General features: G+C 66.0%; 105 protein-coding genes, 2 tRNA genes and 1 rRNA gene (2 of these 108 running past the window's edge). 52 read left to right on the forward strand and 56 right to left on the reverse strand.

Translation table 11 applies throughout. From position 1 onward, the window contains the following. Nucleotides 1-673: the 5' portion of a cation:proton antiporter gene (locus BMY29_RS06275; protein WP_049992310.1), read on the reverse strand. It extends 602 nt beyond the left edge of the window; only the first 673 of its 1,275 coding nucleotides appear in the window; it begins with the start codon at nucleotides 671-673; its stop codon lies beyond the left edge, outside the window. 94 nt (nucleotides 674-767) lie between these two features. Between BMY29_RS06275 and BMY29_RS06280 the strand changes: the two genes are divergently transcribed. Next, nucleotides 768-1,403, forward strand: coding sequence for a DUF8159 domain-containing protein (locus BMY29_RS06280; RefSeq protein ID WP_049992311.1), 636 nt, complete (start codon nucleotides 768-770; stop codon nucleotides 1,401-1,403). 84 nt (nucleotides 1,404-1,487) lie between these two features. Next, nucleotides 1,488-1,619, forward strand: coding sequence for a DUF7577 domain-containing protein (locus BMY29_RS21780; RefSeq protein ID WP_449289541.1), 132 nt, complete (start codon nucleotides 1,488-1,490; stop codon nucleotides 1,617-1,619). Between the two features lie 137 nt (nucleotides 1,620-1,756). Here BMY29_RS21780 and BMY29_RS06285 read toward each other — a convergent pair whose 3' ends face one another. After that, nucleotides 1,757-3,589 carry an acetyl-CoA carboxylase biotin carboxylase subunit gene (locus tag BMY29_RS06285; RefSeq protein WP_049992312.1) on the reverse strand — a complete coding sequence of 611 codons (1,833 nt, stop codon included), beginning with the start codon at nucleotides 3,587-3,589 and terminating at the stop codon, nucleotides 1,757-1,759. 395 nt (nucleotides 3,590-3,984) lie between these two features. Here BMY29_RS06285 and rrf point away from each other — a divergent pair. Further along, nucleotides 3,985-4,106: ribosomal RNA gene (rrf, locus tag BMY29_RS06290) — 5S ribosomal RNA — on the forward strand. Nucleotides 4,107-4,362: 256 nt separating this feature from the next. On the opposite strand, the gene BMY29_RS06295 is transcribed toward rrf, so the two are convergent. Both BMY29_RS06295 and BMY29_RS06300 read right to left on the reverse strand, forming a co-directional pair. Then, nucleotides 4,363-4,716 carry a DUF8022 family protein gene (locus tag BMY29_RS06295; RefSeq protein ID WP_074854658.1) on the reverse strand — a complete coding sequence of 118 codons (354 nt, stop codon included), beginning with the start codon at nucleotides 4,714-4,716 and terminating at the stop codon, nucleotides 4,363-4,365. An 8-nt stretch (nucleotides 4,717-4,724) separates the two neighbouring features. Continuing rightward, complete coding sequence (locus BMY29_RS06300) at nucleotides 4,725-6,269, reverse strand: acyl-CoA carboxylase subunit beta (protein ID WP_049991621.1); 1,545 nt, start codon at nucleotides 6,267-6,269, stop codon at nucleotides 4,725-4,727. 225 nt (nucleotides 6,270-6,494) lie between these two features. Between BMY29_RS06300 and BMY29_RS06305 the strand changes: the two genes are divergently transcribed. Continuing rightward, nucleotides 6,495-7,772, forward strand: coding sequence for an ABC transporter substrate-binding protein (locus BMY29_RS06305; protein ID WP_049991618.1), 1,278 nt, complete (start codon nucleotides 6,495-6,497; stop codon nucleotides 7,770-7,772). A 103-nt stretch (nucleotides 7,773-7,875) separates the two neighbouring features. Here the strand turns inward: BMY29_RS06305 and BMY29_RS06310 are convergent, their stop codons facing one another. Genes BMY29_RS06310 through BMY29_RS06325 form a run of 4 tightly spaced genes read right to left on the reverse strand, consistent with a single transcriptional unit; the run spans nucleotide 7,876 to nucleotide 11,859 of the window. Further along, nucleotides 7,876-8,580 (reverse strand): ABC transporter ATP-binding protein, encoded by a 705-nt coding sequence (locus tag BMY29_RS06310; RefSeq protein WP_049991617.1) that lies wholly within the window; start codon nucleotides 8,578-8,580, stop codon nucleotides 7,876-7,878. After that, nucleotides 8,580-9,353, reverse strand: a complete 774-nt coding sequence (locus BMY29_RS06315; protein ID WP_241471317.1) for an ABC transporter ATP-binding protein — start codon at nucleotides 9,351-9,353, stop codon at nucleotides 8,580-8,582. Before BMY29_RS06315 ends, BMY29_RS06310 begins: the two co-directional genes overlap by 1 nt. A gap of 56 nt (nucleotides 9,354-9,409) precedes the next feature. Then, nucleotides 9,410-10,750 (reverse strand): branched-chain amino acid ABC transporter permease, encoded by a 1,341-nt coding sequence (locus tag BMY29_RS06320; RefSeq protein ID WP_049991615.1) that lies wholly within the window; start codon nucleotides 10,748-10,750, stop codon nucleotides 9,410-9,412. Continuing rightward, nucleotides 10,747-11,859, reverse strand: a complete 1,113-nt coding sequence (locus BMY29_RS06325; RefSeq protein WP_049991614.1) for a branched-chain amino acid ABC transporter permease — start codon at nucleotides 11,857-11,859, stop codon at nucleotides 10,747-10,749. The genes BMY29_RS06320 and BMY29_RS06325 overlap by 4 nt, the downstream gene beginning before the upstream one ends. A 297-nt stretch (nucleotides 11,860-12,156) precedes the next feature. On the opposite strand from BMY29_RS06325, the gene BMY29_RS06330 reads away from it, so the two are divergent. Continuing rightward, entirely contained in the window at nucleotides 12,157-13,554 is a 1,398-nt protein-coding gene (locus tag BMY29_RS06330) for a sodium-dependent transporter (protein WP_049991613.1), read from the forward strand. Between the two features lie 93 nt (nucleotides 13,555-13,647). Here BMY29_RS06330 and BMY29_RS06335 read toward each other — a convergent pair whose 3' ends face one another. From BMY29_RS06335 to BMY29_RS06370, 8 genes are all read right to left on the reverse strand, one after another. Further along, entirely contained in the window at nucleotides 13,648-14,382 is a 735-nt protein-coding gene (locus BMY29_RS06335; protein WP_049991612.1) for an SDR family oxidoreductase, read from the reverse strand. Nucleotides 14,383-14,479: 97 nt separating this feature from the next. Further along, nucleotides 14,480-14,923 (reverse strand): response regulator, encoded by a 444-nt coding sequence (locus BMY29_RS06340; RefSeq protein ID WP_049991611.1) that lies wholly within the window; start codon nucleotides 14,921-14,923, stop codon nucleotides 14,480-14,482. Nucleotides 14,924-15,118: 195 nt separating this feature from the next. Next, nucleotides 15,119-15,508: a secondary thiamine-phosphate synthase enzyme YjbQ gene (locus BMY29_RS06345; protein WP_049991610.1), complete on the reverse strand. Its 390-nt coding sequence runs from the start codon at nucleotides 15,506-15,508 to the stop codon at nucleotides 15,119-15,121. 22 nt (nucleotides 15,509-15,530) lie between these two features. Beyond that, nucleotides 15,531-16,595: a HEAT repeat domain-containing protein gene (locus tag BMY29_RS06350; protein ID WP_049991609.1), complete on the reverse strand. Its 1,065-nt coding sequence runs from the start codon at nucleotides 16,593-16,595 to the stop codon at nucleotides 15,531-15,533. 121 nt (nucleotides 16,596-16,716) lie between these two features. Beyond that, on the reverse strand, nucleotides 16,717-18,747 hold the full coding sequence (locus tag BMY29_RS06355) for a SpoVR family protein (RefSeq protein WP_049991608.1): 2,031 nt from the start codon (nucleotides 18,745-18,747) through the stop codon (nucleotides 16,717-16,719). 17 nt (nucleotides 18,748-18,764) lie between these two features. Further along, a complete protein-coding gene (locus tag BMY29_RS06360) occupies nucleotides 18,765-20,090 on the reverse strand; it encodes a YeaH/YhbH family protein (protein WP_049991607.1) in 1,326 nt (441 codons plus the stop codon). Beyond that, entirely contained in the window at nucleotides 20,081-22,369 is a 2,289-nt protein-coding gene (locus BMY29_RS06365; RefSeq protein ID WP_049991606.1) for a PrkA family serine protein kinase, read from the reverse strand. Before BMY29_RS06365 ends, BMY29_RS06360 begins: the two co-directional genes overlap by 10 nt. 1 nt (nucleotide 22,370) lies before the next feature. Beyond that, nucleotides 22,371-24,443, reverse strand: a complete 2,073-nt coding sequence (locus BMY29_RS06370) for a PrkA family serine protein kinase (protein ID WP_049991620.1) — start codon at nucleotides 24,441-24,443, stop codon at nucleotides 22,371-22,373. A gap of 658 nt (nucleotides 24,444-25,101) precedes the next feature. On the opposite strand from BMY29_RS06370, the gene BMY29_RS06380 reads away from it, so the two are divergent. Further along, nucleotides 25,102-25,590: a DUF5820 family protein gene (locus BMY29_RS06380; RefSeq protein ID WP_049991619.1), complete on the forward strand. Its 489-nt coding sequence runs from the start codon at nucleotides 25,102-25,104 to the stop codon at nucleotides 25,588-25,590. Nucleotides 25,591-25,703: 113 nt separating this feature from the next. Next, the gene (locus tag BMY29_RS06385) at nucleotides 25,704-26,150 is read left to right on the forward strand and encodes a UPF0179 family protein (RefSeq protein ID WP_049991605.1); all 447 of its coding nucleotides are present in this window, start codon (nucleotides 25,704-25,706) and stop codon (nucleotides 26,148-26,150) included. 57 nt (nucleotides 26,151-26,207) lie between these two features. Here the strand turns inward: BMY29_RS06385 and BMY29_RS06390 are convergent, their stop codons facing one another. Further along, nucleotides 26,208-27,494, reverse strand: a complete 1,287-nt coding sequence (locus BMY29_RS06390) for an MFS transporter (RefSeq protein ID WP_081985504.1) — start codon at nucleotides 27,492-27,494, stop codon at nucleotides 26,208-26,210. 62 nt (nucleotides 27,495-27,556) lie between these two features. Between BMY29_RS06390 and BMY29_RS06395 the strand changes: the two genes are divergently transcribed. Further along, nucleotides 27,557-29,005 (forward strand): short-chain fatty acid transporter, encoded by a 1,449-nt coding sequence (locus BMY29_RS06395; RefSeq protein WP_049991603.1) that lies wholly within the window; start codon nucleotides 27,557-27,559, stop codon nucleotides 29,003-29,005. 131 nt (nucleotides 29,006-29,136) lie between these two features. Here BMY29_RS06395 and BMY29_RS06400 read toward each other — a convergent pair whose 3' ends face one another. Next, entirely contained in the window at nucleotides 29,137-29,514 is a 378-nt protein-coding gene (locus tag BMY29_RS06400) for a winged helix-turn-helix transcriptional regulator (RefSeq protein WP_049991602.1), read from the reverse strand. Nucleotides 29,515-29,712: 198 nt separating this feature from the next. Beyond that, nucleotides 29,713-30,147, reverse strand: coding sequence for an SRPBCC family protein (locus BMY29_RS06405; RefSeq protein ID WP_049991601.1), 435 nt, complete (start codon nucleotides 30,145-30,147; stop codon nucleotides 29,713-29,715). 368 nt (nucleotides 30,148-30,515) lie between these two features. On the opposite strand from BMY29_RS06405, the gene BMY29_RS06410 reads away from it, so the two are divergent. Together BMY29_RS06410 and BMY29_RS06415 are read left to right on the forward strand one after the other, a co-directional pair. Beyond that, complete coding sequence (locus BMY29_RS06410; protein ID WP_049991600.1) at nucleotides 30,516-32,390, forward strand: formate/nitrite transporter family protein; 1,875 nt, start codon at nucleotides 30,516-30,518, stop codon at nucleotides 32,388-32,390. A gap of 262 nt (nucleotides 32,391-32,652) precedes the next feature. Next, complete coding sequence (locus BMY29_RS06415) at nucleotides 32,653-34,080, forward strand: sodium-dependent transporter (RefSeq protein WP_049991599.1); 1,428 nt, start codon at nucleotides 32,653-32,655, stop codon at nucleotides 34,078-34,080. Nucleotides 34,081-34,371: 291 nt separating this feature from the next. Here BMY29_RS06415 and BMY29_RS06420 read toward each other — a convergent pair whose 3' ends face one another. Further along, nucleotides 34,372-34,866 carry a hypothetical protein gene (locus tag BMY29_RS06420; protein WP_049991598.1) on the reverse strand — a complete coding sequence of 165 codons (495 nt, stop codon included), beginning with the start codon at nucleotides 34,864-34,866 and terminating at the stop codon, nucleotides 34,372-34,374. A gap of 429 nt (nucleotides 34,867-35,295) precedes the next feature. On the opposite strand from BMY29_RS06420, the gene BMY29_RS06425 reads away from it, so the two are divergent. Further along, nucleotides 35,296-36,270 (forward strand): aldo/keto reductase, encoded by a 975-nt coding sequence (locus BMY29_RS06425; protein WP_049991597.1) that lies wholly within the window; start codon nucleotides 35,296-35,298, stop codon nucleotides 36,268-36,270. A gap of 66 nt (nucleotides 36,271-36,336) precedes the next feature. Here BMY29_RS06425 and BMY29_RS06430 read toward each other — a convergent pair whose 3' ends face one another. Continuing rightward, complete coding sequence (locus BMY29_RS06430) at nucleotides 36,337-36,939, reverse strand: DUF8170 family protein (protein WP_049991596.1); 603 nt, start codon at nucleotides 36,937-36,939, stop codon at nucleotides 36,337-36,339. A 137-nt stretch (nucleotides 36,940-37,076) separates the two neighbouring features. Here BMY29_RS06430 and BMY29_RS06435 point away from each other — a divergent pair, with 137 nt between their 5' ends. Next, nucleotides 37,077-37,490, forward strand: a complete 414-nt coding sequence (locus BMY29_RS06435; protein ID WP_049991595.1) for a helix-turn-helix domain-containing protein — start codon at nucleotides 37,077-37,079, stop codon at nucleotides 37,488-37,490. A 42-nt stretch (nucleotides 37,491-37,532) separates the two neighbouring features. On the opposite strand, the gene tenA is transcribed toward BMY29_RS06435, so the two are convergent. The 3 genes from tenA to BMY29_RS06450 form a co-directional block, all read right to left on the reverse strand. After that, nucleotides 37,533-38,216, reverse strand: a complete 684-nt coding sequence (tenA, locus tag BMY29_RS06440; RefSeq protein ID WP_049991594.1) for a thiaminase II — start codon at nucleotides 38,214-38,216, stop codon at nucleotides 37,533-37,535. A 176-nt stretch (nucleotides 38,217-38,392) separates the two neighbouring features. Continuing rightward, nucleotides 38,393-38,932 (reverse strand): CBS domain-containing protein, encoded by a 540-nt coding sequence (locus tag BMY29_RS06445; RefSeq protein WP_049991593.1) that lies wholly within the window; start codon nucleotides 38,930-38,932, stop codon nucleotides 38,393-38,395. 83 nt (nucleotides 38,933-39,015) lie between these two features. Beyond that, nucleotides 39,016-39,369: a DUF555 domain-containing protein gene (locus BMY29_RS06450; protein ID WP_049991592.1), complete on the reverse strand. Its 354-nt coding sequence runs from the start codon at nucleotides 39,367-39,369 to the stop codon at nucleotides 39,016-39,018. Nucleotides 39,370-39,676: 307 nt separating this feature from the next. Between BMY29_RS06450 and BMY29_RS20970 the strand changes: the two genes are divergently transcribed. The 3 genes from BMY29_RS20970 to BMY29_RS06460 all read left to right on the forward strand — a co-directional run bounded on the left by BMY29_RS20970 (nucleotide 39,677) and on the right by BMY29_RS06460 (nucleotide 41,650). Continuing rightward, a complete protein-coding gene (locus BMY29_RS20970) occupies nucleotides 39,677-39,847 on the forward strand; it encodes a hypothetical protein (RefSeq protein WP_173424942.1) in 171 nt (56 codons plus the stop codon). Nucleotides 39,848-40,023: 176 nt separating this feature from the next. Then, entirely contained in the window at nucleotides 40,024-40,755 is a 732-nt protein-coding gene (gene psmB, locus BMY29_RS06455) for an archaeal proteasome endopeptidase complex subunit beta (RefSeq protein ID WP_049991591.1), read from the forward strand. A gap of 160 nt (nucleotides 40,756-40,915) precedes the next feature. Beyond that, nucleotides 40,916-41,650: a DUF4013 domain-containing protein gene (locus tag BMY29_RS06460; RefSeq protein ID WP_049991590.1), complete on the forward strand. Its 735-nt coding sequence runs from the start codon at nucleotides 40,916-40,918 to the stop codon at nucleotides 41,648-41,650. 27 nt (nucleotides 41,651-41,677) lie between these two features. Here the strand turns inward: BMY29_RS06460 and BMY29_RS06465 are convergent, their stop codons facing one another. The 5 genes from BMY29_RS06465 to BMY29_RS06485 all read right to left on the reverse strand — a co-directional run bounded on the left by BMY29_RS06465 (nucleotide 41,678) and on the right by BMY29_RS06485 (nucleotide 47,359). Then, nucleotides 41,678-42,817 (reverse strand): ABC transporter ATP-binding protein, encoded by a 1,140-nt coding sequence (locus BMY29_RS06465; protein WP_049991589.1) that lies wholly within the window; start codon nucleotides 42,815-42,817, stop codon nucleotides 41,678-41,680. Between the two features lie 11 nt (nucleotides 42,818-42,828). Beyond that, entirely contained in the window at nucleotides 42,829-43,698 is an 870-nt protein-coding gene (locus BMY29_RS06470) for a carbohydrate ABC transporter permease (protein WP_049991588.1), read from the reverse strand. Further along, nucleotides 43,698-44,657 (reverse strand): carbohydrate ABC transporter permease, encoded by a 960-nt coding sequence (locus tag BMY29_RS06475; protein ID WP_049991587.1) that lies wholly within the window; start codon nucleotides 44,655-44,657, stop codon nucleotides 43,698-43,700. Before BMY29_RS06475 ends, BMY29_RS06470 begins: the two co-directional genes overlap by 1 nt. Before the next feature lie 16 nt (nucleotides 44,658-44,673). Beyond that, complete coding sequence (locus BMY29_RS06480) at nucleotides 44,674-46,002, reverse strand: ABC transporter substrate-binding protein (protein ID WP_049991586.1); 1,329 nt, start codon at nucleotides 46,000-46,002, stop codon at nucleotides 44,674-44,676. A 241-nt stretch (nucleotides 46,003-46,243) separates the two neighbouring features. After that, entirely contained in the window at nucleotides 46,244-47,359 is a 1,116-nt protein-coding gene (locus tag BMY29_RS06485; protein ID WP_049991585.1) for a Gfo/Idh/MocA family protein, read from the reverse strand. Nucleotides 47,360-47,637: 278 nt separating this feature from the next. On the opposite strand from BMY29_RS06485, the gene BMY29_RS06490 reads away from it, so the two are divergent. Further along, nucleotides 47,638-48,333 carry a ThuA domain-containing protein gene (locus BMY29_RS06490; RefSeq protein WP_049991584.1) on the forward strand — a complete coding sequence of 232 codons (696 nt, stop codon included), beginning with the start codon at nucleotides 47,638-47,640 and terminating at the stop codon, nucleotides 48,331-48,333. Between the two features lie 31 nt (nucleotides 48,334-48,364). On the opposite strand, the gene BMY29_RS06495 is transcribed toward BMY29_RS06490, so the two are convergent. Together BMY29_RS06495 and BMY29_RS06500 are read right to left on the reverse strand one after the other, a co-directional pair. Further along, complete coding sequence (locus BMY29_RS06495) at nucleotides 48,365-49,216, reverse strand: eIF2B alpha/beta/delta subunit family protein (protein ID WP_049991583.1); 852 nt, start codon at nucleotides 49,214-49,216, stop codon at nucleotides 48,365-48,367. 57 nt (nucleotides 49,217-49,273) lie between these two features. Continuing rightward, the gene (locus tag BMY29_RS06500; RefSeq protein ID WP_049991582.1) at nucleotides 49,274-49,651 is read right to left on the reverse strand and encodes a DUF5783 family protein; all 378 of its coding nucleotides are present in this window, start codon (nucleotides 49,649-49,651) and stop codon (nucleotides 49,274-49,276) included. A 118-nt stretch (nucleotides 49,652-49,769) separates the two neighbouring features. Between BMY29_RS06500 and BMY29_RS06505 the strand changes: the two genes are divergently transcribed. The 5 genes from BMY29_RS06505 (at nucleotide 49,770) to BMY29_RS06525 (ending at nucleotide 53,743) form a co-directional block, all read left to right on the forward strand. Further along, nucleotides 49,770-50,090 (forward strand): DUF7969 family protein, encoded by a 321-nt coding sequence (locus BMY29_RS06505; protein WP_074854660.1) that lies wholly within the window; start codon nucleotides 49,770-49,772, stop codon nucleotides 50,088-50,090. A 56-nt stretch (nucleotides 50,091-50,146) separates the two neighbouring features. Beyond that, complete coding sequence (locus BMY29_RS06510) at nucleotides 50,147-51,223, forward strand: Mrp/NBP35 family ATP-binding protein (RefSeq protein ID WP_049992297.1); 1,077 nt, start codon at nucleotides 50,147-50,149, stop codon at nucleotides 51,221-51,223. Beyond that, entirely contained in the window at nucleotides 51,220-51,477 is a 258-nt protein-coding gene (locus BMY29_RS06515) for a DUF7976 family protein (protein ID WP_049992298.1), read from the forward strand. Before BMY29_RS06510 ends, BMY29_RS06515 begins: the two co-directional genes overlap by 4 nt. Before the next feature lie 487 nt (nucleotides 51,478-51,964). Then, nucleotides 51,965-52,972 carry a helix-hairpin-helix domain-containing protein gene (locus BMY29_RS06520; protein ID WP_049992299.1) on the forward strand — a complete coding sequence of 336 codons (1,008 nt, stop codon included), beginning with the start codon at nucleotides 51,965-51,967 and terminating at the stop codon, nucleotides 52,970-52,972. Between the two features lie 168 nt (nucleotides 52,973-53,140). Further along, complete coding sequence (locus BMY29_RS06525) at nucleotides 53,141-53,743, forward strand: uracil-DNA glycosylase (protein ID WP_049992304.1); 603 nt, start codon at nucleotides 53,141-53,143, stop codon at nucleotides 53,741-53,743. 52 nt (nucleotides 53,744-53,795) lie between these two features. Here the strand turns inward: BMY29_RS06525 and BMY29_RS06530 are convergent, their stop codons facing one another. After that, nucleotides 53,796-54,014 (reverse strand): hypothetical protein, encoded by a 219-nt coding sequence (locus BMY29_RS06530; protein WP_049992300.1) that lies wholly within the window; start codon nucleotides 54,012-54,014, stop codon nucleotides 53,796-53,798. 121 nt (nucleotides 54,015-54,135) lie between these two features. Between BMY29_RS06530 and BMY29_RS06535 the strand changes: the two genes are divergently transcribed. The 3 genes from BMY29_RS06535 to BMY29_RS06545 all read left to right on the forward strand — a co-directional run bounded on the left by BMY29_RS06535 (nucleotide 54,136) and on the right by BMY29_RS06545 (nucleotide 56,944). Then, the gene (locus BMY29_RS06535) at nucleotides 54,136-54,882 is read left to right on the forward strand and encodes a hypothetical protein (protein ID WP_049992301.1); all 747 of its coding nucleotides are present in this window, start codon (nucleotides 54,136-54,138) and stop codon (nucleotides 54,880-54,882) included. A gap of 41 nt (nucleotides 54,883-54,923) precedes the next feature. Further along, nucleotides 54,924-55,007, forward strand: a tRNA-Ser gene (locus BMY29_RS06540). Between the two features lie 542 nt (nucleotides 55,008-55,549). Then, on the forward strand, nucleotides 55,550-56,944 hold the full coding sequence (locus BMY29_RS06545; protein ID WP_049992302.1) for a GntP family permease: 1,395 nt from the start codon (nucleotides 55,550-55,552) through the stop codon (nucleotides 56,942-56,944). A 182-nt stretch (nucleotides 56,945-57,126) separates the two neighbouring features. Here the strand turns inward: BMY29_RS06545 and BMY29_RS06550 are convergent, their stop codons facing one another. The 6 genes from BMY29_RS06550 to glmS form a co-directional block, all read right to left on the reverse strand. Further along, nucleotides 57,127-57,489 (reverse strand): nuclear transport factor 2 family protein, encoded by a 363-nt coding sequence (locus BMY29_RS06550; RefSeq protein WP_049992303.1) that lies wholly within the window; start codon nucleotides 57,487-57,489, stop codon nucleotides 57,127-57,129. A 133-nt stretch (nucleotides 57,490-57,622) separates the two neighbouring features. Beyond that, entirely contained in the window at nucleotides 57,623-58,666 is a 1,044-nt protein-coding gene (gene citE, locus BMY29_RS06555; protein ID WP_074854661.1) for an L-malyl-CoA/beta-methylmalyl-CoA lyase, read from the reverse strand. A gap of 65 nt (nucleotides 58,667-58,731) precedes the next feature. Beyond that, entirely contained in the window at nucleotides 58,732-59,847 is a 1,116-nt protein-coding gene (gene mch, locus BMY29_RS06560; RefSeq protein WP_049992041.1) for a 2-methylfumaryl-CoA hydratase, read from the reverse strand. Continuing rightward, nucleotides 59,840-61,123 carry a methylaspartate ammonia-lyase gene (locus BMY29_RS06565; RefSeq protein WP_049992040.1) on the reverse strand — a complete coding sequence of 428 codons (1,284 nt, stop codon included), beginning with the start codon at nucleotides 61,121-61,123 and terminating at the stop codon, nucleotides 59,840-59,842. The genes mch and BMY29_RS06565 overlap by 8 nt, the downstream gene beginning before the upstream one ends. Before the next feature lie 7 nt (nucleotides 61,124-61,130). Next, nucleotides 61,131-62,570 carry a methylaspartate mutase subunit E gene (locus BMY29_RS06570; RefSeq protein WP_049992042.1) on the reverse strand — a complete coding sequence of 480 codons (1,440 nt, stop codon included), beginning with the start codon at nucleotides 62,568-62,570 and terminating at the stop codon, nucleotides 61,131-61,133. A gap of 9 nt (nucleotides 62,571-62,579) precedes the next feature. Continuing rightward, a complete protein-coding gene (gene glmS / locus BMY29_RS06575) occupies nucleotides 62,580-63,035 on the reverse strand; it encodes a methylaspartate mutase subunit S (RefSeq protein ID WP_049992039.1) in 456 nt (151 codons plus the stop codon). Between the two features lie 159 nt (nucleotides 63,036-63,194). Here glmS and mct point away from each other — a divergent pair, with 159 nt between their 5' ends. Next, on the forward strand, nucleotides 63,195-64,415 hold the full coding sequence (gene mct / locus BMY29_RS06580; protein WP_049992038.1) for a succinyl-CoA:mesaconate CoA-transferase: 1,221 nt from the start codon (nucleotides 63,195-63,197) through the stop codon (nucleotides 64,413-64,415). 9 nt (nucleotides 64,416-64,424) lie between these two features. On the opposite strand, the gene BMY29_RS06585 is transcribed toward mct, so the two are convergent. Then, on the reverse strand, nucleotides 64,425-64,718 hold the full coding sequence (locus BMY29_RS06585) for a hypothetical protein (RefSeq protein WP_049992037.1): 294 nt from the start codon (nucleotides 64,716-64,718) through the stop codon (nucleotides 64,425-64,427). A 59-nt stretch (nucleotides 64,719-64,777) separates the two neighbouring features. Between BMY29_RS06585 and BMY29_RS06590 the strand changes: the two genes are divergently transcribed. The 7 genes from BMY29_RS06590 (at nucleotide 64,778) to BMY29_RS06620 (ending at nucleotide 70,119) form a co-directional block, all read left to right on the forward strand. After that, nucleotides 64,778-65,104, forward strand: a complete 327-nt coding sequence (locus tag BMY29_RS06590; protein WP_049992036.1) for a DUF5785 family protein — start codon at nucleotides 64,778-64,780, stop codon at nucleotides 65,102-65,104. Nucleotides 65,105-65,200: 96 nt separating this feature from the next. Then, nucleotides 65,201-65,965: a GTP cyclohydrolase III gene (locus BMY29_RS06595; RefSeq protein WP_049992035.1), complete on the forward strand. Its 765-nt coding sequence runs from the start codon at nucleotides 65,201-65,203 to the stop codon at nucleotides 65,963-65,965. A 95-nt stretch (nucleotides 65,966-66,060) separates the two neighbouring features. After that, complete coding sequence (locus BMY29_RS06600) at nucleotides 66,061-66,672, forward strand: CBS domain-containing protein (protein ID WP_049992034.1); 612 nt, start codon at nucleotides 66,061-66,063, stop codon at nucleotides 66,670-66,672. 111 nt (nucleotides 66,673-66,783) lie between these two features. Continuing rightward, complete coding sequence (locus tag BMY29_RS06605; protein ID WP_049992033.1) at nucleotides 66,784-68,007, forward strand: phosphoglycerate kinase; 1,224 nt, start codon at nucleotides 66,784-66,786, stop codon at nucleotides 68,005-68,007. After that, nucleotides 67,976-68,569: a GNAT family N-acetyltransferase gene (locus BMY29_RS06610; RefSeq protein ID WP_049992032.1), complete on the forward strand. Its 594-nt coding sequence runs from the start codon at nucleotides 67,976-67,978 to the stop codon at nucleotides 68,567-68,569. Before BMY29_RS06605 ends, BMY29_RS06610 begins: the two co-directional genes overlap by 32 nt. Before the next feature lie 12 nt (nucleotides 68,570-68,581). Continuing rightward, nucleotides 68,582-68,655, forward strand: a tRNA-Thr gene (locus BMY29_RS06615). 294 nt (nucleotides 68,656-68,949) lie between these two features. Next, a complete protein-coding gene (locus tag BMY29_RS06620; RefSeq protein ID WP_049992031.1) occupies nucleotides 68,950-70,119 on the forward strand; it encodes an ATP-binding protein in 1,170 nt (389 codons plus the stop codon). A gap of 520 nt (nucleotides 70,120-70,639) precedes the next feature. Here the strand turns inward: BMY29_RS06620 and BMY29_RS20975 are convergent. Beyond that, a complete protein-coding gene (locus BMY29_RS20975; RefSeq protein ID WP_160290128.1) occupies nucleotides 70,640-70,810 on the reverse strand; it encodes a hypothetical protein in 171 nt (56 codons plus the stop codon). Nucleotides 70,811-71,104: 294 nt separating this feature from the next. Here BMY29_RS20975 and BMY29_RS06625 point away from each other — a divergent pair, with 294 nt between their 5' ends. Further along, on the forward strand, nucleotides 71,105-71,683 hold the full coding sequence (locus BMY29_RS06625) for a hypothetical protein (protein WP_049992030.1): 579 nt from the start codon (nucleotides 71,105-71,107) through the stop codon (nucleotides 71,681-71,683). A gap of 130 nt (nucleotides 71,684-71,813) precedes the next feature. Here the strand turns inward: BMY29_RS06625 and BMY29_RS06630 are convergent, their stop codons facing one another. Continuing rightward, nucleotides 71,814-72,236 carry a thiol-disulfide oxidoreductase DCC family protein gene (locus BMY29_RS06630; protein ID WP_049992029.1) on the reverse strand — a complete coding sequence of 141 codons (423 nt, stop codon included), beginning with the start codon at nucleotides 72,234-72,236 and terminating at the stop codon, nucleotides 71,814-71,816. A 219-nt stretch (nucleotides 72,237-72,455) separates the two neighbouring features. Here BMY29_RS06630 and BMY29_RS06635 point away from each other — a divergent pair, with 219 nt between their 5' ends. After that, complete coding sequence (locus tag BMY29_RS06635) at nucleotides 72,456-74,045, forward strand: HTTM domain-containing protein (RefSeq protein ID WP_049992028.1); 1,590 nt, start codon at nucleotides 72,456-72,458, stop codon at nucleotides 74,043-74,045. A gap of 164 nt (nucleotides 74,046-74,209) precedes the next feature. Here BMY29_RS06635 and BMY29_RS06640 read toward each other — a convergent pair whose 3' ends face one another. After that, nucleotides 74,210-74,830 carry a universal stress protein gene (locus tag BMY29_RS06640; protein WP_049992027.1) on the reverse strand — a complete coding sequence of 207 codons (621 nt, stop codon included), beginning with the start codon at nucleotides 74,828-74,830 and terminating at the stop codon, nucleotides 74,210-74,212. Between the two features lie 191 nt (nucleotides 74,831-75,021). Here BMY29_RS06640 and BMY29_RS06645 point away from each other — a divergent pair, with 191 nt between their 5' ends. The 3 genes from BMY29_RS06645 (at nucleotide 75,022) to BMY29_RS06655 (ending at nucleotide 77,801) form a co-directional block, all read left to right on the forward strand. Then, nucleotides 75,022-76,617, forward strand: a complete 1,596-nt coding sequence (locus BMY29_RS06645; protein WP_049992026.1) for a long-chain-fatty-acid--CoA ligase — start codon at nucleotides 75,022-75,024, stop codon at nucleotides 76,615-76,617. Further along, entirely contained in the window at nucleotides 76,617-77,417 is an 801-nt protein-coding gene (locus BMY29_RS06650; protein WP_049992025.1) for an enoyl-CoA hydratase/isomerase family protein, read from the forward strand. Before BMY29_RS06645 ends, BMY29_RS06650 begins: the two co-directional genes overlap by 1 nt. Nucleotides 77,418-77,594: 177 nt before the next feature. Beyond that, complete coding sequence (locus tag BMY29_RS06655; RefSeq protein WP_049992024.1) at nucleotides 77,595-77,801, forward strand: hypothetical protein; 207 nt, start codon at nucleotides 77,595-77,597, stop codon at nucleotides 77,799-77,801. A 112-nt stretch (nucleotides 77,802-77,913) separates the two neighbouring features. Here BMY29_RS06655 and BMY29_RS06660 read toward each other — a convergent pair whose 3' ends face one another. Further along, complete coding sequence (locus tag BMY29_RS06660; RefSeq protein WP_049992023.1) at nucleotides 77,914-78,354, reverse strand: dCTP deaminase/dUTPase family protein; 441 nt, start codon at nucleotides 78,352-78,354, stop codon at nucleotides 77,914-77,916. Between the two features lie 172 nt (nucleotides 78,355-78,526). On the opposite strand from BMY29_RS06660, the gene BMY29_RS06665 reads away from it, so the two are divergent. Beyond that, nucleotides 78,527-79,195 carry an O-methyltransferase gene (locus tag BMY29_RS06665; protein ID WP_049992022.1) on the forward strand — a complete coding sequence of 223 codons (669 nt, stop codon included), beginning with the start codon at nucleotides 78,527-78,529 and terminating at the stop codon, nucleotides 79,193-79,195. Here the strand turns inward: BMY29_RS06665 and BMY29_RS06670 are convergent. The 3 genes from BMY29_RS06670 to BMY29_RS06680 all read right to left on the reverse strand — a co-directional run bounded on the left by BMY29_RS06670 (nucleotide 79,180) and on the right by BMY29_RS06680 (nucleotide 83,829). Then, entirely contained in the window at nucleotides 79,180-79,635 is a 456-nt protein-coding gene (locus BMY29_RS06670; RefSeq protein ID WP_049992021.1) for a hypothetical protein, read from the reverse strand. The two genes, BMY29_RS06665 and BMY29_RS06670, sit on opposite strands and share 16 nt — an antisense overlap. Nucleotides 79,636-79,713: 78 nt before the next feature. Further along, nucleotides 79,714-83,256, reverse strand: a complete 3,543-nt coding sequence (locus BMY29_RS06675; protein ID WP_049992020.1) for a PAS domain S-box protein — start codon at nucleotides 83,254-83,256, stop codon at nucleotides 79,714-79,716. Nucleotides 83,257-83,376: 120 nt separating this feature from the next. Beyond that, nucleotides 83,377-83,829: a hypothetical protein gene (locus BMY29_RS06680; protein ID WP_049992019.1), complete on the reverse strand. Its 453-nt coding sequence runs from the start codon at nucleotides 83,827-83,829 to the stop codon at nucleotides 83,377-83,379. Between the two features lie 138 nt (nucleotides 83,830-83,967). Between BMY29_RS06680 and BMY29_RS06685 the strand changes: the two genes are divergently transcribed. Further along, nucleotides 83,968-84,522 (forward strand): hypothetical protein, encoded by a 555-nt coding sequence (locus BMY29_RS06685; protein WP_074854662.1) that lies wholly within the window; start codon nucleotides 83,968-83,970, stop codon nucleotides 84,520-84,522. A gap of 54 nt (nucleotides 84,523-84,576) precedes the next feature. Here BMY29_RS06685 and BMY29_RS06690 read toward each other — a convergent pair whose 3' ends face one another. Next, entirely contained in the window at nucleotides 84,577-85,401 is an 825-nt protein-coding gene (locus BMY29_RS06690; RefSeq protein WP_049988425.1) for a mechanosensitive ion channel family protein, read from the reverse strand. A 764-nt stretch (nucleotides 85,402-86,165) separates the two neighbouring features. On the opposite strand from BMY29_RS06690, the gene BMY29_RS06700 reads away from it, so the two are divergent. The 3 genes from BMY29_RS06700 to BMY29_RS06710 all read left to right on the forward strand — a co-directional run bounded on the left by BMY29_RS06700 (nucleotide 86,166) and on the right by BMY29_RS06710 (nucleotide 87,933). Next, nucleotides 86,166-86,936 (forward strand): creatininase family protein, encoded by a 771-nt coding sequence (locus tag BMY29_RS06700; protein ID WP_049988427.1) that lies wholly within the window; start codon nucleotides 86,166-86,168, stop codon nucleotides 86,934-86,936. A 110-nt stretch (nucleotides 86,937-87,046) separates the two neighbouring features. Continuing rightward, nucleotides 87,047-87,472, forward strand: a complete 426-nt coding sequence (gene nikR, locus BMY29_RS06705) for a nickel-responsive transcriptional regulator NikR (protein ID WP_049988428.1) — start codon at nucleotides 87,047-87,049, stop codon at nucleotides 87,470-87,472. A gap of 83 nt (nucleotides 87,473-87,555) precedes the next feature. Next, entirely contained in the window at nucleotides 87,556-87,933 is a 378-nt protein-coding gene (locus tag BMY29_RS06710; protein ID WP_049988429.1) for a cupin domain-containing protein, read from the forward strand. Nucleotides 87,934-88,042: 109 nt separating this feature from the next. Here the strand turns inward: BMY29_RS06710 and BMY29_RS20980 are convergent, their stop codons facing one another. After that, nucleotides 88,043-88,180 carry a hypothetical protein gene (locus BMY29_RS20980; protein WP_173424855.1) on the reverse strand — a complete coding sequence of 46 codons (138 nt, stop codon included), beginning with the start codon at nucleotides 88,178-88,180 and terminating at the stop codon, nucleotides 88,043-88,045. On the opposite strand from BMY29_RS20980, the gene BMY29_RS06715 reads away from it, so the two are divergent. Continuing rightward, complete coding sequence (locus BMY29_RS06715) at nucleotides 88,131-88,511, forward strand: hypothetical protein (protein WP_173424860.1); 381 nt, start codon at nucleotides 88,131-88,133, stop codon at nucleotides 88,509-88,511. The two genes, BMY29_RS20980 and BMY29_RS06715, sit on opposite strands and share 50 nt — an antisense overlap. A 78-nt stretch (nucleotides 88,512-88,589) precedes the next feature. Next, complete coding sequence (locus BMY29_RS06720; protein WP_049988431.1) at nucleotides 88,590-89,798, forward strand: acyl-CoA dehydrogenase family protein; 1,209 nt, start codon at nucleotides 88,590-88,592, stop codon at nucleotides 89,796-89,798. A 283-nt stretch (nucleotides 89,799-90,081) separates the two neighbouring features. Here BMY29_RS06720 and BMY29_RS06725 read toward each other — a convergent pair whose 3' ends face one another. Together BMY29_RS06725 and BMY29_RS06730 are read right to left on the reverse strand one after the other, a co-directional pair. Beyond that, on the reverse strand, nucleotides 90,082-90,663 hold the full coding sequence (locus BMY29_RS06725) for a HalX domain-containing protein (protein WP_049988432.1): 582 nt from the start codon (nucleotides 90,661-90,663) through the stop codon (nucleotides 90,082-90,084). A 286-nt stretch (nucleotides 90,664-90,949) separates the two neighbouring features. Continuing rightward, nucleotides 90,950-92,923: a 3-hydroxyacyl-CoA dehydrogenase/enoyl-CoA hydratase family protein gene (locus tag BMY29_RS06730; RefSeq protein WP_049988433.1), complete on the reverse strand. Its 1,974-nt coding sequence runs from the start codon at nucleotides 92,921-92,923 to the stop codon at nucleotides 90,950-90,952. Nucleotides 92,924-93,038: 115 nt separating this feature from the next. Between BMY29_RS06730 and BMY29_RS06735 the strand changes: the two genes are divergently transcribed. Continuing rightward, nucleotides 93,039-94,181, forward strand: coding sequence for an acyl-CoA dehydrogenase family protein (locus tag BMY29_RS06735; protein ID WP_049988434.1), 1,143 nt, complete (start codon nucleotides 93,039-93,041; stop codon nucleotides 94,179-94,181). A 54-nt stretch (nucleotides 94,182-94,235) separates the two neighbouring features. Here BMY29_RS06735 and BMY29_RS06740 read toward each other — a convergent pair whose 3' ends face one another. After that, entirely contained in the window at nucleotides 94,236-94,784 is a 549-nt protein-coding gene (locus BMY29_RS06740; RefSeq protein ID WP_049988435.1) for a hypothetical protein, read from the reverse strand. Nucleotides 94,785-94,843: 59 nt separating this feature from the next. On the opposite strand from BMY29_RS06740, the gene BMY29_RS06745 reads away from it, so the two are divergent. After that, nucleotides 94,844-95,587 (forward strand): helix-turn-helix domain-containing protein, encoded by a 744-nt coding sequence (locus tag BMY29_RS06745; RefSeq protein WP_049988436.1) that lies wholly within the window; start codon nucleotides 94,844-94,846, stop codon nucleotides 95,585-95,587. A gap of 123 nt (nucleotides 95,588-95,710) precedes the next feature. Beyond that, a complete protein-coding gene (locus BMY29_RS06750; protein WP_049988437.1) occupies nucleotides 95,711-98,290 on the forward strand; it encodes a heavy metal translocating P-type ATPase in 2,580 nt (859 codons plus the stop codon). Between the two features lie 33 nt (nucleotides 98,291-98,323). Here BMY29_RS06750 and BMY29_RS06755 read toward each other — a convergent pair whose 3' ends face one another. Continuing rightward, the gene (locus BMY29_RS06755; RefSeq protein ID WP_049988438.1) at nucleotides 98,324-98,833 is read right to left on the reverse strand and encodes a metal-dependent hydrolase; all 510 of its coding nucleotides are present in this window, start codon (nucleotides 98,831-98,833) and stop codon (nucleotides 98,324-98,326) included. A 223-nt stretch (nucleotides 98,834-99,056) separates the two neighbouring features. On the opposite strand from BMY29_RS06755, the gene BMY29_RS06760 reads away from it, so the two are divergent. Together BMY29_RS06760 and BMY29_RS06765 are read left to right on the forward strand one after the other, a co-directional pair. After that, nucleotides 99,057-99,647 carry a DNA-3-methyladenine glycosylase family protein gene (locus BMY29_RS06760; protein WP_049988439.1) on the forward strand — a complete coding sequence of 197 codons (591 nt, stop codon included), beginning with the start codon at nucleotides 99,057-99,059 and terminating at the stop codon, nucleotides 99,645-99,647. A gap of 357 nt (nucleotides 99,648-100,004) precedes the next feature. Beyond that, nucleotides 100,005-101,330: a hypothetical protein gene (locus BMY29_RS06765; RefSeq protein ID WP_049988440.1), complete on the forward strand. Its 1,326-nt coding sequence runs from the start codon at nucleotides 100,005-100,007 to the stop codon at nucleotides 101,328-101,330. Between the two features lie 182 nt (nucleotides 101,331-101,512). On the opposite strand, the gene katG is transcribed toward BMY29_RS06765, so the two are convergent. From katG to BMY29_RS06790, 4 genes are all read right to left on the reverse strand, one after another. Beyond that, on the reverse strand, nucleotides 101,513-103,690 hold the full coding sequence (katG, locus tag BMY29_RS06770; protein ID WP_049988441.1) for a catalase/peroxidase HPI: 2,178 nt from the start codon (nucleotides 103,688-103,690) through the stop codon (nucleotides 101,513-101,515). 289 nt (nucleotides 103,691-103,979) lie between these two features. Further along, the gene (locus BMY29_RS06775; protein ID WP_049988442.1) at nucleotides 103,980-105,344 is read right to left on the reverse strand and encodes a RimK family alpha-L-glutamate ligase; all 1,365 of its coding nucleotides are present in this window, start codon (nucleotides 105,342-105,344) and stop codon (nucleotides 103,980-103,982) included. Between the two features lie 123 nt (nucleotides 105,345-105,467). Continuing rightward, nucleotides 105,468-106,934, reverse strand: a complete 1,467-nt coding sequence (locus BMY29_RS06780) for a flippase (RefSeq protein WP_049988443.1) — start codon at nucleotides 106,932-106,934, stop codon at nucleotides 105,468-105,470. Between the two features lie 320 nt (nucleotides 106,935-107,254). After that, nucleotides 107,255-108,007 carry a GNAT family N-acetyltransferase gene (locus BMY29_RS06790; protein ID WP_049988445.1) on the reverse strand — a complete coding sequence of 251 codons (753 nt, stop codon included), beginning with the start codon at nucleotides 108,005-108,007 and terminating at the stop codon, nucleotides 107,255-107,257. Nucleotides 108,008-108,183: 176 nt separating this feature from the next. Here BMY29_RS06790 and BMY29_RS06795 point away from each other — a divergent pair, with 176 nt between their 5' ends. The 3 genes from BMY29_RS06795 to BMY29_RS06805 all read left to right on the forward strand — a co-directional run. Further along, the gene (locus tag BMY29_RS06795) at nucleotides 108,184-109,281 is read left to right on the forward strand and encodes a succinylglutamate desuccinylase/aspartoacylase family protein (protein WP_049988446.1); all 1,098 of its coding nucleotides are present in this window, start codon (nucleotides 108,184-108,186) and stop codon (nucleotides 109,279-109,281) included. A gap of 172 nt (nucleotides 109,282-109,453) precedes the next feature. After that, nucleotides 109,454-109,882, forward strand: coding sequence for a succinate dehydrogenase, cytochrome b556 subunit (gene sdhC / locus BMY29_RS06800; protein WP_049988447.1), 429 nt, complete (start codon nucleotides 109,454-109,456; stop codon nucleotides 109,880-109,882). After that, nucleotides 109,882-109,995 carry the 5' portion of a succinate dehydrogenase hydrophobic membrane anchor subunit gene (locus BMY29_RS06805; RefSeq protein WP_049988448.1) on the forward strand. Its footprint extends 252 nt past the window's final position, so 114 of the gene's 366 nt are visible here — the first part of the coding sequence; it begins with the start codon at nucleotides 109,882-109,884; the stop codon falls past the right edge of the window. Before sdhC ends, BMY29_RS06805 begins: the two co-directional genes overlap by 1 nt.

The following is a 109,995-nucleotide window of genomic DNA, read 5'->3' on the forward strand; positions in this document are numbered from 1 at the left end:
CGAGGACGAGGCCGACGGTCACGCCGACGACGATCCGGTAGCCGACGTCGACGATGAGCCACTCGCCGGCCCAGTTGGCGGGCGCGAGCCCGACGAGGGCGAGCGCGATCGCCAGGTTCGTAAACGGAAAGGCGAGCCCGTCGTTTAACCCCGCCTCGGAGGTGAGCGCGAACCGGACTTCGTCCTGCTGTCCGGCTGCCTCCTCTAAGGACTCCGCTTCGCTTCCCATCCCCGGGCCGCCGACCTGGACCTCCGACGCCAGCACCGGGTCAGTCGGCGCGATACACGCGCCCAGCAAGACCGCCGTCGGAACGACTAGGCCGGTCCACCAGCCCAGCAGCGCCGCTCCGGCGATCGAGAGCGGCATCGTGATCACCAGCAGTCGCCAGGTCGACGCCCAGGCGCGCAGTCCCGGCGGGCGATCGATCTTCAGTCCGACGCCCATTAGGGCGATGATGACGCCCAGTTCAGCGAGGTGCTCGGTCGTCGTCCCCTGTTCGAGCGGGTCGGGCGCGGGGAGACCGATCGGCAGCCCGAACAGCAGCATGCCGAGCGCGACGAAGAAGACGGGCATCGAAATCGCCCGGTCTGAGACGAACCGGGGGAGCACGGCGACGCCGAACAGCGCGACGCCGATCACGATCAGGCCGACGTTGTACAGCTCGAGGGCCATTGGGGCGATGACACCTATGCGAAATCGGTCCTTTATCTCGGTGCCGGCGTTTGCAGAACGAATGCCTTTGACTCGGGACGGTGCGACAACGCGTATGGACCGCCGGGTGTCGGGCACCGACGAGCGGAGCGCCAGCGGTAGCGATAGCGATAGCGGCCGCGGATCGACGCGGCGACGATTCCTGCAGGCGGGCGCGGTCGCCGCGCTCGCCGCGTCCGCCGGCTGCATCGAGGAGATGGGAACAGAGTTTCCGAAGAACGAGAAGTGGCCGATCTCGGAGCGGGTGCCGGACCTCCCCGTCGAGGAGCGGGCGGACGTTCTCGAGGACCGGATCACCGAACTCGCGAGCGCCGAGATCGACGATCCGGAGGGGCTCGCGTCGACGCTCGGCGAGTACGACGTGACCGTCGAGTCGGTCGAGCGCGAGCGGGACGTGCTGACGCTCGAGTACGTCAACACGGACCGCGACGACGAGGGCAACGTCCACGACGTCGCCCTGCTTGCGGGCGGGTACGCGGCGCTGATCGAGTCCGGATACGACGCCGCCGCGCTGGGGGCGACGATCCTCGACGACGCGCCGGCCTCCTACGGCTCCGCGACGGTCGAGACCCCCTGGGCCGAGGAGTACAACGCGGGCGCGCTGACGGCCGCCGAGTACGGCGAACTGGTCGTGACGACGATCGAATCCCAGCGCTACGAACCCGACGTCACCGTCTCGCCCGAGGAGTGACGGTGCCCCGTCGCGAGTGACGCTTCGAGCCTCCTTGCTATCGTCTGTTCAAAGGCTATTCGTCCCGGTGGTCTACGACCGACGATGACTCCCCGTTCTCGCTCGTCGGACGAACCGGTCACGTGCCGGGTGTGTGGCACGAAAAACAAGCATCTCTACACCTACTGCCGGAACTGTCTCGGCCAGCTTCCCGCGCGACCCGATTCCAGACGGTAGCCGACACCGCCGCTCGCTCGCGGAGTTTCGATCACGGATCGTCTCGCGTGGACCCGCTGAGTCGGGCGGACGCCGCCGTCGGCATTCGGGCCGGAGACGTTCGTCGCTCCTGCGGGCCGTGAGCCTCCCCTGGCGCGCTACTCGAGGACGACCAGCGTGTCGCCCATGTCGACGCTCTCGCCCTCCGCGACAGCGATCTGCGTGACGGTCCCGCCGTGGGAGGCGACGATGTCGTTCTCCATCTTCATCGCTTCGAGGACGACCAGCACGTCGCCCGCGGCGACCTCGTCGCCCTCCTCGACCTCGACGCCGAGGATCGTCCCCTGCATCTCCGCGTCGACGGTCTCGCCCTCGCCCTGCAGGTCGGCGCCGCCGTCGCTGGAGCCGCCGGCGGGCTGGGGCGGACTGGCCTGGCCGCCGCCAGCCTCGACGTCGCCGGTCGGAATCGCGGGCGCACCGTGTTCCTCGAGTTCGACCTCGAAGCGCTTGCCGTTGACCTCGACGGTGAACTCGCGCTCGACCGACTCCTCGTCCTCGCCGGCGCCGTTGCCGGTGTCGCCGCCCCACTGCTCTTGGGCCTCCTCGATGCGGGTCTCGTCGAGTTCCTCGTCGAGGTACTTCGTGGTGTGAGTGCTCCGGACGAACTCCTCGTCGGTGAGCATCAGCCGGTGGAACGGGATGATCGTCGGGATGCCCTCGATCTGGTACTCCCGCAGGGCCCGCAGGGAGCGCTCGATGCACTCGTCGCGGTCCTCGCCCCAGACGACCAGCTTGGCGATCATCGAGTCATAGTCGGTGACGAGCTCGTCGCCCTGTCGGAGCGCGTCGTCCAGCCGGACGCCGATCCCGCCTGGCGGGTCGTAGGTTTCGAGCCGGCCGCCGGTCGCGGGCGCGAAGTCCTCGGCGGCGTTCTCGGCGTTGATGCGGAACTCTATCGCGTGGCCGTCGATTTCGACGTCGTCCTGATCGAAGTCGATCTCCTCGCCGGCGGCGACCCGGATCTGGCGCTTGACGATGTCGTAGCCGGTGATCTCCTCTGTAACCGTGTGCTCGACCTGGATGCGCGTGTTGACCTCGAGGAAGTAGAAATTCGCGTCCGGACCGAGCGGGCCGTCGCGGCCGGGCTCTTCCTCGACGAGGAACTCGACGGTGCCGGCGTTGGTGTAGTCGGCGGCCGCGACCCCGCGGCGGGCGGCCTCGCCGATCTTCTCGCGGAGTTCGTCGGTCAGCGCAGCCGACGGCCCTTCCTCGATGACCTTCTGGTGGCGGCGCTGGAGCGAGCAGTCGCGCTCGCCGAGGTGGCGGACGTTGCCGTGCTCGTCGGCGAGGATCTGGACCTCGATGTGACGTGGCTGTTCGAGGTAGCGCTCGAGGTAGACCGAGTCGTTGTCGAAGTAGGCCTCGCCCTCGCGCTTGGCGCTCTCGAGTTGGTCTTCGACTTCGCTCTCGTCCCAGACGACCTTCATCCCGCGGCCGCCGCCGCCGCCCTCGGCTTTGATGGCGATCGGGTAGCCGTGTTCCTCGCCGAAGGCCTTGACCTCCTCGGGCTCGGTGACTGGATCGGTCGTTCCGGGGACGATCGGCACGTCGGCCTCGCTCATGATCGTGCGGGCCTTGGTCTTCTCGCCCAGCGACTCCATCGCGTCGCTGGACGGGCCGATCCAGGTGATTCCCTCGGCCTCCTCGACCTTACCCGCGAACTCGGCGTTCTCCGCGAGGAAGCCGTAGCCGGGGTGGATGGCGTCGGCGTCGGCCTTGCGCGCGGCCTCGATGACGGCCTCGTGATCGAGATACGAGTCGGCCGCGCGGGCAGGTCCCACGTTGTACGCCTCGTCGGCGTAACGCACGTGCCCCGAATCCGTGTCGGCCTCGGAGTAGATGGCGACGGTTCCGATGTTCAACTCCTCGCACGCCCGCATGACTCGGACGGCGATCTCCCCTCGGTTCGCGACGAGAACCTTCCTGAACATTCCTGTGGCAACAGTCAACAGGTGCCTACCTTACTTTTTCGCAACCGGTCGGAGAAGCGGCCCCGGGTTGCAGTCGCGGTCGCCGCGTCGACCGCAGTATCTAGTTCGCTATCGGAAGTACCGTTTTAAGTACCTGTCGGAGCGGTGGCGGGCGGTCGGGCGTCGCGACCGTCGCACATCGGCCTCGAAACTCGCTGCTTCGATATCGTTCCTTCCGTTCCGGCCGGTGCAGCGGCCCAGTTACCCCGTTCGATCGTATCAGGCGCCGGGGTTCAGCGGATCGGGTCGTGCGCTAGCGAGGTTACGGATCGAAAGTCATAAAGTAGTGGACTTCTCATATCGAGACAGACTCACCGACGTTGGCTGTACCGCGGTTCGATTCCGCGGGTCGGCATTGAGGCGGCCACAGCGGCGGGGAACCACCCGTACCCATCCCGAACACGGAAGTTAAGCCCGCCTACGTATCGGCCAGTACTGGAGTGCGCGAGCCTCTGGGAACCCCGATTCGCCGCCTCCCCATTCATTCCGTTTTATCACGCACCCAATAGTCGAATCGCCTTCCTCCTCGCCGAGGACGGGCTCGACCGGCGGACACTCGTCGAGCCGGTGCGTTCGGTCGGAACACGAGGACTGTTCCGTATACCTGCTATAGTATTTCCGAGAATACGGCTTCCCGCGATGGGTTCCGAACGTCCCGCCGAACTCTGCCTCACGAATTACGGGCGATCGATCCGTCCGGATCGGACCGAACCGAAAAGCGAGTCCGGGTCCCGTCAGAACCGCTCGGTCCGCCCCGCGGCGGTCCACGGATCCGTCGGCGCCTGGCGGGGCACTCGAACGGTCCGGTGTTGCTGTGCGCGAACGCGGCCGCCGAAGGCCCAACGCCTGTCGTCCCACGTCTCCTCGCCGTCGGCCGCGGCGGCGGCCGCGAGCGTCAGGTCGTGAAGGTGGGCCCCGATGGCGGCGGCGATCGCCGCCGCCTCCTCGTCGTCCGCGTCGTCGGGGATGTCGATCTCGACGTCGGCGGGCAGCGTCGCCTCGATCGCGGACGGGTCGGCGTCATCCGGGGCCGGTTCGTCCGTCGGCGCCGCGGCGGTGTCGGTCTCAGACTGGTGCTGTGAGGTCATACTGTGGACTACAGCGGGATGTTGCCGTGTTTCTTGTCCGGGTTCGACTCGCGCTTGGTCTGGAGCATCTCCAGGTCGTCGATCAGCCGCGGCCGGGTCTCCGTCGGCAGGATGACGTCGTCGAGGAAGCCCTTGTCCGTCGCGGTGTAGGGGTTGGCGAACTCTTCGCGGTACTCCTCGATGAGTTCGTCCCGGAGTTCGTCGGGATTGTCGGCTTCCTCGAGTTCGTTGCGGTAGAGGATGTTGACCGCACCCTGCGGGCCCATGACGGCGATCTCGGCGGTCGGCCAGGCGTAGTTGACGTCGGCGCCGAGGTTCTTCGAGGCCATGACGCAGTAGGCGCCGCCGTAGGCCTTCCGGGTGATGACGGTCAGCAGCGGGACGGTCGCCTCGGCGTAGGCGTAGAGCAGTTTCGCACCGTGGCGGATGATCCCGCGGTGCTCCTGGTCGGTCCCGGGCATGTAGCCGGGGACGTCGACGAAGGTGACGATCGGGATGTTAAAGGAGTCACAGAAGCGGACGAACCGCGAGCCCTTCATCGAGGAGTCGACGGTCAGCGTGCCGGCGTTGACGCGGGGCTGGTTGGCGACGATGCCGACCGAGCGGCCGTCGAGGCGACCGAAGCCGACGACGAGTTCCTTGGCGAAGTTCTCCGCGACCTCGAAGAACGAGCCCTGGTCGACGACGCTGTCGACGACGTCGACCATGTCGTAGGGCTTCTGCGGGCTCGGCGGAACGATGGTCTCGAGTTCCTCGTCGCGGCGGTCGGGATCGTCCCACGGTTCGACGCGTGGCGGATCCTCGACGTTGTTCTGCGGGAGATAAGAGAGCAGCCGTTTGATGTCGTCTAGGGCCTGTTCCTCGCTCTCGCAGGCGAACTGGGCGACGCCGGTCTTGTTCGCGTGGGTCACCGCGCCGCCGAGTTCCTCGTGGGTGACCTCTTCACCGGTGACCGTCTTGGTGACGCCCGGTCCGGTGATGTACATGTGACTCGTGTCCTTCACCATGAAGATGAAGTCGGTGATCGACGGCGAGTAAACCGCACCCCCGGCGCAGGGCCCCATGATCCCCGAAATCTGGGGGACGACGCCGCTGGCCTCCTGATTCCGACGGAAGATCTCGGTGAAGCCGGCCAGGCTCTTGACGCCCTCCTGGATGCGCGCGCCGGCGGAGTCGTTGAGCCCGACGATGGGAGCGCCCACCTCCATCGCCATGTCCATCACCTTGCAGATCTTCTCGGCGAACACTTCGCCGAGCGAGCCGCCGAAGACGGTGAAATCGTGGGCGAAGACGAAGACGGTTCGGCCGTTGACCTCGCCGTAGCCCGTGACGACGCCGTCGCCGGGAATCTTTCGCTCTTCCATCCCGAACTGGCTCGTCTGGTGGGTCCGGAGCTGGTCGAACTCCGTGAAGGTGCCATCGTCGAGGAAGTAGTCGATCCGCTCGCGAGCGGTCATCTTCCCCTTGTCGTGTTGCTTCTCGATGCGCTCTTCGCCGCCGCCCTTGCGGGCTTCCTCGCGGAACTCCTCGAGTTCGTCGATGCGGTCTTCCATCGTCATTGTTGATGAACCCTCCCGCTCATTGCCCGAGGAAACGGCCACGTCCCCCAAAAACGTTCGGTAAATCGGAGTGGTATCCTACCGACGGTGTGCGAAATTATGCCACATTGGTTCGGTTTCGCTCACAGTCAGTTTCGGTGAGACGTGAGCAGCCATAATTCGTCTCTGGGACGCGTTGTGGCACAAACAGCTATATAGGATACCTTGTCATTGTTACCCATGGTACGGCAAGTCAGTCGACGGGGGGTGCTCAGTGGAATCGGTGGTGCGGGTGCGATCGGTCTCGCCGGATGCATCGGCGACGAAGGGGCGGTCGAAGGGGGCGGTCCGGACGTCCTAAACGTTATCGGCTACCCGGAGAGCGGCATTCAGATCTTCCGGGACTTCTACGCCGACTTCGACACCGGGACGGAAATCATCGTTCCCGACGGACTGCAGGACGGCGATCTCCCCGGCGAAGTCGGGAACGATATGGCGAACGTCACCGGCACCGCGCCGGCGTCCCAAGGCCCGCACGAGGAGGCCTTCGCGGAGCTCTACGAGGACGAGTACGGCGAATCACCCGGGGTGTTCACCTCGCACACGTTCGACGCCGTTGCGATGTGTACCCTCGCGAACGTCGCGGCCGGTAACAACGACGGCCAGGCGGTCCGAGATCAGATGCGCCGGGTCGCGAACCCTGGCGGCGACGAGTACGGGCCCGGCGAACTTCAGGCGGCCGCTGAAGCCGTCGCGGCCGGCGACGAGATCACCTATCAGGGCGCTTCAAGCGCGGTCAACTTCGACGACGTCGGCGACCCCGCAGAGGCCGCCTACGACGTTTGGGAGTTCAGCGACGATGACATCGAAACGGTCGATACGATCACCTTCGAAGGGAACGATCCCGGTGGCGAGATGGCCAACGAATCACCCGGCGGAACCGGCCGCGACGTGATGGTCGCGATGTTGCTCCCCGAAACGGGGGACCTCGGCGAACTCGGCACCCCGATGATCGACGCCGGTCGCCTGGCCATTCAACGGATGGAGGGGGTCGACCTCACGTTCGATCTGCAGGTCGAGGACACGGAGACCGACGAGGACACGACCCTCAGCAACGGCGGTGCGCTCATCGACGCGGGGTATCCCGCGATCGTCGGCGCCGCGTCGTCCGGCAACTCCGTCCCGCTGGTCGGCGAGACCAGCAGCGCGAGCGTCGTCCAGTGTTCGCCGGCCAGTACGGCACTGTCCCTGTCGAACGTCGAGGACGACGGCTACTTCTTCCGGACCGCGCCGAGCGACCTGCTGCAAGGGCAGGTGATGGCGGAGGTCTCCGCGAATCGCCTCGACGCGGACCAGGTGGCCACGCTGTACGTCAACAACGACTACGGGCAGCAGCTCTCGGAGCAGTACGTCGAGTCCGTCGAGGACGATCAGGGCGGCGAGGCGCTCAGTGAGGTCTCGTTCGAGCCTGAACAGGGCTCGTACACCGGCGAACTCGAGTCCGCGCTGGCCGAGTAGTAACGCGGCACCGCGGTGACCGATCGCGGCCGGACTCCTCTTTCGCCGCCCGCCGATACGCGTCGATAGCTGCCGACCGCCGCTGAGTCGCGCGGACTGCGAGCTACCCGCCGAGGAACTGCTGGCGGACCTCGTCGTCGTTCAGCAGGGCCTCGCCGGCGTCCTCGTATCGGTTCGAGCCCTGAACGAGGACGTAGCCCCGGTCGCAGCGGCGCAAGGCCTCCTTCGCGTTTTGTTCGACGACCAGGACGGCGGTACCGTTGGCGTTGATCGCGTCGACGTGGTCGAACATCTCGTCGACGAGGTCGGGGGCCAAACCCGCGCTGGGTTCGTCGAGCAACAACAGGTCGGGATCGAGCATCAGCGCGCGCCCCATCGCGACCATCTGCTGTTGGCCGCCGCTCATCGAGCCCGCCTTCTGATCCTGTCGCTCGCGTAGCACGGGGAACTGATCGAACACGCTCTCGAGCGCCGCCTCCGGCACCTCGTCGAGGATGTACGCGCCCATCTCGAGGTTCTCGCGGACCGTCAGCGACGGGAAGACGTTGTCGTTCTGGGGAACGTAGCCGATTCCCTCGTGGATGATCTCGTCGGGCGAGCGGCCGGTGATGTCCGCCCGCTTGAACTCGACCGTGCCCCCCATGTACGTCGTCAGTCCGAAGACGGATTTCATGGCCGTCGACTTCCCGGCGCCGTTGGGGCCGACGATGACCACGTACTCGTCTTCGGCCACCTCGAGATCGATACCGTGCAGGATCTGCAGGTCTCCGTAGCCGGCGTCGAGGTCCCTGACGTCGAGCATCGCCATCAGACCTCACCTCCGAGATAGGCTTCGATGACCCGCTCGTTCGAGGTGATCGCGCCGGGCGTCCCCTCGGCCAGGACCGACCCCTGGTGCATGACGATGACCCGCTCGCAGTTCTCCATGATGAGATCCATGTCGTGTTCGACGATCAGAAACGTGTACCCCTCCTCGCGGAGGTCGTGGACGTGTTCGAGCAGCTTCTTCTCGAGCGTGGGGTTGACACCCGCGAACGGCTCGTCGAGCAGGAGCATCTCCGGATCGGTCATCAACGCGCGCGCCAACTCGAGTAGTTTTCGCTGGCCGCCCGAGAGTGTCCCCGCTTTCTCCTCCGCGAGGTGCTGAATCTCGAAAAATTCGAGGGTACCCCACACGCGTTCCAGGAGCTCGCGCTCCTCCCGGACGACGTCCCGGCGGGCGACCGGCAGCACCGATCGCCAGAGCGCTTCGCCCCGCTGGCGTTTCGCCGGCAGCATCAGATTCTCGAGGACTGTCATGTTCGCCATCTCCCGAGCGATCTGGAACGTCCGAACGAGACCGTACTCGGCACAGTAGTAGGGCCTGATGCCGGTGATGTCCTCTCCCTGGAACGTCACCGTCCCGGCGTCTGGTTCGTGGATCCCCGTGATGCAGTTGAACGTCGTCGACTTCCCGGCGCCGTTGGGACCGATCAGTCCGGTCATCGACCCCGACTCGACCGCGAACGTCGCGCCGTCGACGGCCGTGATCCCGCCGAAGCGCTTGACCAGGCCGTCGACGGCCAGTTCGACGTCGTCCATCGATCGATCGGGGCGCTCGCTCGTCAGGGAGTCGGTGGATTCGGCGGTCGTATCGCTCACTGGGTATCACCTCCGCGATCGGAATCGGTTCCAGGTCCGGCTGGGGTCTCGCCTCCGGCCTCGGCGACGGGTCGATCCGTCAGGGGGATCGCTGCCGCCGCCTCCTCCCGATGGCCGAGCAGCCCGTCGGACCGCCGATGCATGAGGAGGACGAGCGCGACGCCCATCAGCACGAACTGCAGCGTCAGGAACTCGTCGAAGGTGTACCGCAGGAGCGGCGCCGGGTTCGCCGAGAGCAGCGGCGCCACGGCGCCGGCGAACGTGTTCGGCGCGTCGCCGACCGTGATGACCTCCTCGATCAGACGGCGCACGTAGCGTGGCCCCTCGAACAGCACCGCGACGAAGAGCCCAGAGCCGAGGACGCTGCCGGTGTTCGAACCGGCGCCACCGATTATCAGTGCGATCCAGATGTAGAACGTGACGTGCGGTCGGAACGCCGTCGGCGTCACGCCGGTGCGGCGGAACCGCCAGAGGATGCCGGCCAGGCCCATCAGAGCACAGCCGAGCACGAACACCTTGATCTTGAATCGATTCGTGTTCTTCCCGAGCGATTGGGCGGCCTCCTCGTCCTCGCGGATCGCTTTGAGGACGCGTCCGAACGGCGATCGACTGGTCCGCTGGATGAGCCAATAGAACCCGATCAGGACGAGTACGAGCACGATCGAATAGGCCAGCGACCGCGCCTGCGTCGGCCCGAAGCCGAACAGGTCGTTCGTGAGGTCGACGAACGAGGAGAACACCTCGAGCTCGAAGATGACGTTCATCGGATCGCCGTAGTTTCGAGTGAGACCGCGACCGCCGCCGGTCCCCAGTTCGGCCCCGAGGACGGAGAACCGCTGGGCCGCGCCCGAGGTGAGCCCCAACCGGACGATCTCCGCGAACGCGATCGTCGTGATCGCGAAGTAGTCGGCCCGAAGGCGCAACGCGGGGATCGCGACGACCAGGCCCGCCAGGCCGGCGGCGGCGACGCCCCCGGCGATCGCGATCGGCATCGGGAGCCCGAGCCCCGGGTACTGCGCGGCGCCGGTCGGATCGACCGGTTTCGCCAGCATCATCGTCACGTACAGGCCGATCGCCATGAACCCCGCGACGCCGATGTTGAACAGACCGGTGTACCCCCAGTGGAGGTTCAGCGCCAGCGTGACCATGCCGTAGACGGCGATCAGGTAGGTCATCCGCCGCAAGGTGTTGACGATCCCGTCGAGGGAGTAGCCGAGCGCGAGTCCGATCGCCGCGTAGACGAGATAGATCGCCGCGAAGGCTACGAGGATCTTCACGGCGTCCCGTTCCCAGAGCGCTTCCAGTCGAGCCCGTGTGTCCGTCGCGTTCACGCTCATGCCGTCGTCTTCCCTCCGAAGAGTCCAGACGGTCTGATTAGCAGGACGAGGATCATCAGCAGGAACGCGGTGATCGTCGTGAAGTCACCGCCGGGGAGCCAGATCATCGACATGTGCATGCCGACGCCGATGACCAGGCCGCCGAAGATGGCCCCGTAGATCGAGCCGATCCCGCCGAGGATCACCGCCGCGAAGATCAGCAACAGCAGCAACCACCCGAACTGCCAGTCGATCGTGCCCGTCCACAGCACCATGAGATAGCCCGCGGTACCGGCGAGGCCGCCGCCGATCAGCCAGGTCCACCGGATCACCCGTTCGGTCGGGATGCCGGTGACGAGGGCCAGGTCTCGGTTGTCCGACATCGCTCGCATCGCTTTCCCGAGTTTCGTCCGCTGGAGCAAGAAGTGAACGCCGAGCATCAGTGCAACCGCGGCGACGATCAACGTCGCGTCGTGGGCGCCGATCGACACGTAGCCGTCGACCAGCAGGAAATCGACGGATGGTACGCTCGCGGTCGTGCCGCGCGTGCTGCTCGAGTAGACGAACACGAGGACGTAGCGAAGTGCGAACGCCACGCCGATGCTCGTGATCAGCAGCGGAATACCGCCCGATCCTCGGACCGGTTTGAAAGCGAAGCGGTCGATCAGCAACACGAAAAGCGCCGTCGCGACGCCGGCCACGAGCAGGCCGGCGAGGACGGCGATCGGCGTCGCGGTGATCGCGATGTCGAGTTGTGCTCCGGAAACCTCGCGCTGAGGCGCGACGAGGACGAGCGGACCGACGCTCGCGACACCCCAGCCAGCGACGAGGTACGTGACTCCCCACCCGAAAAACGCACCCGTCGTCACGTAGTCTCCGTGAGCGAAGTTCGCGAAGTTGAGGATGCTGTAGGTCATCGAGAGCCCGATCCCAGCGAGCCCGATGATCAGCCCGTAGAGGATTCCTTCCGTCACGTATCGAGCGACACGTGAGAGACTGTACGTTCCGTTTGCGAGACCGAGAATCAGGTCCCCCAGCAACGCCACAGCACCGATCCCCACGACCAGTAACAGGAGCTGCTCGGACGAGAGACTTCGACCCCGATTGACCGCCTCATCTACTGTAGACATGCACAGACCTCCGTACGGGTCGATACTTTCAGCGTACCGTGTTATATGTTATGGTGGGCCTTGACAATATATGCCAATCTAATGGCGAATGATTCAATTTCCTTATATGGGTGAACGTGAGAAAACGTTCGAGAAGGACTGCGGTCGATGTTTTCCGTTACTACCTGGGTGCGAGACTGTCGAAGTGTTCACCGACCACCCCACGATTTATCATAATATAGTTATTCGTTATCAGCGATGATAAATGCGGGCTGCGAATGTAAGGCTTTAGGACCCCGGGGGGCAGTCGCATAACGTATGGCACAACGTGAGACGTGGGCAACGAGAACAGGGTTCATCCTCGCTGCGGTCGGGAGCGCAGTGGGGCTCGGAAACATCTGGCGGTTCCCGTTCGTCGCGGGCGAAGGCGGGGGCGCGGCGTTCCTCGTCATGTACCTGCTGTTCGTCGGGCTCATCGGGTTCCCGGCGATTCTCGTCGAGTTCGTCGTCGGCCGCCGGACGGAGCGCAATCCGGTCGGCGCGCTGATGCAACTGGGCGGCAACACCTGGAAGTACATCGGCGGGGTGTTCATCGTCACCGGCTTCGTGATCCTGTCGTACTACAGCGTGGTCGCCGGCTGGTTCATTCGCTACTTCCTGGAAGGCCTCCGCAGCAGCTACGCGAGCCAGCTCGCGGGCTTCGAGAGCGCCGCCGCCGAGGCCGGCGCCCCGGTCGCGGCCGTCATGTTCGGTGAGCTGTCGACCGGCATCGACGCGTTCGTCTTCCACACACTGTTCATGGCGGTGACGATCGGCGTCGTCGCGCTCGGTATCCGTCGCGGCATCGAGCTCGCGACGAAGCTGATGGTGCCGGCGATCGTCCTTCTGCTCGTCGGAATGGCCGTCTGGGCGTTCACCCTTTCCGGGTCGAGCGCAGGCTACGAGTACTACCTGTCGCCGGAGTTCGGCGTCATCCTCGACAACTGGACGAGCCTGCTCCCGGCCGCGGCCGGCCAGGCGTTCTTCACGCTCTCGCTCGGGATGGGCGTGATGATCACCTACGCGTCCTACCTCGGCGAGGACCGGAACCTGACCAAGGACGCGCTCACGATCATCGGGTTCGACACCGGCATTGCGTTCCTGACCGGCCTGGTCGTGTTCCCGATCTTCTTCGCGGCGGGGATCACTGAGCCCGGCGAGGGCGGTCCCGGTGCGATCTTCGTGTCGATGACCGAGGCGTTCGCGACCCTCTCCGGCGGTCGCATCCTCGGGATCCTGTTCTTCGGCACCGTCGCGATCGCGGCGCTGTCGAGCGCGATCTCGCTGCTCGAAGTCGTAACGGCGTATCTGATCGACGAGAAGGGCGTCGAGCGGTGGAAGGCGTCTCTGGGGATGGGTGGCGTCATCTACCTGCTCGGCGTGCCCGTCACGTTCGACCTGATCTTCCTCGACCTGCTCGACCTGTTCGCGGACGGTATCCTGCTCGTGTTCGGCGCGCTCGTGTTGATGATCCTGGTCGGCTGGATCGCACCGCAGTTCGCCGTCGAGGAGCTCTCGAAGGGGATCGGGGACCTCGGTTCGCTCGGCCAGGCGTGGATCTGGGCGGTCCGCGTCCCGATCATCATCGTGCTGCTCGTCTCCCTGTCGCTGGGCGTCATGGACTACGTCGAGTTCCTCACCACGGACTTCTCGGGCTGGTTAACCGAGAACCTGTAATCCGTACGCGTAACGACTGCTGACCGACGATCCGTCGGCGATTCGGATTCAGACTCAGACCGGTCTCCGGTTCCGGAGTCCTTTTTCGTTCTTTCAGGCCTCGCCGTACACCGGCACGGCGGCGCCGCTGGTCACCGCCGCGCCGTCGCTACAGAGGAAGGCCATCACGTCCGCGATCTCGCTCGGATCGACCCACGAGTCGTGGTCCGCGTCGGGCATCATCTCTCGATTCATCGGCGTGTCGATCACGCTGGGCATGACGCAGTTGGCTCGGACGGTCCCGCGGTTCTCCTCCGCGAGCGTCTCAGTGAGGATTCGGATGCCGGCCTTGGTGATCCGATAGGGACCGTCGCCCTCGCCGCCCTCGAGCGACGAGCGCGCGCTGACGCTGACGATCGCCCCCTCCGATTCCTGTAGGTGCGACAGGGCGTGTTTGGACGCGAGGAAGGCGGTCTTCAGGTTGACGTCTACGAGGAGCCCGAACTCCTCGAGGTCGGTGTCCTCAACGTGGTCGCCGCCCCGCCAGGTCCCGGCGATGTTCAACAGGTGGTCGAGCCGCCCGTGGTCGGCGACGACGGTCGACACCAGGTCGGCGACGTCGTCCTCGTCGGTCAGGTCGGCCTCGTAGAACGCGAGGGCGGATTCGTCGTCAGGATCGCGCTCGAGTTGGCTGTCCTCGTCGTCCGGCGCAATCACGTCGACGGCACAGACCGTTGCCCCCGCCGCGAGGAAGCGATCGACGGCGGCGCTGCCGAGCGCGCCGCTCGCACCGGTGATCACCGCAACGGTTCCCTCGAAGTCGACGTCGAAATCGGTCGCGACTGCCATGGTCGATACTGTGCGATCGGTTCGCATCAAAGGAGGGGGCGACCGCCAGCAAGTGCGACGCGTCGCGTCTCGGCGTCGGTCGCGACGTTCGAAGACGCTACGCGGGCGTCGGCGGCAGCGCGGCCCGTTCGAACCAGAACTCCGCGACCGCGTCAGCCAGATCGTCGTACCCCTCGGGATCGGTGGGCTTCCTGAGATAGGCATTGACTGCGAGTTCGTAGCGCTCGCGGACCGTCCCGAAGGTCGTCGAGCAGGCCAAGACGAGGACGGGAAGCCGGGTGAGAACCGGCTCGTCCGTGAGGGCTTCGAGGAGTTCTCGACCGTCCGACTCGGACGGATCGAGATCCAGCAAGAGGAAATCCGGGAGCGACGACTCGCCGTCGTGGTCGGTCAGGAGGCCGAGCGCTTCGGTACCGTCGGTGACTGCGCGGATCGACGTCTCCGTGTCCAATCCCTCGAACGCCTCGCGAATGCGGCGAGCGTCCGTCGGATCGTCCTCGACAAGGAGAACGCCGACCGGGTCTGTGGGCTGCTTGCTCATATGAGTCTCATTGATACTGCTATCCGCCGGCGCTGGTTGCTTGTGTCATCCGATCCACTGACTATCTCTATCTAGTCAAGACGTCCGTTTAAGGGTACTTGCTAGATGCTTTGGGCCTCGAGAATCGGATCGGCTTTCGCCCGCTGGAGTCGGCGTCATCGGTATCGCCATCGGCATTGCCGTCGCCGGGATCGATCAGTCCCCGACGGTCGTCACGGTGACCGTCCGCGTTCGCGGCCCATCACACTCGACAACCATTACCGACTGCCAGGTGCCGAGCGCCAGGTCGCCGTCCTCGATCGGGATCGTGACGTCCGAGCCGATCAGCGCCGCTCGAAGGTGCGAGTCGGCGTTTCCATCCAACTCATCGTGCGCGTGTCCCTCGTCCGGCACGAGTTCCCGGAGAAACGACTCGAGATCTCCGCGCAGCCTGGGTTCGTCCTCTTGGACGACCACCCCCGCCGTCGTATGTCGGACGAATACCGTACAGGTCCCCGACTCGCAGTCGTCGGGGACGGCCGCGGCGATGCGATCTGTCACGTCGACGGTCGTCAGTTCGGCGTCCGTCTCGACGGTGAACTCCATGGTCGAGACACGATCGCAGCGACTACGAAAGTTGCTCCGTCGCCCACGCGGCGCGATCGCGCACGTTCGGCGCCGGATCCACCCTCGCGAGCGTCTCGAGACGCGGGGCGGCCGCGTCGACGCGTCCCTGGCCGAGCGCGACGCAGGCGTTCGCCCGCACGTGCGCCTGGTTGTCCTCGAGCAGCGCGACCAGCCGGTCCCGAACGGGATCGATCGCGCGCCGGCATTGGGCGGCCAGGCGAGTGACCGTGACCGCGGCGATCGCCCGCGTGTCCGGATCGGACGACGAGAGCGCCGCCTCGAGCTCCGCACAGACCGGCTCGAGCGCGGTCGGCTCGGAGCGGGCTACGTCGCCCAGACAGCCGAGCGCGTCGTAGCGCAGCGCCGCGTCGTCGTGTTCGACGAGCGCGGCAGCCTGCTCGACGAAGTCGAACGCAGGCACCGTCGCATCGGAGCCGGCCAGGCGACCGAGCGCGCGCAGGGTCAGTCGTCCGTTCGCGTCCGGATCGGCGGCCAGCGCGTCGGCGAGGACCGACGCCGCCGGTTCGACCGCTGTGGGGTGTGATCTCGAGACGCGCGCCAGGGCCCGTAGTCCCCGGCGATCGTAGCCGTCTCCGCGCGCCAGGACGACGGCGATCGACGCGGTGTGGTCGGCGACGACGTCCGGTCGGTCCGCCGCGACGGCGGCGAGACAGCGCAGCAGCGCTCGCGTGACGTCGGCCGCCCCGTCCGATTCGCTCGATTCGTCCGACCCGTCGGTGAACTCGACGGCGACGATGACGATCGTGTCGACCGACGGCGCGACGTCGGCGGGCGCTTCGGCCGCCAGGTCGGCGAGGCAGGCGGCGACCTCGTCGCGGAAGTCGATCGACGGTTGCTCGAGTAGCGCCCGGAGCTTCGGAACCGTCGGGACGGCTGCCGCCGGCGTCCCTCGGTCGTCGATCGCAGCGCGAATCCGGCGGACCGCGGTCCGTTGTGTTTTCGATTCGGTATCATCGAGTTGCGCGAGAACCGACGGTAGATCGAACTCGGTCCCGGTGGTCCCCCGACCCCGGGGCTCGACGGTCTCGCCCCCGTCCCCATCCATCGTATCTCCTGCATGTACGATAATGGGGATAAGTATTCTGGCCGGATGCGCCGCAGTACGCCGCGGTCGCTGCTACGCCTCGAACTGATTCAGAGCGGAAAGACGGGGAGACCCGACCGCGTTAGGCGAGCCACTCGTCGGGTTTCGTGTCGTAGTCGACGTCGTCGGCCGCCAGGTGCTCGACTTCCTCCCAGGGCACGTCTTCGGTGGTCACCGTCTGGCCGTTGTACCGGAGCAGCTTGCCCTGCTCTTCGGGTTCGGGCTCGCGGTTGCGCCGCTTGGCCACCTCGATGTCGTGCTCGTCGACCTCCTTGACGATCGTCAGCAGGTTCACCGGCCGGCCCCACAGCTCGAAGATGCGCTTGAGCGTCTCCTTCGCCTTGCCCAGATCGAGCATGACGCCGTTGTACTGGTGGCCCAACAGCAGTTCGTTGGCGTTGTTGTAGTTGCCGTCGTAGACCGCGATCGTCGGCTTCCCGAAGTTAGTGAACTGCAACAGGAGCTTCTTCTTGACGTCCTCGGCCTCGTCGCTGGCGACGTGGAACTGCCCGGTCGCCTGGGAGTGCTCGTAGGTGAAGTAGTTGTTCTCCGTGATGAACTCCCGGGTCAGGAATTCGTCGAGGAAGGTGACGTCGTTGTGGCTCTCCCGGACGTCGAACATCCGGTCCCAGCCGGTCGCGAAGTCGACGTCCGCGAGCGCCTCCTCGACCGAGGTGTAGCGGGCGTCGTCGAACAGGTAGCGGCCGATCCGCTCGAGTTCGTTCTGATTGACCCGCGCGAGGAACCCGCGGTTCTGCCGGCGGACCAGCGAGTAGTGGCGGCGGGCCAGGCCCTCGTAGGTCAGCACCTTCCAGGGATACTTCTCGACGTCGATCTCGCCCTCGCGGGCCGCCTCGAGGGCGTCGCGGTCGACCCACGCGTCGGGGACCTCCTCGAGCTGATCGAGCGTCTCGGGGGTAATCGTCGCGATCGCGTCCGGCGGCTCGAGTGCGTCGAGGACGTCCTCGAAGTCGACGACGTCGGTGAGATTGCGCCAGGAGACGCCCTCGACGCGCAGCAGGTGTTCGAGAACTTCCTGCCGGTTGGTCGTGTTCTCGACGTACTCCCACAGCTCCATGCCGAGACTGTAGGGGTTGAGCCCGCCGGAGGCCAGCACCTTCGCCATGTGGTCGGCGTAGTTGAGGAACTCGTCGTCGCCGGCGAAGCCCTCGTCGGTCATCATCGTCGATTCCCAGTAGGCGGCCCACCCCTCGTTCATCACCTTCGTCATCTTCTGGGCGGCGAAGTAGTACGCCTCCGCCCGCATCATGTCGAGGATGTCCCGCTGCCACTCGGTCATCTCGACCGCTCGCTCGCTCTCGTCGTCGTACTGCTTGCCGTGCTCGCGGACGAACGCTAAGACGTCCTTCTGGGGTTCCTCGGGGAAGTTCGCCGTGCCCTCTTCGCCCTTGAGCTTCTCGAGCCACTCGTCGTCGAACACCTCGCCCTTGATCTCGTCGGAGAGGCCGAGTTCGTCGAGTTTCTCGGCGATGTCCTCGTCGATCTCCTCGCCGGCCGGGCCGTCGACGTCGAGCCGGCGCTCGAAGATCCGGTGTTGGTCGATGTTGTCCTCCAGCGAGAGGCAGTGGTCGATCCACTTCTCGACCTCGGCGCGGTCGATATCGGGATCGGACATGTACTCGTCGATGGCCCGCGCGTGGCGCTCTAACATCGCGGCGGCGTTGACCTGCTCCTCGTCGGAGCGTCCGCGGGTGAACATGCCGAACCACTCGTTATTCGCGAAGAAGTCCGAGTGGGCCTCGACGTGGGTGATGACCGCCTTCTGGTCCGCGACCGTGTTCGACTCCTGAAGGAACGCGTGGGCGGGGTTGTCGTTGTTGACGATCTCGAACGCCTTCCCGCCGCCGTACTGCCCCTGCTTTTGCTGCTTGTCGTACTGCATGCCCCACCGCCAGTGGGGGTACCTGGTCTGGAACCCGCCGTAGGCGATGAGTTCGTTCATCTCGTCGTAGTCGATGATCCAGTAGTTCACCGGGTACGGATCGAGACCGAGCGTCTTGGCCAGGTTGCGGGCCTCTTTGACCGGCTCCTCGAGTTCGCTGGCGATCGCCTGTTTGCGGAACCGATCCGCGTTGGAGTTGGACTTACTCATGGAAACCACCGCTTTCGTTACTCATCCTCATCACTCTCTGTCGAGAGGATCTCGTAGATCGCGTCGGTCACGTCCTCCTCGTTGTTGACGTAGGCCACCGCGACGTCGTCGGCGTCGGTGCCGAAGTGGCGTTCGAGCTCCTCGGCGTGGGTGGCGTTGATCGCGTTGCCGCTGGGCTGGGTCTCCACGTAGGCGTGGAGGTTGGCGTCGATCTCCTCCATCATGGGGATGACGCGCTCCTCGGTGTCGTTCGAGGAGTTCTCCGAGTCGCCCGCCGCGAAGACGTAGCGGTTCCAGTCGCTCCAGGGGTACTCCTCGAGCAGTTCGTTGGCGAGTTCGTAGGCGCTGGAGATCTTCGTCCCGCCGCCGCTGCGGATGCCGAAGAACTCGTCGCGTTCGACCTCCCAGGCGTCGGCGTCGTGGGCGATATAGACGAACTCGGCGTTGTCGTACTTGCCCTGAAGGTACCAGTCCAGCGGCGTGAACGTCCGCTCGACGAGCTCGCGCTTCTTCTCGCGCATCGAGCCGGAGACGTCGCGGATGTTGACGACGACGACGTTCTTCTCCTTCTCCTCGATGATCTCGGGGTGGCGGTAGCGCTCGTCCTCCCGTCGGAAGGGGACGTGATCGATCCCCTCGCGGCGGATCTTCTGCTGGACGTCCTCGCGCTCGACGTTGTTCTCGACCTCCTCGATCGACGCCCACGTCCCGCGCTCCTCGTCGGGGACGTCCTTGTAGGCCTCTTCGATCCAGGCCATCGAGACCGGGAGGTTCTCGCCGCGGGCCCACTCGAAGACATCGCGAGGCTCGATGTCCTCGACCTTGCACAGCTCCCGCAGGAACTCCTCGTCGAAGTCCATCGCGAGCTTGCGCTTGAGCCCCTCCTTGAACATCCGCTCGAAGTCGAGCGTGCTGTTCGGCCCGGTGCGGGTAAGGTCGGTGAACGGCCCCTCCTTCTCCTCGACGACCTTCTTGCCCTTCGGATCGAGATCGAGCCCGAGTTCCTCGTCGAGTTCCTGGGCGAACTCCTCGGGGTCCATCTCGTAGTACTCGTGCTCGCCGCCCTCCTCGCCAGGCTCACCCTCGTCGCCGTCGTCGCCAGGCTGGGGCTGTGGCTGGCCGACCGGCTGGCCGGCGTCGGGCGTACCGCCGTCGCCCTGGCCGACGCCGCCCATGTCGCGCTGGTCGTACTCGAACTCGGGCAGCGAGACGATCTTGACGGGGATGTTGATCTCGCCGGGGCGGCTCTGCCCGAGGTTGCCGTACTGGATGAAGTCGGCGAGGTCCTCACGACGCTCCTCGCCGACTTCGCGGAATCGTTCGAGGTCGTCTCTCAGTCCCATCTGTAGCTCACCTGTCCCATGACGTGTCTGCTGGTCAGTTCGGCCGACGCCTCCGAGTAGCCGAAGAGGTCGACCATGGTCTCGATCGTGTCTGCTTTGACCTGCGCCGTCTCGGTCCCCCCGGGCGGGTCGTCCCACTGTCGCGGGTCGAAGTCCTCGAAGGTCCGCTCGACGTCGTCCCAGTCGTGGCTCTCGAGGACCGTCTTGATCACCGGGATCGCCGTGAGGTCGACGTCTTCGACCGAGAAGTCCTCGTTGCGGTGCTCCCAGGCGTGACGGTTCAGGGACGTGATGACCTTCTCGCGCCGGAAGTTCCGGACGCTCTCCCGTGGGAGGTTCCCGTCGTAGTCGTCCTCGGAGAACCGGCCCAGGTGCTCGATCTCGAACACCTTCATCTTCAGCGGGTCGGGCTCGACGCGCTCGCCGCGGTCGTTGTACAGCGGCTCGTCGGTTTCCCACGCGTAAACGTGTTCGACGTACTCGGCGACGGTCTCCTCGTCGACGCGCTTGTCGTGCATGATGGCCTCGATGACGTCGCTCTCCTGCTGGTCGTAGATGTAGTTCTTCACGGGGACCACGCGGTTCTCGAACTCGGAGCGCTCGCCCGTCGAGAACACCGGCGCGTCGATCAGGCCCTCGACCATGGCGTTCAACACGTCGCGGGGCATGACCACGTCCTCGACCGGCAGGTCGGCGTGGTGGCGGTCGAGGTCGGTCTGGAGCAACTTGGCGAGGGTGTCTCGCGTGTACGTGACCGGAATGCCGTGGTCGCCGTCGTTGCCGTCGTCGTCGAAGTCGAACTCGTCTTTCTCCCGGCGGATGTCGCCCTCCTGGAGGTAGCCCTGGTCGTAGATCAGGGCCTTGTCGACGAGGTCGAGCCCGTTGGGGAGGTCGTTCTCGTCGAGTCGCGTGACGACCGCGTACAGCGCGGCCGCCTCGACGGCGTGGGGTGCGAACTCCTGGGTCCGCGTCTCGCCGTCCTGGCCCTTGATCGTCACCCGCACCGGCGCGCGGATCCGCTCGGCGAGTTCGCCGTAGCTCTCGGCCTCCCAGACCGCCGTCTCGTTGGTCAGCTCGCGGCGGATCAGCTCCGTCTCGAGCGAGAGGTTGGTGAGGTAGCCGAAACGGTGTTTGTCCAGCCGGCGCTTGAGCGCCTTCAGCGGGTCCATCCCGTTGCGATCGGCGTGCTGGTTGAGCTGGGCCTCCAGATCGGGGTTCGAGATGATCAGCATCTGGGTGTCGACGTCCATCCCGATCCCCTTGTCCAGCTTCACCGACTGCTCGTCGGGGACGTTCAGCAGCTTCTGGAGCAGGTCGGCGTGCTGGGCCGCGTCCTCGACGACGGTGAGGACGCCGTTACCCTGCGAGAGGACGCCGTCGTAGCTGAACGCCTGCGGGTTCTTGCGTCCCCGCGAGTCGAGTTCCTGCAGCATGCCGTGCATCCACGAGCCGACGAGCCGTTCCTTGGGCCGGCCGTCGTCCTCCGAGTGGAGGACGCCGACGCCCTGTCCGACGTCGACGACGTAGTTCTTCACGCGGAGGTGGTTCTCGTCGGTGATCGCCGAGAACAGCTCGTCCTCGCCCTCGCGGCGGTAGCGCTCTTCGAGGAAGTTGTATGCTTCCCGAGAGAACGGGTCGAGTTGCGCGTCGACCTGGACCGGAACGTGGTCGTCGAGCACCTCGTTGAGCCGCGCCAGCAGGTCCTCGCGGACCTCCTCGGGGAACACCGACAGCGGGTGGGCCTGGACGGGGCTTTCGTACCAGTTCTGGTCGTCGGCCGCCGTGGCGTCCCCGCCGTAGCTCAGGCCGCGCTCGCTGGCCTCGGCGGTCGTGACGTTCCACTCGACGGTGTACCGCCGTCCCGCCGGCGTCTTCGAGTACTCGCGCAGCCCGTTGACCAGGCAGCGCTTGAGCTCGGACTTGCCGGTCGCGGTCGGGCCCTCGAACCAGATGATCTTCTCGTCTTTGGCCCGGCCGGCGGCGATCGACCGCAGGTCGTCGACGAACCCGTTGAGCACCTCGGTGTTGCCGAGGATGGCGTGCTCGCCGTCGTTGTACGGGTCGTCGAAGAAACGATAGCGCTTCTTCTCCTCACCCTCCTCGACGACGGTTCGGGTGCCGGCGGCTTCGATCGCCTCGAGCAGGTACTTCGAGGCGTGGGAGGCGATGGTCGGGTTCTCGAAGATCCGATCGACGTACGCCGCGAGGCTCATCGGCTCCTCGTAGGTCTCCTCGAGGGTCCGGTCGGCGTCGCGGACGTAGTCGTTTCCTCGCGCCATGTTAGTTGTCCATTTCGGCTTTGGCGACCTCCGCGCCGGCGAACTCCAGCACTTCCTTGGCCCCTTCCTCGGAGTAGCCCTGTTCCATCAGCGCGTCGATCCACGAGGAGCGCTCGTCGTCGTCGAACTCGTTGGCCGACACGAGCGCGGAGAAGTTGATGTTGTGCTTCTTGTCCTCCCAGAGCTTGCGCTCTAACGCGCGGCGCAGGCGCTCGTTGTCCTGCGGGTTGAAGGCCTCGCCCTCGCGGGCGCGACGGGAGACCCAGTTAGAGACCTCCTGGCGGAAGTCCTCCTTGCGGTCCTCGGGAATGTCGAGTTTCTCCTCGACGCTGCGCAGGAACGTTTCGTCGGGTTCCTGCTCGCGACCGGTGAGTTCGTCCTCGATGGTGTCGTCGTCGATGTAGGCCATAACGTGGTCCATGTACTTCTCGCCCTGGCGCTGGATCTCGTCGATGTCGTAGGCCAGCGCGTGGCGGACGTCCTCGATGGCGCGCTCGCGGTACTCCTCGCGGACGGTCTCTAAGTAGCGGTAGTAGGTCTCGAAGTTCTCCTCGGGGATGGAGCCGTGGTGCTCTAAGTTCTCCTCGAAGAAGTTGAACACCGTCAGCGGCGAGAGGAACCCGCGCTGGCGGTGTTTCGAGTCCATGATCGCCTCGGCGATCTCGTCGCCGATGAACCGCGGCGAGACGCCGACCATGCCCTCGCCGATCTCGGCCTTCTGTTCGGCCTCCTCGCGGAGCTTCTTGACGTCGATGTCGTCGCCCTCGTCGATCTCGCCGTTGTAGGCCTTGGCCTTCGAGAGCAGATCCACGGTCTCCGTGTCGGGCTCCTCGATGCGGGTCAGGACGCCGAACAGCCCCGCCATCTCTAAGGTGTGGGGCTCGACGTTGATGTCCGGCACGTCGGCGTTGGTCAGCATCTTCAGGTAGATCTCGGCCTCGTCCTCGTAGGAGAGGACGTATGGGAAGTCGATCCGCTTGGTGCGGTCGTTGAAGGCCTCCATCTTCTCGTCGCCTTTCTTGTCCTTGTACTCGGGCATGTTCGTCCGGCCGACGATCACCTGGTCGATGTCGATCCGCGGATTGTTCTTCGGCTTGATCGTCTGCTCCTGGGTGGCGTGGAGGAAGTCGTAGAGGAACTCGCGCTGGAGTTTGAGCAGCTCCTCGCCGGAGAAGATCCCGCGGTTGGCGTTACAGAAGGCCCCCGAGTAGTCGAACGCGCGCGGGTCAGACTCGCCGTAGATGGCGATCTTCGAGTAGTTGACGTCGCCGGTCAGCTCCGTCTCGTCCTGGTTCTTCTTGTCCTTCGGCTCGAAGGTCTCGAGCGCCTGGCGCTTGTTCTCGTCGGCGACCAGGCGGACGATTTCGATGTGGTTCTCTAAGACCTGCTGGAGGTCGTCGTCGTAGTAGGCCAGCAGCTTGTCCATGTAGAACTCGCTTTCGGGATCCAGGGCCTGCTCGTTCTGGATCGTGTACGGTGCGTCGAGGTTCTCGTTCAAGTCGTCGATGACCCGCTGGCGCTGTTCGAGCGGGAGCAGGACGAGCGGGTCCTGGTTCATCGGGGATCGGACGGTGTCGTCGGCGGGGTCCTGATCCTTGATGACGTCACAGAGGTTGGTCCAGCGGAAGGTGTACATCCGGCCGTCGTCCCGGAGCGTGTAGTCTTCGAAGTACTTGCGGACCTGTTTGTCGAAGTGGGACTTGCCGGAGCCGACCGGGCCGAGTAAGAGCTTGATTCGCCGCTCGGGACCGAGCCGGCGGGCGCCGGACTTCACCTTGTTCACGAACTCGTGGATCGACTGGTGGATCACCTTCCCGTAGAAGGTGTTCTCACCGTCGCCCAGGGGGTCCTCGCTGGCGAGCTGGTACTCGACCATCCCCTCGGTTTCGTCGTAGGCGGTCCCATAGTAGTCGAACATGTCCGCGACGCGCTGGTGGGCGTTGCGGGAGACCTTCGGGTCCTCGTAGACCTCCTCTAAGTACCAGTTGAAGGACTTGGTTTCCCGCAGGTCTGCGGGCATCGATTCCTTGTAATCCGTACTGAGCTGCTCGAGTGTCTCGATGTCACCGGTCATGGTATCGTTGAGTGCGGGTTCCCCCATCTACAGTCGTCCGTGCGGACACGGGGCGTGAAAGCGGACGTCAGTCGTCCAGCCGAGGCGTCTCGCGGCCGAACCGTCGGAATCCATCGCGTTGCGTCACCCGACGTGAGCGCGCCGTCGTCGTCGGACTCCTCGAGCGGGCGCTCGAGGAGCGTGACCCTCTCGTGGGCGGCGGTTTGCCGTGTCATGTGCGATCTATCACCACTCAATGTTGCGCGCGACCGCGTCACGGTCCGGGCAACGGCGCGCCGGGGACGGGCGCGGAGTGGAATCGGTCCGGCGAGCGGATACCGATAGTATTTAATGAGGTGTAATCCAGCTACTTAGCCTTAGCCCCAAAAGGTATTTGGCAGGATTTTATTTCAGGTAAATACTGCCATGACACTGTGATGATCTTCGGTACCACACCCCATATTCGGCGGGTTGCGTCATAAGTTGACCGCCTGCAATGCCCACGTTCGGCTCGCGCGCGCCGGCCCGACGCTCGCGCGACGCGCCGGCGGTCGCGGTTCGCCAGGCGAATCCAAACGGTTCGACGGACCCGACGATCGCGATCGATCGGCGACCAGCACCGGCCGAGCGGTCGGCCGGTCGCGACGACGATATAGGGCGGGACCGCCTACGGGCGGTCATGTCGGACTCGGACATCGACGGCGGGTCGGATCGCTCGCGGCTGCCCGACGCCTGGGAGGTCTGGAGTCAGGGCGAGGACGGGCGGCTCGTCCTGGCTTACCGGCCGGACGTCTTCAACGCCGATGCGTTTCCCGCGCCGTGCCTGCCGACGCTGTATCTCACCCACGGCAAGCGGACCCGTCGGCCCGGCATCAACCCCGCCGACACCGCCGACGCCGAGGACTGGTTCGTCACGCTCTATCTCGAGCCGGACGTCTCGTTAAACGAGACGCTGCGGTTCCCGACCCGAGACGAGGCGCTCGACCGGACGGTCGAATTGGCCCGGTCGTTCGACGCCGGCGAGATCGACTACCGGGAGCTGTATCAGGTGCCCCGCGAGGCGTACTTCGAGCGCCTCGACGAACTCACCGGGCGCGACGACGGCGAGGACGGAGGGAGAAACGGGAACGGCAACGGCGGTGGCGGCGACGGCGGAGCCGCGACCTGAAAGCCGAGCCCTGCCGCCCGCGACGCGGCTCGATTCGGCGGGGCGTTCCCTCGAAACCGATTTCGGTCCCCTGACGCGTGAGCCTTAACCGCGAGTGGCAACTACGGCTCACTATGTCGACCGTCACGCTCGTCGGATCCCGCCTGGCCGAGCCGGGAACCGAGTTCGTCTATCAGGGGGAGGCCGACGGCTGCGCCGGATGTCCCTACCGCAGCCAATGTCTCAACCTCGAGCCCGACACGAAGTACCGCGTCACCGCCATCCGCGAGAACGCCCAGACCTTGGAGTGCGCCATGCACGACGGCGGCGTCCGCGCCGTCGAGGTCGAACCCGTGCCCGTGCGCGCGAACATCACGTCGAAGGGAGCCTTCGCCGGCAGCAAGACGAGCCTGCCGGGCCCCTGTCCGTACGTCGAGTGTCCGAGCCACGAGTACTGCGAGCCCGATGGCGTCGAGTTCGACGAGGAGTACCGAATCACGGACATCGTCGGCGACCCGCCCCACGACGTCTGTCACCTCGATCGCTCGCTCGAACTGGTCGAACTCGGGGCCGACGACTAACCGGCGTCCTCTCCGCGTTCCGTTCTCTCTTCTCCCCTCGAGGCTCGCCGACCGATCTCACGCGTCAGCGCCGGCGAGCGCGAGCAACGCCGTCCCGAGCAGTCCCGCGACCCCCGCACCGAGGAACGCCGGCGTGTACGTTCCCGCGAGATCGTAGACGAGCCCGGCGGCCCAGGGCGCGACCAGGCCGGAAACGGCGAAGGACAGCGACACCAGGCCGAAGATCGCGTTCGGGTTGCGCGCGCCGAAGAGGTCGACCGTCAGCGGCGAGAGCAGGGCGCCGTTGCCTCCGTAAGCGATCCCGAAGACGACGGCGAAGGCGTACAACCCGACCGCGGAGTCCAGCAAGGGCAGACACAGCGTCGACGCGGCCATGATCGCCGAGCATCCGACGAACGTCCGGACACGGCCGAGCCGGTCGGCTAGGCCGCCGATGCCGATCCGGGCGGCGGCCGTCGTGGCGCCGATCGCCGCGAGCGCGAGCGCACCCGTCCCCTCGCCGAGCCCGACGTCGCCGGCGTAGGGGACGACGTGGACGAGCACGGCGTACAGCGTCCCGTAGACGAGCACCCAGCCCGCGAACACGAACAGGAACGAGCGGGAGGTCGCGACCGCGAGCAGTTCCGTCCGGTAGGTCGCCCAGTCCGGCGGCTCCCGATCCGGCACGCCCTCGGGGAACTCGGCGCCCGGCTCGACGCCGCTCGCGGCGGGATCGTCGGCGAACAGCGGCGTCACGGCCGCCACGGCGACCGTCGCGGCGAGGACGAGCGCCAGGAAGGCCAGGCGCCACTCGAGCACCCCGACGAGCGCGTTCGCGGCGGGCGACATCGCGACCATCCCGATGCCCAGCCCGGCGGTCGCGATCCCGGTCGCCAGGCCGCGCCGGCGCTGGAACCACCGCGGGACCGTGGCGTAGGAGACGACGTAGATCGCGCCCAGGCCGGCCGCCGTGACGACGCCGTAGGCGAGCAAGAGCGCGACGTACGAGGTCGTCTGGCTCGTCCAGAGGCCGCCGAGCGCGAGCGCCGCGACGCCGAACGCCAGCAGCCGCCGGACGCCGAATCGATCGGCGAGCACCCCCAGGATCGCCGCGGCGAGGTAGATCACGACCGTCTGGAGGGAGAAGACGAACGAGACGGCCGACCGGGAGACGCCGAGGTCCCGCTGCATCGGCCCGAGGAAGACCCCGAAGGCGTAGGAGAGCCCGAAGACGACGAACGCGCCGACGAACCCGCCGGCGACGACGTACCAGCCCCGGTAGACGTCGCGGTCGGGCGGCGCATCCGCCCCGTCGAGCACACCCGCAGGGCTTCGGGATCGATCCGAGCCGCTGTCGCGTCGCATTCGGTCGCATTCCCACCCCGCGGCACATAACGCTTAACACGCTATTTGATATCAGGACACACATGTCATCGGTGGACGACGCGGCGGCGACCGGCAACGTCATCGAACGCGCGGGTAACCGGATCGCGGACGTCGTCGAGCGGTGGATGCCGAGCCCGTTCCTGTTCGCGATCATCTTATCGTACGTCGTCTTTCTGGTCGGAATGGTCGTGGAAAATCAGGGGCCGTCGAACATGGTCATGTTCTGGTACGACGGGTTCTGGGCGTTCCTGGAGTTCGCGATGCAGATGGTCCTGATCATCATGACCGGGTTCGTAATCGCGTATCATCCGCGAGTCAACGACGCGCTCCAGCGCCTGGCGGCGATCCCGAACACCGCCGGCCAGGCCGTCGTACTGGTCGGGACCGTCTCGATGGCGCTGGCCTGGGTCCACTGGGGACTGAGCCTGGTCGTCGGCGCGATCTTCGCCCGGGAGATGGGCACGGCCGCCTACCGGGAGGGGATCGCGGTTCACTACCCGCTGCTGTGCGTGGCGGGCTATATGGGGCTGGGGCTCACCTGGCACTGGGGTCTCTCGGGGTCTGCCCCGCTCTTGCTCGCGACGCCCGGCAACGAGTTCGTCGACCTCGGGATCGTCGACGGGCCGGTGGGTACGTCCGCGACGGTCTTCAGCGCGTACGCGCTCTCGCTCACCGCGCTGTCGATCGCCTTCGCGGCGGTCGTGCTGTACCTGCTGACGCCCCCGGCGGAGCGGTCGCGGGAGATCACCGACTACATCCCGGAGGACGAACTGCTCGAGTCCTCGCCCGACGGTGGCGTCGACGATACCGCGGTCGACGACCGGGAGAGCGCGGCGAACGGCCGGCTGAACGGCGATCGCCTCCCCGCCGAGCGCATCGACAACAGTCGGCTCCTCGGCGGGCTCATCGCGCTGACCGGCGTCGCGGTGATCGCCTGGGAGTTTTACACCCGAGGTCTCGCCGCCTTGAACCTGAACGTCCTGAACTTCGCGTTCCTGTTCGTCGGCCTGGCGATCTACACGCGACCGGCGGCCTACCGCGAGCGGTTCGGCGAGGCCGCGGAGGCCGCCGTCGGGATCATTCTCCTGTTCCCCTTCTTCGCGGGCATTCAGGGCATGATGAGCGGCTCCGGCCTGGCGGAGACGATGGCCCAGGCCCTGTTGGCGATCTCGACGCCCGAGACGTTCCCGGTGATCGCCTGGCTCACGGCCGCCATCGTCAACCTGTTCGTCCCCTCGGGCGGCGGCGAGTGGATCGTCCTCGGGCCGCCGGTCCTCGAGGCCGCCCAGGAGGTCGGGATCCCGGTCGGCCAGGCGACGATCGCCTACGCCGTCGGCGACGCGCACACGAACCTGCTGAACCCGTTCTGGGCGCTGCCGCTGCTCGCGATCACGAAGATCCGCGCCCGGGAGATGTTCGGCTACGCCGTGGCGATGCTGCTGGCGCTGATTCCGTTCCTGACGGTCGCGTTGTACGCCTTGCCGTACTGACCGGCGCGACCATCGCTATCACGCCCGCTTCGTCGGAGCCCTCCGACGTGACGCGGCGACGAGCGTTCGAATCGCACCGCTCCTGTTCGAGACAGCGCGGCAGAAAATCGGCAGCTACCGTCGTGCGTCGGTCACTCCGCCTCGAGCGCGCCCTCTTCGAGCCAGGAGCCGGCCCAGCACTCGATCTCCTCGAAGACCGGTTCGAGGGACTCGCCCTTGTCGGTGAGGCTGTAGTAGGTCGCGACGGGGGCGTCCTCCTCGATGCGACGTTCGACGAAGCCCATCTCGCCGAGATCGTCGAGTACGCGCGAAAGGGTCCGCGCGTTCGCGTCGGTCGAGCGCTTGAGTTCGTTAAAGCGCTGTTCGCCGTCCAGCAGTTCGTGCAACACCGCCAGGCGCCACTGGGAACCGATCTGCTCGAGGGAGGCGATGACGGGGCAGGCGTCGTCGCGGTCGTGGCCGCGCTGGTCCTGCTCTCGATCGCGGGGTTGCGTCTGTGGAGAAGACATTGGTCGTCTACGGTCGGCTACGGCGCGGACCGGTTTAGGGGTTCGGAATCGAACCAGCTAACACGTCGTCAGTAGCTATCACGAGGACACTTCGAGAGCCCTTCGGAGTCGCCGCCGACGGCCGTGGCTCGTGGGAGACTCGTCGGCGAGAACCGGCGCGGAACCGAACTAGCAGAACCGACGGAACCGACGCGAAAATCAGGCCGCCGACGGCTCCGTTCGCGCCTGGTCGCCCTCGAGCACCGTCTCGAGATTCTCGAGCGCGCGCAGACAGATCGGCACGTACCCCGTCCCGTGGAGCGGCAGTTCGAACGCGACCCGACAGCGCCCCTCGCCGAGGTCGTCGACGCGGTGGCCGGCGGCCGGAATTCCCGAGACGCGCCAGGTCCAGCGCCGCTCCGTTCGCGAGGTGATCCGGAAGGGGACCCAGGCGCCCGGAACCCGAATTCGGCCGGTCGTGTCGGGTTGGATCCGCCGATCCGTCGATTCGACACCGATCACGATCGGCGACCAGGCGGGCCACCTGGTGGTGTCGACGAGGGCCTCCCAGGCGTCGGCCGCGGGGGCGGTGAAAACGTGCGAGACCTCGATGCGGCGGCCGTCCGGGGTGTGCGTGGTCCGGACTCGGGTCATCGTCGATAGTACGCGCTCCTCGGCAATGTGGGTTTGCACGGGCGGCAGATCTCCCGGCCGGCGCCGGACCGTCGCCAGGCGCGATGCCGTACGCGGCGGCCTGGTCGCCGCGACCGTTCTCCCCGAGCACCTCACCAACACCGCCGCGACGTTCGCGGTCGGCACTCCGACGGCGGCGGCCTGGGGTCGCCCGCCGCGTACTGGGTGCTCGCGGCCGGCGCGTTCGTCGCAATCAAATGGGACGTCGAGCGGATGAATTCGGACCTGCTGGTGGCGAATCGGGCGATCGGGCAAACATACACGCTTATTGATAGTACAGCGATAGCAGATACTAAACACGTCCTCGCTCTACGGATGCGTACCAGACAATGAGCGAACCCGATCCACCCGAGCAGGAACGACCGGACCGCGATCCCCCCAAGCAGGAACGACCGGACCGCGATCCACCCGAACAGGAGCAGGTCAGGCAGGCGGTCGAACGGTCCAGAAGCGGTGCCCCGGCGGTCGGTGCGGTCGTCCGCGACCGCTTCTCGGCCGACGAGGTCTTCCAGCGCATCGTCGCAGCGGCCGACGAGGAGGTCACCTCCGGCAGCCGCGAACTCTTCTTCAGCGGCATCGCCGCCGGCTTCGCGATCACGATCACCGTCTTACTGTACGCCTCGTTGTACGGCGAGACCGGCGGCCATCCGATTCTGAGCGCACTGTTGTATCCGCTCGGCTTCATCTATATCATCATCGGCGGCTACCAACTGTACACCGAAAACACGCTCCCGCCGGTCGCGCTCACCTTGGAGCGGATCGCCAGCCTCCCCGCCCTGTTGCGCCACTGGACGATCGTTCTCGCCGGCAACTTTACCGGCGGCGCGATCGGCGCGGCGGTGCTCGCCTGGGGCGGCGTCTTCTCCCCCGAAGCGGCCGAGGCGGCGCGCTATCTCGGCACTCACGGCCCGGAGACGGCGTGGCTCGACCTGTTCTTCAAGGCTGCCTTCGCCGGCCTGATCGTCGCGGGCGTCGTCTGGGTGGAGTACGCCGCCCGCGAGACGGTCGCCAGGATCGTGATCGTCTACATGGCCTTCCTCGCGATCCCGATCGGGAACCTGTTTCACGTGGTCACCTCCTTCACCGAGATGGCCTACGTCGTCTTCATCGGCGAACTCTCCCTGTACGTTGGCCTGGTTCACTTCGTGCTCCCGGTGGCGCTCGGCAACACCATCGGCGGCATTTTGCTGGTGACCGTCGTCAACTACTTCCAGACGAGCGAACGCCGCCTCGAGTCGGCCCGATTCGAGGGGACCAATCGACAGCTCTCGCTGCGGGAGTGGCTGTTCGGGAGCTACGCTGGCCGGTCGTACGTCCCCCTGATCGACACCGCCGAGGTCTCGGCGGTCGAGGACGGCGAAACCTACCGCGTGCTGGTTCCGATCGCCAACCCCCGCACCGAGTCGCGGATCGTCGACTTCGCCGCGACGCTGGCCGACGCCCACGAGAACGCGGTCGTCCACGCCGTTCACATCATCCAGATGCCCGACCGGCGGTCCATGCGGTACGGCTCCGACCGCAACGAACGGATTATCTCCGAATCCGACCGACTGATGGAGGGGGTCCGCGAGACGATCGAACCCTACGACGTCGAGTGCGAGACCTCGACGGTCGTCTCCCACCGTTCGTTTGAGGACGTCTTCGACACCGCCGAGCGCGAGCGGGCCGACCTGGTCGTCCTGAACTGGGGCGACAACCAGCCGTGGGACGCCGGTCACACCGAGGGCCGGATCAGCAAATTCACGAGCGACCTCCCCTGTGACTTCCTCGTCCTCAAGGACCGGGATCTGGACACCTCGCGGATCCTCCTGCCGACCGCCGGCGGGCCGGACTCGGACCTGAGCGCCGAGGTCGCCCGCACGCTCGAGCAGGCCGACGGGTCGGACGTGAATCTCTTGCACGTCGTCAAGAATCCCGAAGACCGCGCGGAGGGCCGGACGTTCCTCGCGAATTGGGCCGCCGAGCACGACCTCGAGAACGCCGAGCTCACGATCGATGCCACCGGCGACGTCGAGAAGGCGATCTGTCGGGAGGCCGCCGACAGCTCGCTCGTGATCATCGGCGCGACGGAGTCGGGACTGCTCTCGCGGCTGGTGAGGGACTCCCTGCACATGGACGTCGTCAACGAAGTCGACAGTTCGGTCCTGCTCGCCGAACGGCCCAGCAACGGGAACATTCTCAAGCGACTGTTGGGTCGTCCGTAAGCGCAACTCCCGGAATCGCCAGCCCTGAAACGCGTCGCTGTCGATCGGCGTCGTCCCGCGACCCGATCCCTCTCAGTAGTTGGTAACCTCATTTCTTTACTCGGTATTGGTGCTGAATCCGAATGAGTCAAATCGTCACGTAGCGATGCGAACTGACCGGGTTACGCATCGTGTTCGGAGTAGCTGATTCCATGTCACCGCGAATGAACTGAGCCACTGATCAACAATCCTTATGCGCGCCGAGTTGGTTCCCTGAGACAGAATGGTACGTGAGAGTTGGGCGAGTCGCGCCGGATTCATCCTGGCCGCGGTCGGAAGCGCGATCGGGCTGGGGAACATCTGGCGGTTCCCGTGGATGACCGCGGAGAACGGCGGAAGCGCCTTTCTGATTTTGTATCTGCTCATTGTCCTCGTCGTCGGGGTGCCGGGGTTGCTGGCCGCGTTCGTAATCGGCCGACGGTCGAATCGGAACCCAGTCGGGGCGTTCAAATCGCTCGCCGGATCGCGTTTCTGGACGGCGTTGGGCGCGCTCTGTGTCGTCACCTCGATTCTGCTGATGTCGTTCTACAGCGTCGTCGGCGGGTGGATCCTTCGGTACTTCCTCGAGAGCGCGACGGGAGCCTATTTCGCGGCTCCTGAAACCCACTTCGCGGCGATCAGCTACGGTGCCGAAGCGTTCGGCTACCAACTCGCCGTCCTCGCGGCCACGTCTCTGATCGTCGCCGCGGGGATCAGACGCGGCATCGAGGCGACGACGAAGGTGATGATGCCTGGCGTCGTCGTATTGCTCGTTGGACTCGCGATCTGGGCGGCCCAGCAGCCCAACGCCGCGCAGGGATACGAGTTCTACCTCGAATTCGACGGCGCCTACCTCGCGGAGAACTTCCTGTCGGTGCTGGGATCGGCCGCCGGCCAGGCGCTGTTCACCCTCTCGATCGGCAGCGGAACGATGATCACCTACGCCTCCTACGTCAACGACGACCGCTCGCTGCCCCTCGACGCCTCACTCATCGCCGTGTTCAATCTCGGCATCGGTATCTTGGCCGGTCTCGTGGTGTTCCCGTTGCTGTTCTCGTTCACGCCGGGACCGACCGAGGGCGGCCCCGGCGCCCTGTTCGTCGGGATCGCCAGTGCGTTCGCGAGCCTGCCCGGCGGGCGACTCCTCGGCGCGGTCTTCTTCCTCGTCGTTCTCCTCGCAGCCCTCACGAGTCTGATCAGCATGCTCGAGATTCCGGTCTCGTTTCTGGTCGACGAGTTCGATCTCGAGCGCTCGACGGCGACCCGGGGGCTATTCGCGCTGGTCGTACTCACCGGCGGCGTGAACGCGTTCAGCCCCGCGGTGTTTACGCTGTTCGCGGACCACCTCGTCGATCTCCTCTTGGTGCTCGGTCTGACCGGGTTCATGGTGTACACAGCCTGGGTGCTCGGTCCGGCCGCGATCGAGGAGTACCTCGAAGGCGCAGGGCCGCTCTCGCGCCCGCTGGTGATCCCGTGGCGGTACGCGATCGGGACCCTCTTCCCGGCGTTTCTCCTCTTTACGTTCTACGCCGACGTCGCGGCCTTGATCGGGTTCTCAACGGGACCGGGACCGTTGTTGGTCGCGACGCTGCTGACGGTGCTGGTGCTCGTGGTAGTGGCCCGTCGTTCTGTCTCCGAAACCCGACCGCAACCGAGCGAGAGCACGGACTGACTGAGATAAGTTGCTCAGTTCGAATCGAACGTCTGCGCTGTCGTTCGAGAGAGCGCAACTCTCTCGTGATCGAGCGAACCCTCCGAGTTCGCGGACCTCGTGGGACCTTCGGTCCCGCTTAGTGACGAACGGCGCTTCGCGCCTTTCGAACCATGAGCGCGACGGAGTCACGCCCTCGGCGAAATCTCGAGAGAGCGAAGCCCTCTCGGACTGGGCGATTCCGAAGGAGCCGCTTCCAGTCGGGCGTCAATGCCGGCCGCTTCTACGGATGCCATCCGTCGTACTCCTTCCTTACTCTCCGACCCGTTTGTAGGTCACGTCGAAATCGACCTCCCATTCGATTCCGTCGTCCGAGCGTTCCCACCTGCCCTCGATCGTATCGCCGTCATCGTCGAAGGTGCCAGTAAAGCGTTGTGAGAACCCAGGTGCGTCCCTCCACAGTTTCCAGACCCCCTCACTCAGGCTCATTTGGTACACACGGAAGACGTCACGAGAATCGGCGTAGAGCATCGTGAACTGCTCGCTCGTATCGTCCAAACCGATGATCGATACAGTGGAGTGCGGCGCGTTCTCGATCCATTCGGTGGGCGCTTCCAAAAGATCTCCCCCCTCCGATCGTTGAACGAGGAAGGCTCTATCTTCCAGCCAATTGAACGTCACGCGTCCGCCCCTAATCGTTTGCCCGTCCAGCGGCACTTCCAGTTCCCACTCCCCGACGAGCCGGTCGAGCCGGTCGAGGATCGGATTCTGGCCCGGCGTTCGGTCACTCACGTCTTCGTCTGACATGGTGCCTGGTAGTTGGCGAGCGTTTTGCCTAACAATTGTCCTCCCACGGACTTCCGGCGATAATTACTTCACCTGTACTGAACGCGGGTTTTCACGGCTAGCTCCGGATGAAGAAACCGCGGTGCTATCTACTGCTGTCCTCCCATCGGTCGTCGACTGCACTACCGGCTCGTCGTCGGATCGGCGGTGCGAAAAACGGCGGTGGCGAACGGCAAAACGGCCGAGAGCGCGTTCAGCCGCGGCTGAACACGCGCTTGATGCGCGAGACGATACCGCCGTCGTCGTTGCGCTCGGTGTCTCGGTCGTCGCGTTCGCCCGCCATAGTCAGACGGTCGTGTATTTCCGGTCGCACTAAAACGTGACGCCGGGAGACCTGGTCTCGATTGCCGCACCAGGTACCGTTTTTCCACAGGTTCCCGTACGGTCGGTATGGAGTACACGACGCTCGGTTCGACCGGCATGGAGGTCAGTCGCCTCTGCCTCGGCTGCATGAGCTTCGGTTCGAGCGACTGGCGCGAGTGGGTCCTCGGCGACGAGGAAAGCAAAGAGATCATCGAGCGCGCGATCGACCTCGGGATCAACTTCTTCGACACGGCGAACCTGTACTCGAAGGGCGAGTCCGAGCGCATCCTCGGCGAAGCGCTCGAGGGCCACCGCGAGGAGTCGGTCGTCGCGACGAAGGGCTACTTTCAGATGCGCGAGGACGATCCGAACTCGGGCGGCCTCTCGCGGAAGGCCATCGAACAGGAACTCGAGGCCAGCCTCGATCGGCTGGGCATGGACACCGTCGACCTCTACCAGATCCACCGCTGGGATTACGACACGCCGATCGAGACGACAATGCGGGCGCTCGACGACGCGGTCCGCCGCGGCCAGGCGCGGTACGTCGGCGCCTCCTCGATGTGGGCTCATCAGTTCGCCGACGCCTTGCACGCGAGCGATCGACTCGGACTCGAACGGTTCGTCACGATGCAGAACCACTACAACCTCGTCTACCGCGAGGAGGAACGCGAGATGCTACCCCTCTGCGAGACGGAAAATATCGGCGTGCTCCCGTGGTCGCCGCTGGCCAGGGGCTACCTCACGCGCCCCCACGAGGAGATCGACGCGACCACCCGCGGCGAGGCCGAGGAGCACATGTACGACCACCCGTACCGCGAGGGCGGCGGCCCGGAGATCAACGAGCGCGTCGCGGAACTGGCCGCCGAAAAAGGGGTGACGATGGCCCAGATATCGCTCGCCTGGTTGCTCCACAAGGACTGGGTCGACGCACCGATCATCGGGACGACCAGCGTCGAGCATCTGGAGCAGGCCGTCGAGGCGCTCGATATCTCCCTGTCGGCGTCGGATATCGCCTATCTCGAGGAGCCGTACGAACCGGTGCCGGTGTCGGGTCACGAGTGAGTCCGCGACCGGCGGTCGTGACAGTCGGGAGAGTTTCGAGCCCGGGCGCGAGTTGCGGACGCGGACTCACGGCAGCCGGTCGGCGGCCGCGACGAGGTCCGGTTCGGTCTCCCACCGGTGGAGGCGGTCCGCCGCGTCGAGCAGGTCGAAGACGCCGTCCTGCATCCAGTCGTACGGGCGATCCTCGTCGGCGTCGGGATACTCGCGCTTGAGCACGTGCGTCTTCTCGAAGTACTCCTCGGCACCCGCGAGCAGCCCCTGTTCGACGAGGAACCCGCTCGGGTTCTTCTCGGCGACGCCGATGACGTGGGTGACCAGGTCCGCGATCAGGCAGAACTTCTGGATCCCGTTGTCCCAGTCGCCGCGGACGTCGACCATTCGGAAGGCGTAGGCGTCCGGCCGGCGGTTCAGCCGGTCGACGACCAGGTTCAGTCGGCGGATCGGCTCGCGGTCGTAGTTCCCGAGGACGAAGTACGACCGCTCGTGCTCGTAGACCGGCCGGAGTTCACTTAGCGAGCGGAGGAGGTCCTCATTGTCCGCCAGCGAGAGGTCCGCAGCCGAGAGTTGCTCCGTCGCGCTTCCGAGGACCGCCTCGGGGTCTGGCTCGGGATCGAAATCGGGGCCGGAGCCGGCATCGACGTCCGGACCCGGCGGATCGTCGTCTGTCATACACAGTGATTCTCGCGAATTACGGATAGTAGTTACCGTGTCGATTCCCTTTCCGATATCTGCCGGAGACCGAATCTTACTCTAGGGTAATTTACCGCAGGGTAAACTACATGGTGCCACGCTCCGTAGCCGGCCGTATGAGTACCGACGCGGGGGCGCCCGAGGGGGCGGACGCGCGCGAACTCCTCCACTTCGTCACCCAGGAGACGCGGTTCGCGCTCGTGGCCAACATCCTCCAGCACCCCGACCAGCTGCCGTCGATGTACGAACTCGAGCAACTGAACCCGAGCGTGAGCGGGGCGACCGTCTACAAACACGTCCAGAAGCTGATCGACGCCGGAATCGTCGAAGCGGTCGCGCTCCCGGAAGAAAAACGGCAGCAGGGCTATCCCTGGAAGTTCTACAGCCTGACCGACGAGGGCCGCACGTTCCTCGAACAGCATAACCTGCTCGCGGCCGAAGGGACGCTCCAGCGGATCTACGAGACGATTTCCGATAAACCCGAGAAGATGGTCACGTACGAGAACGCGCCCCGTCCCGACCGCGACTGACACCGCGGCCCGACCGCCGTCCGTCCGCGGGCCGAGAGCCGGTCAGGCGTCGGTCCCGGCGGTCGGCAGTCCCCAGTCCTCTCGCCGATAGGCCATCTCCCAAAAGCGGAACTCGAGGCGAGCGCTCGTCAGGAACGCCGCCTCCATAGCCTCGTACTGCTCGGGGTAGCGCTCCCCGTACCGGTCGACGAACGAACGCATCCAGTTGACGACCTCGCGAAACTCGTCGCTCGTGTACTTCTCGATGAAGGGCGCGTACCGGTGGTCTTCCTGGGGTGCGCGGTCGGCCATGTGATCGGCGATGTCGAGGTAGCCTTGCCCGCAAGGGTAGATCGCGGCCGCGATCTCCGGGAGCGTCCCCTCGTAGGCGGTCCGCAACAGGAAGTTCGTGTACGCGACGCAGGTCGGCGCCTTCTGCGCGGCCTCGAGGTCCGCCGGCGAGAGCCCGTAGTCGGCGGCGAACTCCCGGTGGAGATCCATCTCGTCGTCGAGCGTCGTGTGCGCGATCCCGAACAGCCTGGTCATCGTCGCCTCGTCGCGAGCCTTCGAGCCCGCGATCGCGAACACGCGCGCGTAGTCGAGCAGATAGCGGTAGTCCTGCCGGACCCACGTGAGAAAGGCGTCTTCCGCGAGCGTCCCGTCCGCGAGCTCCGTCACGAACGGGTGACTCTTCTGCGCGTTCCAGATCTCTCCACCGGCCTCGAGCAATCGATCGCTGGTCGCCATGGTTACTCGAGGAGACGGCGACCACCGTAATATTATCGGCCAATACAACTCTGTTATCTCCGTCGGTGCTCGTCCGCCGTTAGCGATCGTCGGTTGCGGCCGGGTTCCGCCGGATGGCGAACCAGGCGAGCCGAACGATCCGGACGGGAAGTCACAATCGTCGCGGACCGATCCGATCAGGACAGCCGCGCGGCGATGTCGGCCTCGGTAATGATGCCGACGGTCTCGCCAGCCTCGGTGATCATCACGGCCTTGTAGTGTTCGAGCAGGTTGCTGATCTCGTCCAAGGTAGCGTCCTTCGAGACGGTCGGGAAGCTCTCGCTCATGTGGTCCTCGACGGATTCGTCGCGGGCCTCGGAATCGACGTGGACCAGGTCGCTCTGGCTGATCGAGCCGACGGGGATGCCGTCCTGAATGACCGCCAGCTGGGAGTAGGCTTCCTCCTCCATCTTGCGAGCGGCCTCGCTGACCGGGTCGTCGGGCGCGATGCTGACGACGGCCTCGTTCATCAGGTCGGCGGCGCGGATGACGTCGCTCTCGGCCTTCTCCAGGGCGTTGACGATTCGCCGAAGGGTCGATAGCCGCGGGTCGACGTCGCCGCCCTCGATCCGGGCGATCAGCGGCTGGGAGACGTCAGCCTTTTCGGCGAGTTCGCTCTGCGTGAGTCCGAGCTCGGTGCGGCGTTGTCGGAGGTCGGCGGGCGTCGGGAGTTCCATACGTATGGATAACCACGGGTTATAGAAAGGGCTTTGGGTGGTGTCACTCGCGGCGCCCACCACCGTTGTCCGCGTGGACTCGGTTACTCGTCTTCGGGGACTTCGACGACCTCGACGACGGTCAGCGGGACGTCCCGCAGCGCGCCGCCGACCTCGCTCTTGGCGATACGCGAGGCGTGTTCCTCGCCGTCGGCGTTGAAGACTTCCATCTCGAGCGCGAGCCCGACCAGCGCGGTGTCGGCCGCGATGAAGGCGGAGTCGAAGGGCTCGCCGCAGGCGGGACAGCCCGTCGCGCCGACCTCGACCTCGACGTAGTCCATGTCTTCGCTGTTGAGTCGCTTCCCGGCTTCGCTGACGGCGACGCCGATCGCGTCGTCGATCTCCTCGACGTCACGAACGAGCCATGCGGCTTCCATCGCGACGAGATAATTTCCCATACCCGGTGGTCGTTCCGAGGGGTTTCCTGTCTTGCGGTTCGTCCCCGCCGTCAGCCGCCCGCAGCGCGCAATCAATTCGCCGGTGCGCACGCCAATCGAATGATCGCCATACGTTACGAGAATTCCCCAGATCGATTCCCGCCTGCATACCCGTACATCGCCTCGAATCCGTCTCTAGTTGCGCCGACCGAAACTGGAGTTGAATCGCACGACAGCGGCGACCCCATACCTAAGCAACAACAATTATAAATTCCGGATTTCAAGAAAGCTTATATACGTCCTCCGTCTGACCCACGGCTGAACGCTGATGAAATCCCGCGTGTACCGCGCGACGCTGTTCGCACTGTACCAGCTCTGCATTGTGATCGGTATCGTCGCAATGCCGCTCGCCATCGCCGCCCGCCAGGCTGGACTCACCCTGCCCATCCACCGCGTCCTCGCCAACGTCGAGGAGGCGTACGAGGCCACCCAACCCTGATGAACTGAGCAGTCACCGACGGTTTCTCTCGCTCGTCGATCGAGGAGCCGCCGGACTCGGTCGAATCACGTCTCACCGCCCGCCGGTCGCCCGTCCGCCGTTCGCGGCCGATGGAAGCGGAAACGACGGTGGTGACCGCCGGTGTTTTATACCGTCCCGGTCGTAAGGTTCGATCAATGCGTACGCCCACACACGACTCCGACTTCTCCCGGACGGTCGACCAGTTGGCCGACGATCCGAACCCCTACGAGCCGGAGATCGGATCCCTGCCCCAGAACGACCTCACGCGGGCCGATCTGGACAACGTGAACAAGACGGGGACGACGACGATCGGCATCTCCACCGCCGACGGCGTCGTCATCGCGACGGACATGCGTGCCAGCCTCGGCGGCCGGTTCGTCTCCAACAAGAACGTCCAGAAGGTCGAGCAGATCCACCCGACCGCCGCGTTAACGCTCGTCGGTAGCGTCGGCGGCGCGCAGTCGTTCATCTCGAGTCTCCGCGCCGAGGTCAACCTCTACGAGGCCCGTCGCGGCGAGCAGATGAGCATCGACGCCCTGGCGACGCTGGCCGGCAACTTCGCCCGCGGCGGTCCGTTCTTCGCCATCCACCCGATCCTGGGCGGCGTCGACGACGAGGGCAGCCACGTTTACAGCATCGACCCCGCCGGCGGCGTCATGGAAGACGACTACACCGTTACCGGCTCCGGGATGCAGCTGGCCTACGGTCACTTAGAGCAGGCCTACGAGGAGGACATGTCCAACGAGGAAGCCGTGACGGTCGCCGCCCGCGGCATCAAGTCCGCCGTCGAGCGCGACACCGGCTCTGGTAACGGCGTCTTCCTCTGTGAGATCACCGACGAGGGCGTCGACATCCACGGCCACCACGACTTCGACGAAGTGCTGTAAGTCGGCGCGATCGCGTCGTCTTCTCAACTCTCTTGTTTCGAGCCCGCCAGCTGCGGCTCCGGTCGTCCGATCCCGCCACACTCTCGTCCGGCCCTCGAACTCGTCGCGTTCCGACCGCGCTTTTGAAATCGTTATACCACGCCCGTTCGTTCGACCGACAATGGCGCTTCTCGTAGACGAGGGCCTGCGGTACCCGTTCCGGGGCGACCGATCGCCGGACCTGCTCGCGATCGGCGGCCTCCTGGGCATCTTTACGGCGATCTGCCTGCAGTTGGCCGTCGCCGTCGGTCCCTCGCCCCTCGCGGTCCCGTTCGTCGCGCTCGCAGCGGTATCGATCATCGCGCTGCTCGGCTACCTCTTTCGCGTCGTCGCCGCGACCGTCGCCGGCGACGAGACGCCGCCTGGCTTTCGCCCGCTCGGCAGACTGCTTCGGGACGGCTGTCGACTGCTCGCCGTCTCGATCGGCTACGCGATCGGGCCGACCGTCGTCCTCGCCGTCACGGTCGGCGGCCTAGTACGGCGCCCGTTCGATCCGGACGCGATCGGCTTCGGCGGCTCGCTCCTGTTCTTCGGCGCATCGACGGTCGTCCTCTCGATGGTCCTCGCGTTCGGCTACGTCTACCCGGCGGCCGTCGGCAGGCTCGCCACCGGCGGCGGGCTCCGCGAGGCCGTCGACGTTCGCCCGCAGCGATCGGTCCTGGCCCACGGCGGCTACTTCACCGCCTGGCTGTGCGCGTCGCTGTTCGTCGTCCCCGGCTGGGCGTTCCTCATCGCGGCGCTCTCGAACGCGACCGCGTTCGGCGTCGTCGCCGCCTTCGTCACCTTCTACGCGCACGTCGTGGCGGCGCGACTCGTCGGGCGGGGGTATCGACGGGCAGCGACGATCGAGCGGTGAGAACGAAAACGAAACGGATTCGGAATTCTATATTTGCGGCTCGGGTACCGTCTGCGTGTCGAGTTGCCGGTTCCGGAGCGCGCGACCGCTGCTCCGATCGAACACGTGGATCGCGTCCTCCGGGATCCGAGCGACGACCGACTGGCCCCCCTCGACGTGCTGAAAGCCGTCGATGGTCGCGACGAACGGCTCGCTGTCGGGACCGAACGCGAGATAGACGTTGTTCTCGTCGCCCATCGGCTCGACGACGTCGACCCGCGTCTCGTAGCTGTGCGAGCCGTCGCGTTCCGAGCCGACCTCGATGTCCTCGGGTCGGACGCCGAGGACCAGATCGCGCTGGTCGCCGACCTCGCCGGCCGTCTCGGCCGACAGTTCGTATTCGAAGGCGTCGTGGACGAGCCGGTCGCCCTGCCGGGTCACGTCGAAGAAGTTCATCGACGGCTCGCCGATGAAGCCGGCGACGAACAGGTTGTTCGGCTCGTGATAGCACTCCAGCGGCGTCCCGACCTGCTGGAGCTGGCCGTCGTTGAGGATAGCGATCTTGTCCGCCATCGTCATCGCCTCGGTCTGGTCGTGGGTGACGTAGATCGTCGCGACGCCGATCTCCTCCTGGATCCGCTGGAGCTCCGTGCGCATCTGGGCCCGGAGCTTCGCGTCCAGGTTCGACAGCGGTTCGTCGAGCAGGAAGACCTCCGGATCGCGGACGATCGCCCGACCTAGGGCGACCCGCTGTTGCTGGCCACCCGAGAGGTCGTCGGGCTTGCGATCGAGCAGGTCGTCGATCCCGAGCATCTCGGCGGCCTCCTCGACCGTCACCGCAATCTTCTCGTCCGGCATCGAGGTCGACTCCTCGAGGCCGAAGGACATGTTCTCGCGGACGGTCATGTGCGGGTACAGCGCGTACGACTGGAACACCATCGCGATGTCCCGCTCTTTCGGTCGCGCGTCGTTGATCACCGAGCTGCCGAGCCGGATCTGGCCGGCGCTGACCGTCTCCAGTCCCGCGACCATCCGGAGCGTCGTCGACTTCCCGCAGCCGGACGGCCCGACGAGGACCAGAAACTCCCCGTCGTCGATGTCGAGCGATACCTCGTCGACGGCGACGATCTCGTTGCCGTCGTCCTCCGTGAACACCTTCGTTACGTTGTCGAGTTGTAGATCTGCCATTGGTTTTTCTCTCAGATCGTCTGGCCCTTAGCGAACTGTTCTCCGAACAGGACGTACACCAGAATCGTCGGCAGGGCGGCGATGAACGCACCCGCCATCTGGACGCTGTAGTTGGTCGCCATCGAGCCCGCGAGCGCGTTCAACTCGAGCGTGATGACGTAGTTCGATCGATTGGTGAGCAACACCAGCGCGAACAGGAAGTCGTTCCAGATCTGCGTGAACTGGTAGATCAGCGTCACGGCGAACATCGGCAGCGACAGCGGCAGTACGATCTTCCGGTAGATCCGGGCGATCGACGCGCCGTCGAGTCTCGCCGCCTCGATGAGTTCGTCGTCGAGCGTCTGGTAGTACGACCGGAACAGAATCGTACAGATCGGAATCCCGTAGGCGATGTGCGTGACGATCAGTTCCACCAGCTCGCCGCGGTCGTGAAGCTGGGTGAGGCCGATCATCGACCAGAACTGCCGCAGCGGCACGAGCACCGCCTGGTAGGGGATGAAGACCGCCGCGAGGAACAAGGCCAGCAGGAACGCCTGGCCGCGCCAGTCGACCTTGGTCAATCCGTAGGCCGCCAGGCTGCCGAACGCCGCCGAGAGGACGGCGGCGGGGATCGTCAGCGCGAAGCTGTTTATCATCCCGCTGGCCAGTTCGCTGCCGGCGATCAGCCAGGGGTCGATCGTGAAGCCGGTGATCGGCGGGAGGAGCGGCGACGTCTCCCGGAAGGCGTCTTGAGTCTTGAACGCGGTCGTCAGACCGCTGTACAGCGGCGAGACGTACGCCCCGACGAGCGCGAGCAGCGTCGCGTAGAGGGCGACGCGGCTGAGGGGGACGCCGCGGATCGTTGCAGTGGGGTCGCTCGGTTCGTCGGTCGTGGTTGCCATCAGAGTGCACCTCGCTTGTATTGAGTGTAGGCGTAGGGGCCGATGATCGTCAGCGCGAGCAGGAACAGCACGACGGCGACCGCGGCGCCGTAGGCCCACTCGGCGGCGGAGAACGCCTCGCGGTACATCATGACCGCGAGGATGTCGACCGATCGGCCGGGGTTGGTTCCGAACATGACGTAGATGAAGTCGAACGCCTTGAGCGCGAACACCATCAGGACGACGGTCGCGCCGACGGTCGACGAGCGCAGCTGCGGGATGATGACACGCCAGTACAGCTTCAGCGTCGACGCGCCGTCGATCCGCGCGGCCTCGTAGTGGTCGTCCGGAATCGAGCGCAGGCCGGCCAGGTAGACGATCATACAGTAGCCGCTGAACTGCCAGACGAGCGCGAAGATGACTGCAGCGAGTTTGAGGCGCGGATTACCGAGCCAGTCGGGACTGATCGGTAGCACCGCGTTGATCAGGCCGTTGCTGGCGTACATCCACGACCAGAAGATCGCGGTCACGACGAACGACAGCGCCATCGGCAGCAGGTAGATCGTCCGGAACGTGTTCTCGAAGCGGATCTTGCGGTCGACGAGCAAGGCGAGTCCCAGCCCGACGAGCAGCGAAACGCCGGTGAATCCCACGAGGAGGGCGACCGTGTTCCGGAGCGCGGCCCTGAAGTTCTGATCGGCCGGCAGCTGGCGATACATCTCCAGCGAGAAGTTCGTGTACTCCGGCTGTCCGAGGCCGGACCAGCCGGTCAGCGAGATGACGACGTTCCAGCCGATCGCCCCGTAGACGAACAGCAACACGAGCAGCGTCGGCGGGAGCCAAAACGGGATCGATTCCACGAAGTCGCTCCTGCGGAATCGGTCGACGAGCGTCGCGTTTCCCGCCGGGAAGTCCTGCTCGTCGGCCTCCGGCGTCGACAGCGGGTTGAGGCGTTGCAGCGAATTTCGTAGCGAGTCCATAAATCAGAGAGCGGTCCTATTCGAAGCTGCTGACGAGGTCGTCGTACGTTTCGTTGACGTCCCAGTTGTCGATGAAGTTAGCGAACGCGCCCTCGACGTCGGACTGCGTCGACGGATCGACCGCGAGGCCGTGGGCGATCGACGGCGGCTGTTCGTCGGACTCCCGGAAGTCGGCGATCTGATCCTGCAAGAACGGCGTGAACGACTCGTCGGAGACGTCCGTTCGCGGCGGGATCGATCCCTTGGCCGGGTTGAACCTCTCCTGTGCGTCGGTCGAACCGACGTACCGCAGGAACCGGACCGTCGCGTTCGGCGACGGGTTGTACTTCGGACAGACGAACGAGTCCATGTTGAGCGCGTACATGCCGTCCGTCCCCGGGAACGGTACGTGGTCCCAGTTCTCGCCGTACTCGAGTTCCTCGTCGGCCTCGTACTGGCCGGCGGCCCAGTCGCCCTGGTGGAAGAACGCCGCCTCGCCGTTGTTGATGTAGTTGCTCGCCTCGTCCCAGTCGTTCAGCGAACTCGCGTCCTCGTTGAAGTACTCGCTGTACTCGACGACGATCTCGAGGGAGTCGCGGACCTCGGACTCGACGTCCGCGACGTCGCCGTTGACGAACGTGTCGTAGACGTCGGCGCCGTGCTCGCCGAGCAGGACCTGGGCCCACAACTGCAGCGTCGACCAGGCCGACTGGGTCTGCTGGGCCATACCGACGTAACCGGCGGCGTCGGCGTCGGCCATCGCGTCGACCAGGTCGCTCGGGCTCTCGATCGATTCGGGGTCGACGCCGGCGTCCTCGACGACGTCGACGTTGTAAAACAGGTTGTTCAGCCGGTGGATGTTGAGCGGCACGGCGACGAGGTCGCCGTCCGGGCGGGAGGCGTCGATCGGCCCGTCGAGGTAGGCCTCCTCCATCTCGTCGGTCCAGACGTGCTCGCTGATGTCGTAGAGCAGGTCCTCGTCAGTATAGTCGGTCAGCGCCTGGCCGGGCCAGACCTGGAACGTGCTCGGCGGGTTCTGGTCGACGACGCGGTTCCGGACGTCGGCCTCGAGCGCGCTGCCGGCGCCGCCTGGCGAGGGCGACGGATCGACCTCGATATCGGGGTATTCCTCCTGGAACCCCTCGACGAGGGCCTGGAACGCTTCCTCTTCGCCGCCCGCGGTCCACCAGTGGGCGATCTCGAGCGATTCGTACTCGTCGGGATCCTCCTCGTAGAGCTCGTTGAGGCTCTCGGCTTCACCCCCGCCGCCGAGACAGCCTGCGACCGCAGCGATTCCCATTGCACCCGTCGCTTGTAGTACTGCACGGCGTGATTTCCCGTCCCCAGTAGAATTTCTTCGGTTCATAGTCAACCTTCTACCCCGATAATGATGAAAGACCTCGTATTAAGGTCTTTGGTGTGTATTCACACTGTATCGTTCATTGAGAATTATCTACATTCTCACACGCGATTACCTAGGGTTATTAGATGGTTCGGCGGTTGAGGGCTGAAGATACGCGCAAGCATCTGAGCGAAAAACTCCTTCGGGAATGATAGACTAGATGATGTTTTCGACCATCAATCGCCGAAAAAGACAATCGGCTGATCTAGTTGATCCGCGTTCGCTGCCCGGCCTCGAGTTCGACCGTCTCGAGTTGCGTCGCGCGACCGGTCTCGCTCGAGCGGTAGATCGCGTCGATGACGCGCTGGACGGTCAGCGCTTCCTCGACGGTGTTGGTCTCCGGCGTCACGCCCGCGGCGACGGCCTGGAGGAACTGCTCGTCCTGTTGGGTGTAGCCGGTCAGGGACTCGTCGCCGGTCATGGCGACATCGGCGTAGTGATCGCAGCCGGCGGTCCCCGCTTCGAGGATCCGGAGGTCGGTATCGCCGATATCGAACTGCGCGCCCGAGCGGGTGCCGCGGACGCGGAAGTCCATGCTCTCCTCGCGGTTGGTCGCCCAGGCGGCCTCGAGCGAGATCGTCTGTCCCTCCGCCGTGCGGATGAAGGCGCTGACGGAGTCGTCGACCTCGTAGGTCTCCGCCTCGGCGTCCCAGTTGTCGCCGAAGCCGTCGGGGTCGGCGTAGTCCTCGCGGGTGCCGAAGGTGGTCCGCGTGACGCCACTGACTTCGACGATCTCGGGGAAGTCCAGGGCGTAGAGCGCGAGATCGAGCGCGTGGACGCCGATGTCGAGCAAGGCGCCGCCGCCGGCGAGTTCGGGATCGGTGAACCACGAGCCGGGGCCGGGGACGCCGCGCCGGCGGACGTAGTTGGCCTCGACGTGGGTCAGGTCGCCGAACCGGCCGCGCGCGTGCTGTTCGTCAAACATCGCCATCGACGCGGCGTGGCGGTTGTGGAACCCGACCATACAGACGGCGTCGGAGCGGTCCGCCACCGCGGCGATCCGTTCGGCGCTCTCTAAGGTGTGGGCGAGCGGTTTCTCGACGAGAACGTCGCGGCCGGCTTCGAGGGCTGCGACGGCGATCGGTTCGTGAAATCGGTTCGGCGTCGTGACGATGACGGCGTCGACCGCCTCGTCTTCGACGAGTTCGTCGTGGGTCTCGTAGGTCCGTGCGCCGAACTCCTCGGCAAAGCGGTCGCGTTGTTCCGGTACCAGATCCACGCCGGCGACGACGTCAGCCCCGAGTTCCCGGACGCTTCGGGCGTGGAGGTTCCCCATCCCACCGAGACCGACGATTCCGACGCCGATGCCGTCGCCGATCATCGCTCAACCTCCGATTGCATAGCAGCGAGGGAGGGCACGTAGTGAGAAACAAGCCATTTCGATGTCGCTTGTGTCCGATCCCGTTCCATAGAGTGTAGCAGTTGGCGATCAAAATAAGGGTTGTGACCGATTAACCTGTACACTTAACCCATCTTTCACGGATAACGACATTATTACGCCACCGATATCTCCGAGTGGTGATCTAACAGTCACTTATTCGTGACTGTTACCACCGTTGATCGTCCGATCTAAGGCCGCCGAGCGCGGACCGACTCGCCATGGTCGCAGTCACGATCTGGAACGAATTCAGGCACGAGCGCGAGGACGACGACGTCGCGGCCGTCTATCCCGACGGCATTCACGAGACGATCGCCGACGCGCTCGCCGACGACCACGAGGTCCGAACCGCGACGCTCGACGAACCCGAGCACGGGCTCACCGAAGCCGTCCTCGACGCAACAGACGTCCTCCTGTGGTGGGGCCACGAGGCCCACGACGAGGTGGCCGACGACGTCGTCGATCGCGTCCGCGAGCGCGTCCTCGAGGGGATGGGATTCATCCCGCTGCACTCGGCCCACTACTCGAAACCCTTCAAGCGACTCATGGGGACCTCCTGTAGCCTCCAGTACCGCGAGGACGGCGGCACCGAGCGCCTGTGGGTCGTCGATCCCGGCCATTCGATCGCCGACGGACTCGACTCGTCGCTCGAACTCCCCAGGACCGAGATGTACGGCGAGCCGTTCGACGTCCCCGAGCCCGACCGCCTGGTCTTCGTCAGCTGGTTCGAGGGCGGTGAAGTGTTCCGCAGCGGCTGCTGTTACCGACGCGGAAACGGGCGAATCTTCTACTTCCGGCCGGGCCACGAGACGTATCCGATCTACGAAAACGAGGCGGTGCGACGGGTGCTTCGCAACGCGGTCGAGTGGGCCAGTCCGACCGAAGGGTCGCCGCGGACGTTCGGCGAGCGGGACTGATCGGCCGGCGATCGGCGGACCGGCCGCGGGCTCAAAACTTCTGGCGACCCTCGTCCGTGACGACGCTCTCGAGCAGTTCGACCGGCGTCGCGTCGTACGTCGGGTTCTCCACGTCAAATCCGTCGGCCGGTTCCGGCATGACTTCGCTGCCCGACCGAAACTCGTTCTCGAAGACGAACCCCTCGCTGACGAGCTTCGAGGTCGCGCCGAGGACGGTGACCGGCACGTCCAGCCGGGCGGCCGTCGCCGCGATCGGGAACGTTCCGACGCGGTTGTAGAGGGTGTCGTCGACGATGCAGTCCATCCCGACGACGACTCGGTCGCACTCCGCGAGGTAGATTCCGTGGGCGCTGTCGGTGATCAACGTCGCCTCGACCCCGTCCATGTCCGCGAGCGAGCGGGCGGTCTTGCGGCCGATGTAGCGGGGCCTGGCCTCGGTGATGTAGACGTCGAAGGTCTTCCCCGCATCGGTCGCCTGGTCGAGCGCTTCGAGCACCGTCGAGGAGTAGTCGTGGGTCAGCAGCGTCGCCCCGTCGGTGAGGAGTTCCGCGGCGCGTTCGGCCGCCAGGCGCTTGCCGGACTCGATCCGCGAGACGACCTCGTCGATCTTCTCGCTGGTGAGCCGACGGGCCTCCGCGACGGTGTCGGGGTCGGCGTCGGTGACGTCGTCGACGACCTCGCGGACGGCGTTTTGCAGCGACGCGTGCGAGGGGTTCGCTCGCCGCAGGACGGAGCCGTTGCGCTCGAGGGCTCGCGTGTACTCCTCGACGGTCGCGAACTCCCGCTGGACCAGTTCCTCGAGGGCGCGGGTCGCGTTCACGGCGACCACCGAGGAGCTGTGCGTCTGCATCTCCCGGATTTCCTCGGCCGTCTCGTCGATCATACCTGCATGGTTTCCCGTCAACGGCAAAGGTGTTCCGGGTGCGTTCACTGAGCGCCGTTACGCGTCGTCCTCGAAGCCGAAAACCCGCCGGAGTTCCAGCTCGATCTGCTCGGTGAGCGTCTTCAGGACGGTCTCGAACTCCTCGTTCTCGGCGACCGCGCCGACTCGCTCCCGCGGGTTGTCGGGGAGTTCGACGCGGAACTCGCCGTCGTGTTCTCGCGGGCTTTGCCCGCTCGAATCGTTCGCGGAGCTTTGCTCCGCGCTACCCTCGTAGAATGGCTCGCTCTCGCTCAGCACCTGGCGGTCGATCGCGCGGAGTACTTCCGAGTCGTACCGACCGTGGAGTTGCTGGTACGCGTTGGAGTACGCCTCTTCCAGTTCCTCGAAGTAGTAGACGTACTTCTCCTCGAACTTCTCCGGGTCGAACTCCGTCATGGCCGTTCATCGGCGCGCCATCGGGTAAACGGTTCGGGACCGGGACCGATTCGGGACGTTCTGTCCCGCCCGTCGTGCGGACCGCAGCTTTACCTCCGTGAGCGCCCTAAGGTCGCCGATGACCGTCACCGTCCGGTACACCTGTCCGCACTGCGGCGCCGTAGTGAGCGTCGAGCGCCGACCCGACCTGGCGGACCGCTCCGTGACCAAGGTTCCCCAACCGGGCTGGGAGTACGCCGGCCCGGACGAGGCGTTCGCGGACGCCGACGGGATCGAGTTCCTCTGCGGCGAAGACGGACCCGTCACCGACCTCGAGGGCGACCCCATCGAGGGCTGCGGCCGGCCGTTCTACCTCAACTTCGTCCGGTACGAGCGGGGGGTGGAACTCGAGCCGGACCCGCCGACCTACGGCGGGCCGCGGTTCGATTTCAACGAGTGATACGTGAGACCGGAGGCGAACACAACCCTTTTCGACGGCGGGCCCTACCTCCGGACATGGACGAAGCCGCCGTTCGCGACCGCCTCCGGACGGTCGATGATCCGGAACTCGGCGACGATATCGTTTCGCTCGGACTCGTCAACGACATCTCCGTCGACGGCGACGAGGTGGCCATCAATCTCGCGCTGGGCGCGCCCTACTCGCCGACCGAGAGCGACATCGCCGCGGAGGTCCGCCAGGCGCTCGCCGACGAGGGCCTCGAGCCGGACCTCTCCGCGAGCGTCCCCGACCGCGACGACCTCTCTAGCGAGGAGCAGGTCCTGCCGAACGTCAAGAACGTCATCGCCGTCGCCTCCGGGAAGGGCGGCGTCGGCAAGTCGACGGTCGCGGTCAACCTGGCCGCCGGCCTCTCGCAGTTAGGCGCCCGCGTCGGGCTGTTCGACGCCGACGTCTACGGGCCGAACGTCCCGCGGATGGTCGACGCCGACGAGCCGCCGATGGCCACCGAGGACGAGACCCTCGTTCCGCCCGAGAAGTACGGGGTGAAGCTGATGAGCATGGCCTTCCTCACCGGCGAGGACGATCCGGTTATCTGGCGCGGTCCGATGGTCCACAAGGTCATCACGCAACTCACCGAGGACGTCGAGTGGGGCCACCTCGACTACCTGGTCGTCGACCTCCCGCCGGGGACCGGCGACACCCAGCTGACGATGCTCCAGACGATGCCCGTCACCGGTGCGGTCATCGTCACGACGCCACAGGGCGTCGCGCTCGACGACGCTCGGAAGGGCCTGGAGATGTTCGCCAAACACGACACCGTCGTGCTGGGCATCGCCGAGAACATGTCGACGTTCGCGTGCCCCGACTGCGGCGGCGAACACGACATCTTCGGCTCCGGCGGCGGCGAGGAGTTCGCCGAGGAACACGAACTGCCCTTCCTCGGCTCGATCCCGCTCGATCCGGCCGTCCGCGAGGGCGGCGACGGCGGGAAGCCGACCGTCCTCAAGGACGCGGACGGGACCAGCGACGCCTTCCGGACGATCACCGAGAACGTCGCCAACAACACCGGGATCGTCCACCGGCAGAGCGTCACCCAGACCAGCCGCGGCGGACCCGCCTCGCCGGACCGATGAGCGCGAGCGACGACTCCGAGAACCCCGAGGAGGACGGGAACGCGTCGTTCGAGCCCGATCCCGAGCGCGTCGAACGCCTCCGCGAAGTCGCCGACGACGTGCGCGGCGACACCAGCGAGAGCAAACAGCTCGCGAACATCCTGTATCGAACCAGCGATCTCTACGATCCCGACGAGGAGACCACGCCCGAAGAGATCGTCCGCAACGTGAAGTTCATCCTCGAGGTCAACGAACGCGGCGGCCTCGGTCGCTGAGCGCTCGACTCCGTCTCCGCCCGACGGATCGTATCGAGGGAGTCCGGGAGCGACCCGACTCCCACCTCCCGTCTCGACGTTCTCTTCACGCCCCCATTCGAGCCGAGTAGCAACGACGCCGTTTTTGGCAGCGTCCGCGCGGGCTCCGCGGTCGGACCGTCTCTCTGCCGACGAACGAGCGTCCACGGAGTGCGACCCCGAAAATCCCGGTGGTCCCACGGTTTGCTCTCGGGCACCAGGCGACCCGATCGACTTTGCGAGTTCGGATCGGCGATAGCGGTTGCGATGGGTTGCGGCACGCGATCGAAGCGTGCGGCTCACGCTGGCTACCGAGCCGATCGGTTCGACTCCGACACGTTGTGTACTTTCGCCCCATTCAATGGTATCCAAAACCATTTAGGGGCAGGACTTATCCCTACCAGGCCTGTTGAGTCAGCTACAAGACAGCGACGAGGCGCTTCGAGCGCCCGTTCCTGTTCATCAACCCATGACTAACGCAACGACACCCATCGAAGCGACGTTTGAACTCCAGCGCCAGTCGATCGAACAGAGCCAGCGGCTCGTCGAACAGAGCCTCACGTTTCAGGAGAACGCGGCCGAGACGATCCTGCGAAACGGGCTCGCGATCCAGCGCAGCACGCAGCGCCAGGGAACCGAACTCGCCAGGCAGTTCCTGGACGCCCACCTCGACGCGCTCGAGTCGGCGCTCGACGAAGACGCGTTCGACGTTCGGGCGACCGTCGACGAGCAGTTCGAGGACGGGACCGAACAGACCCAGCAACTGCTGAACGAGCAGTTCGAGCAGGGAAGCGAGCTATTCCAGCAGCTGCTGCACGCGCAGTTCGACGCGCTCGAATCCGCGCTCGACGGCGACGGGTTCGACGTCCGATCGACCGTCGACGAGCAGTTCGACGAGTTCGAGCAGACCCAGGAGGAAGCCTGGAACGAGTTCGAGACGGAGTTCCTCGAGGCAGTCGGCGAGTTGACCGAGCGGCAGCGGGCGCTGCTCGCGGAGTCGACCGAGTCGATGCTCGAGGCACAGCGCGATACCGAACAGCAGACCGTCGAGGGCGTCCGCCGCGCCGAGGAGGCCGCCGAGACGGTCCAGCAGCAGACCGAGGACGTCGCCGACACCGTCCAGCAGTCGACCGAAGCGGTCGCCCGCACGACCCAGGAGTCAACCCAGTCGATCGCCCAGACGAGTCAGGAGGGCGCGCAGGACCTGGTCGGTGAGGCCGCCGAGGCCACCGAGGAGGTCGCTACCGAGACGACCGACGCGATCGAGACCGCCGCTGAAGGCGGGACCGAGGTCGTCGAGGAGAACCTGCAGGCGATCGAGGGCGTCGGCCAGACCTACGCCGACCGCCTCGCCGAGGTCGGCATCGAGACGATCGGCGACCTCGCGGAGGCGCAGGCCCACACCGTCGCCAGCGCCGCGGAGATCTCGGAGGACAACGCCGAGGAGTGGATCGAGGCCGCACAGGCCCAGAAGTAATCGACAGACTCGAGTTGGTTCGCGCCGGTATCGTCGTACTCTCGTTTTTCCGTCCAACTCGGCCGCGGTGCCGGCCGTTCCGTCCGACACAGTCGCGGCGCTTTTGCCCTTCTACCGCGAGGCTCGGGTGTGGACGCGAACCAACAGTCGCGAGCGAACCCGTTCGGCATGGACGAGGAGTGTCAGAACTGTCCGGCGCTCTGTGAGACGCGCACGCAGGTGGTTCACGGCTACGGCGACGTCGGCGCCGACTTCCTGTTCGTCGGCGAGCGGCCGACCGCGCGGGCCGACGAGGCCGGCGTCCCGTTCGCCGGCGCGGGCGGTAGCGACGGCGACGGGGGGCTCCGGCGGATGCTCGAGCGCCTCGGCCTCTGTGACGTCACGTCGCCGGCCGACGAACCCGCGCTCGAGAACGTCTACCTGACGAACCTCACTCGCTGTCGCGACCCCGAGCGGCGGCCGACCGACGAGGAGGTCGGCAACTGCGAGCCCTACCTCAACGCCGAGATCCGGATGATCAATCCCGAAATCCTCGTTCCCGTCGGCGAGCGCGCGCTGGCGGAGCTCGGCGTCGAGTACACCACGACGCCGGCCGACGAGTTGTCCCTGCCCGACGACCACGCGACACGGATCCGCGGCCGCGGGTTCGAACTCGTCCCGATGATCGATCCCCACGAGCAATCGGCCGACCAGAGCCAGGCCTGGCTCGAGGCCTTCGCGACGCTGATGGCGTCGGACTATCGCCAGACGAAGGGGCGGCGGGAGCGGTAAGCTCTCGAGGAGAAGGTGCGGAGTGGCGGACCGCGAGCGCGGTCGAGTCCGGCTACCAGTACGGGTTTTCGAGCCAGCGCTTCGAACGCGCGCCGACGACGGTCAGCGCCCCGACCACGACGACCGCGATAGCGAGCGAAGCGATTGTCGGCGCGAAGTACGCCCCCGACGGGTTCGCCAGGGAACCGGTTCCGAATCCGTACGCTCCGAAGGCCGCCACCGCGACGATCGCGAGCGTCGCGAGCAGGCCGGCGATCGATCGGTCGTCCATATCGGCTAGCTATACTTCGACCGTTATAATTCGACGCTATTTCTACGATCGCCCGGTCCACCGATCCGCGCCGATCTTCGGAAGCGCCGCGTTCAAGGGCCGTCCCCTCGGAGTATGAGACATGATCGTCGTCGTGCCCGTCGACCCGCCGCGGGAGGGGCTCGTCCTGTCCTCGCTGGTCGACCGGACGCCGCTGAGCGAATCGGAGGCCGTCACCCTCTACGAGGCGGCCGTTGCCGACGTCCTGTGGGCCGTCGCCTCGAGCGGGGGCGACCTTTTGGTGAACTACCGCGACGCGGAGACGCTCCCGGACGAGTACGCGACCGGCGACGCCGACCCCGAAGCCGAGGTCCGGGCGCTCGTCCTCGACGCGCTCGGCGAGGACGCCGACGTCCGGTTCGAGCGCCAGGTCGGGTCAAGCACGTCGGCCCGCGTCGGCAACACCGTCACCCACCTGCTCGAACGCGAGGGTGCACAGAGCGTCGGTGTCCTCGAACCGACGACGCCGCTAGTCAATCGGACGGAGATCGACGGCGCGGCGATGTCGCTTCGCCGCCACGAGGTCGTGCTCGGCCCGTCGTCGGAGGGTCAAACCTACTTCGCGGGGTTCGCCGAGCCGATCGACTTCACCGACGCGTACGCGACCCCCGAACTCTCGACGCTGGCCCGTCGCGCGGCCGACGACAGCCTCAGCGTTGGCTTCGCGCCGATGCTCCCCACCGTCGCGACGCCGGCCGGCCTGCGGGCGACGATCGCCGGCGTCGAGGCTCGCCAGGCCGCGGGACAACCGCGGGGCGAGACGACGGCAGCATTCGTCGACGAGTTGGGCCTGGCGGTTGGCGCGGACGGGATCCTCCATCGCGAGTAGACCGACAACCCTTTTTGAACGTGTGCAGAACCCGTACGTGAGGTGGGGTGGCAGAGCGGCCTAACGCGCCTGCCTTGAGAGCAGGTGGCTGTCAAGCCTCATGGGTTCAAATCCCATCCCCACCGTATTTTGCCGCGAGCAATACCGTGAGCGGCAAATCGGAGACGATGGATTTGAACGAGACCAGTCGCGTGCAGCGAAGCGAGCACGTCTGGTCGTGGTTCAAATCCCATCCCCACCGCTTCTGTGGCGAACGGACGTGAGGAGCGACGCGGAAACGGTAGGATTCGAATCGGAGTAACGCGTTCTGAGAGCGCACCGAGACTGAAGCGCTCGGCGGCCAGGCGATTCGAACGGTCGCTTCATCAGGGCTCGATTATCCACGGAGCAACCGGGACGGGCCAGTGTCAGGTAATTGTTACTTATGGCCGACCCGGATTGTCAATTTAATGTTCATTACAATAAATTCGGTAGAATATATTACATTTCGGCGTGATTGTTGACTATCTATAGTGGGGACAACGAGTGAAAAATATAGAAGGAGGCGCTCTATCAGAGTAATATCCTATGACTAGTCGCTTGTTACATTAACTATAATGGAAATTAACAATATCCGTAGTTATTTATAATATAGACCGATCATCTGTGAACCGGTGGCATTTCCCCTATGGTAATCGAGTTCGCACATAGCCCGTTGGTGACGTTTATTCTCGGGCTCGCGGCAGTCGTACTGATGCTGGTCGTGTTGGATCTTCCGGCGTTCGTCGGTCTGATCATCTCGGCGTTTGTCGTCGGACTCATCAACACCGTCTTCGTCCCGGATTTCGGCCCGTCGGAAGCGGCGGGACGGGTCGCGACGGAGTTCGGCGACGGAATGGCGGGTATCGGTATTCCCATCCTGATGGCTGCGATCATCGGAAAGGCGATGCTCGAGAGCGGTGCCGCACAGCGCATCGTCAGAGGCTTTCAGGGGGTCCTCGGCAGCGGTAACTCCGATATCGCGCTGTGGGGGAGCAGTACTGTCCTCGCCATTCCGGTGTTCTTCGACAGCGTCTTCTACCTGATGGCGCCGCTCGCGCGATCGATGCGCGCTAGGGTGGGCCGCGACTACACGCTGTTCATCGTCGTCGTCGGCGCCGGCGCGGCGACGGCCCACGTGTTCGTCCCGCCGACGCCCGGTCCGCTCGCGGTCGCCGAGGAGATCGGTGCCGACCTCGGGATGACGATCGCCGTCGGCGTCGTCACGGCGGTGCCCGCGGCGCTCATGGCCGGCATCGTCTACGGTCGGTGGCTCAACAAGCGGCTGGACATCCCGCTCCGCGACGCGATGGCGACCTCGACCGACGAGCTCGAGGAACTGGCCAACCGCAAGACGGGCAACCTCCCGGGCGTGCTCGAATCCGCGGCTCCCGTCCTCCTCGCCGTCGCGCTGGTCGGTTCCTACACGTTCGTCGATAGCTTCGCAGGCGTCATCCCGCAACTGGCGGCGCTGGAACCGTACGTCGTCTTCCTCGGCGACAAGAACGTCGCGCTGACGATCGCCGCGATGGCGGCCGCCTGGACGTTCTACCGCCACAGCGACATGTCCACTGACGCCTGGACCGAGGAGATGACCGAGGCGCTGAAAAGCGGCGGAAACATCGCGGCGATCACCGCCGCCGGCGGCGCCTACGGTGCGTTGCTCGCCGCCTCGGGCGTCGGCGACTACATTACGGGTGCGCTGTCGAGCGTCGGAATTCCGCTGCTTGTCAGCGCCTGGCTGATCGCCGCGATCGTCCGGGTCGCGCAGGGGTCGGCGACCGCCGCGATGCTGACGGCCGCCGGGATCATGGCGCCGCAGGTGCCCGAACTCTCCGTGCACCCGGCGTTTCTCGTGATGGTGATCGGCGCGGGCGGGAACATCTGCTCGTGGTACAACGACAGCGGCTTCTGGCTGGTCAAGGAGATCGGCGGTCTGACCCAGGCCGAGACGCTCAAGACCTGGACCGTCCTGACGACGATCATCTCCGTCACCGGCCTGGTTACAACGCTGGTCGTGTCGAGCGCCGTCCAGCTGATTTAACCGCTATCGTTCTCTGAGCGGTCGTTATCGGCCGTTTTCGAACGAGTCCACGGAGTCGGTTCCCGCCGAGTCGGTGACTCGACACCGTCGTGACGGATGCAAAACAGTGAGACGTCAGCGACGCTTGGTCGGTGGTAGCGGCGCCGGCCGCGACCGGCGCGTCGCAGTTCGTACCCTCGCGCTCACACCTCGTCGCGATCCGTGAACGTATAGCGGCGGGCGATGGCGTCGCCATCGTCGTTCAATTCGTGGAAATCGGCGAACCCGAACGTGACGTCTTCGCCGGCCTGGCGACCGGCGAACGAGCCGTGGACGGCGATCGCGTCGCCGTCGACGACGAGATCGCGGACTTCGTGACTGCCCTCCTCGAGCGGCCGCTCGTCCTCGTAAAACGCCCGGAGTGCCTCCCGGCCTTCGATCGCTCCCTGGCCGGGACGCTCGTAGCGAACGTCTTCCGTGAACAGTTCGACCAGATCGTCGTACCGGCCCGCGTCGACGAGTTCGTAGTACTTCCGTACCATCGCTTCCGGCTCCGAATCGGCCATACCCGGACTTCGGCCGACCCCCTCCTAATTCCCACGCATCGCTGCGCCGCGCTCTCGGCGAGGCCTGCGCCTGGCCGTCGATCGTCGGGAAGCGCCGAGAGCCCGCCGCCCGCTTTCCGACCCGCGGGAGCGGCTACCGATACGACAGGTCCAGATCGAGCGCGCGCTCGAGCAGGTCCCCGTCGTAGTACGCTTCGGTCTGGCCGGACCGCATCTCGTCGATCGCCCGAACCGTCCGGACCGTGTTCACGAAGTTCTTGAACGTCGCCTCGTCGACCATCTGGCCGTCGATGGTGACCGCGCCGGTCCCCTCCCGCTTGGCCTCGTTGAACCGCTCGATCTTGCGGACGTCGCGCTCGAGTTCCTCGGGCGTCGGCATGTGGACCGTATTGGCCTGGGTCGTCTGCTTGGGGTGGAGCGACCACGAGCCGTCCAGTCCCAGGCGGGCCTCGTGTTCGACCTGGTCGGCGTAGTCGTCGGCGTTGTAGAACGTCAGCCCGGCCCGCTCCTTGAACAGGTCGTCGAAGGGGCCGCCGATGGAGACCAGGCCGGCCGCGCTGGCCTCGTTGGACATGGCCTCGAGGAGGCCGTCCCAGCGCGGGCGACCGTCGCCGAGGTCGCGGCCGCCGAGTTCGGCGGTGTAGTCGACCGGGCCGAAGACGAGTCCGGTTAGCCGGGAGTCCTCGCCGAACATCGCGATCTTGCGGAGATCCGAGCGGGCGCGGCCAGTCTCGACGATGATCGAGAGGCCGATCGAGCCGTCGGCGTAGCCGTGTTCGGCCTCGGTTTCGGCGACGACCTCGGCGGCGCGGCGGACGTCCTCGAGGCGGCCGACCTTCGGGACGACGACGCCGTCGATCTCGTCGCCGATTTCGGCGACGAGCCGGTCGATCTGGTCGCGGCCCTTCTCGCGATAGGTCTCGTCCTCGTAGCTCCACTCGACGCGGGGCCAGATCTCGCCGGGGAAGTCGTGCTGGGGGACTTTCTCGATCGTGTTCTCAAGCCCCTCGGCTTTCATGTCGGGGGCCGTCCCGTCCTCCATGTCGGGGACGAGCCAGTCGGGCGCCTGAAATCCCTCGGCCGTGAGGGCCGAGACGAGGTACTTCGCCGAGTCGTCTTTCGGAACGGCGGCCGGTGCGGTCTGGAACGTGCGGCAGAGTCGGATGTCGTCGCTCATGTGTCGTGTAGTGCGTGTAGTTGTGGGTTTGGATGGTGGATACTGCGGCTGCTGCGCGGCGTCTGCTACGGCGATCGTTTCCGTATCTCGGCGGTCCGCGTCCCCGAGTAGACGGGTTCGTCGTCCTGGTTGAACGCGATGTGCTCGAACCGGACGGCGCCCGCCCGGTCGGTCGCGGCGGCGTTCTCGGACGATGTCTGAGAGCTGGTCGAGAGTTTCTCGACGCTGTCCGCGGCCTCGAGCACGCGCGTGAACGCGTAGACGGTGTCGCCCGCCGCGACGAACGTGTGGAACGACTCGTCGTCGAACCCGACCTCACGCCAGGTCGCCTCGTCGGAGCGGGCGTGGCCCAGCGCGGTCGAGCGGGTGACGTCGCCGTAGGTGACGATATCGCCCGACGGCGAGTCGGCCATCACGTCGACGTTGTGGTGCTGTTTGGCCGTATTGAGCGTCGAGAGCGGCAGCGAGGCGACGGTGACGGCGTCCTGCGTGCGGCCGCGCTCGTGGCGGTAGGCGACCGCGGCGTCGCGGTCTTCGGCCTCCTCGAGGGCGGCGACGAAGTCCTCGAAGTGGCCGCCCGCCGGCGTGACGAACTCCGCGGGGAGGTCGGGGCCGTTCTCTCCCTCTTCCTCCTCGGCGGCCGCAGCGCTGCCGCCGTCGGTCTCGACAGGGTCGCGCCGCGGGATCATATTCGTGCGCTCGTAGGAGCACAGCACCTCGCCAGTCTCGGCGTCCGTCCCGCGGGTGCGCCAGGAGACGATGCCGTACTGGGGCCGGGAACTCGAGGTCGCCGTGTTCACGACCTCGCTCTCGACGCGGAGTTCGGTGCCCGCGTAGACGGGCGCGCCCGGGAACCGCACGTCGGTGCGGCCGAGGAAGTAGCCGCCCTTCTCGCTGAGGTCCTCGACGGTGATCCCCAGCGTCGCGGCGGTGAGGTAGTCCGGGTGGATCGGCGGCTCATCGAAGCCACGCGCCTCGGCGGCGTCGCTGCGCCAGTAGGCCGGATCGTGGTTGAGCGTCTGGCCCATCCACTGCTCGTTGCCCCACCGCGTGAGCGTGAGGCCGGGATCGTGTTCGATGACGTCCCCTTCCTCGAAGCGCTCGAAGTAGTTGCCCTTCTCCTTAGTGTCGGCCCGGTCGAGCGCCTGTGCGAACGCGTCGGGATCGGTCCAGTCAGTCATCTGCGGTCACCTCGTCACTGGTGGCTGGTAACTGTTCTCGTTCCCGTCGCGCGATCGTCCGTCGCATCTCGTTCTCGACGATCATGTACCCCTCGTCGAAGCCCATCCCCGGCTTGGCGAGCATCTGCGCGGCGTCGGTCGCGAGCGCGACGTGGGCGCAGGCCCGCGCCGAGGTCGCCGTCTCGTTGCAGGTCCCGCCCAAGTACGCGCGGGTCTCGGTCCCTTCGCAGTAACGGACCGCCTGGCCGCTCCGATGGATTCCGCCCAGGTCGGGCGTCTTAACCTGCACCAGGTCGGCGGCCTCGGCGTCGACGAACGCCTGCACGTCCGCGAAGGTGTTACACCACTCGTCGGCGACGATATCGACGCCGACGCCGGCGTCGGCCAGGCCCTCGCGGAGTTCGACCATCGCCTCGATCTGTTCGGCGCGGCCGCCGGCGTCCATCGGCCCCTCGATCTGGATCGGGAACGGATCGGCGGCGTCCTCGAGCGCGGCGAAGTAGTCGACCACCTCGTCGCGGTCGTAGGGCGCGCCGAAGGTCTCGCCGATCATCCCGTACACGTCGATGTGGAACCGCGGCTCGTAGCCGTCGGGGCCGAGCACCCGCGAGCGCTCGACCAGCCACTCGACGTACTCCAGTAAGGTCTTGCCGTCTGCGCCGATCTTCTCGACGCTGTTGATCAGCGCGTGGGGCAGGACCGGCACGCCCTTGACGAACATCTTCTCGGTGTTGATGTAGCGGTCGTCGCCGGACTGGCCGAAGACCGGCACCGGCTCCGTCGCCGGGTCCGTTCCGAGCGCGTCGGCCAGCACGTCCGTGCGCGTGGTCGTTGCGGCTTCCGCGGCCGCGGAAAGCAGCGCCTGGGAGACGCCGTACCGGATCGCCGTGTGGAGCCGATCGTCGTCTACTCGCAGTTCCTCGAGCGTCTCGGCGTTATCGAGGAGGTCGGTCGCGTCGCGACCGACGAGTTCGTCGGCGACGGGCCCCTCGATCACGGGTGCGTACTCCTCGGCCCGAAACAGCGGGTCGCGCCCGCCGGCGCCGGAGTACTGGACCGCGGCGCAGTCGCCTCGCGCTACGGTGCCGTCTCCGAGTTCGACCTCGACGATGAGCGTCTCGCCGGCCTGGCGAATCTCGTCGAAGCCGTCGGTGATGGGCTCGCCGTCGTAGGTGAAGCCGTCCTGCTGTGCGCCCCGCTTGATCGCGCGCTGGTCGTCGAAGAAGAACCCGGCGTAGCCGGGCGTCGCGTGAATGCCTGTGATTTCCGTTGTCATAGTCGTGTTAGACGTCACCCTGTGTCCGCGGGCGGCCGATGAGCTTGCCGTCGCTGATCGCGTCGACGTCGTCCGCGACCATCCGGAACGACTGGTCGCGGCCCTCGGTGTCGGCGCGCCGCGAGAGCCTGGCCTTGTGAATTTCCTTGATGTCGTCGTCCATCGCGAGATCGCCCCACTCGAAGATTCGGACGCGACCGTCGTCGTCGCGGGCCGGTAGGACCGCGCCCTTCGCGCTGTCGCTGGGGGCGAAGGGGACGTCGAGCGCGCCGGAATCGAACGCCTTCAGCGTCCCCTGAACGACGTCGCCGTCGCCGTGCTCGAAGATCGTGTCCATCAGACACCGTGTCTCGCGTTCGATGAGATCCTGTTCCTCCGTGATGCCGTCGATGTCGATCTCCTGTTCGATCGCCATGTCGATGACCTGGCGCGTGGTGCGCAGGCCGGCGGCGTTGGCCTCCTTGGTCGGGACGCCCTGGAACTCCTGGGGCGACTTAGTGATGACCTTGTCCGGCCTGGCGATGGCGGCGGTCATCCCGCCGAGGCCGATCACGCCGTTGGCGCGGGCCTCGTCCGGCGGGAACCCGCCCATCCACTCGTGGAAGACCGTCGTGACGACGACCTCGTCGGGGAGGTACTCGTCGCCCAGCTTCTGTAAGGCGTTCAGGGCGGCCACGTCCTGCACGACGTTGCCGACCTGACCGTAGCCGAGCGTGATCGAGCGCACGCCCTGCGTGGCGGCGAGTTTCCCCTCGACCAGCATGATCGCGATGGCGATCGACGGCGGGACCAGCGTCCCCGTCAGCGGGCCGAACGGCTCGCGGTTGATCCGCACGCCCCGCTCCGTGTACGCGCCCGCCAGGCGGTCGACGAACTGCCACTTCTCGATAGTCTCCGCTAAGCCGTGGCGCTTCGTGTAGGGGATGTTGTAGGAGATCGGCCCGCCCTCGAAGCTCTGAAAGCCGCCAGCGAAGGTGATCGCCGCGAGCAGCCTGGCGTCGGGCGTGCCGTGGCGCACCTCGATCGGGGCGTCGATCGACTCGATCAGCTCGCGACAGCCGTCGACCCCGTGGTTGACGGCCGGAAAGCCGTTGAGGGTGTCGTCGCCCGTCTCGCGGGCCTTTTCGAGCCCTTGTTGGGCCTTCTCGTACTCGTTGTCGCGCGTGTACGAGTCGATGGTCGTCGGCAAGAGGTCCGCCTGGCCCTCCCGGTGGAGGTACTCCAGGAGTTCTACCTGATCGTCGAGCCGGGGGACGCCGGCTCGGGGTTGGAGCAGGGGTTTGTCGGCGGATTCGAGGACGTCGGCGAACCGCTTGTGTGTGGGCAGCGATTCGTGGTAGGCGACGGCATCCTCGAAGTCGACGTCCACCCCCGTGGACCAGTTCGATCGGATTTCGTCGTCGATACGCCGTAGCTCGTCGGACGGAATGCGTTCGTCTCGTATCATCGAGGGCATCTACGAACTGATGGTCGCTCGCTCCGACTCGGGTGGGCTGATCCGAAGGTCCTCGCGGAGTGCGGCGATCGCCTCCTCGGGGTCCGTCTCGGAGTCGAAGACGCGGTCGAATCCGAGCTCCCGGAACTGCCGCCGGGTGTGCTCGAAGTCGTCTTGCCCGACGGCGAGGTTGCCGCCGATGTAGGTGACCGCGTCGACGCCCGCGTCCTCGAGGACGCGGTGGAATCCCTGACAGTCCTGCTCGGCGTGCCCGTAGAGCGACGAGACCAGTACGGCCTCGGCGTCGTGCGCTACCGCCGCCTCGGCGAACTCCGCTTGGGAGGTCTGAACGCCGAGGTTGACGACGGTGAAACCGGCTGCACTGAGGGCTTGCTCGAGGATCGTAATGCCGACGACGTGGGCGTCGGAGCCGATCACGCCGAGGACGACCGTTCGGGACATCGTATCCAGAACCATGATGAACTGCGGTATAAACTTAATGATCTTCCATGATAATACTCCTTAAACGTCCTAACAGCCTCCCTATGACAGCATCTCACAACAGGGTGGCATCACAACACAAACTACATGATCAATGGTAAAGGTTTTGGCGATGGTTTCGGTACGTGGCCCTACATGGGAGCGCTTTCGAATCTTCGCGTGCTGGACCTAACCCAGGTCCTCGCGGGGCCGTACTGTACGATGCTACTCGCGGATCTCGGCGCGGACGTCGTCAAGATCGAACGGCCCGGCGGCGACCTCATCCGGTCGAACCCGCCGTTCGTCGACGACCCCGAGGCGGAGGCCTACGGGGGCTACTTCCAGAGCGTCAACCGCGGGAAGAAGAGCATCGAACTCGACTTCGGCGACGAGGACGACCGCGCGGACTTCCTCTCGCTCGTCGAGGAGGCCGACGTCGTCGTCGAGAACTACCGCGCGGGCACGATGGAGAAGTACGATCTCGGCTACGAGACGCTCCGCGAGCGCAACCCGCAGCTGATCTATTCCTCGATCCGCGGCTTCGGCGACCCGCGCACGGGCGAGACCGACCGCCAGGGCCAGCCCTCCTTCGACCTCATCGCGCAGGCGCTGGGCGGCGTCATGGAGATCACCGGCCAGGCGGACGGCCCGCCGACGAAGGTCGGCCCCGGGATCGGCGACCTCTTCACCGCGACGCTGAACTGCATCGGTATCCTCGCGGCGGTCAACCACCGCGCACAGACCGGCGAGGGCCAGTACGTCGACACCGGGATGTACGACTCGATGCTCAGCTTCACCGAGCGCGCCGTCTACCAGCAGTCCTACACCGACGAGCCGCCGACGCGCCAGGGCAACTCCCACCCGACGCTGTTCCCCTACAACGCCTTCGAGACGGCCGACGGCTACGCCGTCGTCGCCGCGTTCAACGACAACCACTGGGCCGCCCTCTGCGAGGCGATGGACCGCCCGGACCTCGCCGAGGCGTACCCGACGGCCGCGGACCGCCTGGCGAACCGCGAGGCGCTCCGCGAGGAACTGGCCGCCTGGGCGGCCGACCGCACGAACGAGGAACTCGTCGGGACGCTCGAGGGCCGCGTCCCGGCCGCGCCGGTCCAGAACACCGAGGAGATCTTCGACGACCCGCACGTCCACGCCCGGGACATGCTTGTGCCGGTCGAACAGCCGGGTGCCGACGCGGACGTCGAGATCGCGGGCACGCCGATCAAGATGACCGAGACGCCGCCCCGCCCCCGCGGTCGCGCGCCGCTGCTGGACGAACACCGCGAGGAAATTCTGGACGAGGCGGCGGTCGAGACCAAGTCCGACGCCGAAGACGCGGACGTCGATCCCGACTCCGAGACGACGGCCGACGACTGACGTCGCCGCCTACTCCTTCGCGCTCAGTACGTCGAGTCCGTCCTCCGTGATCCGAACGTGGAGGAGCGCGTCCGCCTGGTCCGCGTCCGACGCGAGGTCGGAATCGGAGCCGACGACGTCGTCGAGTTCCGGCGCACAGCCCGCGAAGCCGACCTCGTTGAAGCCGCAGGCGCCACAGATCGCGCCGTCGGGCAGCGGCTCGTAGTCGTCGTCCCGCTCGACGGCCGGGAGGTAGCCCTGATCGCTGAGTTCTTCGCCGCATTCGGTACAGGTGAGCGATTCCGGTGTCGACTCGAGTTCCATACCCGGACTGTCAACGGCGGAAAGTAATCCTTTTGCGGGTCCCCTGCACACGTCGGAGTATGAGCAGCGACTGGCCAGTCGATCCCGACGGCGAGGAGGGCAGCGAGGGCATGCGCAAGTACGACATGCGGATCATCGCGGACAAGGTCGACGAGGAGGAGGACTTCCCGCTCAACCGCGACGAGTTCGTCGCGGAGTACGGCGAGTATCCGATTCGGATCAACCACGAAAAGATCGTCGCGATGCGTGAAATCTTCGAGTACGTCGACGAGGAGGAGTTCGAGACGATCCTCGACATGCACAAGGCCGTCGGGAACGCCATGCGCGAGGGGAACTTCTGGAAGTACCACCCACAGGGCAAGGATCCAGAGAAGATCCGCGCGTAACGCACGCGTCGGCGACGCAACGGACTCGTTCTCCCGCCCATCACGAATCTGGATTGCGTATCACTTATACGACGGCGTTCGAAAGAGTCGTCCACAGTGACTAACACGCAGGTGACGCTCGTTCAGATCGACAACTACGGGCCGTGGACGGTAACACCCGAACCCCGTAGAGAGGCCGACCTCCAGACCATGCAGTCTCGGCTGTACGCGGACGTCTCCCAGTTCGTGGGTAACCGCGGCGGCTACACCTTCTTCACTCGCTTCGACAACATGATCGCCGTCACGAACGGGCTCTCGATGGAGGATCACGCGCTCCTCCAGGAGACGATCGGCAACCGCTATCCCGTAACGCTCAGCCTCGGCGTCGCGACCGGGCGGACGCCCGTCCAGGCGCTGTCCGACGCGACCGCACGGGTTCAGGAGGCCGGCAGCGCACAGGACAAGAGCCGACGGGAGTGTCTCGAGGGCCGAACCATCGAAGACCCCCACCGGACCGACGACGACGTCCAGATCGCCCACTTCGACGTGATCAACGCGACCGGCCAGTACACGGACGAACTCAACGCCTTCGACACCTTCATCGAGATCGAGCAGGGGTACGCCGAACTCATGCGCCACATGCGCTACGCCCACGACAGCCTCTCCTTTTTCGTCGGCGGCGACAACGTCATCGTCGTCTGCCCGGATCTCGCGGCGGGCGACTACGAGGACGCCATCTACCACGTCGAGGAGGCCGTCGACGTCGAACTGCAGGTCGGCGTCGGCCGCGGCGAGAGCGCCCACGAGGCTGGCTACGCCGCGAAACACGCCCTCGAAACGTGCCGGGCCGACGGGACCAGGGTCGAACTCGACTTCGACTGAAGGAGCGCCGTATCCCGGAGCCAGAGAACTTCACTGGCTATTTTCTTAAGTGTAGCGGGGGTAGCTTTTAGCCCGTTCGTGGGATTCATTCACACATGGAATCGGAACTGTCCGTCAGGGACGTCCTGGCGAGCGAATACGTCGGCGTCAGCGAATCTGATACCGCCCTGAGCGTCGTCCGGCTCATGCGCGAGGAACGGACGAGTTGCGCGCTCGTCCTCCGCGGCACGGAACCCGTCGGAATCGTGACCGAGTGGGACGTACTCGGCCTGGTCGCCGCCGAGCGCGAGCCGGCCGAGACGACCGTCGACGAGGTGATGACAACGCCGGTCATCGCGGTCGACCCCGATCGGTCGCTCACCGACGTCGCGACCACGATGGCCCGCGAGAACATCCGCAACATCGTCGTCGAGGACGAGGCCGGCATCCGCGGCCTGGTCACCCAACGCGACGTCATCGCCGCCGCGAGCTCGTTCCAGGCGACGATGACGCCGTCCCGCTCGGGCGAGCCGCCGGTCGACCGCGAGCGCGCGATCGCCGACTCGGCGGCGCCCCGCGCTCCCGCGGAGAACGCCGACGCCGGCGTGCTACCCAACGGCGGCGACGAGTACACGACGCAGGGCGTCTGCGAGACCTGTGGCTCGCTCGCGGACGAGCTCTGGGACGCCAACGGGCAACTGGTCTGCTCGGACTGCCGGACGGTGTAGCGAACGCCGACCGTAGCTGTCACCTAACGGTAGCGACGGGGCGTCATCGGCCCCCTACGCGGATTTCACCGATAGAAAGACCTTTCGGGTGCCGCGATGCAGGGGTCGATAATGATCGCGACCCTCGACGACCTGGACGTCGAAGGGACTACCGTCGGTGTCCGCGTCGACGTCAATAGTCCGATCGACGACGACGGCACGCTCGCGGACGACGCCCGTCTACGCGCCCACGTCGACACCCTCTCGGAACTGCTCGATCGCGGGGGCCGCGTCGCCGTCCTGGCCCATCAGGGCCGGCCCGGCGGCGACGACTTCGTCTCCCTCGACCCCCACGCGGATCGCCTCTCGGAACTGCTCGGCCGCCCCGTCGACTACGTCGACGCAACCTTCTCCGCGGCCGCTCGCGAGGCCGTCAGCGACCTCGAGAACGGCGACTGCCTCGTCCTCGAGAACACCCGCTTCTACAGCGAGGAGTACATGGAGTTCGACCCCGAGCGGGCCGCCCGAACCCACCTCGTCGAGGGCCTCGAACCCGTCCTCGACGCCTACGTCAACGACGCCTTCGCCGCGGCCCACCGCTCGCAACCTTCGCTGGTCGGGCTCCCGACCGCCCTGCCCAGCTACGCCGGCCGCGTGATGGAGACCGAACTCGACGTGCTGGGATCGATCGAAGCGACCCCCGAACCGCGGGTCTACGTCCTCGGCGGCGCGAAGGTGCCCGACTCGATCGACGTCGCCTGGTCCGTCCTGGAGAACGACCTGGCCGACCACGTCCTCACCGCGGGCGTCGTCGGCAACGTCTTCCTCATCGCGGACGGTGTCGACCTGGGCGACGCCAGCTCCGATTTCATCTACGATCAGGGCTACTGGGACGAGATCGACCGGGCCGCCGACCTGCTGGACGCCTACGGCGACCGGATCGCGCTCCCGCGGGACGTGGCCGTCGCCCGCGACGACGAGCGCTACGAACTCGGCGTCAACGCCCTCCCGCCGGAAGAGGGCGAGTCCGCGATGGACGTCGGCGAGTCGACGCTCGAGTACTACCAGCGGATCCTCGACGACGCAGAGACGGTCATCCTCAACGGACCCGCTGGCGTCTTCGAGGACGACCGCTTCCAGACGGGGACCCGACGGCTGTACGGTGCCGCCACGGACGTCTCGACGAGCATCGTCGGCGGCGGCGACACCGCCTCGGCCTTGCGTCGACTCGGCGTCGAGGGCTTCTCCCACGTCAGCACCGGTGGCGGGGCCGCCCTGCGGATGCTCACCGCCGAATCACTGCCCGCCGTAAGCGCACTCGAGAATGCCCCCGAGCAACCCGCGGCCGACGATTGACATCGAACCCGCTGCGCGGGGCGACCTCGACGCCCTCGCGGACATGTGGGTTCGGCTCGCTCGCGACCAACGCACGTACGGGTCGGCCATCCGCGCCGACGCCAACCGCGAGACGATGCGCGAGACGCTCGCGGCCCACCAGGTCAACGACGGCCTGCTCGTGGCCCGTCTCGGGGGTCGAGGAGCGAGAGCGGGAACGGCAACGGCAACAGCAACGGGGACTGAAACCGATTCCATCGTCGGCTTCGTCTCGTTCTCGATCGAACGGGGCTCCCTCGACCTCGACACCACCCGCGGCCTGCTCTCGAACATCTACGTCGATCCCGCCTACCGCGACCGCGGCATCGGCGCCGCGCTGCTCGAGGCCGCCGAGGACGCCCTCGCCGAGCGGGGCGCCGACGTCATGCTACTCGAAGTGATGGCCGACAACGAGGCCGCCAGGCGATTCTATCGCCGCCAGGGGTACGATTCGTTCCGAGTGACGATGGGGCGGCCGCTGGAGGAACGCGACGATCGCGGCGATCGCAGCGAAAACGATACACACTCAAAGGAGGACGGCTAACCACCGGCCAGCGCCAGGGGAGCATGGGCGGTTCATGCACTCGACTTGTAATCGAGACTTCGTGGGTTCAAATCCCACCCCTGGCTTAAACCCCTTCGTTCAAGACTCCCCTTGACTGCTGCCCGACATTTCTGATTTTCGAAGGGCGTCGACAATTCGGTCCGACGGTGTAACCCGCGCTTCTCCCCGGCCTTCCGGAGGACTATATCGCCTGTGCGATCAACGGAGTGACCCGCACGGACCGATCGAGGGACTGCGATGTCGAACCTGAAACGATCTCTGAGAACGTCGATCGGATATTAATCCCTCTACATTCGTATCCATTCTTCGCGGAACACATACACAAAATGTTTACATAACTTCCATCCTGAATAGCAGTGATGGCCACCGTGAACCGCGTCGTCTCTGCGACCAGGGGAAGGCAAGCCGTCATCGCCCTCGGGGCGATGTACGTCGTGCTTGCCGTCGGGTGGCTGTTCCTGTGGCCCACCGAAAATAAACCGTTTCTAAATATACTATTCATCTCTATTTTAATCGGCGTTCCCGGCCTCTTCCTCCTCTACGGCGGGCTGCAATTGCCGCGCACGACCATCCATTCCGACTTCTATCTCCGAATCGGATGTTGGTGTCTCGGCGGAATCGGGGGCATGCTCGCCGTCCTCCTGCTCTACCATTTACAGCCCGCCGACAACCTGAGCGAACCGTATCGGAGCGTTCTCGTCCTCACGGCGCTGAGTAGCGTTGCCGGTTTCGGCGTCGGTATGTACGATGCAAAGGCCGAAACGCAAGCGCGTGAAGCCGCACAACGCAACCAAAAACTACAGGAAATACAAGAACAGCTCAAGGAGTCGAACGAACGACTCGAGCAGTTCGCATACGCGGCGTCTCACGACCTCCAAGAACCGCTCCGGATGATTACGAGTTATCTCCATCTCCTCGAACGCCGGTATGCGGACGATCTCGACGAGGAGGGCGAGGAATTTATCGAGTTTGCCGTCGACGGCGCCGAGCGGATGAGCGAGATGATCGACGGATTACTCGCCTATTCCCGCGTCGAGACGCAAGGTGAGCCGTTCGAACCGGTCGATCTGAACGAGGAACTCGCAGACGTACAGAAAAACCTCGAACTCCGAATTACCGAAAGCAATGCCGACATCACTATCGACGACCTCCCCCGCGTCACGGGTGATCGAAGCCAATTGCGTCAGGTTTTCCAGAATCTACTGAGCAACGCTATCGAATACAGTGGCGATGAGACACCGACCATTTTCGTCACTGCCGAGCGAAACGACGCGATGTGGACGATATCGGTCCGAGACGAAGGAATCGGCATGCAACCCGACCAGCAAGAACGCATCTTTGAACCGTTTCAACGGCTCCACAGCCACGACGAGCACGCCGGCACCGGTATCGGTCTCGCGCTTTGTAAGCGGATCATCGAGCGTCACGGCGGACGAATCTGGGTGGACTCCGAGCCTGGCGAAGGAGCAACGTTCTCGTTCACAGTACCGGTACGACGGCCGGGAAATTCGAGTCCACCGAACCAGTAACGAGACCTCTCTCGGGCCCTCTACTGGGACGACCCATCAGGAGCGGTATCGAGTGAGACGAACGAGCGGTGCTCCAATCGTATGGCTTCTTCATGAGGAAAGATCGTCAGCGATGCGTCGGCAGCTGGCGTTCGGATGCGGTCCGGCGAGGTGGGGCGTCGTTTCCACCGGTCAGAAATAGCGGGGCGAATATCGAGGTGAGCGACGCGGATGCACTCAGCATCCAGCAGGACAGAACACCACTCGAGAGCGAATCACCGCTCGGCGGCGCGAAGTAATCGGCGACGGCAGTCTCGCCGGTTTCGAGTACCTCGCTAAAAGTGGCGGTGACCAGCCGCCACGACCATCACGAGATCGATCAAACGGCCGCACCCGTCGACGAGTGCGACAGTCCAACGTAACGTCGGATTTCGAAATAAGTATTTTTTAAAGCGCTAACGAGAGTGACGAGTTCCGAAGTCTCCGGTTGGCTTACCAGTCGTTTCGAATTTACGTCGCCGGCGGGTTGCCATCGACGCGTTCACCACAGACCGATGGCGTTCCCGAGAACGACCGTCGTAAACAGCAACAGTCCCAACAGCAGCAACGCCACGACTTCGGGAGACTTGAACGGGCTGAATACGCCCGCAATCCGGTCCACGTATGCGTATTTCCGAACGGCGGTCCATCGCCCCTTCCCTTCGTTTGCCACGTCCCAACATTCGGCCGCCGTTACTAAAAACGCACGCGAAATAGCAAATCGCCGCAAGGATAGCGGAGGAGAGGGCGGGCCAGGCGGCTGGCTGTTTCGTATTCGAAAACCGACCGGACTTGGGAGATCCGGTGTCGGTTTAGGTACGTTTATGAGTGCGGATTCCTCCCCTGCAACTACCCGTGGCGGGTACCGTTCGGAACTCATCCACCACCTATCGCCCCCACGGGGACCTAACTCGGTCACCGAACCGTCGTCCACAGACCCTTTTCCCATCGACGTCGTAGGGGATCCATGGCAAGCGGGCAGTCGGACAGTCCGACCGGATACGGCTTCGCCGGGAGTCTCAATTGGTTGATTAGCGGCGCACTCGGCGGCGTCACCGGCTCGCTGATTTTCGGCGGCGTCCTGTGGATGATCGACCCGGAAGTCGTCACCACCGGCATCCCCGGGATATACGGCGTCCGTCCGAGCGGCCCCACCGGCTGGCTGTTTCACTTGATCCACGGACTCGTCCTCGGCATCGTCTTCGGGTACCTCGTCACTCACGATCCGCTCCGGCGCCGTCTCGAGACGAGTCGCGACGCCGACCGCATCGCTTCGTTCGGTCCCACCGCCCGCTTTGCACTCGCCGGGATCGGGTACGGGCTGACGATCTGGGCCGTCGTCTGGGTGGGCCGTTCGCTCCCCCTGGGGCCCGTCCAGCGGATCGGGGCGCTCGGCTTCCCCGTCCATCCCCTCGTGAACGCCGTCGGCCATCTGTGCTACGGCCTGGTGCTCGGCACGCTCTTCTCGTTTCTGATCGATCTCTCGCCGCCCGACGAGGAGGCGACGGCCCAGTACGAGGACACGCCTGATTCGCCAGGCGAGTAACGCGAACCGGGTCGCCGCTGAGAGCCGCTTCTCAGCAGCCGAGTGTCCGGAAAGCCGGCCAAAGGCCGTCGGTGGAGTCATCCTAGAAAGCAGTGATCTGCGGTCCTGAACGACGGAGACGTCGTCGCGCTCACTCGAGGAACCGCGTCTGGACGTCGCCGGTCGGCATCATACAGCGGTCTTTCTCGCCGAACCACTGGTACCGACGGGCCGCGACGAAGTCGTACATCCGGTCACGGATCGCTCGGGGGAGGAACCGGAACGGCGACAGCAACGCGTACGCGCCGCCCAGCAGTTCGGCGATCCGGATGACGGCCGCGGACTTGACGTAGCAGTCGTCGCCCTCGACGAGGACGATCGACTCCAGGGAGTCCGTCGGGAGCCCGTGCTCCGCGAGCAGCGCCTGGCCGACCTCCGATTGGAGGGACGCGAAGTGAAATTTCCCTTCGGAGTCCCGCGGCACGACGAACTGGACGAACCCGTTACAGAGGTTACAGACGCCGTCGAATAGGATGATCGGGTCCTCGTCCGGCACCTGACTGTCGGTACACATCAGATACCCGTCCCTTAGGCGCGGCGATAGTTCAGCATTCCGATCATCGACCCGACTCGGGAGGCGACGGCTCGACAGTCGGGCCAGCGGTGACCCGCGGCCGCGGTTCGCGCGGGACGCCTGGCCCGTGTTACTCCCGTTCGGTCAAACGCGCGTTTTAGCCTCCACTACGCTTATACGGTACAGTCGTGACTGGTGTAATACCATATAGGACGCCGAATGAAACTACCGCTCTCTACTGACGGCCGACGGCGGATCACGGACGGCCGCGATCGGTTCGCACGCGCGATCGAGCGACGGTTCGCGGTCGATCTGCGCGCGCTCGCGGCGTTTCGAATCGCGCTCGGGCTCTTGGTGCTCGCCGATCTGGCGCGCCGATCGCGGAACCTCGAGGCGTTCTACACGGACGCCGGCGTCCTCCCGCGGGCCGCCCTGTACTCGGACTACTCGAACGGCTACTCGCTGCACGCGGTCGCCGGCGACGCGTGGACCGTCGCCCTTCTGTTCGTCGTCGCCGGCGGCTTCGCCCTCGCGATGCTCGTCGGGTATCGAACGCGCCTGGCGACGGCCTGTTCGTGGCTGTTGCTCGTCTCACTGCACGTCCGCAACCCGATGGTCCTCAACAGCGGCGACGTGTTGCTCCGGCTGCTGTTGTTCTGGGCGATCGTCCTACCGCTGGGCGAGCGGTGGGCGGTCGACGCCGTCCGCACCGATCGGGATCGGGGCCGGGGCCGAGACCGGGACCGCAGCCGGTCGACCGTCTCGAACGTGGCCACGGCGGCGCTGTTGCTCCAGATCGTCGGTATGTACGTCTCGAACGCCGCCTACAAAGCGGGCGGCGAGCTGTGGTTGAACGGCGAGGCGATCAGCTACGTCTTCAGCCTGGACTACCAGTTTACCTTTCTGCTCGGCGACGTTCTCGCCGAGCAGCACGCCCTGTTGCGCGTGCTGACCTACGCGTGGCTCGTGCTCGTCGCCCTCTCGCCGCTGTTGCTCCTGCTCACCGGACTCCGGCGGGCCGCGATCGCGTCGGCGTTCGCCGGCATGCACCTCGGGATGCTCGTGACGATGCGGATCGACCTGTTCCCGCTGATCGTCGTCGCGGGGTTGCTGCCGTTCTACCCGCCGGCCGTCTGGGACCGCGCGACCGCGTTGGCGTCCCGGCTCGGCCTGGCGGCCCCGCTCGAACGGTCGGTGGTGTGGCTTGCGTCCGTCCTTCCCGCCGGCCCCGACCCGGGTCGCCTGGTCGACGCCGTGCCGGCGCCGCGGCGGGTCCGCTCGACCGGCCTGGCCCGCGGGCGCGCGCTGTTCGGGACGGTGCTGCCGTGGCTCTTTCTCGTCCTCGTGGTCCTCTCGAACGCCCAGGCGGTCGGCGTAACCGAGGTGCCCGATCCCGGGAAAGAGGTACTCGAATCGACCAAGACCGACCAACACTGGCGGATGTTCGCTCCCGACCCGCTCCAGACGGACGGGTGGTACGTCGTGCCCGGCGAACTCGAGAACGGATCGGAGATCGACGCCCTGTCCCGTTCCGAGGTCGACCGCGATCCACCGCCGAGCCACGAGGCCGTCTACGAAACTGCCCGCTGGCGGAAGTACCTCTCGAACGTCTGGTCGGCCGACAATACGAACCACCGGTCGTACCTGGGGAACTACCTCTGCGAGCGGTGGAACCGCGAGCACGACGCCCAACTCGAGAACCTGACGATCTACTACATGGCCCAGCCCTCGGAGCCGTACAACGAGACCGAACCGGTCACTGACGTCAAACTACAGGAGTACGAGTGTGGCGGCGAGTTCATCCAGTAGCGTCGCCCCGGTTCGGCGTCCGATTCCTGCGGTCCTGGCTTTGCTGGGACTGGTCCGCCCGCTCCGTTCCGTTTCGGGCCGTTTTTCGGCTTCGCTCCGCCGCCGATATTCCCTCCTGACTCCGCTCCCCGGACGACGGTCGTGCGCTGAACTGCGCTGCCGGCCTACGTCGTTTCCGACCCCTGGGCGACCCGTGCCTCGCTCGTCACGGCGTCGACGTGGACGTGGACGTCACCCGAGTCGGTCTCGAGCGGGACGATCCAGGAGGCGCTGGTTCGGTGGGGATCGTCAGTAACGGTGACGTCCTCGTACCCTTCCCCTTCGGCGGTTTTCCGGGCGATCCGGGCCGCCTCGTCGGGGTCCTCGATCCGAATCTCGTCGTTCAGGCGGACGGTGACGACCGGGACGTCGGCCATCCGGACGATCCGCTCAGTGACGCTTCCGACCAGCACCCGATCGAGGCCGGTCCGTCCCTGAGTTCCCATGACGATCATGTCCACGCCGTGGTGGTCGGCGTAGGCGAGAATCTCCTCGTGGGGGACGCCCCGTTCGACCGCCGTGACGACGTCGACACCCTCTCGGTTCGCTTCGCTCTCGACGCGCTCGACGGCCCGTTCCGCGGCTGGGATCGCCTCGTCAGTCTGGAGCGTTCCCAGCGGCCCCTCGGGGACGATCGACAGCGCGTGGATCGTCGCGTCGAAGCGCTCCGCGATCGTCAGCCCGTGAGTGATCGACCGACGGGTCCCGTCGCTCCCGTCCGTCGGAACGAGAATGTCCTGGTACATCGATACCGCGAGGGTACGGAACGCGGGCCTAAATACCCTCGACCCGTCTCTCGCGCGTCGATGCTGGCCCTGTTCGCATCATACCAGCTCACGAGAAAAGACAGATGGATTACTGTTGGAAAGCGTGCTCGCGGTTTTTCCCGAACGATGTAAACATTTTTTACGATACACGGAAACGGATCACATGGAGAATGACAAATCTTGTCACTAACGTCGCGGGTGCCGTCGAGGAACACGGTGACGGCACTGCGATCGGATTTCAGGGGTCCGAAACGAGTTACGAGGAGTTCTGGGGACAGACGGGTGCTTTCGCGGCCGCGCTCGAGGAGCGGGGGCTCGGCGACGACGACCGCGTCGCGCTCTATCTCCCGAACGTCCCGCCGTTCCTGATCGCCTTCCACGGGACGCTCCGGGCCGGCGGGGTCGTCGTTCCGATGAATCCCCAGTACAAGTCCCGCGAGATCGGCCACCTGCTCGGGGACAGCGAGGCCAAGGTCGTCGTCGCGCTGGCCGACCTGGTCCCGTTCGTCCGGGAGGTACAGGACGAGACCAGCGTCGACCACATCGTCAGCATCGGGGGCGAGGCCGAGGGCGCCACGGCGTTCGAGGAGTTCCTCGAACCAGGCGATCCCGAGATTGCCGACCGGGCGGACGACGACGTCGCTGTCCAGCCGTACACGTCGGGGACGACCGGCCAGCCGAAGGGCGTCCAGCTCACCCACGAGAACCTCGCGTCGAACGCGAACGCGGCGGCGAAGCTCATCCCGGACGGAATCCGGCCGGACGACAAGCAGCTCGGGGTCCTGCCGCTGTTCCACATCTACGGGATGACTGTCACGATGAACGCGGCGTTGTTCAATGGCGGCGCGTACTATCCGATGGCTTCGTGGGACGCCCAAGACGCCGTCTCTCTGATCGAGGACGAGCAGCTGACGGTCATGCACGGGGTTCCGGCGATGTACAACGACCTTATCAACCAGCCGAACGCCGAGGAGTTCGACATGTCGTCGCTGCGGCTCTGCGGCGTCGGCGGCTCCGGCATTCCGGTCGAGGTACTCCGGCAGTTCGAGGAGCTGTACGAGCCGAAGATCTACGAGGGGTACGGGCTGACCGAGACGAGCCCGATCACGCACTTCAACAGCCCGATCGAGGGGCGCCGCGTCGGCAGCATCGGCAAGACCGTCCCCGGCGTCGACTCGAAAGTCGTCACCGACGACTTCGAGGAGGTCGGTCCGGTCGAGGAAGGACCGATCGACGAAGACGAGGCCGACCTCCACGAGATCACCGGCGAGATCGTCGTCGCCGGGCCAAACGTGATGAAAGGGTACTACGGCCTCCCCGAGGCCAACGAGGAGGCCTTCACCGAGGAGGGTGGCCGACGCTGGTTCCACACCGGCGACGTCGGCTACCGCGACGAGGACGGGTTCTTCTACGTTGTCGACCGCGAGAAGCACATGATCGTCACCGGCGGCTACAACGTCTACCCGCGGGAGGTCGAAGAGTTGCTCTTCGAACACCCGGACGTCGCCGACGCCGCCGTGGCCGGCATCCCCGACGAGCGCCGCGGGGAGACCGTCAAGGCCTTCGTCGTTCGCACGCCCGACGCCGACGTCACCGAGGAGGAGATCAAGGAGTACTGCCTGACCAACTTAGCGGAGTACAAATACCCCCGCGAAGTCGAGTTCGTCGAGGAACTCCCCCGGACGACCACCGGCAAGGTCCAGAAGTTCAAGCTCCGCGAACGCGAGCAAGAGGAAACGGACGAAGAGGAGGCCGAAGCCGAATAATGGCTCTCGGCGACGCAGTCCGCCTCGACGTCGACGACGAGGGGATCGCGACGATCACGCTCGACCGCCCCGACCGGCGCAACGCGCTCTCGCCGGCGATCAGCGACGGCCTCTCGGCGGCCTTGGACGAGATCGAGGATAGCGACGTCCGCTGCGTGCGTCTCGAAGGCGCGGGTGGCGCGTTCTCTGCCGGCGGCGACATCGAGTCGATGCGCGAGGGCATCGAGAACGACATTCCCGCCGACGAGCGGGTCCGCTCGCTCGAGCGCTCGACGAACGAACTCATCCGCCGCCTGGTCGAATTTCCAGTCCCGACGATCGCCGTCGTCGACGGCCCCGCCGTCGGGGCCGGCGCGAACCTCGCGCTGGCCTGCGACATGCAACTGGCCAGCGAGGACGCCGTCTTCGGATTCGTCTTCCGCCAGGTCGGCCTGAGCGTCGACGCGGGCACCTCCTACCTGCTGCCCCGCGTCGTCGGCGAGAACGTCGCGAAGGAACTCGTACTGACCGGCGACATCGTCGACGCCGACCGCGCCGACGAACTCGGCCTCGTCAATCACGTCTACGACGGCGACGAATTCGACGAGCGGGTCGCCGAGTTCGCCGAAAAGATCGCCTCCGGGCCGCCGATCGCGCTGCGCCACGCCAACCGGCTCGTCGGCGAGGGCCTGGCGAAGTCCCTGGACCAGGCCCTGACCGACGAGGCGGTCGCCCAGGGGATCGTCTTCGAGACCGCGGACCACGAGGAGGGCGTCGCGGCCTTCCTCGAAGATCGTAAGCCCGAGTACGAAGGGCGGTAGCGGCCGGACGCCGACCTCGATCGGTTCCCGCGCCCCGCGACCCGTGGCCCGTGACCACCGATCGAGATCGATTCCGTCCGCCGGGACGACGCGAGCCCTGAATGTCGGGGCTACGAGTTCTCTTTTCCCCCCCCCGTGATCGAAATCACTTTGCGAACGGTGTCTGAACGCGTATGTATGCCGCCCGCCAGAGTCGAAGACCGGCTCCCCATGCCGCACGGAATCGTCGCGCTCGTCCTGCTCGCGGCGATCGGTTACGGGATCCTCACTGGACAAATTCTCCGCATCTCGGTCAGCGTCGTCTCTCTCCTCGCCGTCCTGTTTTTCCTGCACTTGCTCTATCGGCTCGTCGTGGCGATCGAACACATCGCCTACGACTCGTAGGGGCGGACGGTCGCTCGCGTCGAGGCGGACCAGGCGACGAGTCTCTGGGACCGCCAACACTCGGGCGAAAGCGATGGCGTCGTCCGTCGGCGATGGATCCGGTTCGTTCGGGTTACTGCGAGCCGAGCGACACCAGCGTCGACACCCGTGCGTTCTCCTTGAGCCGGAGGCCGCCGTCGGCGACCGAGAGCGGGAGCAGCGGCAGGTGCTCGCGCACCTGCACCGACGGGTGTGAACCGCCGCGGGCCAGCAGCTCGTTGCGCGGCTGGAGCTGTACCGCCCCGTCGAGGTCGGTGAGGAACTCGTTGTGCTGGAGCACGTACTGGCCGCCCTCCAGGTGCCACCAGCCGTACTCGTCGTTGGAATCCTCGAGTTCCGTCGGCACCGGCTCGAGGTCGGCGTCTTCGAGCTCGTCACCGCCGAAGTCGATTCGGCCGGGGGCGGCCACCTCGTAGACGGCGCCGACCGTCAGATCGATGCCGTGCTCGTGGACTTGAACCGGTTCGTACACGAGGTTATCGACGCAGTCGGCGAGCGGATGGTCGGCGGACATGTCGGGTGATACGATGGTTCCGAGCGCAAAAAAGATACTGTCGCCGGCGCTCGGGCGGACAGGGCGAGTCTCGTCTCTCGGACTCGCAGTTCCGAACTTGGACTCGGATTTGAGCCCGGCCCGGAATCGGAACTGGCCCTAGTCCTATAGGCTGGCGCGCGTATTTTCCCCTATGACCGACGTCCTCACCGACGAGATCGCGCGCTTCGTCCGCGCGGTCGGTCCGGACCCGGACGAGACCCTGATCGAGATGGACGAGTACGCCGCCGCGGAGGGGTTCCCCCACGTCGGCCCCGAAGTGGGCTCGTTCCTCCGCGTCGTCGCCAGGCTGGCCGACGCCGAGCGGGTCTTCGAGTTCGGCTCGGGGTACGGCTACTCGGCCTACTGGTTCGCCGAGGCGCTCCCCGAAGCCGGCGAGATCGTCCTCACGGAGGTCGACGAGGACGAACTCGACCTCGCCCGCGAGTACATGGCGGCGGGCGGCTACGACGGAATCGCGCGGTACGAACTCGGCGACGCGATGGCGACGATCGACCGCTACGACGGGCTGTTCGACGTGGTCCTGATCGATCATCAGAAGGAGCGCTACGCGGACGCGTTCGAGGCGGTTCGCGACGACGTGCCGGTCGGCGGCGTCGTCGTCGCCGACAACGCGATCACGGCCAGCGTCGTCGATTTCGAGGACTTACTCGAGTGGGCACAAGGCGGCTCGCCGGCCGATCCCAACGAGCACACGCGGGGCGTCATCGACTATCTCGAGACGGTCCGCGCCGATCCGGCCTTCGAGACGGTCGCCGTCCCGCTTGGCGAGGGGATCGCGGTGAGCTACCGCGTCGAGTAATCGGAGGCCTCGCCCTCGAGCATCTGCTCGTCGGGGCTTTCGGCCGGTGCTGGCGAGCCGTACTCCCGGAACCCGAGGAAGATCGTCGTCGCCGCGGCGGACAGCAGCGCCGCCCACGTCACCGCGGTGAGCGCGACGACCGTCGCCGCGGTCGGACCGGGCGCGACCGAGCTGACCGTTTCGAGGCCGACGGCGTGGGTCCCGGCGATTCCGAGGAAGGCCAGCCAGAGCCCGAGCGCCGTGCGAGCGAGCGATCGTCGGGAGATCGACTGCGCGTAGCGAGCGAGACAGTAGCTCCCGCCGACGGCCAACGCCGTCGCTCCGATAGTGAAACCGACCGTACCGGCGGCGTTCGCGACGCCGGCGACGGCGAAACAGGCGAGCGAGGCGGCGAGCAGGTATCGATCCGAACCGCGTGTTTCCGGAATCACGTCGTGCACCGCTTTGCCGGGTTGAGTAGGTGATCGGATATATAGTTGTTGGCTGGCTCTCGCAGCGCGAACTGTCTCGGGGCCTGGCTAGTCGGCCGCCGGCAGGGTGAACGAGAACGTCGCGCCCTCGCCCGGTTCGGAATCGACCCGGATCTCGCCGTCGTGGCGCTCGACGATGCGGCGACAGAGCGCGAGTCCGATGCCGGTCCCGTCGTACTCCTCGCGGCCGTGCAGGCGCTGGAACACCTCGAAGATGCGGTCCTGCTGATCCGGATCGATGCCGATGCCCTCGTCCGCGACCGAGAGCTTCCAGGTCCGTCCCTGTCGTTCGGCGGTGACGCGTACGTGCGGCGGGTCGTCGCCGCAGTACTCGATCGCGTTCGACAGCAGGTTCTGGAACACCTGGCGAAATTGGCTCGGGTCGCCTTCGACGCGCGGCAGGTCGTCGATCGTCAGTTCGGCGTCGGTCTCCTCGATCCGGAACTGGAGGTCCTCGCGGACGTCGGCAACGATGTCGTCGAGGTCGACCGGTTCGAACGGCTCGCCCTGCGTTTCGATGCGGGAGTACGCGAGCAGGCCGTCGATCATCTCGCGCATCCGGTCGGCGCCGTCGACGGCGTACTCGATGAACTCCTCGCCGTCGTCGTCGAGGTCGTCGGCGTAGCGGCTCTCGATCAGGGAGAGGTAGCTCGAGATCATTCGCAAGGGTTCCTGGAGGTCGTGAGAGGCCGCGTACGCGAACTGCTCTAAGCGCTCGTTCGATTCCTCGAGTCGCCGCTGGTACTCCGTTCGTTCGGTGATATCCTGAACGACGAGCATCCCCGCGCTAACCGCCTCCCCCGTGCGGATGGGGAGGGTGTGGGCGCGCAGCTCCCGATCGCAGTGGGTCACCTCGAAGGTGCGCTCCTCGCCGTCGATCGCGGCCCGGAAGTGGGGTTCGATCTCCGAGAGCAGGTCGTCGGAGTACCGCTCGTGAATCGTCTGCCCGAGCACCGCATCTCGTTCGACGTCGAGGTCGTCGAGCAACTGGCCGCCGGCCGCGGTGTACCGCAACTCGTCGTCGAACAGGGCGACGATTCCGTCCGGGAAGTTCTCGGCGAGCGTCCGGTAGCGCTGCTCGCTTTCCTCGAGCCGGCGCTGGCGCTCCCGACGCTCGGTAACGTCCCGGACGACGCCGATCCGCTCGCGTTCCCCGCCGGGCGTCGACAGGGTCGTGACGGTCGTCTCGACGGGGACGCGGTCGCCGCCGTTCGTCCGGAGCTCCGTTTCGACCGTCGACACGTCGGTCTGGTCGGTCGCGAGCTCCCGTGCGAGTTCCATCGCCTCCTCGTCGACGACCAGGGAGGCGTGCGCGCCGAGCAGCTCCTCGCGGTCGTAGCCGGTCAGATCCGCGTACGCCCGGTTGACCGTCGTGAACCGACCGTCCGCGTCGAGCGCGTAGATCCCGTCCTCGATGGTCTCGACGAGCGCCTCGTACTTCGCGAGCGCCCGCTCGCGCTCCTTGCGCTCGGTGACGTCGCGGAAGTACACCGACAGGCCGGTCTCGGAGGGGTACGCGGTGAACTCGAGCCAGGCGTCGAGCGAGGCGGCGTCCGTCTCGACGGTGACCCCCTCCTGAGTCTCCATCGCTTCGTGGAACGCCGCTCTGACCCGGCCGTCCGAATCGTCCTCGTAGACGTCCCAGAAGGAGCGGCCGAGCAGCTCCGTTTCGGACCGCTGCATGATCTCGGCGGCGCGGTCGTTGACGTGGGTGAACCGCCACTCGTCGTCGAGCGCGTAGAACGCGTCCGAGACGCGCCCGAGGATCTCGCTCAGTTCGGTCTCGAGTTCGTGCTTGCGCCGCTCGAGGCGGCGTTCGTGCTCCTTGAGCGCCGTGACGTCCTCGCCGGCGGAGATGACCCGTTCGAGGCCGCCGTCGGGACCGAACACCGGGACAGCGGTGATTGAGAACCAGGTCCGCTCTCCGTCCAAGCCCTCGATCGCGAGTTCCTCGCCGTACACGGGCTCGCCGGTCGCCCTGACGCGCGCCGAGGGACCGTCCTCGGGGTCGAGGGAGTCGCCGTCGGCGTCGACGACGTCCAGTTCGGCGAGCAGTTCGGTCTCGCCGAGGGGCTCGCGGTCGCCGAGGCCGAGCGACGACTGGGCGTGCCGGTTCGCCGAGACGGGCTCGCCGTCGGCGTTCTCGACCGAAATCGCGACCGGCGCGGTCTGGAGGAGCGCCTCGGTCTGTGTGCGCTCGCGTTCGAGGGTCCGCTCGTGGTGGAGGCGGTCGAACGTGGCTTCGAGGCTCGAGGCGACGATTCGGGCCAGCGAGCGATCCCCGTCGTCGAACGCGTTCCGCTCCTCGGAACCGATGAGGACGACGCCGTGGTCGCCAATCGGGAGGCAGATCTCGCTGCGGACCGGCGTGTCGGGGTTGTACACGTCCGCGGCGGTCGTCACGTCGTCGTAGATCACCGGCTCCCCGGAGTCGAAGACGCGCCAGGCGACTCCCTCGTCGGAGCCGAACGTCGGGATGTCGTCGAACAGGGCCGCGGCCGGCTCGGACCAGGCGACCGGCTCGAGCGCGTCCGTCTCGGGGTCGTGGAGGAAGACGCCGTTGATCTCGAGGTCCAAGATGTCCGTGAGGTGTCGGCAGGCCTGGTCGGCGACCGCCTCGCGGCTGCCGGTGGTGAGCCACTCGCGGACGGCCTCGTTCAGGCGGCGAAGCTGGTAGGCCCGGTGGTGCTGGTCGGTAACGTCGTAGTAGAGTTCGACGCGGCCGCCCGCGTAGGGGCCGGATTCGATCGGCTTGCTCCGGTGTTCGAGCCGCCGCTCCGCGCGGCCGTCGCCCGACGTGACGCGACACTCGAAGCGTTCGGCGCCGCTGTTGTCCTCGTAGGTCGCCGTGACGATATCGGCGAACCGGTCCGGCTCGGCGATCCGTTCGCCGATCGTTTCCTCTATCACCTGTCGATTGTCGCGGCCGACGACAGCCGTCCGATCGAGTCCGAAGTACCGCTCCGCGGCGTCGTTGATCCACGCGACGTCGAACGCGTCGTCGAGTACGAAGACGCCCACGTCGGCCTCCTCGAGCACTGCGGCGATGGATTCGAAGGAGGGCGTCGGCACCGCTTCTGGCTCCGCCTCCGCTCCTCCCGCTCTCTCCGATTCCGATTCGGTCGTCGGCCCCGATTCTCGGACGTCGAGATTTCGAACGATTCCGATCGACCCCCGTCGGCCGTCCGCGGTCGGGCCGGGGACGCGTTCGAGTCGCAGTTCGCAGGATCGATCGGTTCCGTTCGCCGTCCGAACCGTGCTCTCGATCGAGAGCGCGCCGACGCGGTCCGGGTGCGTCTCCGTTTCCGCATCCGACGCTGCGAGGCCGCGGCCGGCCGACGTGTCGGGCGCGAGCGCCTCGAGTGCGCCGTCTCCGACGAGCGCCGAAACGTGTTCGCCGCGGAGCGTCTCGCGGTCGTACCCCGTCGCCTCGAGGAGCGTCTCGTCGATCGCGACGACGCGGTCGTCGGCATCCAACTGGAAGACGCCGCCCGGAACGGTGTCGACGAGGGTTCGGAACCACCGGCGCGCGGCTCGCTCGTCGCCCACGCGCCAGGGCGTCGGCCCGGTCGACTCCGGCCGTTCAGTCATTGGGCGAAAAAGGGTGCTCGAACCCATAAGTCCAGCGTTGACCGTCCTCGTCGGCGTGGCGGCTCTTAACGGTCGCGACACCCGCCGTCGCCGGACCGACCGTCGGCGAGTTGCAGCCGATCAGTCGTCCGTTCCGTCCGTCAGAACCCGCTCTTCCGGCGTCGGTCGGCCGGGATGGATACCGTACCAGGCGAACCCGTAGAGGACGCTCATCGACGCGGCACAGAAGACGGTCGCGCCGGCGACGGCCTCGAGCGCGACGGCGGCGAGCGGCCCGGCGAGCGCATCGCCGACGGCCGCGGCGGCCTCGCTCTCGGGGGCCGCCACCAGCGCGTGCGGGAGGAAGGCCGCGACCGCGAGCAGCCACCAGCGCTTCGCGGTGCGTCGCAGTCGCGCGACCCCGTACTCGCGTGCGGTGCTCGTGACCCCGGCGACGCCGACCGTCACGAAGACGAGCGCGGGGACCAAGCGGAATGGAGAGTCAAATACGATATTACTTGCGACGCCGGCGGCGACGAGCGCGACGCCGCTGACCAGCGGGAGAATCGAGCGGAGCGACCCTGATCGAGACATGCTGCCGTCGGTAGCGGCGGATTGTACAAAACTCCCGCGGACCGCCGGCGCCGGCGGTCGACGGCTCGCGCCGGACGCGCGCTTCGGCGGACAACAAAAGATGGATTACCGGGGCCACCGAGTCGACCGTGAGAACGAATGGGGACACGCGATCGAGCGGAACGGGGGACGACCGCGGACGTTAGGGGGCGCATCTCGGAATCGGCGGCGTTCGTCGCCGACCGCGCGGCGCGCATCGCCTCGCGACTGCCCGGCCGCAGACTCGCGGCGGCCGGCCGCCGCTACTGGCAGCGACGGGTTCGGGAGCAGCCCGACCGGTACCAGGCGTCGATCACCTTTCCGACGGCGCCGGACCGCCCGACGGTCGCCGAGATCCACGACTGGATCGGTGACCTCGAGCGCGCGTTCGAGGGCCACCTCGACGTCTACGCCAGGCGCGGGAGCGTCGCGGTCGTTACGGATCCCGTTTCCGACGCACGATTCGACGCGGACGCGTTCGAGGCGGTCTGCGAGCGAATCGAAGACGGCTACGCCGGGACGCACGCGATCTCGCACATCGAAAAATGGCGGCGGATCGACGGGCGGCTCGTCAGAGCGCACGTAATCGTCCCCGTCAAGCCGCTCTTTCCGCACGCCGCGGCGGACGACGACGCGGCGCAGGATCGCTCGGCAAGCGGGATCGAGGCCGACTGAAGCGGCAGATCGTCCGTTCCGAGTCGAACGGAACGGGGCCACTTGCGAGTCGCTTCAGTCGTCGTCGCCTGGCCCAGGGCCCGGTTCCGAGCCCGGTTCGCGATCGGCACCGGCGCCCGGGGATTGGCCGCTCCCCGTGCGATCGCCGCTTCGAGAGCGGCCGCTGGTCTCGCCCTCGCTTGGCGCGACCTCGCTCGTCCGGCTCATCCAGCGGTCGATGTTCTCGGCGACGTAGTCCTTGCCGCCCCAGCCGAAGGCGACGCCGGCGCCGATGGCGATGGCCGCACCGAGCCCCCACGCGAGCGCTCGCGCGAACACGTAGAGGATGCCGACGTCGATTCCCATCGTGTCGAGACCGATGACGATCGCCGTAAAGTAGAGGAAGATCCGCGCGCCGTTGGCGAACCAACTGGTGTAGGCGGTCTCGGTCGCCGCCCTGGTTCGTTCGATGGCGTCGCCGATGAAGTCGGCGATGACGAACCCGAAGACGATGACCAACAGGCCGGCGACGAACGCCGGCAGGTACGAGACCGCGGTCGAGATCCACTGTGACAGCGTGGCGATCGCCAGCGCGTTCGCCGCGGCGAGGACCGCCAGGCCGTAGACGAACCACTTCGCGAGCTTGCCGAAGGCGTTCGAGACGGCTCGTTCAGTTCCGCCGAGTATGCGCCCCAGCGGCGTCTCGAGGACCATCCGGTCGAGTTCGACGCCGTCGGCGAGTCGGCGCACGACGCCGGCCGCGGCGCGGCCGATGATCCAGCCGATGAACAGGATCACCAGCGCGCCGATCAGCCGCGGGAGGAACGTGATGAGTTCCGCGACCGGGTCTTGCAGCCAGTCCGGGACCTGTGCTTGTTGAGCGGGGTATAATCGCACCATGTGCGCCGATACTCGTCCGCGTGCGCCCTTCGTAATTGAGTGGCTATCAATTATCCGTGAAACCAACTGTTCGCGACTGCGACGGGCGTCGCGATTGAAGTGTCTGTTACGGCGAATTGCGCGGCGACTGTACCGTGGCGGATCGATACGGGTCACGCACGGTTCGAGCGCCGAATCGCGATCGATCGCGGGCCGAATCTGTGCGCCGTCGAGCGATAAACGGATATTGCGGCTGACCCCAGATCGGGATCGGTTTCGCCCATCTCGCGACCGTAACTCGCATCCGCCACTGCCCGATCGAACGTGTCCAGTTTCATGCATAGCACGGGACCGGCGTCGCGGTGATCGAGACCGCGTCGAACGAGTGCGAACCGCTGATTGTTTCGTCGTGACGGAACTTAGCGATCCGCCGACCGCCCCGGTTCCAATTTCAGGCCAGATTGGGCGGAATAGTCGTCGAAGCGCCGATTTTCGGGGATAGAAATCGAATTTACCGATCGGGACGCCGTGATCGTGTCCGAATCAACGGTTCAGAACGCGACTCTCACCGTCGAAATCGGCCGTGAGATCCCGTATTCGGTAATAACTATTTACCACTGCCGCTGCAGTCGCGTCGACGGCAGCGTCGCTCAGTCGTCCGCTCGATATCGAGGACGATTTTTCGGCCCGGTCCGCCGCGAGCGCGGCCCCGTCGTCGGTCGTTCGTCGGTCGTACACCGTCGTTCTACGATACGCTATTGGTCGTCCGGCCACGACTGTGGGCCATGTATCTCGGCGACGAAGCCTGGCCGGATCTCGAGTCGTACTTCGAGTCGGAATCGATCGCGCTCGTCCCGCTGGGGTCGACGGAACAGCACGGGCCGCACCTGCCGGAGGCGACCGACCACCTGATCGCGGAGGCGTTCGCGCGGGCGGCCGCCGACCGGACCGGCTACCTCTGCACGCCGACGATCAACATCGGCGTCAGCGGTCACCACCGCCAGTTCCACGGGACGATGTGGGTTGATCCGCCGGAATTCCGGCAGTACGTGGAATCGATGACGCGCAACCTCACGTCCCACGGCATCGACCGCGTGATCTACGTCAACGCCCACGGCGGGAACGTACCCCATCTGCGGGAGGTCGGCGCGCGGCTCCGCCAGGCCGAGGTTGCCTACGCAATCGAGTGGATGTGGGACGAGTCGATCCCGGAGCTGGTCGACGACCTCTTCGAACAGAATGGGCCCCACGGGGGGCCGAAGGAAACGTCGATGATTCAGTACCTCGAGTCGGATCTGGTCCACGATGACCGGCTTCGGGAGGCCAAGGAGGGCGGCGTCCCGAGCGTCGACGCGGCCGGAACGGTCAGACACGGCTCGCGGACGTTCTACGACGCGGCGGACAACACGGACAACGGCGTATTGGGCGACCAGACGGACGCGACGGCCGAGAAGGGGCGACAGCTGTTCGAGGCGGCGAGCGACCAGCTCGTCTACCTGTGCGAGTGGCTCGCCGACCAGCCGTTCGAGGCCTTGCTCCCGAAGGAGCACGTCTGAGTTCCGTCGACCGCCGACGGCCGCGTTTCGAGCCGAAGCGGCCGGGCTCGAGATATCGACGGACGGTTTCGATGATAAACCTTAATAGATTGTGCCGGCCGAGTTATTATATGGCAGTCGTCAGCGTCTCGATGCCCGACGAACTCCTCGAACGGCTCGATCAGTTCGCCGAGGAGCACGGGTACACCGGTCGGAGCGAAGTCGTCAGGGAAGCCTCGCGCAACCTTCTCGGGGAATTCGAGGACACCAGGCTCGAGGACCGGGACCTGATGGGAATCGTCACGGTGCTGTTCGACTACGAGACCACGAGCGTCGAGGAGCGGATGATGCACCTGCGCCACGAACACGAGGACCTGGTCGCCTCGAACTTCCACAGTCACGTCGGTGACCACTATTGCATGGAACTGTTCGTGCTTGAGGGCGAACTCGAGGATATCTCGACGTTTGTCGGGAAGATCCGGGCGACCAAGGACGCGCTGACCGTCGACTACTCCGTCATCCCGGTCGATAGCTTCGATCCGCTCGCTCAGGGTTGAGGTGACAGGTTTCGTACTAGAATCGCACTCGGAGACGGAAACGGAACGCGTAGTTTTACTGGTAGCCCGACCAATGTGGACGCATGTCTTACCGGAAGGTCAACTACGAAGCCGTCGATCAGGTCTCGAGCGCGATGCACTTTCTCAGCGACCCGCTCGAAACGGAGCAGGTCGGGGTGACGGTCGCCCGCTGCGACCCGGGGTGGAAGAGCAAGCCCCACGACCACACCGACAACGACCACGAGGAGGTCTACGTCCTCATCGAGGGCGAGGCGACGGTCATCGTCGACGACGAACCGGTCGCGATGGAGACCGGCGACGCGCTGTGGCTCCCGCCCGAATCGACGCGTCAGATCCGTAACGGCGACCGCGAGAGCGCGTTCGTCCTCGTCAGCGCCCCCAGTATCGGCGACGAGGACGGCGACGACGGCGAGTGGTTGCTCTCGGGCTTCGCAGGATAGTCGCGGCTCGGAGCGCCCCGTCGTCGACGCGGACCGCGGAACTCGGCCCGAAAATCGGCGGGACGATTTAGTGACCCCGCGTCGTCGTCCTCGATAGGTGAGTCGCGATTTACTCGAAACACCACGCAGCCGCGTCGCTCGTCGTCGCCGCCGCGCTCGCGTATCTCCTTCCGCCGGTCACGCTCGGCGGCGATCCGATCCCCGACGCGGCCGTCGTCGCCTCCGGCACCGCGGTCGGCGTCTTCATCGACCTCGATCACTTCCTCATCGCCCGCTTCAAGACCGGGACCTGGGACGCCGCCCGGTTCTGCCTGGCCAACCCGCGCGCGACAGTCGCCGATCAAGGAGAAATCTTCGAGCCTGGCGACGTCGGCGTCCTCTCGCGACTGTTGAGCCACGTCGTGATCGCCGGGATCGTGGTTCCGGCGCTCACGCTGGTCAGCATCCCGCTCGCGATCGTGACTGGGGCCGTGCTCTACGCCCACCTGCTGGCCGACCTCGTCTGGGACATTTACCTGCTCGAGGACCACGCGAATGCGGCGGTCTCGATCGACGACCTCGTACAGACGCTTCGGTAGGGAGCGGCTGCCCGGTTCCCGGTCCCTGGCGCACCTCCCTCCCTCGGTTATTTCCACCGCGCAGCCGTGTGAGAGACCATGGAACTGCTCGACGACAGCATCGTCCCGGAGCACGCACGCGACGTCAAACACGAGGCCCGCGAGTTCGCTCGCGAACACATCGAACCGAACGCTCAGGAGTACTTCCAGTCGGGCGAGTACCCCGAGGAGATTCTCGCGGCGGGCCAGGACGCGAATCTGGTGGCTCAGGACATCCCCGAGGAGTGGGGCGGGCGAGGGCTGGACCTGGCGCAGTTGCTGGCGCTCACGGAGGAGTTCTACCGCGCCGACGCGGGAATCGCCCTCACCCTGCAACTGGCGAGTTTCGGCTGCGAAATCACGTACGAGTACGGCTCCGACGAGCAGTGCGAGGAGTACATCCGCCCGGTCGCCGAGGGCGAGCAACGATCCGGCTTGGCGGTCTCGGAGCCGGAGACGGGCAGCGACCTGGCGGGGATGCAGACCCGCGCGGAGAAGGACGGCGACGAGTGGGTGATCAACGGCGAGAAGTACTGGATCGGCAACGGCGTCGAGGCCGACTGGATCACCCTCTACGCGCGGACCGGCGACGTTCGAAAGACCTCTGGTCTTTCGAGCCAATCAGAATCTGAAACCGATTCTGATGACGACGAGGACAACCGCTACGGCAACCACTCGATGTTCATCGTGCCGACCGATACCGAGGGGTACGAGGCCGAACACATCCCCGAGAAGATGGCGATGCGCGCCTCGAAGCAGGCCCACATCGAGTTCGACGACTGCCGGATTCCCGAGGAGAACCTGATCGGTCAGGAGGGTGCCGGCTTCTGGATGCTCGCGGACTTCTTCAACCACGGTCGCGTGGCCGTCGCCGGCCACGGGCTCGGCATCGCCGCGGCCGCCATCGAGGAGGCCTGGGAATTCACCCACGATCGCGAGGAGTTCGGCCGGACGATCAGCGACTTCCAGGCGGTGCAACACGGCCTGGCCGACATGCTCCTCGAGTTTGAGAGCGCCCGGACGCTCACCTGGCGCGCACAAGAGAACGTCCAGTCCGACGACGACGCGGGCTACTGGGCGGCCATGGCGAAGACGAAGGCGACCGAGGCGGCCGTCGACGTCTCGGAGCAGGCCATGCAGTTCCACGGCGGTCGCTCGATCCTAGACGAGCGCCGGATCGCCCGCGTCTTCCGCGACGCGCGGATCCCGGTCATCTACGAGGGAGCGAACGAGATCCAGCGCAACCTGATCTACGGCCAGGCGCCCTGAGCCGACGGCCGACGCCGCGTCGCTCGAGCGCCGCTGCCGTCACTCGTTACCCGTCATCGCGAGGGCGTTGCGGTCGGTTCTCCGACGGGTGCGGTCTCGACGTCTCGGTCTCGGCCACGCGTTCGACGTAGGTTCACGCGACGGCGAAGTAGAATCGGGACGGGAATCGGATCGAACCGAGGCCGGCGGTGAGGCAGTAGAGAGGTCGCTGCCGAATACGCCTGGTCGTCGCGAGCGAACGTGAGGGCGGTGACGAGGTCGAGGGACGGATTCGGTTCGCCGGTCAGTTCTCGGACTGGAGGTCTTGGAAGGCGCCGACGAAGTCGTCGTGGGTCGTCATGCCGGAGACGGTCTCGTCGGTCCGCTGCTCGAGGTCGTCGACGCGCTCGCACAGCGTCCGATACTCCTCGTTGTCGGCGAGTTCGTGGTCGGCCTTCTCGGACTCGAGGAGCGCCTTCTTCGAGACGAGCGCGTAGTACTCCCGGAGGTCGGACTCGTAGTCCGACCGGCCGGCGACGTCGTCGACCGTCTCGACGAGTTCGTCCTTCGAGACCGGCTTGACGAGGTAGTCGTCGAAGCCCATCTCGATGATATCGAAATCCGGATCGACCGCAGTCACCATGATGACGCGGGACTCACACCCCGCATCGCGGATTCGCTCGAGGACTTCGTCACCGGACAGGCCGGGCATTCGCCGATCCAGCAGGACGACCTCGACGGACTCGGCCATCGCTTCGAGCGCCGCTTCTCCGTCGTAGGCCGTCTCGACTACCCAGTCGTCTCGCAACCAGGTGGCGAACAGATCCGCCAGGCGCGCCTCGTCGTCGATGACGAGGATCTCGGGCGCCTCGCCCCCGTCACTCATTTGGAACCTCTCCGTTCGCGTCATCGATTACAGCCACGGCTCCCCAATAGTACCTCTCCATGATAAATCTCGCGACCATATATCACGTGTTTCTCATATAGGGTCGCTCGAACGCGCCGGTTCGTTCGGTTATTCATAGTGTCTATACACGCCTCGTCTCCTCGTTTTCCGCTGACCCAGTGACGCACTCTCGAAAAATAACAGTTGGACGAGTACTGTTCGCGGAGCGGGAAAGTGGGCGACCTTCGCGCTCCCGGGCCCCGGCCGATCGTCCGTCAGTCCGGTCTCACTTGCCTTCGAAGTCCGGCTCCTCGTCGCCCATGAAGGCCGTAATGCCCTCCATCAGGTCGTCAGTGGCCATCAGATGTCCGAACGCGGAGGCCTCGTACTCGAGGCCGGACTCGGTGTCGTCGCGGCCGGCGAGCATCGCGCGCTTGGTGAACTTCTGGGCGATCGGCGGTCCGCCGGCCAGGTCGGTCGCCAACTCGAGCGCGCGGTCCTCGAGTTCGTCGTTGTCGACGACGTCGTTGACGAAGCCGTACTCCGCCATCGTTTCGGCGTCGAAGCGGTCGGCGGTGAGGATGATCTCCTTCGCACGGCCCTCGCCGACGATGTGCTTGAGCCGCTGGGTGCCGCCCCAGCCGGGGATGAGCCCGAGGTTCAGTTCGGGCTGGCCGAACTCGGAGCGTTCGCTGGCGACGCGCAGGTCGGCGCAGGTCGCCAGCTCCATCCCGCCGCCGAGACAGAAGCCGTCGATTCCGGCGACGACGGGCAGGTCGCAGGCCTCCAATTTACCGAAGACGGCCTGGCCCTGCCGCGAGAGCTCTTGGCCCTCGATGGGGTCGGCGCCGCTGCCGGCCATGCTCTGGACGTCCGCACCTGCGGAGAAGGCCTTCTCGCCCTCGCCGGTGAGACAGATCGCGCGGACCTCGTCGTCGGCTTCGAGCTGCTCGATGGCCGCGGACAGTTCCTCGAGCAGGTCGTCGCTGATGGTGTTCATCCGGTGCGGTCGGTCGAGGACGACGTGCCCAACCATGTCGCCGGGGTACTCGATTCGGATCGTCTCGAAGTCGACGGCCTCGCCGCCTTCGTCGCGCTCGTAGAACCCGCCCTCGTCGGCGCGCTCGGCGAGGTAATCCGCGGGCGCGTACCGCTCGTGGCCGGTCTCCTCGTACGCGTCTTCGAGGGTCTCGTGGAGGGCCGCCAGGCCGTACTCGTCGACGAGTTTGACCGGGCCGTCGGGGAAGCCGGCGCCGAGCTGGACGGCCTCGTCGATCGACTCCGGCGGCGCGACGTCGCCGCCGATCAGCTTGGCTGCTTCGTTGGCTATCGTCGCGAGCAGCCGCTCCTTGACGAACTCGGACTGTTCGTCGGTCGGGATCTGGACGCCCTCGCCGTCCTCGTAGTCGTAGAAGCCCTTCCCGGTCTTCTTGCCGAGCTCCTCGTTCTCGACTTTCTCCTCGAGCAGCGGCGCCGGCTCGTAGGCCTCGCCCAGCACCTCGTACATGTAGTCGAGGACGTGGTAGCTGACGTCGTTGCCGACCTGGTCGCCGAGTTCGAAGCTGCCCATCGGCAGGCCCATGTCGTACTTGGTCGTCGAGTCGACCTCGGCGACGGTCGCCTGGTCCTCGCTGACCAGCCAGCAGGCCTCGTTCATCAGGGGGACGAGGATGCGGTTGACGATGAAGCCGGGGGAGTCCTTGTGGACCCGGACCGGCGACTTCCCGAAGTCCTCGGCGAGGGCCTCGGTGAGTTCGAGGGTCTCCTCGGCGGTCTCGGCGCCGGAGATGACCTCGACCAGCTGCATCCGGACCGGCGGGTTGAAGAAGTGCATCCCGCAGAAGCGCTCGGGCCGTTCCGTAACCTCGGCGAGTTCGGTGATCGAGAGGCTCGAGGTGTTCGTCGCGAAGACCGCGTGGTCGGGCGCAGACGCCTCGAGTTCGGCGTAGACGTCCTTCTTGATCTCCATCTGCTCGGGGACGGCCTCGATGACGAAGTCAGCGTCGGCGACGGCCTCCTCCATGTCGACCAGCGGCGTCACCCGTTCGAGGGCGGCCTCGGCCTCGTCTTCGGTGAGCCGGTCGTTCTCCGCGAGCTTGTTCAGCGACCACTCGATTCCCTCGTAGCCGTTCTGGACGAACTCCTCTTTGATGTCCCGCATGTTCACGTCGTAGCCGGCCATCGCGGCGACCTCCGCGATGCCGTGACCCATGTTACCCGCGCCCAGAACTGCAACGGTGTTGATATCCTCCAGTTCCATGGTCGAGAATCCAATGTGAACCCGTTTCAACGTTTCCCTCTCCCGAATTAGAAACTGTATTTCCGTTTACTCCCGGTTACAAAGGACTTTATCGGTCGGAAAGTAACGATCGTCCATGGAATTCGGGCTCTCCGAAGAACAGCAGCAGATCCGCGACGAAGTCTGCCGGTTCGCCGAGAACGAGATCGTTCCCAACGCCGAGGAGTACGACACCGAGGAGAAGTTCCCTCACGAGATCGTCGACGAAGCCGCCGAGATGGGCCTGGTCGGCTCCTCGATTCCGATCGAGTACGGCGGGGCCGGCTACTCGACGCTCGAGTCGGCGATCATCGCCGAGGAACTGTTCTCACACGATCCGGGCATCGCGCTCTCGATCATGGCCTGTTCGTTCGGGACCGAGGCCATCCGCGAGTTCGGGACCGACGACCAGAAAGAGCGGTTCCTAGAGCCCGTCGCGATGGGCGAGAAGATCTCCGGTGCCGCGATTTCGGAGCCGGACACCGGCTCGGACGTCTCCTCGGTCTCGACCCGCGCGGAGAAGGACGGCGACGAGTGGGTGATCAACGGCAACAAGATGTGGATCACCAACGGCACCGTCGGCGACTTCTTCGTCGTCCTCTGTAAGACCGATCCCGACGCCGAGAGCCGCTACGACGGCTTCAGCCAGATCATCGTCGAATCCGACCGCGACGGCTTCTCGTCGGAGAAGATCACCGGGAAACTGGGAATTCGGGCCTCCGACACCGCCGAACTCATCTTCGACGACGTCCGCGTCCCCGAGGAGAACCTCGTCGGCGATCGGGACGCCGCCTTCCTCCAGCAGATGCAGTTCTTCGACGCCACCCGAACCGGCGTCGCCGCGCAGGGACTCGGCATCGCGAAGGGCGCGCTCGAGGCCGCCCTCGAGTACGCCCAGGACCGCGAGCAGTTCGGCAAGTCCATCTCGGAGTTCCAGGCCATTCAGCACAAGCTCGCCGACATGGCGACCCAGACCGAGGCCGCGCGCAACCTGACCTACAAGGCCGCCTGGAACGTCGATCAGGGCAACGACATCACGAAGCTCGCCTCGATGGCCAAGGAGTACGCCTCCCGCGTGGCCGTCGAGGTCTCCAACGAGGCCGTCCAGATCCACGGCGGGGCCGGCTACGTCAACGACTTCCCCGTCGAGCGGTTCTACCGCGACTCGAAGATCACCCAGATCTACGAGGGTACCACGGAGATTCAGAAGAACGTCATCGCGCGCGAACTACTCGAATAGGAACCGTCGGACGACGGGAGCGGACTGCCGGCTTGCGACGGTGACGCTCGGCGGTTATCCGTCGCTGTCACTATCGGTGTCTCCATCGTCGGAATCCGAATCGGTATCGCCGTCGTCGCTGTCCGAATCGGTGTCACCATCATCGCTATCCGAGTCGGTATCGCCGTCGTCGGAGTCAGTGTCTGTATCGCCGTCGTCGCTATCTGTATCCGTATCCGTATCGCCGTCAGCGATTCGGTCGGCAGTACCGTTCGACGCCGATCGAACGGCCTGGCGATCGCGAGATCGACCCCTGTCGCGCTGCCGACTCCGTTCCGTTCGAGCCTCGTCTCGACCCGCGGCTCCGCGACGTCCGGCGTCGGCGTCGACTTCGGTTTCGGTCTCGGTCTCGAGCACGCGGCCGGGTGCGAACGTGTACAGTGCGACCGGCGGCGCGACGTACGACCCGATCGCAAGCACCGCGAACAGAGGGTCGACGAACACGAGGATGCCGAAGATGGCAAGCGCCGCTGTCGCGGCCGCGTGGAGCGGCGTGTGCGTGTACTCGAGGTAGAACGCCCAGAGTCCCCTGAGCCGGTCCGCCGCTGGCACTGGCCCCGCCATGGTGGCTCGTACGCGGGGCAGCGAGAAACCATTTGTCGCGCCGGCACCTCACAGTAGGTATGCGAGAGTTCGTTTTCGCCCTCGAGTACGACCCCGGGACAAACCCGGTCGCGGACGCCCTCGAGGCCCACGCGGACACGACAGTGCGGTCGCTGTCGTGTCACGTCACGCCGGAGAGCCTCTGGCGGGTCGATCACGCGACCGGCTCCGAAGCGGGGCTCGAAGCCCTCGAAGCGGCGTACCGCGAACCGGCCTTCTGTGCGGACTGTCTCGTCCGCGACGACTGCGGGGCCGACTGCGAGACCCAGCTTCTCGATCGCTCCGCCGCCGAGCTCGTCGTCTACACCTACTGGAACCGGACGGACGTCTGCACGTCGGTCCCCCACCTGGCGCTCGAGTACCTCGGCGAGGGGCTGCTGTTCGAGACCTACCGGGAGGGGCGGCGCTACCGCTGGCGGATCGTCCTCGGGAGCGACGCGCCAATCCACGACTTCTTCGACGCGCTGGGCGACGAGGTCGGCGAGTGTGCCGGGATGGAGATGCTGCGTCTGACCGATCTGAACCCCGACCGCGGTCGCGCCGACTCGAGCGAGTCGCTTCCGTCGGAACAGCAGGAGGCGCTTCGGGCGGCCGTCGAACGCGGCTACTACGAGACGCCGCGTCGGACCGATCTCTCCGAACTCGCCGACGAACTGGACGTGCCGCGCTCGACCCTCTCCTATCGGCTCCGGCGCGCGGAGGCCGCGCTCGCGACCGCCTACGTCGACGAGGAGTCGCTCGAGACGCTCGCGGCCGGCCGCTGATCCCCGCGAGAAGCGGCTCACCGGTCCACTTTCGATTCGATGAGCGCCGTTCGGCCCCATCCGACGAGCGAGTTGGCGTACGCCGAATAACCCCTATCGGCCGCGGGCGAGTACTGACCGATAATGAGTGAATCGACGCCGCCGACGCCGCCCGACGCGGATTCGGACGTACCTACGACTGAGACTCGAACCCTCGAGCTCCGCGTCCCGGAGATGGACTGTCCCTCCTGCGCCGGAAAGGTGACCAACAGCGTCGAGCGTCTCGCGGGAATCGACGCCCTCGACGCGCGCGCGACCAGCGGTCGGCTCGTCGTCGAGTACGACCCGACGCAGACGAGCGACCAGGCGATCCGCGAGCGAGTCCGCGCGGCCGGCTACGGGATCGATTCCGGCGACGCGGAGCTCACGCTGTCGGTCCCCGACATGGACTGCGCCTCGTGTGCCACCAAGGTCGAGAACGCGCTTTCGGGCACCGAGGGGGTTCGTGAGATCGAGACCAGGCCGACGTCGGGACGCGTGACGGTGACGGTCGAAGCGGGGACCGACCCCGAGATGGTCACCGACGCGATCGGGGCCGCGGGCTACGACGCGACGCCGATCGGCGGGAGCGGCGAGCCGATCGGTGACGGCGATCCCATCTGGAAGAGCCGACGCGCGGGGATCACGGGGATCGGCGCCGTCGTCGTGGCGGTCGGCCTGGTCCTCGAGTTCGTCGCCTCGGGGGCGAACCCGACGCTGTTCGAGATCGCCGGCCGGAGTTACGAGGTCTCGACGGTGCTGTTCGTCGCGACCGCGGTCGTCGCCGGGGTGCCGATCTTCCGGAACGGCTACTACTCCGCGCGCAACCGGAGCCTCGACATCGACTTCCTGATGAGCGTCGGGATCGTCGCCGCGGTCGCGGCCCACCACCCCTTCGAGGGGGCGACCCTGGCGGTCCTCTTCAGCATCGCCGAGTTGCTCGAACAGTTCTCGATGGATCGCGCGCGGGACTCCCTGCGAGAGCTGATGGAGCTCTCGCCGGACACGGCCACTGTCAAGCGCGACGACGGCACCGAGGAGACCGTCCCCGCCGACGACCTCGACGTCGGCGACGTCGTCGCCGTCCGACCGGGCGAGAAGATCCCGGCCGACGGGATCGTTATCGAAGGCGAGAGCGCGGTCGACCAGTCGCCGATCACGGGCGAGAGCGTCCCCGAGGACAAGACCGCTGGCGACGATGTCTTCGCCGGTACCATCGCCGAATCCGGCTATCTGGAGGTCGAGGTCGAACGCGCCGCGGGCGACTCGACGCTCGCCCGAATCGTTCGCCTGGTCGAGGACGCCGAGCGCGAGCGGACGAACCGCGAGCAGTTCGTCGACCGGTTCGCGAGCGTCTACACGCCGATCGTCGTCACGCTGGCGATCGCGGTCGCCGCGGGGCCGCCGCTGCTGGTCGGCGCGTCGTGGAGCACCTGGTTCCTGCGCGGGCTGACACTGCTGGTGATCGCCTGTCCCTGCGCGTTCGTCATCTCGACGCCGGTCAGCGTCGTCTCGGGGATCACCAGCGCGGCGCGCAACGGCGTGTTGATCAAGGGCGGGCGCCACCTCGAGGCGGTCGCCGAGAGCGACGTCCTCGCGATAGACAAGACCGGCACGCTCACCGCGGGCGACCTGTCCGTCACCGACGTCATCCCGCTCGAGGGCGCCGACGAAGCCGACGTACTGCGCCGCGCGAGCGCGGCCGAACGCCGGAGCGAACACCCGATCGGTCGGGCCGTCGTCGACTACGCCGCCGAGCGCGGGGTCGAGCCCGACGATCCGGACGTCTCGGACTTCGAGACCCTGACGGGGAAGGGCGTCCGCGCCAAAATCGACGGGACGACCCACTACGTCGGCAAGCCCGATCTCTTCGCGGGCCTGGCGAACCTCGAACACGTTCACGCCACGACCGACGGCGGGACGGTCCTCGAGTCGGTCGACGGCGACGACCGACCGGGTTGCGAGCGCGGGGACTGTCTCGACCTGCGCGAGATCGTTCCGCGGCTCGAGGCCGAGGGTAAGACCGTCGTGATCGTCGGGACCGAGGACGGGCCGCTGGGCGTCGTCGGCGTCGCCGACCACGTCCGGCCCGAGGCCGAGTGGGCCGTCTCGCGACTGCAAGACGCGGGCGTCCGGCCGGTAATGCTGACCGGCGACAACGAGGGCACCGCCCGCGCGATCGCCGAGGCGGTCGGCATCGACGAGTACCACGCCGAACTGCTGCCCGACGAGAAACTCGACTGGATAGAGCGACTCGGGGGAGCGGACGCCGACGAGAACGAGGGCAAGGGCGCCCGCGTCGCCATGGTCGGCGACGGCATCAACGATGCGCCCGCGCTCGCGACGGCCGACGTCGGAATCGCCATGGGCGCGGCGGGGACCGATACGGCCCTCGAGACGGCCGACGTCGCGCTCATGGGCGACGACCTCTCCCGCCTCCCCTACCTCTACCGGCTCTCGAGCGCGGCCAACGGCGTCATCCGGCAGAACATCTGGGCGAGCCTGACCGTGAAGGCGATTCTGGCCGCCGGCGCGCCGTTTGGCATCGTGACGGTGATCCACGCGGTCGTCATCGGCGACATGGGGATGAGCCTCGGCGTCACCGGCAACGCGATGCGACTCGCGAGCGTCGAGCCCGAAACGCCCGGCGAGGACAACGGCGAGCGCGCGAGCGCCGAGCACTGACGACCGCGGCTACGGGTGCGTCCGCGCTCGCGTTCATCCCGACTCGATACCGGGCCGGCCGTCGACCCACCAGAGCGCGACGCCGGCGGCGAAAACGATCGCTTCGAGCCACAGCGTCGTGATCTCGACGCCGCTGACGGCGGCCAGCGATTTCGTCCCGGCGTACGGCGCCATTGGCGTCAGCGGCCACAGGATGAAGCCGAGTTCGCGGTAGTCGCCCGCGAGGACGTGCCAGGGAACGTCGGCCGCGAGGTGCGAGCCGAGCCCGATCGCGAACGCGACGCCCAGCGATCGCCGGTCGCGAGCGGCCGCGTACCACCAGGCGACGGCGAGCAGCGGGCCCGCGACCAGCAGGGTGTGACCGACCGTCCGGCCGACGTCGGCCAGGCCGGCGAGCCAGATCGGTTTGTCGATCAGATCGGGCAGGAGCGCGCCGACGAGCGCCGCGGCGGTCGGGGTATCGGCGGGACGGCCGCGACGGCGTAGCCGGACGGACGCCGCGTAACAGAGGTAGCCGACGGCGAGGTGGACGATCGGCTGCATTCCGGATCCGGTCGGTCGTACGGTACGGCGGGCGAAAATAGTCGTCCCGACCGCGGTCGCTAATCCGCGGCCTGTCTCAGGTGACGAAGACCGACGCTTGCAGCGGGAGTCCCGTGTCGTTCGCCGTCCGTCGCCGACGCCTGGCCGAACGCACCCGCGCGAGCGCAGAGTCGTCGCCGACCGAGATACATATCCGCGCCTGGACCCTGATGATAGCACCCGAATGCTGGACGACGCGCACTCCGTACTGCGAGAAGACGCCGTGATGGCGGAGTTAATCGACCGACACGACCCGTACGTCGAACGAGACTGGGACGAATTCGAACGGCTCTGCATCTCGATTATCAATCAGCAACTCTCGACCGCATCGGCGATGGCCGTCCGAGAGCGAGTGTTCGAACTGTTCCGTGACGAGGTCACTCCCGAGGCCGTGTTAGAAGCGGAAGACGAAGCGCTCCTCGCGGCCGGACTGTCCCGGAGTAAGGTCGAGTATATGCGTAACGCCGCCCGTTCGTTCCGGAAGAACGATTTCACGCGAGACGGCCTGGCCGACCACTCCAACGAGGAGGTGACCGATGCCCTCACCGACATCAAGGGCATCGGACCGTGGACGGCACGTATGTTCCTCTTATTCGTGCTCGAAAGACCGGACGTGTTACCGCTCGGAGACCTCGCGATCCGCCGGGCAATCGAGGCACTCTACGGCGACGGTGAAGAGATGACTCGCGCCGAGATGCGGGAGGTCGCCGAGCCGTGGCGTCCGTACCGGAGCGTTGCCACTCGGTATCTCTGGGCCGAGTACGAGTCCGAGTAGGGGTACTCTCTCGATCGGTCGACCCGCGTAGATCCTCTCAGAGGCGGCTTTCTGTCGTCACGACGGCGGATTCGGGGTCAGCTATCGTCGATGATGGGTGGGGTCGAGCGGGCAACACCTACTGCTCGTCAATGAGCGGCGCGTACCGGTCCCGTGGCGGTTCACCGACCGTCGCGCAGCACGAGTAATCGCGTACTGTCGCGACTCGTGCGAGCGAAACTGTCCGTCACCGAGGAGATAACAGGGAGTTACGCCCCCGAAAATGCAGGCCGCGAGCAAGGGGGCGAGAAACGGAAAACTGTCCCGCGAGACGGCCCCGCCGACTCAAGTGCGAACCGGTCTCGAGGCCTAGTGACAATGGCGAACGAGACACCTCCCACCGACCCCGACGCGCCCGATCAGCGACGGATGACGACCGATCCCGAACGCATTAGAGAGTGGGCCGAGGCCCGCGACGCCGTGCCGGTCTCGATCCGCGGCGGCGGCAGCGGCGAGGGGCCGACCCACTCGTTCGCACGCCGCGACGAGATCAGCGAGGATCACGAGGAGTACACCTGGGACGAGTTCGTCGACCGGTTCCGTGACGAGGATCTGGTCTTTGTCTACCACGAGGAGGACGAACCGAGCGGCGAGGACCTGGGCTTCTTCGAGATGGTCGAGCGCGACCAGGCCTTCGACCGGGCCGATCTCGGCCGCGACGAACTCGAGGACGCGCTCCGGCGCGGCGAGACGGTGACGACGGAAGTCGTCGAGACGCAGGTGGTCGAGACCGAAATCGTCGAGCGGGACACGATCGAGAGCGAGGTAATCGACACGGAGTTAGCTGAACGCGAGGTTGTCGATTCCGAACTGCTGAGCCGCGACGTCGTCGAGACGGAGTTCGTCGCCGACGACCGGCTCGAGGTGACCGTCGACGAGACGCGCCTAGACACGATCGAGGAGATCGAACGCTACATCGTCGAGAGCCGCGTCGTCGACGTCGACATCGAACAGGACGAGGCGATCGAGAGCGACGAGATCGAGACGGACATCGAACTCGAGAGCGTCCAGCGCTCGATCCTCGAGAGCGACGTCGTCCGCTCGGAGGTGACGACCGACGAGGTGCTCGACCGGGAGGTCATCCAGAGCCAGCGCACCGAAGGCGACGCCGTTCGGAGCGAACTCATCGAGCGGCGGATCGTCGAGGAAGAACTGAGCGATCGGTTGCGGATGACCTACCTCCTCGAGGAGTCCGAACTGATCGAATCCGAGCTCATCGGCAGCGACGTGATCGAGGGCGAGATCATCGACGCCGACGAGTACGGAGCCGCCGAGAGCAGCGAGATGGGTGCCGAAGCGACCGGTGCCGGCGACGACGCGATGGCGGACGCCGACGTCGGAACCGAACCCGGCGCCGGTGCCGGGGCCGAGACCGGCACCGAAGCGACCGGCGAGGCGGGCGCGTCGGCGATCGAACTCTCGCGGGACGATCAGGGGAAGGCCGTCCTCGACGAATCGGGCCAGCAGATCGGTATGGTCGCCGAGATCGAGGGGCAGACGGCCTACATCGATCCGGAGCCGGGGCTGACGGATCGGCTCAAAGCGCGCCTCGATTGGGGCGGCCACGGCGACGACGACTATCCGGTCGACGCCTCACAGATCAAAGAGATCACGGACGACGAGGTCGTCGTCCGCAGCGAGTAACGCGAGCGCGGATCGGAGTCGAATCCGAGCGGAGTCCATGCTCGAACGGACGTCGCAAACGGGTGTCCGGTCGGGCGAGTAGCCGACCGGGCGATAAAACGGTCCCAGCGAAAGCGATCGGCGTTCGGGGACGGACTATCCGACCGATACCGACGCCGGTGCCGGCGAGGGCGACCGCTCGATTACTCGAGGTCGAAGCGATCGAGCTTCATCACTTTACTCCACGTTTCCACGAAGTCCTGCACGAATTTCTCCTCCGCGTCGTCGGATCCGTAGACGTCCGCGATGGCTCGAAGCCGGGCGTTCGAACCGAAGACGAGATCCACGCGGGTCCCCGCCCACTCGACTTCGCCCGTTTCGCGGTCGCGCAACTCGTAAATGTCCTGGGCATCGGAGGGCGCTTCCCACTCCATGATGTCCTGGGACTCCGAGGACGCTTCCCACTCGTAGTCCATGTCGAGCAGGTTCACGAAGAAATCGTTGGTCAGCGTCTCCGGCTGGTCGGTGAAGACGCCGAGCTCGGACCCCTGATAGTTCGCGTTCAACGCGCGCATGCCGCCGACCAGAACCGTCATCTCGTCGGCCGTCAGATCCAGCAGGTCGGCCTTGTCCACCAGCAGCTCCTCCGCCGACCGGTCGTGGTTGTCTCCGAGGTAGTTACGGAACCCGTCGGCTTCCGGTTCGAGCGCCTCGAAGGACTCGACGTCGGTTTGTTCCTGCGAGGCGTCGGTGCGGCCCGGTTCGAACGGAACTTCCACGTCGTACCCGGCGTCCGCCGCAGCCTTCTCGACGGCTGCGGAGCCGCCCAGAACGATCAGGTCGGCCAGCGAGACCCTCGTTCCGTCGGATCGCGAGCTGTTGAACTCCTCCTGAATCTCTTCGAGAGTCGAAAGAACCGCCTCCAGCTGCTCGGGCTCGTTGACCTCCCAGTTCTTCTGCGGTTCGAGGCGGATGCGGGCCCCGTTAGCTCCACCGCGCTTGTCACTGTCGCGGTACGTCGATGCCGACGCCCAGGCGGTCTTGACCAGCTGAGAGATGGACAGTTCCGACTCGAGGATCTCCGCTTTGAGCTGGTCAATTGCGTCGTCCCCGATGAGTTCGTAGTCGACGTCGGGGATAGGGTCCTGCCACAGCATCTCCTCGTCCGGAACCTCCGGGCCGAGGAACCGGGACGGCGGGCCCATGTCACGGTGGATCAGCTTGTACCACGCCTTCGCGAAGGCCTCCTGGAACTCGTCCGGGTTCTCCTGGAAGCGCTCGATGATCTCCCGATAGTCCGGATCGCGCTTCAGGGCGACGTCCGTCGTCAGCATCATGGGGGTTTCCTTCTCCGACGGATCGTGAGCGCCCGGCACGGTGTTCCGAAGGTCCTCGTCCTTCGGCGTCCACTGCCACGCGCCGCCGGGGCCCTTCTCCGGCTCCCACTCGCAGTCGAGCAGGTTGTTGATATACCCCATGTCCCACTGGGTCGGCGTGGAATTCCATGGGCCTTCTATCCCACTGGTGATTGCGTCGCTCCCTTTGCCGGAGCCGTGGCTGCTCTCCCAGCCGAGGCCCTGTTGGTCGATGGGGGCCGCTTCGGGCTCGGGACCGGCGTGCTCGTCGGGGTCGTCGGCGCCGTGGACCTTCCCGAACGTGTGTCCGCCGGCGATGAGCGCGGCCGTTTCCTCGTCGTTCATCGCCATCCGACCGAACGACTCTCGAATGTTTTCCGCGGACCCCTCCGGATCCGGCTCACCGTCCGGCCCCTCCGGGTTCACGTAGATGAGCCCCATCACGGTGGCGGCGAGGGGGTTCTCGAGTTCCCCGTCGTCGCCGAAGCGATCGGACGCTTCCCACTCGGTTTCGGGCCCCCAGTCGACGGCCTCGTCGGGCTCGAACTCGTCCTCGCGCCCGCCGGCGAAGCCGTACGTCTCGAATCCCATCGACTCGAGGGCGCAGTTCCCGGCCAGAACTATCAGGTCGGCCCACGAGAGTTTGCGGCCGTACTTCTGCTTGACCGGCGAGAGCAGCCGGCGCGCCTTGTCGAGGTTCGCGTTGTCGGGCCAACTGTTGAGGGGCGCAAAGCGCTGCGTACCGCCGGACGCGCCGCCGCGGCCGTCGGTGGTGCGGTACGTGCCGGCGCTGTGCCACGCCATCCGAATGAACAGCGGCCCGTAGTGGCCGTAGTCGGCGGGCCACCAGTCCTGCGACGTCGTCATCAGGTCTTTGATGTCCGCCTTCACCTCTTCGAGGTCGAGTTTCTGGAATTCCTCGGCGTACTCGAAGTCCTCGTCCATCGGTCCGGCTTCGCGGGCGTTTTGGTCGAGAACCTTCAAGTTCAACCGATTCGGCCACCAGTCGTGATTGTTTTCTTTCATTGTCGGGCCCCCTCCGGGAGCTCGTCGTTCGCATCGCGTTTCGGATCCTCGTCTAACATGGATTCTCTCTACGAATGTAAGATTGGATTCGAGAATAATAGGTGTACCGATCGCAACTTCCAGTTAACGATTTGCCCATATTGTTTCCGATACTGAAAACCGGTCCCACTGATACCGCTATCGACCGCCGCTCGAGCGAACCCTTTCCCGCGCAGTCATCGACCGTTCCGCCCCCATCGATGCCGGCAGGACGAGAAAAACCGCAACCGCGGACCGCTCGAGCAACTACTCATTCGTCCGTCGCTTCTTCGGACTCCTCTTCCTCTTCCGGCGTGTCCGAGGTGTCGCTGTCGACCCGACGGCTGACGTCGACCTGGTAGTTCCCGAGAATATCGCGCCCGAGTAAGACGGGGTAATCCATGTGGCTGCGGTCCTCGACGCTCGCCGTGACGGTGTGTTGGTTGCCGCCGACGCCGACCACGACGTCCACAACGGGCCGGCTCCTGGACTGCTTGCTGCTTCCCGACCGAATGCGGGTGATCGACTTGATCGGGCCGGCACCGATGTCAGCGGCCAGGCTCGTGTCGATGCTGGTCCGGGTCGCGCCCGTGTCGGACTTGGCGACCACCGACGTCGAACCGCTGGTCCCCGAAAGAACGATCTCCTCGGTGTAGCCGATCACCGCCGGCTCCACGTCCTGTGCCACCGCCTCGTGGGGCTGGGCCGTCGGCCGAGAGTCGTCGAGGACGTTCGCGAGGTCCTCGACGCGCTCGTCGTCGACCTCGCCGCCGGCGCGGTCGATCGCCAGGCGGGCGATGTAGGGCGCGGGGCTGACCTGGGTCGCCTGGTAGAGACCCTTGAACCCTGCTGTCGGGTTGACTTCGAGGACGAACCAGCCCTCGTCGCCCTCGACGAGGTCGACGCCGGCGTAGTCGAGGCCGATGACGTCGGTTGCCCGGCGGGCCATGTCGGCGGCCTCCTCGGGGAGGTCGTCGGTCGCGTTCTCGACGGAGCCGCCAAGCGCGACGTTGGTCCGCCAGTCGTTGTCCGGCGCGTAGCGGTACATCGCGCCGACGATCTCGTCGCCGACGACGTAGACGCGCAGATCGCGGTTGCGGACGTTCTCCTGGCTGACGAGTTCCTGGAGGAAGGCGTACCGGTTGCCCACCTTCGCGTTGACGGGGTCGTCGGGGCCGACCTTCCAAGTCCCGCCGCCGTGGGTCCCGATCGCGGTCTTGTAGACGGCCTCGTCGCCGTATCGCTCCCGGACGGCGTTTAACTGGTCGCCGCTGAGCGCGAGCGTGACGTCGGGGACCCGGACGTCGTTCGACGCGAGCGCCGTCGCCGTCGAGAGCTTGTGGATGGCCGTCATCACCGCGCTCGGTTCGTTGAGCGTCGGCACGAGCCGCGAGAACGCGTTTACGAGCCCGAGCTCCTCGGCCGGCTGTTCGGTGTTCGACAACAGCATTCGGTTCGCGAGCACGTCGACCGACGGCTCGAGGACGGCGCTGCCGTCGTTGACGCTGATCGACGTGTTCTCGGTCCGGAGCCACTCGGTGTCGTGGCCGAGGTCTTCGACGGCGTTGAGGATCGCTTTCGTTTCCTTGCTCGTGTGAAGGCTCAGCACCCCGACGGTAACGGGATCGGCGGCCATACGGACTAGACATCGAGCCGTCTGATAAGTATTGGCCGGCGATTCACCGGCCGAAGGGGGTCCGAGGGGCTTACGACCGGGAACGCGGTTGTGGTCGCGATCGCGCCCCTCACGGGAGCCGGATTAGCCGATGACCGACCGCACCTGATTGGGATCGACCAGGCCGCTGAGCACCGCGAGGACCCCCCAGGTGACGGCCCCGACGGCGATCGCCCCAAACAGCATGAGCAGGTTCGAGACCAGCGGCGTCACGAGCAACACGGCGATCGCCATCACACCCGTGATCCCGCAGACGAGTCCGGTCGTGCGGGCGAGTCGCCTGACGTTCAGCCGCAACTCGGTGTGGACGATGTAGAGGTTCACCGCCACGTACACCGAGTGGGTCGCCACCGTCGCGGCGGCCGCGCCGATGACCCCGACCGTCGGGATCAGGATGATGTTCAGCACGAGGTTGGCGACGGCCGTCCCGCCTTTCGCGATGGCCCGCTCGCGGGCGCGACCGAGGTAATCGAGACTGTCGCTGGTCAGGTTCGTGATCGCCTGCAACACGACGAAGCCCGCGAGCACCTGCAGGACCGGAACGGCGCCCGCGTAGTCGGCCCCGAACACCATCGTCAGGAACGGGCCCGCGACGATCGCGAGTCCGACCGCCGCCGGGATGTAGAGCAACAGGACGTTCGTCAGCGACGTCTCGTAGATCCGCCTGGCCTCGTCGAGTTGGCCGGCGGCCTTCTGCTCGCCGAAGTTCGGCGAGATGGTGAACCCGAGCGATTCGGCGGGCGCGAGTACGAAGTCCGTGACCTGCTTCCCGAGGGTGTAGAACCCGACCGCGGCCGGGTTGAGGAAGACGCCGATGAGGACCGTGTCGATCTGCTTGTCGATGACGTTCGCGCTCCGGGTCGCGGTCAGCGGGAGACTGTACTCCAGCAGCCGGCGAGAAAGTCCCTCCTCGTACTCCTCGGCCGCATCGTAGCGCTTGTAGAATCCCGTGTAGAGGATTCCGAGTCCGATGGCGCCGGCGATGGCGTAGCCGATGATGTATCCGAAGAACGCGCCGAGCGCGCCCATTCCCAGGAGCACGAACGCGACGGAAAAGACCAGGCGACCTGCGCCGCTGATCGCCTGGACGATGGCGCTGTAGCCGAGGTGGTTGAACCCCTGAAACGACACCTGCGAGAACGTGCTCGCGGAGTAGACGACGAGGTAGAGCGCGCCGGCGGCGAGGAACGGGGCCGCTCCCGGATCACCGAGCGCGATCGCGATCCACTCGTGGAAGAGCACCAGAACGTAGGCGACGAACGCGAGCAAGACGAGTTTCGCCGTGATCGTCGTCTTGATGAGGTGGGGAATCTGACCCGCATCCGTCTCGCGATATTCGGAGATGTAGCGGGCGACGGACTTGCTGAGGCCGAGATCCGCGAACAGCTGGACGACGGTCAACACCCCGATTGCCCAGTACAGCGCGCCGTACCCGTCCGGATTGAGGTACCGCGCTAACACGAACATTAACAGCGCGCTCGACGCCATGTAGATGGCGCGCGCGACGAGCGTTGCCTTGAAGCCGCTGACGATGTGATCCTCCCTGTTCATACGTAGATGGACGTGCGAGACGCTCGTGGCCGACTGAACGCCGAGAGCGACCGACTACGCGTGACGACCACGGATCGGTCAATTGTAATGCGGAGACAACAGACGGAAACCGGTCGCAACAGGAGCGGCGACGCCGACGACCCGCGAGACGGCACTGATCCGGCTAGCCCCCGAAGCGACCGGCGAGAGCCGATTATAACGAGTCGTAAACGATCGAAGGACGTCCGTAACGACGACCGGACGGAGCGTTACGATCGACCGATCGATTCGAATCGCGCTCCCGTTCGGCGATCGCCGAACGGGAACGTCGCCGATCTCGGCTAGAGGTACGAGGCGTCCCACCGCGTCGCCTTCCGCCGGTTGCCGCAGCTGTTACACTCGATCCGACCCATCGCGTCCATCGCGTTGTCGATCGAATCGCAGTTGCCGCAGAACCAAGCGTAGCGATCGTCGCGGTCCGCGCTCTTGTAGGCGGTGTAAAACAGCGACTTCGAACCGCGGGCAGCCTCGCCGTAGCTCACGTAGACCGTCTCGCCGTCGACCGAGACTTCGTCGATCGCGCCCCACTCGCCGTCGTCTTCGAGGTCGCTCTCGACGTAGACGTTCTCAGTGAAGGTCTCCGACCCGATCTCGACCTCGCGCTGACCGGCGTGCTCGAAGCCGTGATCCCGGTAGAACTGGTTGCCCCCTTCGTTGTCCTCCAAGACGAAACACTGGATCTGCTCTGCGCCCTCGTCGAGCAGACGCTCGCGAGTGTGGACCAGCAGGCGCACGCCCGTCCCCCCGCCGCGGTGGTCCGAGTGGACGTGCAGCCAGAGGAGTTGCCCGGTGTCGGCCCGCTGCCCGACCAGTTCGCTCTCGGAGAAGGCGACGACCTCGCCGTCGCGTTCGACGACGAGGAAGAGCGCTCGGTCGTCGTCGAGTTCGTCGGAGAACGAATCGCCGTACCACTGCTCGATCGCGTCGTCGATAGTGTCCTCGTCTAAGAAGTCCGTGTACGTAGAGTTCAGCGAGTCGCGAGCGATCGAGCGAATCGCGTCGGTATCTGCATCGGTCGCCTCTCGAATCTCCATGCATGTTAACACCATTCCCAGATACAAAACGTATGCCCACGGCCGCAGATTCTGCCGATCAGTGTGGAGTCGAACGTCGCCTTTTGTCGTACAAAGCGGCACGGAACGGGCGCAAAGCGCGTGAAGGGGGAAGATTCACGTCGCTGCTCCCGGAGAACGTGAAATAAGAGACTGCCATGAGCGACAACGCCGCGGAACCCGAACCGCCCGACGAGCCGCCCGAATCCGAGCCGATGGACCAGGCGTTTACGTACAACGGCGGTCGCGTCGACCCCGGCGAATCGGCGAACATCCGCTACGGCATCAGCGAAACGTATCTCGGCGACCCCGTCCGAATCCCCGTTACGGTGATCAACGGCGAACACCCCGGTCCGACGGTGTTCCTCTCGGCGGCGGCCCACGGCGACGAACTCAACGGGATCGAGGTCGTCCGCGAGGTGGCCCACGACTGGGACCACTCCGTGCTCCACGGTACCCTCGTCTGCCTGCCCGTGATGAACGTCCCCGGTTTCCTCGCTCAGGAGCGGTACCTACCGATCTACGACCGAGACCTGAACCGGTCGTTCCCCGGCCGCGAGGGTTCGACCAGCGCCAGGCGGATGGCCCACCGGATCTTCACGAACTTCATCGAGCCCTGCGACGTCGGCATCGACTTCCACACGTCGACCCGCGGCCGGACGAACATGCTCCACGTCCGGGCGAACACGGAGCGGTCGGACGTCGCCAGGCTCGCCAAGGCGTTCAGCTCCAACGTCATCATCGCGGGCGAAGGGCCGTCGGGGACGCTCCGCCGGGAGGCGACCGAGGCCGGCATCCCAACGATCACCGTCGAGATGGGCGAGGCCCATCGGTTTCAGCGTCGCTTGATCGACCGCGCGCTCACCGGCGTCGCGAGCGTCCTCGCCGAGTTCGGTCTCCACCGGGAGTCGTCGGTCCACTGGCCGGGCTGGCGGACCGTCATCGACGACGACGACGAGAAGACCTGGCTGCGCGCGGACGCCGGCGGCATCGTCGACATGAAACGCGGCCGCGGCGCGCTCGTCGAGGAGGGGGAGGTCATCTGCACCATCACGAACCCGTTCAAGGAGGAAGACGACATCGTCACCGTCGAGGCCCCCTTTACCGGACTCATCGTCGGCGTCCTCGAGAATCCAGTCGTGTATCCGGGGAATCCGCTCTGTCACCTGGTCGGCCTGGCGCCGGACACGCTCACGGCGCTCGAGCGCGAGCGCACGCCGAAGAGTTCGCGGGCGGAACTCCGCGGAACCAACTGAGTCGCCGGCAGCGCCGGCGGAGTCGAACGTCCGAGAGGAGAACCCAGAACCGATTCGGGGATTCGCGAACGAAACGGATTCTTTTTTGACCGAGTAAAAATAAAGCGTCGGGGCGAGAAGAGCGATAAAAGTAACTTCTATACCCCCGCGGTCTAACCGTCCACATGAGCGTATGAGTCAGTCTTACAATCGCGGTCTCATCGAGGACTTCGGTCGCTGGAAGGAGTTCTCGGCCGGGATGTGGGCGTGGATCTTCCACAAGTTCACCGGGTGGATGCTGATCGGCTACCTGTTTACCCACATCGCCGTGCTGAGTAGCTCTATCGGCGCCGCCAGCGGCGATCCGGCGCTGATCCAGCAGGAAATGGACGTCTACACGACGACGATTCAGGGGCTCGAGGAGCTGTTCATCATTCGGGTGCTCGAAGTCGGCCTGCTCGCGGTGGCCGTCTTCCACATCCTGAACGGGCTCCGCCTGCTGATGGTCGACCTCGGCGTCGGCCTGGAGGCACAGGACAAGAGCTTCTACGCCTCGCTGGTGCTGACGGGCGCGATCACCGTCGCCAGCGTGCCGACCTTCCTGACGGGGGTGGGCATCTGATGGCAGAGCGCTACTCCTCGTTCACGCCAGGCGGTACCGGCTGGTTCCTCCAGCGGATCACGGCGGCGTTTCTGGTCGTCGTTCTCGCCTTCCACTTCTTCCTCCTCCACTTC

Origin of the sequence: Natrinema salifodinae (genome assembly GCF_900110455.1) — an archaeon.
GTDB lineage: Archaea > Halobacteriota > Halobacteria > Halobacteriales > Natrialbaceae > Natrinema > Natrinema salifodinae.

What these genes read in the sequence shown, in the direction of transcription:
- BMY29_RS06730 (WP_049988433.1), bottom strand. Translation starts at nt 92,923, where the DNA reads ATGGAACTGGAGGATATCAACACCGTTGCAGTTCTGGGCGCGGGTAAC.
- BMY29_RS06735 (WP_049988434.1), top strand. Translation starts at nt 93,039, where the DNA reads ATGGAATTCGGGCTCTCCGAAGAACAGCAGCAGATCCGCGACGAAGTC.
- BMY29_RS20980 (WP_173424855.1), bottom strand. Translation starts at nt 88,180, where the DNA reads ATGAAGACGCCGACCGCGGTGCCGGAGGCGACGACGGCCGCGTCGGGG.
- BMY29_RS06640 (WP_049992027.1), bottom strand. Translation starts at nt 74,830, where the DNA reads ATGTACCAGGACATTCTCGTTCCGACGGACGGGAGCGACGGGACCCGT.
- BMY29_RS06310 (WP_049991617.1), bottom strand. Translation starts at nt 8,580, where the DNA reads ATGGCGATGCTCGACGTCAGGGACCTCGACGCCGGCTACGGAGACCTG.
- BMY29_RS06490 (WP_049991584.1), top strand. Translation starts at nt 47,638, where the DNA reads ATGGTCGCAGTCACGATCTGGAACGAATTCAGGCACGAGCGCGAGGAC.
- BMY29_RS06630 (WP_049992029.1), bottom strand. Translation starts at nt 72,236, where the DNA reads ATGTGTACCGACAGTCAGGTGCCGGACGAGGACCCGATCATCCTATTC.
- BMY29_RS06750 (WP_049988437.1), top strand. Translation starts at nt 95,711, where the DNA reads ATGAGTGAATCGACGCCGCCGACGCCGCCCGACGCGGATTCGGACGTA.
- BMY29_RS06625 (WP_049992030.1), top strand. Translation starts at nt 71,105, where the DNA reads ATGGCAAGCGGGCAGTCGGACAGTCCGACCGGATACGGCTTCGCCGGG.
- BMY29_RS06360 (WP_049991607.1), bottom strand. Translation starts at nt 20,090, where the DNA reads ATGGGACTGAGAGACGACCTCGAACGATTCCGCGAAGTCGGCGAGGAG.
- BMY29_RS06305 (WP_049991618.1), top strand. Translation starts at nt 6,495, where the DNA reads ATGGTACGGCAAGTCAGTCGACGGGGGGTGCTCAGTGGAATCGGTGGT.
- BMY29_RS06285 (WP_049992312.1), bottom strand. Translation starts at nt 3,589, where the DNA reads ATGTTCAGGAAGGTTCTCGTCGCGAACCGAGGGGAGATCGCCGTCCGA.
- BMY29_RS06650 (WP_049992025.1), top strand. Translation starts at nt 76,617, where the DNA reads ATGGCTCTCGGCGACGCAGTCCGCCTCGACGTCGACGACGAGGGGATC.
- BMY29_RS21780 (WP_449289541.1), top strand. Translation starts at nt 1,488, where the DNA reads ATGACTCCCCGTTCTCGCTCGTCGGACGAACCGGTCACGTGCCGGGTG.
- BMY29_RS06345 (WP_049991610.1), bottom strand. Translation starts at nt 15,508, where the DNA reads ATGGAGTTCACCGTCGAGACGGACGCCGAACTGACGACCGTCGACGTG.
- BMY29_RS06320 (WP_049991615.1), bottom strand. Translation starts at nt 10,750, where the DNA reads ATGAGCGTGAACGCGACGGACACACGGGCTCGACTGGAAGCGCTCTGG.
- BMY29_RS06340 (WP_049991611.1), bottom strand. Translation starts at nt 14,923, where the DNA reads ATGAGCAAGCAGCCCACAGACCCGGTCGGCGTTCTCCTTGTCGAGGAC.
- BMY29_RS20970 (WP_173424942.1), top strand. Translation starts at nt 39,677, where the DNA reads ATGAAATCCCGCGTGTACCGCGCGACGCTGTTCGCACTGTACCAGCTC.
- BMY29_RS06690 (WP_049988425.1), bottom strand. Translation starts at nt 85,401, where the DNA reads ATGGTGCGATTATACCCCGCTCAACAAGCACAGGTCCCGGACTGGCTG.
- BMY29_RS06280 (WP_049992311.1), top strand. Translation starts at nt 768, where the DNA reads ATGGACCGCCGGGTGTCGGGCACCGACGAGCGGAGCGCCAGCGGTAGC.
- BMY29_RS06610 (WP_049992032.1), top strand. Translation starts at nt 67,976, where the DNA reads ATGCCCCCGAGCAACCCGCGGCCGACGATTGACATCGAACCCGCTGCG.
- BMY29_RS06795 (WP_049988446.1), top strand. Translation starts at nt 108,184, where the DNA reads ATGAGCGACAACGCCGCGGAACCCGAACCGCCCGACGAGCCGCCCGAA.
- BMY29_RS06760 (WP_049988439.1), top strand. Translation starts at nt 99,057, where the DNA reads ATGCTGGACGACGCGCACTCCGTACTGCGAGAAGACGCCGTGATGGCG.
- sdhC (WP_049988447.1), top strand. Translation starts at nt 109,454, where the DNA reads ATGAGTCAGTCTTACAATCGCGGTCTCATCGAGGACTTCGGTCGCTGG.
- BMY29_RS06710 (WP_049988429.1), top strand. Translation starts at nt 87,556, where the DNA reads ATGTCTTACCGGAAGGTCAACTACGAAGCCGTCGATCAGGTCTCGAGC.
- BMY29_RS06495 (WP_049991583.1), bottom strand. Translation starts at nt 49,216, where the DNA reads ATGATCGACGAGACGGCCGAGGAAATCCGGGAGATGCAGACGCACAGC.
- BMY29_RS06680 (WP_049992019.1), bottom strand. Translation starts at nt 83,829, where the DNA reads ATGTCTCGATCAGGGTCGCTCCGCTCGATTCTCCCGCTGGTCAGCGGC.
- BMY29_RS06425 (WP_049991597.1), top strand. Translation starts at nt 35,296, where the DNA reads ATGGAGTACACGACGCTCGGTTCGACCGGCATGGAGGTCAGTCGCCTC.
- BMY29_RS06420 (WP_049991598.1), bottom strand. Translation starts at nt 34,866, where the DNA reads ATGTCAGACGAAGACGTGAGTGACCGAACGCCGGGCCAGAATCCGATC.
- BMY29_RS06620 (WP_049992031.1), top strand. Translation starts at nt 68,950, where the DNA reads ATGGCCACCGTGAACCGCGTCGTCTCTGCGACCAGGGGAAGGCAAGCC.
- BMY29_RS06740 (WP_049988435.1), bottom strand. Translation starts at nt 94,784, where the DNA reads ATGGCGGGGCCAGTGCCAGCGGCGGACCGGCTCAGGGGACTCTGGGCG.
- BMY29_RS06635 (WP_049992028.1), top strand. Translation starts at nt 72,456, where the DNA reads ATGAAACTACCGCTCTCTACTGACGGCCGACGGCGGATCACGGACGGC.
- BMY29_RS06645 (WP_049992026.1), top strand. Translation starts at nt 75,022, where the DNA reads ATGACAAATCTTGTCACTAACGTCGCGGGTGCCGTCGAGGAACACGGT.
- BMY29_RS06400 (WP_049991602.1), bottom strand. Translation starts at nt 29,514, where the DNA reads ATGTCTTCTCCACAGACGCAACCCCGCGATCGAGAGCAGGACCAGCGC.
- BMY29_RS06765 (WP_049988440.1), top strand. Translation starts at nt 100,005, where the DNA reads ATGGCGAACGAGACACCTCCCACCGACCCCGACGCGCCCGATCAGCGA.
- BMY29_RS06535 (WP_049992301.1), top strand. Translation starts at nt 54,136, where the DNA reads ATGATCGTCGTCGTGCCCGTCGACCCGCCGCGGGAGGGGCTCGTCCTG.
- BMY29_RS06590 (WP_049992036.1), top strand. Translation starts at nt 64,778, where the DNA reads ATGAGCAGCGACTGGCCAGTCGATCCCGACGGCGAGGAGGGCAGCGAG.
- mct (WP_049992038.1), top strand. Translation starts at nt 63,195, where the DNA reads ATGGGAGCGCTTTCGAATCTTCGCGTGCTGGACCTAACCCAGGTCCTC.
- BMY29_RS06755 (WP_049988438.1), bottom strand. Translation starts at nt 98,833, where the DNA reads ATGCAGCCGATCGTCCACCTCGCCGTCGGCTACCTCTGTTACGCGGCG.
- BMY29_RS06415 (WP_049991599.1), top strand. Translation starts at nt 32,653, where the DNA reads ATGGTACGTGAGAGTTGGGCGAGTCGCGCCGGATTCATCCTGGCCGCG.
- BMY29_RS06405 (WP_049991601.1), bottom strand. Translation starts at nt 30,147, where the DNA reads ATGACCCGAGTCCGGACCACGCACACCCCGGACGGCCGCCGCATCGAG.
- BMY29_RS06675 (WP_049992020.1), bottom strand. Translation starts at nt 83,256, where the DNA reads ATGACTGAACGGCCGGAGTCGACCGGGCCGACGCCCTGGCGCGTGGGC.
- BMY29_RS06655 (WP_049992024.1), top strand. Translation starts at nt 77,595, where the DNA reads ATGCCGCCCGCCAGAGTCGAAGACCGGCTCCCCATGCCGCACGGAATC.
- BMY29_RS06315 (WP_241471317.1), bottom strand. Translation starts at nt 9,353, where the DNA reads ATGGACGACGTCGAACTGGCCGTCGACGGCCTGGTCAAGCGCTTCGGC.
- BMY29_RS06410 (WP_049991600.1), top strand. Translation starts at nt 30,516, where the DNA reads ATGAGCGAACCCGATCCACCCGAGCAGGAACGACCGGACCGCGATCCC.
- BMY29_RS06350 (WP_049991609.1), bottom strand. Translation starts at nt 16,595, where the DNA reads ATGGATGGGGACGGGGGCGAGACCGTCGAGCCCCGGGGTCGGGGGACC.
- BMY29_RS06295 (WP_074854658.1), bottom strand. Translation starts at nt 4,716, where the DNA reads ATGACCTCACAGCACCAGTCTGAGACCGACACCGCCGCGGCGCCGACG.
- BMY29_RS06450 (WP_049991592.1), bottom strand. Translation starts at nt 39,369, where the DNA reads ATGGGAAATTATCTCGTCGCGATGGAAGCCGCATGGCTCGTTCGTGAC.
- BMY29_RS06445 (WP_049991593.1), bottom strand. Translation starts at nt 38,932, where the DNA reads ATGGAACTCCCGACGCCCGCCGACCTCCGACAACGCCGCACCGAGCTC.
- BMY29_RS06780 (WP_049988443.1), bottom strand. Translation starts at nt 106,934, where the DNA reads ATGAACAGGGAGGATCACATCGTCAGCGGCTTCAAGGCAACGCTCGTC.
- psmB (WP_049991591.1), top strand. Translation starts at nt 40,024, where the DNA reads ATGCGTACGCCCACACACGACTCCGACTTCTCCCGGACGGTCGACCAG.
- BMY29_RS06300 (WP_049991621.1), bottom strand. Translation starts at nt 6,269, where the DNA reads ATGGAAGACCGCATCGACGAACTCGAGGAGTTCCGCGAGGAAGCCCGC.
- BMY29_RS06525 (WP_049992304.1), top strand. Translation starts at nt 53,141, where the DNA reads ATGGACGAGGAGTGTCAGAACTGTCCGGCGCTCTGTGAGACGCGCACG.
- BMY29_RS06510 (WP_049992297.1), top strand. Translation starts at nt 50,147, where the DNA reads ATGGACGAAGCCGCCGTTCGCGACCGCCTCCGGACGGTCGATGATCCG.
- BMY29_RS06530 (WP_049992300.1), bottom strand. Translation starts at nt 54,014, where the DNA reads ATGGACGACCGATCGATCGCCGGCCTGCTCGCGACGCTCGCGATCGTC.
- nikR (WP_049988428.1), top strand. Translation starts at nt 87,047, where the DNA reads ATGGCAGTCGTCAGCGTCTCGATGCCCGACGAACTCCTCGAACGGCTC.
- BMY29_RS06365 (WP_049991606.1), bottom strand. Translation starts at nt 22,369, where the DNA reads ATGGCGCGAGGAAACGACTACGTCCGCGACGCCGACCGGACCCTCGAG.
- BMY29_RS06390 (WP_081985504.1), bottom strand. Translation starts at nt 27,494, where the DNA reads ATGCGACGCGACAGCGGCTCGGATCGATCCCGAAGCCCTGCGGGTGTG.
- BMY29_RS06550 (WP_049992303.1), bottom strand. Translation starts at nt 57,489, where the DNA reads ATGGCCGATTCGGAGCCGGAAGCGATGGTACGGAAGTACTACGAACTC.
- BMY29_RS06665 (WP_049992022.1), top strand. Translation starts at nt 78,527, where the DNA reads ATGACCGACGTCCTCACCGACGAGATCGCGCGCTTCGTCCGCGCGGTC.
- BMY29_RS06515 (WP_049992298.1), top strand. Translation starts at nt 51,220, where the DNA reads ATGAGCGCGAGCGACGACTCCGAGAACCCCGAGGAGGACGGGAACGCG.
- BMY29_RS06330 (WP_049991613.1), top strand. Translation starts at nt 12,157, where the DNA reads ATGGCACAACGTGAGACGTGGGCAACGAGAACAGGGTTCATCCTCGCT.
- BMY29_RS06600 (WP_049992034.1), top strand. Translation starts at nt 66,061, where the DNA reads ATGGAATCGGAACTGTCCGTCAGGGACGTCCTGGCGAGCGAATACGTC.
- BMY29_RS06725 (WP_049988432.1), bottom strand. Translation starts at nt 90,663, where the DNA reads ATGAGTGACGGGGGCGAGGCGCCCGAGATCCTCGTCATCGACGACGAG.
- BMY29_RS06465 (WP_049991589.1), bottom strand. Translation starts at nt 42,817, where the DNA reads ATGGCAGATCTACAACTCGACAACGTAACGAAGGTGTTCACGGAGGAC.
- BMY29_RS06335 (WP_049991612.1), bottom strand. Translation starts at nt 14,382, where the DNA reads ATGGCAGTCGCGACCGATTTCGACGTCGACTTCGAGGGAACCGTTGCG.
- BMY29_RS06435 (WP_049991595.1), top strand. Translation starts at nt 37,077, where the DNA reads ATGAGTACCGACGCGGGGGCGCCCGAGGGGGCGGACGCGCGCGAACTC.
- BMY29_RS06370 (WP_049991620.1), bottom strand. Translation starts at nt 24,443, where the DNA reads ATGACCGGTGACATCGAGACACTCGAGCAGCTCAGTACGGATTACAAG.
- BMY29_RS06475 (WP_049991587.1), bottom strand. Translation starts at nt 44,657, where the DNA reads ATGGACTCGCTACGAAATTCGCTGCAACGCCTCAACCCGCTGTCGACG.
- BMY29_RS06775 (WP_049988442.1), bottom strand. Translation starts at nt 105,344, where the DNA reads ATGGCCGCCGATCCCGTTACCGTCGGGGTGCTGAGCCTTCACACGAGC.
- BMY29_RS06660 (WP_049992023.1), bottom strand. Translation starts at nt 78,354, where the DNA reads ATGTCCGCCGACCATCCGCTCGCCGACTGCGTCGATAACCTCGTGTAC.
- glmS (WP_049992039.1), bottom strand. Translation starts at nt 63,035, where the DNA reads ATGGTTCTGGATACGATGTCCCGAACGGTCGTCCTCGGCGTGATCGGC.
- BMY29_RS06720 (WP_049988431.1), top strand. Translation starts at nt 88,590, where the DNA reads ATGGAACTGCTCGACGACAGCATCGTCCCGGAGCACGCACGCGACGTC.
- BMY29_RS06485 (WP_049991585.1), bottom strand. Translation starts at nt 47,359, where the DNA reads ATGATCGGCGACGGCATCGGCGTCGGAATCGTCGGTCTCGGTGGGATG.
- BMY29_RS06395 (WP_049991603.1), top strand. Translation starts at nt 27,557, where the DNA reads ATGTCATCGGTGGACGACGCGGCGGCGACCGGCAACGTCATCGAACGC.
- BMY29_RS06685 (WP_074854662.1), top strand. Translation starts at nt 83,968, where the DNA reads ATGGGGACACGCGATCGAGCGGAACGGGGGACGACCGCGGACGTTAGG.
- BMY29_RS06545 (WP_049992302.1), top strand. Translation starts at nt 55,550, where the DNA reads ATGGTAATCGAGTTCGCACATAGCCCGTTGGTGACGTTTATTCTCGGG.
- mch (WP_049992041.1), bottom strand. Translation starts at nt 59,847, where the DNA reads ATGACTGACTGGACCGATCCCGACGCGTTCGCACAGGCGCTCGACCGG.
- katG (WP_049988441.1), bottom strand. Translation starts at nt 103,690, where the DNA reads ATGAAAGAAAACAATCACGACTGGTGGCCGAATCGGTTGAACTTGAAG.
- BMY29_RS06500 (WP_049991582.1), bottom strand. Translation starts at nt 49,651, where the DNA reads ATGACGGAGTTCGACCCGGAGAAGTTCGAGGAGAAGTACGTCTACTAC.
- BMY29_RS06505 (WP_074854660.1), top strand. Translation starts at nt 49,770, where the DNA reads ATGACCGTCACCGTCCGGTACACCTGTCCGCACTGCGGCGCCGTAGTG.
- tenA (WP_049991594.1), bottom strand. Translation starts at nt 38,216, where the DNA reads ATGGCGACCAGCGATCGATTGCTCGAGGCCGGTGGAGAGATCTGGAAC.
- BMY29_RS06460 (WP_049991590.1), top strand. Translation starts at nt 40,916, where the DNA reads ATGGCGCTTCTCGTAGACGAGGGCCTGCGGTACCCGTTCCGGGGCGAC.
- BMY29_RS06325 (WP_049991614.1), bottom strand. Translation starts at nt 11,859, where the DNA reads ATGTCTACAGTAGATGAGGCGGTCAATCGGGGTCGAAGTCTCTCGTCC.
- BMY29_RS06385 (WP_049991605.1), top strand. Translation starts at nt 25,704, where the DNA reads ATGTCGACCGTCACGCTCGTCGGATCCCGCCTGGCCGAGCCGGGAACC.
- BMY29_RS06570 (WP_049992042.1), bottom strand. Translation starts at nt 62,570, where the DNA reads ATGATACGAGACGAACGCATTCCGTCCGACGAGCTACGGCGTATCGAC.
- citE (WP_074854661.1), bottom strand. Translation starts at nt 58,666, where the DNA reads ATGAGCGACGACATCCGACTCTGCCGCACGTTCCAGACCGCACCGGCC.
- BMY29_RS06790 (WP_049988445.1), bottom strand. Translation starts at nt 108,007, where the DNA reads ATGGAGATTCGAGAGGCGACCGATGCAGATACCGACGCGATTCGCTCG.
- BMY29_RS06470 (WP_049991588.1), bottom strand. Translation starts at nt 43,698, where the DNA reads ATGGCAACCACGACCGACGAACCGAGCGACCCCACTGCAACGATCCGC.
- BMY29_RS06380 (WP_049991619.1), top strand. Translation starts at nt 25,102, where the DNA reads ATGTCGGACTCGGACATCGACGGCGGGTCGGATCGCTCGCGGCTGCCC.
- BMY29_RS06585 (WP_049992037.1), bottom strand. Translation starts at nt 64,718, where the DNA reads ATGGAACTCGAGTCGACACCGGAATCGCTCACCTGTACCGAATGCGGC.
- BMY29_RS06700 (WP_049988427.1), top strand. Translation starts at nt 86,166, where the DNA reads ATGTATCTCGGCGACGAAGCCTGGCCGGATCTCGAGTCGTACTTCGAG.
- BMY29_RS06355 (WP_049991608.1), bottom strand. Translation starts at nt 18,747, where the DNA reads ATGAGTAAGTCCAACTCCAACGCGGATCGGTTCCGCAAACAGGCGATC.
- BMY29_RS06480 (WP_049991586.1), bottom strand. Translation starts at nt 46,002, where the DNA reads ATGAACCGAAGAAATTCTACTGGGGACGGGAAATCACGCCGTGCAGTA.
- BMY29_RS06520 (WP_049992299.1), top strand. Translation starts at nt 51,965, where the DNA reads ATGACTAACGCAACGACACCCATCGAAGCGACGTTTGAACTCCAGCGC.
- BMY29_RS06745 (WP_049988436.1), top strand. Translation starts at nt 94,844, where the DNA reads ATGCGAGAGTTCGTTTTCGCCCTCGAGTACGACCCCGGGACAAACCCG.
- BMY29_RS06565 (WP_049992040.1), bottom strand. Translation starts at nt 61,123, where the DNA reads ATGACAACGGAAATCACAGGCATTCACGCGACGCCCGGCTACGCCGGG.
- BMY29_RS06605 (WP_049992033.1), top strand. Translation starts at nt 66,784, where the DNA reads ATGATCGCGACCCTCGACGACCTGGACGTCGAAGGGACTACCGTCGGT.
- BMY29_RS06430 (WP_049991596.1), bottom strand. Translation starts at nt 36,939, where the DNA reads ATGACAGACGACGATCCGCCGGGTCCGGACGTCGATGCCGGCTCCGGC.